The sequence below is a fragment of the Sphingomonas sp. LHG3443-2 genome, from assembly GCF_049896405.1.
Lineage (GTDB): Bacteria > Pseudomonadota > Alphaproteobacteria > Sphingomonadales > Sphingomonadaceae > Sphingomicrobium.
The window spans coordinates 1,155,234-1,267,514 of record NZ_JAFCUG010000001.1 but is presented as its reverse complement, the minus strand read 5'-3'; the positions used below and the strand labels follow the sequence as shown (position 1 = coordinate 1,267,514).

The window sequence follows — 112,281 nt, the reverse complement described above, 5'->3', positions numbered from 1 at the left end:
TCCCGGCCACGCCGATGCGGTGGAGGAAAGCGACGGCGGCCGCGCGATCACAGTCTGGTTGAAGAGCCCAAGCGTGCCGTTCAGCCCCAACTACCGCCTGCTGCTGCGCAATGGTGCGGTCCGCAAGGCGCTGGCCCGCTTCATGCCCGACGTGATCGAATGCCAGGACGCGTACAACCTGCCGTGGGCCGCCATCGCCCACCGCCGCGATCATCCCGGCACCGCGCTGGTCGCCGGCTACATGACCGATTTTCCGAACGTCTATGTCGAGCGCCCGCTGTCCAAGGCGCTGGGCAACGCCGTCGGTCGTGGCCTCGGCAAGTTCTGTTACAATTATTGCGGCAAGCTCTACCGCCAGTTCGATTGCGTCTACGCCTTGTCCGAAGCGGGCGGTGGCCGCCTGCTCCGCTCGCTCGGGGTCGAGGACGTTCAGATCCTGCCGCTGGGCGTCGACCTTGCCGACTTCGGCCCCAACCGCCGCGATCCCGAGCTTCGCCGCCAGCTCGGGCTCGAAGGCGACCAGCCGCTGCTGATCTACGTCGGCCGGATGGACATCGAGAAGCGCCCCGACATCATTGTCGAGGCCTTCCGCAAGCTGCCGGAAAGCCTTGGCGCCCGGATCGTCCTTCTCGGCCAGGGCCCGCAAAAGGAAGAATTCGAGGCGCTGCGCGATCCCCGCATCATCACGCCCGGCTTCGTCACCGACCGCGCCACCCTCGCCCGCTACCTCGCCAGCGCCGATCTCTACGTCTCGGCCATGCCCAACGAGACCTTTGGCGTATCGGTGATCGAGGCGCAGGCGTCGGGTCTGCCCGTGGTCGGCGTCGACGGCGGCGCGATGCCCGAACGCGTGCTGCCGGGCATGGGGCTGCTCGGCCCTGTCGCCGACGTGAACGCCATGGCTGCCAACATCCAGACCGTGCTTGCCGGCGATCACAAGGCGATGGGCGAACGAGGCCGCGCCTACGTCTCGGGCGAATATAGCTGGCCGCACAGCATGGAGATCCTGCTAGGAACCGTGATCCCGCATGCCCTTGCCCATGCTGCGTCGCGGCCAATGACCGCCGCCGCCGTGACAGGCTCGCTCGTCGGCGCCTGAGCATCCGTTCATCTTCCGTTTAACCGCGGCATGATGATCGTTGGGGCAACGCAACCACCACGGGGGACTCGCCCATGCTTACGCTTCTGATGCTCGCCGCCGCGCATTCCGCACCGCCCGCTCCGCCGGCTGCCAAATCCGGTGAGACGGTTATCCGCGAGATCGTCGTCCGCCAGTCAGGCGACGCGAAACCGGGTGACAAGGACAAGCAGGAGCGCCGCGAGATTATCGTCATCCGCGACGGCAAGGAAACCGCGGCCGCCGGCACGCCGGAGCGCCGGATCCGCATCGTCGACGTGGCGCCGGGCAAGGGCGAGGAACGCCGCGAGGTCCGCATCCTGCGCGAACCCGGCGCACCCGGCACCCGCATCGCCATGCTCTCCTGCGACGACGGGGCCAAGGTCGACAGCGAAGCCACCGACAAGGACGGCAAGAAAACCCGCGTGATGATCTGCACCAAGGGTGGCAGCAGCAACGTGTCGCGGGTCCAGCAATTGCGCGACGCGGCCAAGCGGATCGAGGGCGACACCAACCTCTCGCCCGAAGCGCGCACGCGCGTCGTCACCGCCATCAACGAGGCCATCTCCAAGCTCCCCGCGAACGAGTGAGTTGCCCGCAGGGCACGGCTCTGTCATCGCCGGGGGAGTGACCCACACCCCCGGCACCCTTGAGCCGCTCGGGCCCGGCCTTGCCCGCCTGCTCGCGCCCAACCCTTCGCCCTTCACCGGCGAAGGCACGTGGGTGCACCTGATCGGCACCGATCGCCTCGCCATCCTCGACCCTGGCCCGGTCGATGAACCGCATTTCGAAGCGCTAATCGAAGCGGTTGGCGGCCGGCCGGTCGACGCCATCCTCGTCACCCATACCCACCGCGACCACAGCCCCGCCGCCGCGCCCTTGGCTCAGCGCCTCGGCGCCCCCGTCTGGGGCTGCGCGCCGCTCGTGGTGCCGGGCGACCAGGAAGCGGGCTTCGACACCAGCTACGCCCCCGACCGCATCTTGTCTGATGGCGAAACGGTGGAAGCCGGCGGCGCCATCATCGAAGCGGTGCACACACCGGGCCACACCTCCAACCACCTCTGCTTCGCGGTGGGCCACCGCCTGTTCAGCGGCGATCATGTGATGGGCTGGTCGACCACCGTCGTCATTCCGCCCGATGGCCACATGGGCGACTATATGGCCAGCCTCCAGAAGCTTCAGGCGCGGTCCGAAACCCTGTTCCACCCCGCGCACGGCGAGCCGGTCGAAGACCCGAAGCGCCTGATGCGCGGCATCCTCGGCCACCGCCTCCAGCGCGAGCGCCAGCTTCTCCGCCTCGTGCAGGAGAGCCCCGCCGCACTCACCGACCTCACCCTGCGCGCCTATCCCGCGCTTGATCCGCGCCTGCGGCCAGCCGCCGAAGCCACCGCGCTTGCCCACCTCATCACGCTGGAGGAGCGCGGGGCAGTCCGCTGCGTTCAGGGTCTATGGAAGGTTTGAGACGATATTGGCCGCTGCTGCTGCTCGCCCTGGTGGCGATCGGCGGGGCGATCTGGTGGAGTGCCAAGCGCGCGGAGGAGCGCCGCGTCGAGGAAGAGCTGGCGCAGGCGCAGGGCATCGTCCGCGTCCTCTCCGCCACTTTCTCCAACAAGGCGGCGCTCAAGGTCGGTGAGGTTAAGGGCACTCTCGACGTCACCACCGTTGACCCAGGCGCCGTGCCCTTTCTCCGCTCGTCGCAGAAAGCCACTATCCCCTACAGCGTCGGCTACACGCTCGACCTGTCAGGCGTCGGTGCGGACGATTATCGCTGGGATCCGGCACGCCGCAGCCTGACCATTCGCGTGCCGACCGTCACGCCCGAACCGCCCAATGTCGACGAGGCCAACCGCTCGGTTGCCGGCACCAGCGGTCTGTTCGTCACTCGTGGCGCCTCGGCCAATCTTGCCCGCCGCGCGTCGCAGCTCGCTACCGCCAAGGCAGGCGAAGTCGCGGCCGAGCCCGCCAACCTCGCCGCCGCGCAGAAGAATGCCGAAAAGGTCGTCGCCGACCTCGCCCGCGCACCGCTCGACGCCGCCGGCCTTGGTCCGATCACCGTCCGCGTCGTCACTCCCGCCGCCGGGGTGCAGGACGGCGAACGCTGGGATGTCAGCCGTTCGATCGAGCAGGTGCTGGCGGATCGCCAACGCTGAGCCTATCTGAAGCCCATGACAGCACCGCTTCGTCCGCCGGTCGGCACCGACCTTCTCGCCGAGATCATGCGCCTCAAGGAAGAGCGCAACGCCGTCATCCTGGCGCATTATTATCAGCGTCCCGAATTGCAGGACCTTGCGGACTTCGTCGGTGACAGCCTCGACCTGTCGCGCAAGGCGGCGGCCACCGACGCCGACGTGATCGCTTTCTGCGGGGTTCGCTTCATGGCCGAAACCGCCAAGATCCTGTCGCCGCAAAAGACCGTGATCCTGCCCGACATGGACGCCGGTTGCAGCCTCGAGGACAGCTGCCCGCCCGATCAGTTCGCCGCCTTCCGCGCCGCCCACCCGGACCATATCGCGCTGACCTACATCAACTGCTCGGCAGCGGTGAAAGCGCAGAGCGACATCATCGTCACTTCGTCCAGCGCCGATGCCATCCTCGCTCAGATCCCCAGGGAGCAGAAGATCATCTTCGGCCCCGACCGCCATCTCGGCGGTTATCTCGCGCGCAAGACCGGGCGCGAGATGCTGCTGTGGCCGGGCATTTGCATCGTCCACCAGGCGTTTTCGGAGACCGAGCTCTTGAAGCTCAAGGCGCAATATCCGGGCGCCCCGGTCGCCGCGCATCCCGAATGCCCACCGCACATCATCGACCACAGCGACCATGTCGGCAGCACCCGCTCGATCCTCGACTTCGCCATCGCCTCGCCCGCCGAAGTGATCCTCGTCGCGACCGAGCCGCACATCATCCATCAGATGGAGAAGGCGGCGCCGGGAAAGACCTTCATCGGGGTCCCCGGCGGCGACGGCAACTGCAACTGCAACATGTGCCCGTACATGGCGCTCAATACGCTCGAGAAGCTCTACATTGCGCTGCGCGATCTCGAACCCCGGATCGAGCTCGAGCCCGAGCTGATGGATCGTGCGCGCGTGCCGCTCGAACGAATGCTGGAAATGGCCGGCCGCACCGTCGGCCAGGGCGATGTCGGCCGCCCGATCGTGCCCTTCCGGTCGGAGGGCGAGCAGGACTAGCGGCGGTAGACGCCGAGCCGGCCGACACCTTCGGTCGTCGTAACCCGCCTGGTCCGCCGGTCGTAGGCGCACAGCTTAACGTCGACGACGTTGCCGCGGTTATAGCCTTCGACGATCCGTAGCTCGACCGGCACCCGGTCGGGGAAGCTCGCCTTGTCGGGGATGATCTTGGCCTGCCGCAGCCCGGAGGCCGTCAGACATGCGCGATTGACCTGCCGGTCGAGCTGCGACCACGCAGCGGGGGTGGACGCGGTGGCGGCGCCAGCCGACAGGGCACGCAGCACGGCGGTCGGAAGGTGCAAACGCATCGGAAGTCTCCTCAAGTCAGAACCGGCCACAATCATTGGGCGCCTGAACTCCGGCAAAACGCTGGCCGATCCAAGCGATCGTGTCGGTCGCGCTCTGCTTGGCGGTGGTCGCGTGATCCTTGCCGGGCAGGTCGATCCACTTGACCCGCACCCGGTTGCTGCACATCCGCCGCGCGAACGCCCGTGTCACCGCCGGCGCGACCAGCGGATCGCCCTGCGTCTGCGCGAACAGTACCGGCACCCGGCTGACTGGGCTGGTGCTGTTGGCCGCCGCATAGGATGACCACGGCGGCGTCGATCCGAGATCGACCTTGGCCAGGTCCTGCCGCAGCGCCAGAATGCCAAGCATGGTGCCGAGCTTCGGCCCCTTGTCGACCGTGATGCAATTGCGCGCGATCCGCTGGATGATTCCCGGTGTCCGTGCCCGTCCGATCCGAAGCGGCACGCCATGATATTGGCTCCAGCTGTCCACCGTCATGGCGGTCAGGAAGGCGCGGTACGTGGCGTTGCTGGCCCCGCGCAGGTTGGCGGCAAGGTCGGTCGGCGGAGCGCCGGCGGCAACCCCGACCAGCCGCAGCCCGGCGCCATCGGCCGCCTGCATCTGCCCCGTCCACAGCGCGGCATGCCCGCCCTGGCTTTCACCCCACACCGCATAGTCGCCGCCGGCCGACGCGCCGGGGATCGCCCGCGCCGCCTTGACCGCATCGATCACCGAGCGCCCTGTCACCGGCCCGACCAGATACGGATGCGGCCCGGGCTCGCCGAGCCCCGGATAATCGGGCGCCACCACGACATAGCCCTGCCGCACCGCGTCCAACGCCGGGGTGGCCGCGAAAAAGCGCGGGCTTCGCGACGGCGTGCACTGGTCGGCCGTGCCCCACGTGCCGTGAGTCCAGGCAATGACCTTGCGCGCCGTCCGCGGCACCGCTTCGCGGGGCGCGATCACCATTCCGGTCAGCGTCTGCTGCACGCCGCGGTCGTCACGGCTCAGATAACGGATCTTCCAAGCCTGCATCCCCGCCAGCGTCTGAGCGACCGGCTCCGCGGACACCAGATTGCCTTGCTGCGCCGCGGCTGGCGCCGCCATCGCCAAAAGGGTAGCCAGTCCACTCAAGCGCATGGCCGACTCCTGATCCAGGTTAGGATCAGAGCAGGTTCTGTTCACGGCAAACGCAACCCCTCCCGTCAGCCGTAGGCCCGCACGAAAAAGACCAATGTCGTCGTGCCCGTCACCAGCAACGTCCACCACCGCACCGCGCGGGCCGACAGCCGCTTGCCGAGCACCGCGCCCAGCCACCCGCCGACCACCGCCCCGGCCAGCATCGGCAGGCACGCCCACCACCACACCATCGCAAAGCCGATGAACACGATCGCCGCCGCCAAGTTTGCGACAGCCAGCATCGTCGTTCGGATCGCGAACAGCTCGCGTGGCCGGATATTCGCAAGGAGCCCGTAAAGCGCAGTAGTGATCAGCCCCACCCCGCCGCCGAAATAGCCGCCATAAACGCCGAGCAGCGCCTGCGAAGCGAGCAGGGTCGGCCGACCGATCGTCACCCGCCGGTGCAGCCAGTCGGCGGCGCTCTTGCCCAGCGCCATCACCGCGAAGGCGAACAGCAGCAGCCACGGAATGATGACGTCGAAGGTCTCCGACGGCGTGACGACAAGCAGCACGCTCCCGACCAGCCCGAACGCAAAGGTCAGCCCCGCCAGCAGCAGCACCGAGATCCCCGCCACCGGCCCCAATTCCTTGCGAAACGCCCACGCACTGGTGGCCGCGCCCGGCAGCAGCGCCACGTTGCTGGTCGCATTGGCGATGTTCGCCGGCAGCCCCAGCGCGATCAGCGCCGGCAGCGTGGCAAAGGTGCCCCCACCCGCCAACGCATTCATGGCCCCGCCGACCAGGCCCGCGAAGGCGGCAAGAAAGAGAATGGAAATGTCGGTCACATGGTCGCCGATCTTGCCCTTGAACGGCCCGCCGTCAGCTTACTTGAACGGCGGCGGCAGATACTCGGCCGGCAAGTCGCGGCCCAGGCGGTGAAAGGCCGCCGCGATAGCCGGACGGCTTCTCAGCGCACTCCAGCCTCCCCAAACGGAAGCATCGCTTGCCGTCAGCGGTTCCTTTTGCAGATTGCGGACGAAGTCCGACTGAAACGATTCATCGTCGATCTGGGACAGCGCGATCTTCTCGGCCTCGTCAGTCTCACCGGCGCAGAGCAAGCCTTCGATCGTCGCGCCCGGTGCATCCTTGGTGTGCTCGAGCATGGCCGGCCGCAAGCGTGCCGCAGCCTCTGTCTGCCCGACCTTCATCGTCGCGCAATAGCGCAGCCGGCGAAGCAACTGGTCGGCAAAGGCATTTCTCGGCTCTTTCTCGGCCACTGCGATCAGAGGCAAGGCGGCTGCGAACTTGCCGTTCTGAACCAGCTTTTCGACCCGGTTGATGAACATGCTAACACGCCAGGAGTTGGCAGGAACCGCGGAATTGAGCGCATGGAAGAGAGCGTCTCCCTCGTCCCCGCGTCCCGCATCGTACAATGCAAGAGCAAGATCGTTGATTGCCCACCCGGTGTTCTCATCTACCTTTGTCATCGAGGCGGCATCGGCGGGCAGCACGCCTTTCAACACCAGTGCAGCATCGAGGCGCCTGGCATCCCGATAGGCTGATACAAGGTCGCTCAGGCGCTCCGAATTGTCGGGGTCTTCGGCCCTGGCCGCCTCTGCCGCTCGTACGGATGAGTCCCGGCTTTTGGAAAGCGCGGGTCCCGCCTGCGCTGCCAATGCGGGCCAAAGGCGCTCATAACGCCGTTGCACCAGCATGTCCTCGACCGTGGACGGATCGTCAATGTAGCGAAGCAGGCCCACCGCCCTGGCCTCGGCGCCCCGCGCAAGCAGAATTCCGACCGCCTCTTTCGCGAACCAGTCCCCCCTCTCACCAAGATAGCCGAGTTCACTCAGCGTGATGATCCGGTCCTCGCGCTCGCGCTGTGGTCCGTCGCGCCAGCGAATGATCGGCATCACCCATTCCGGCGGCAGTTCCCGGACCATGTCAGGGCTTCGTGAGGCAAGGCGGTCGAGCAGCCGCGCAGCCAGATCCTCTCGGCCGATGATAAGAAAGGCAGGAAGGGCGGGCTGCTGGAGTTCTGGTGGCGCGGGATCCGTGCCTGCCTGGGCGTTGAGCAGCGCTTCCGCAGCGGCGGTGCGGCCCTGACCTGCCTCCACGGCGGAGCGCAACCACTTGCCGAAGGAGCCGAGAACCGGATTGTCCCGACCGCCGGAGCTCAGCTGCGCGCTCAGCTTGTTCGCCTTCGCCCAATCCTTGTCCTCTAGCGCTTGGTAATAAGCCTCAAGCGTTTGCGAGAAATCGACCTCAGGCTGCGTGATCGCCGCTGCTTCGCTGTGGGCGGCAGCTGGCAAAGCAGGAACCATCACCAACGTTGCAAGCGGAAAGACAACCGATTTCAACCAAGTCACGCACCGTCTCCGGAAGAGCATGGGAAACTTTCCCGTGGGCAGCGCCCTTGTCAATGATGCGCGTCGGCCTGAAGGCGCCGGCTCAGTCGAGGCTCACCCGCCCCCGCATCGCCTTCACCGCGCCGCGGCCCTTCTTTGTCTCGACGCGCTTGGCCTTGGCCGAGCGGCTCGGCTTGGTCGGGCGCCTCGCCGCGTCGCGCTGATGCGCCTCGGCGATCAGTTCGCGCAGGCGGCGGCGGGCTTCCTCGCGGTTGGCTTCCTGGCTGCGGTGGGTTCGTGCGGTGATGATGAGCTCGCCGCTTTGGGTTAGCTTGGACCCCGCCAGGACCTTGAGCTTCTCATAGGCATGAAGCGGCAGGCCAAGCGCGAAGACGTTGCAGCGCAGCTGGCAGGCGGTCGCGACCTTGTTGACGTTCTGCCCGCCGGGGCCCGTGCTGGCGAGAAACGTCTCGCTCAGCGCATCGTCGGGCAGTCGGACATCGTCAGGCTTCATCGGTGCGCAATAGCACGGCGCCGCAGCGTGGTGCGGCAAAAGCGTGCAACGGCTGTTCGGCGGTGGCGAACAGGCTTGAGTGTCGAAACGTCAGTCGGGGAGCGGCCGCGCCTCATGGGCGAACCGCTCCCCGAACCAAGTGTTACGCTGCAGCGCGGGCCAGCTGAGGGCGCTGGCGCCGACGGCGTGCCGCAAACCCGATCGCGCCGAAGCCCAGCAGCATCATGGCCCAGGTCGACGGCTCGGGCACGGCGCTGCCGAAGCCGACGTTCAGGCGCAAGGTGGTCGACGGGCTGAACGACAGACCCTGCCAGTTGACCGCGATGGAGTTGGCATCGAACGTCAGGCGATTGGCACCGAAGCCGGCAAAGTTGCTCGACGGGTCGATGCTGACCGAGGTGATCGCCGCCAGGTTGTTGGACAGGTCGCGAATGATGAAGCCGTTGAAGGCGGTCGACGACCAGGTTCCCGTCGACAGGTACGAAACCAGGATCGAGTTCGCGGTGAAATCGATGTTGGTGCGCGGGTCGCCGTTCGGGAACGTCGTGAGTTCGACGCCCGGGTCGGTCACAACGAAGTTCTCGGAATCGCTGAAGGGGCTTCCCGTGTTCGGGAAATAGTACTGCGCGTTCAGGGTCGAACCCAGGAAGTTCTCGGCGGCGGCGGCCGGCGTTGCTGCGACCAGGGCTGCCCCCAAAAGTGCCAGTTGTACGCTCCGCATCGCTCTGCCCCCTGCTTGTAAAAAGTCGTCCGGCTTCTCGAACCCCGACATAGGACTGAACCGGCTGGAGCGTTAACTAGCTATTAAACAAATTCTCATCAAGCCGAGTTTCCCGCGGTTCCTGTGCCATTCCGGTACTCCTCGCCCCAATGGTCGGGAAGCGGTGCAGTGACGTCGATCGAAGGCTTGTTTCCGCGCGGCACCACCAGTCGCTGCGCGTGCAGCATCATCGATCCGCCGGGCACGCCATAGACCCGGTCACCGACGATTCCCGCGCCCAGCCCCTCACGAGCATGGACACGGATCTGGTGGGTGCGCCCGGTCAGCGGGCGAAACTCGACCAGGGTACGGCCGTCCTTCTCACCCATCTTGCGCCAGCGGGTCACCGCCCGCTGCCCGGCCCGATCGCCGACCATCCGCCACCCCGCCTCGGCTGAGCTCTTCTTGGCCAGCGGCAGGTCGATCTCGCCTTCGTCGCCTTCGACCGTGCCGGCAAGAAGGGCGAGATAGGTTTTCTCGACCTGCCCGCTTTCGAACGCCTGCTGGATCTTCGCCCGCGCAGCCGGATGGCGCGCGAACAGGAGGCAGCCCGACGTGTCCTGGTCGAGCCGGTGCATCGGGGTCGGCAGCCGCTTGAACCCGAACCGCAACTCGTCGAGCCGGCGCTCGATACTGTCGCCCCCGCGCTTGGGCGTATCGACCGGAAGGCCGGCGGGCTTGTCCATCACGAAGGCTTCGCCGTCGATGAACAGGATAAAGGAACTGAGCAGCATCGGCCTTCCCTAGTCCGGAAACGGTCCTGCCGCACCCCTCTTGCAAAGTAGGATCCGGTCGGCTCCGCTGCTCCGTCGCAGCGGTCCTGCACGGCCGCAAATGGAAGGGGTGAGAAGCACTGCAAACCTCGCGCCCTATGTGAACTTCGAGAACTTCGGACGTGATCCGGCTTGTGGATAACTGATGCAAGCGCGCAACGTCTCCGCTTGAATGAAGCCGTTTAGGTCATGTTAACCTTTTCAGGCGACACCCCGAATGGTTAACACACGCTTCAGGGCCGTTAAGCCGGCGTAACGCTTGGCTGGGCTCTCGAACGGGGGACAAGAGATTATGCGCGTTCTGCTGATCGAGGATGAGCCGACCACGGCCAAGTCCATTGAGCTGATGCTCGGGACCGAAGGGTTCAACGTCTACACCACCGATCTTGGCGAAGAAGGCCTCGATCTCGGCAAGCTGTATGATTACGACATCATCCTCCTGGACCTGAACCTTCCCGACATGCACGGCTATGACGTGCTGAAGAAGCTCCGCACCGCCAAGGTCGCGACCCCGGTCCTGATCCTGTCGGGCATCGGTGAGATGGACAGCAAGGTGCGGGCTTTGGGCTTCGGTGCCGACGATTACGTCACCAAGCCGTTCCACCGCGACGAGCTGGTGGCCCGCATCCACGCCATCGTCCGCCGTTCCAAGGGCCACAGCCAGAGCGTCATCCGCACCGGCAAGCTGGCCGTCAACCTCGACGCCAAGACGGTCGAGGTCGTCGGTGCCCGCGTGCACCTGACCGGCAAGGAATATGCGATGCTGGAGCTGCTTTCGCTCCGCAAGGGCACGACGCTGACCAAGGAGATGTTCCTCAACCATCTCTATGGCGGGATGGACGAGCCCGAACTCAAGATCATCGACGTCTTCATCTGCAAGCTGCGCAAGAAGCTCAGCCTGGCCTGCGGCGGCGACAATTACATCGAGACGGTGTGGGGCCGCGGCTACGTGCTGCGGGATTCGGCCGAGGCCGAGGTCGACGTGCCGGAAGCGGCGGTCGCCTGACGAACGTGGCTCAGGCGGGCTGCAACGTCCGCCTGGGTGCCCGGCGCAGCGCGGTCCCGACCGCGCCGAAGCCGATCAGCATCAGCGCCCACGTGCCGGGCTCGGGGATACCGCCCACCACGTTGAACTGGCTGGCCTGCGCCGAGATGTATGAACTGCCGATCACGTTGAAGCGAAGATTCGAATCCTCGTAGTAGAACGAAAGGTTCTTTCCGGTGAGGAATCCGCCTTGATTGATGATCGTCCCGGAAAAGTAGCCGATTGATCGCGGGTTACCGTACCCGAAGTTGTTCTCACCTTCCTGCAATTCCAGCGGGCCCAAGCTTCTCGTGAATTCCGCTGCGTAAGCCGATGTCGCAAATCCTGATGGGTAAGCCGTCAGGCAGCCAGGTGCACTGCCGCTGTTGCACATCAAAGTATTGCTCGACCCGGTAAGGAAGCCACTTATCGACAAGTTATAGTAAGTCGCCGCGCCCGCTGGACTCGCTAGCCCGAACAGGCAGGTCGCTGCCATGATCGCTACAAACTTACGCATTGTTATTCCCCCAGATTCCTAAAGCAGTTTGCGTGATTTGGGTGCATCTGACCAGTGGCGCCCGCGCCACACAGGCTCAGACCTTCCGCAAACCCGTTCCCTGCATGCCAGCCGCCGGGGCGCTTTCGCCCGGCTCGAATCGTTTCCAGCCATCGCGGCCAAGCCGTTCCATCGGGCGGAACTTGGCTTTGTAGGCCATCCGCTCCGACCCCTCGACCCAATAGCCGAGGTAGACGTAGGGCAGCCCGGCACGGGCAGCGCGCTGGATATGATCAAGGATGATAAAGGTGCCGAGACCCTTGCGATCGGCAAGGCTCGGATCGAAAAAGCTGTAGATCATGCTGAGCCCGTCGCTCTGCTGATCGCTGAGGCAGGCACCGACCAGCTTGCCCGGCCGACCATCGACGGATGGCTCACGATATTCGACGACATAGGTGCGGACCGGGGTCTGCTCGACCATGTCGGCAAAGTCGTTGTCGTCCATCTCGGCCATCCCGCCGCCGGGATGACGCACCGCCAGATAGCGGCGCAGGAGGTCGAACTGTTCCTCGGTGGTCCACGGCTTGCACGCCGTGACCTCGAGATCGGCGTGGCGCTTCATCAGCTTGCGCTGCGTCGCGGTCGGCGCGAACTCGCTTGCCGCGACGCGGACCGAGACGCAGGCCTGGCAGTCGATGCAGCTCGGCCGATAGGCGACCGACTGCGAGCGGCGGAAGCCGATACGGCCGAGCGCCTCGTTCAACTCACCGGCGTGGTGGCCCGACAATTCGGTGAACACCTTCCGTTCGATCTTGCCCGGGAGATACGGGCAAGGCGCCGGCGAGGTGACAAAGAATTTCGGAAAACGGAACGGAGCGCTCAAGCGGGGCCTGCAAGGGTCTGAATGGTTACAGAAGTGTTTATGCTCCCCACCAACGCCCCTGCAAAGTCCCTGCTCCTTGAGGAAGATGGTTAAGCCCAAAGGCTGTACCGCTTCGGGTCAGGTCTAGAGCTTCCCAGCCCTCATCGGCGCCATCACCGTTGCGGCAAAGCGATCCATTTCCTCAGCCTGCGGGCTCATCTGAAGCAGCAGCAAATCGAGCCCGATGGTCTCATAGGCGCGGATGCGATCGGCGATCTGCTCGGGCGTCCCGACGAGATTCGGACGCAGACCGCGGTTGGAAACGCTATATTCCTGCAGCTTTAGTGTCCGCTCAAGCTCGGTGCCCGACAGCCACTGGTCGAAATTGGCAAAGCCCGGCGGAGGCGTCGCCGGCATGGCGGTGATCCGCTCCAATTCGCGCTGAGCCTCCGCCTCGCTGTCGCGAACGATGACATAGGCGGCCATCCCGAACGGCATCGGCGGCCCGCCGGCTTCCTCTCGGCGCGCCTTCATGTCCGCGATCTTGGGCGCGATCGCGTCCAAGGGATCGCCGTGCATGACATAAGCATCGCATTGGCGGGCGATCAGCGTCTTGGCGGCATCACTCTCGCCGCCGGCATAGACGACCGGGCGGCGCACCGGCTTGGGCGATACAATGGCGTTCTTCAGCTGGTAGCGCTCGCCAGCATGGCTGAAGCGCTGCTCGCGCCACAGGCCGTCGACCACGGTCAGCCATTCGGCGGTGCGGGCGTAGCGGTCGTCATGCTGGTCAAAGGCAAGCCCATATTGCTCGGCCTCTTCCTTCCACCAACTCGACACGACGTTCAGCGCCAGCCGGCCATTGCTGATGCGGTCGATGTTGGCTGCCTGCTTGGCGAGCAGCGCCGGGTGATGGAAGTTGGGGCGCACCGCGACCATCAGCTCGATGCTGGAGGTCACCGCGGCCAAGGCGGCGGCTGTGCTCCAGGCGTCGAGTGCAGGCTGCTCCACGCCTTTGATGTCGTTGAGGAACAGCTCGGCGATGAGGGACAAGTCCCATCCCGCCTCCTCCGAGCGCAAGGTGAGATCCCGGACCGCTTCCCAGCTTGCGGACGGGCCCTCGTCCGGATCGTTGCGAAGCCAACCGCCGAACACCGGCATCCAGTAACCGAACCTCATACGCGTGCCTCCGCAATGCGCTGTCTCAGCCATTCCACCAGCCGATCATGCGGGTCGTAGCCCAGCACTTGCACCGGCCTGGCGACGAAGTTGGACAGCGCGTTGATGTCGTAGAATTTGGCCGTGGCGTCGCGGTCGTCGACCATCACCTCGACCCCGCCGACGTCCATGCCCATCGCCTGCGCCACACGCTCGGCGCCGGCGATGATCTCGGCGGGAGGATCGAAGGCGCGCATGGCGATCGGGGTGCCGCGATCGTCATCGCAGGCGTCCGCCGGACAGAGATCGAACTGCCCTGCCCCGTCGACCTCGATGGCGTAGAGGAACTTGCCGCCAAGCGTTTCCAGCCGCCAGATCACGCCGCCCCGGGCGGGCACGGCTTCCTGCACCAGCAGCACCTGATCGACCGAGTGCGGCTGGTCCCCGGCGGCTACCACGGCGGCGAGTTCGGCGGCGCTGTCGAAGCGCATGATCCCTGCGCCCGAGCCGCCGATATTGGCCTTGACCAGCAAGGGAAAGCCGATCCCCTCGGCCGCGGCGGCAAGGTCGGCCGCGCGGTGCACGACCCGCGTGCGCGGAGCCGCCAGGCCGAGGCGATGCAGCAGCGACAATTGCCGCGCCTTGCTGCTGTCGATCGCCATCACCTCGGGGCCGTTCAGCACCGTTGCTCCCTGCCCGCGCCAATGGTCGAGCAGCGCCATCGTGTAGAACAGCGGATGCTCCGGCTCGCGCAGGAAGCTCGACATGGCGACACGGTTGAAGATGACCGGTGCCGGCGGCTGCGAGCCAGTCGGATCAAAGCGATGATCGCTGACCGGAACGGCGACATAGTCGACGCCGCCCCGTTTCAACGCCGCAAACAGCGGCTCGAACCAGGCGGGATGTTCAAACAAAATGGCAAGCTCGGGCATTCGCTTCCTCTTGGGGAGTGCGTTCGCCCGAGCACGTGGGCGGGGGGCATGTGGCGCCGCCCACCCGCCGGGTCAAGCCTGGTGGATGGCCTTGGTCACCTGATAGCTCGCCAAGCCTTCCTCGCCGCCCTCGCTGCCGAAGCCGCTCTCCTTGATTCCACCGAAGGGTGCATCGGCGACCGACAGGGCGAAGTTGTTGATGCCCACCATTCCGCTCTCCAGCGCGTCGCCGACGCGGTTTGCGCGGCGGCCGTTTTCGGTGAACACGAACGAGGCGAGACCGTAAGGCAGGCGGTTGGCCTGATGCAGCGCTTCATCCTCGGTCGCGAAGCTGCGCATCAGCGCGACCGGGCCGAACGGTTCGACGTTCATGGCTTCGGCTTCGTCGGGAACGTCGGCAAGCACGGTAGGCTGGAAGAAGAAGCCACCCTCGCCCGGCTCCCCGCCGGCAAGCACCCTTGCGCCCTTGGCCTTGGCATCGTCGACCAGCCCAGCAATCGCGGGCAAGCGCCGCTGGTTGGCAAGCGGACCCATCTTCGTCTCCGCGTCGAGGCCGTTGCCGATCTTCACGCAGGCAGTGCGCTCGGCAAACCCCTTTGCAAAGGCGTCGTAGATGCCTTCCTGGACGAAGAAGCGGGTCGGCGAGACGCAGACTTGGCCCGCGTTTCTGAACTTCTGCGGGACCAGCATGTCGAGCGTCTTGTCGAGGTCGCAATCGTCGAACACCAGCACCGGCGCGTGGCCGCCAAGCTCCATGGTGATGCGCTTCATGCCGTCGGCGGCGAGCTTCATCAGATGCTTGCCGACCGCGGTCGAGCCGGTGAAGCTGATCTTGCGGATCACCGGGCTGCCGATCAGCTGGCGCGACACCGCATCGGGAACGCCGTGGACCAGCTGGAACACGCCTTTCGGAATGCCCGCGTCGTCGAGCGCCTTTGCCAAGGCGCCGGTGCAGCCCGGCGTTTCCTCGGGCGGTTTGGAGATGACCGTGCAGCCAGCCGCCAGCGCCGCCGCGACCTTCTTGGCGAGGAGGTAGATCGGGAAGTTCCACGGCGTGAAGGTGGCGGTCGGACCAACTGGCTGCGGAATGACGATCGAGCGTTGCCCGGTCGGGCGGACCAGCACCCGTCCTCCGGCGCGCTTGGCCTCTTCAGCGAAATAATCGAACATGCCGGCGGCGCCCATGACTTCGCCAATCGCTTCGGCCAGCGGCTTGCCTTGTTCCTGGGTCAGCAGGCGGCCGATCTGCTCGGCACGATCGCGCAGCAGGCTTGCAGCCTTGTGCAGGATCGCGCCGCGCTTCTCGACATCGGTGGCGCGCCATTCGGGCCACGCCCGCCCGGCCGCCGCAAGCGCCTCGTCAAGATTGGCAGTGCTGGCGAGACGCAATTCGGCGATGGTGTCGCCGCTCGCCGGATTGATCACGGGCGACAAATCGCCCTCGCCCTGGCGCCAGGCGCCGTCGATGAAGAGCTTCAGCTCGGTCTCATATCCCATGCGCCCGATCTAGGACCGGCGGCGCTTGATTGAAAGCGGCAGCAGGACGAGCGCCAGGAGAACGGTGAGCAGGGTGAAGGCAGCAAAGGCGATCAGCGTCGGATGGTGCGTGTCCTCGCGGCCGCTGAGATCCATGATGTGAAGGCCCCACATCCAGTCGTAGAAACGCCACCAGCGGGTGCGCGTGGCAACGATCGCGCCGCTGTCGGCGGCAACGAAGACATGGGTGCCATCCGCCAGATCGACCTGCCATGTGGCGATCGGACGGCGAAGCTCGATCGGCGGATTGGCCGCATCGGTCCGGCGGACCGCCTCGATCGGCGCAGCGCCGCGCCATCGCGCCCTTACCTCGCCTGCGGCGTCGGCGGCGCCTGGCGGCGGGAGCAACTGCCCGGTGGCCGGATCGGCGAGCCGGATCGGACCGTCCTTGACCTCGATCACCCACCGCGGCCCGGCGGCACGCTGCTCGAGGCTGACCTTGGCCAGCGGCAGACCGGCGACCACTGACGGCAGGATGGCGGGCGCGGTCAGCACGACCGGTGCGGGAGGATCGAGCAGGTCGCTCCCGCGCACTTCGTCGATCGGCTTCCACACCATGATGAGCCCCGACACGGCCCAGAACAGGATGGGCACACCGACAAGCCAGCCAAGCCAGACATGCCAACGGCGAAGAGTGGAGCGGACTTTCATGGGTGGGACTTAATCGGATTTGCGCGGCAAGCCAGCACCGAGTGTGGGAGTGCGAGAGGACGCGCGTGCGCATCGCTCCAACCTCACTCGCGCGCTTTTCCTCCCAGGGCACGCAGGAGCGTCATGATCGACCAATAAACAAGCGCCAACACCTGGCGAAGATTCCGGGAATGACGGTGAGAGGCAGGGCCATTAGAAGGACCCCGACCACAAACAGGCCGATGGCAAAGCCGTCCGGACGAAATCTCACGCTCACCCTGACAGAGGTAAGACAATCACCACGCGCCTTCCAGCGCTTGCCGATTGCAACTCTTCGCGCAACCATGCCGGTGTGAGCGAGACGACGACTCTTGCAGGCGGCGTGGTGCATGAGCTGCCCGACGACCTGGCTTGCGCGTTGCGAGCAGCACCGCTGGCACTAGCGGCGTGGCAGGATATTACGCCTCTCGCGCGCAACGAGTGGATCTGCTGGGTGACATCGCCAAAGCAGGACAAGACCCGGGACAAACGCATCGCATGGGGGATCGAGAGCTTGAACGAGGGCAAGCGTCGCCCCTGCTGTTGGCCCGGCTGCCCGCACCGGGTGAAGAACGGCCGCTAGTTCGCGGGCCCCATGCCCTTCAGCGGGATCCCCAGGGCGGAGCCGGAGGCGTGACCGGCCGGCCGAGATCGAAATCGACCCTGAAAAAGCGTGATGGTCGGCGAAGTTCGTAGGCAAAGAGAGTGGGCGTGACTTCCATCGCCCAGACATTGGTCGTCGACTGCGGAATGTTGCCGCGGATGAACAGCTCGCGCGAGTAGGCGTCGGCGGGGAATTCCTGCCGGGTGGTCGTTCCGGCGCTCACCGTATCGCCGCCATATTGCGTCTGCGCGTCCTCGCTTCCGTCCTCATGGCGATGATCGTGCTTCAGCCGCAGCCCGCTTGGCGTGCGGGTGATCACCCAGGTGCGGGAGCGGTCCTCGCCCACATGGAAAGGGATGCGAATGGTATCGGCGGTGCAGTCCCGCACATGCATCACGAGCCGCTTGCCCGCGAAGCTGGCGTCGGCGGGAACCGGCGGGCTGACGATGCGCCCTTCGAACGCCTTGCCGCACAGGCTGGCGATCTGCGCGAAGAAGGCGTCCTGCGGGGAAGTCGCGGCGGGCAAGTGAGCGCAGCCGGCAAGTGCCAGCGATGCGAGAAGGAAAAGCTGTTTCACGCCCACCAGCTTAGGCCGCCGCGGAAGAGGCGCAACCGTGGCGGTATAGCCGCCGGGCGGCCTTAGATGTGGATCGGCTTGCCCGTCACCGCCATCGCCGCTTCCTTGAAGGCTTCGGCGTGGGTCGGGTGGGCGTGGCAGGTGTAGGCGATGTCTTCGGACGTGGCGCCGAATTCCATCGCCTGCGCGGCCTGCGCGATCATGGTGCCGGCAAGATTGTTGATCATCCACACGCCCAGCACGCGGTCGGTCTTGGCGTCGGCGATCACCTTGACCAGCCCGTCGGGTTCGCCGTTGGTCTTGGCGCGGCTGTTGGCCATCATCGGGAACTTGCCGACCTTGACCTCGCCCCCCGCCTTGGCCTGCTCTTCGGTCAGGCCGACGCCGGCGATTTCGGGCGTGGTGTAGACCACGCTCGGGATGATGTTGTGGTTCACGATGCCGGTCAGGCCGGCGATGTTCTCGGCGACCGCAATGCCTTCGTCCTCGGCCTTGTGGGCGAGCATCGGGCCGGGGATCACGTCGCCGATCGCCCACACACCCGGGACCGAGGTGCGGAAGCTGTGATCGGTCTCGATCTGGCCCTTGGTGTTGAGCTGCAGTCCGGCGGCGTCGACGTTCAGGCCGTCGGTGTTGGGACGGCGGCCGATCGACACGAGCACATGGCTGGCTTCGATCGTCTCGGCCGCGCCGCCCTTGGCGGGCTCGACAGTGACGGTGACCGCGTCGCCGTTGCGCTGAACGCCGGTGACCTTGGTGCCGAGCTTGTAGGCGAAGCCCTGCTTCTTGAAGATCTTGTTCGATTCCTTGCGGATCTCCTCGTCCATGCCGGGCAGGATCTGGTCGAGATATTCGACCACAGTGACCTGCGCGCCGAGGCGGCGCCAGACGCTGCCAAGCTCGAGCCCGATCACGCCGCCACCGATCACGACGAGGTGACTCGGTACTTCCGCCAGCTCCAGCGCGCCGGTGCTGTCGACGATCCGCTCCTGGTCGACCGTCACGCCGGGCAGCGGGGTGACCGAGGAGCCTGTGGCGACCACGATGTTCTTTGCGCGCACGGTCTGACCGGCGACCTCGACGGTGTCGGCGCCGGTGAAGCTCGCGCGTCCCTTGAGCCAGGTGACCTTGTTCTTCTTGAACAGGAACTCGATGCCCTTGGTCAGCCCCTCGACCGCCTCGACCCGACCCTTCTGCATGGTCGGAATGTCGATGTTGAACTGGCCGGTGATGCCCCACTTGGCCATGTGGCCGTGGGCCGCTTCCTCGAACAGCTCGGACGCGTGGAGCAGCGCCTTGGACGGGATGCAGCCGACGTTGAGGCAGGTGCCACCCAGCGTTTCGCGGCTTTCAGCGCAAGCGGTCTTGAGCCCGAGCTGCGCAGCGCGGATCGCCGCGACATAGCCGCCGGGGCCGGCGCCAATCACCAGAACGTCGTAGTCGTAGTCAGCCATGGTCTTCCTTTGGTGCTCCCACTCGTCGGGGAGCGAATAACTTTACAGGTCGATGAGCAGGCGGGTCGGATCCTCGATCGCTTCCTTGACGCGGACGAGGAAGGTCACCGCTTCGCGCCCGTCGATCAGGCGGTGATCGTAGGACAGCGCCACATACATCATCGGGCGCGCGACGATTTGCCCGTCCTTGACCACCGGGCGTTCCTCGATCCGGTGAAGGCCGAGCACCGCCGACTGCGGCGGATTGATGATCGGGGTCGACAGCAGCGAGCCGAACACGCCGCCGTTCGAAATGGTGAAGGTGCCGCCTTTCATGTCGTCAGCGGTCAGCGTTCCGTCCTTGGCCTTTTTGCCGAAGCCCGCGATCGCCTGTTCGATTTCGGCAAAGCTCATCTGGTCGGCGGAACGGACCACCGGCACCACCAGGCCCTTGGGCGCCGACACCGCGACCGAGACGTCGAGGTAATTGTGATAGACGATCTCGTCGCCGTCGATCCGGGCGTTCACCGCCGGCACGTCACGCGCTGCGAGCGCCACGGCCTTGGTGAAGAAGCCCATGAAGCCGAGGCGGATGCCGTGCTTCTTCTCGAACAGATCCTTGTAGCGGGTCCGCGCGGCAATCACCTCCGTCATGTCGACGTCGTTGAACGTCGTCAGCAGCGCGGCGGTGTTCTGCGCGTCCTTGAGGCGGGTCGCGATGGTCTGGCGCAGGCGGGTCATCTTGACCCGTTCCTCGGCCCGCTCGCCCTTCGGCGCGGCCGGCGCCGAAGCCAGAGCGGCGGCAGCGGGAGCAGCAGCGCCCGGGGCCGGGCTGCTCTTCGCCTTGGCGACGTCTTCCTTGGTCAGGCGACCATCCTTGCCGGTGCCGGTGAGGGCGGCCGGATCGACACCGCTTTCCTGCACTGCGCGGCGGACCGAGGGCGACAGGCGCAGCGCCTGAGCCTGCTCGTCGCTGATGTCGCTTCCCTTGGCGGCTGGGGCGGCAGCAGGAGCAGCTTCGGGAGACTTCGCCGCCGGAGCAGCAGCAGCGCCGCTGCCCTCGCCGATGGTCGCGATCACCGCGCCGACGTTCACCGTGTCCCCTTCGCCGACCAGCGCTTCACCGAACACGCCCGCGACCGGCGAAGGAACATCCACCGACACCTTGTCGGTCTCGAGGCTCGCCACCGGCTCATCCACCGCAACCGCGTCACCCGGCTTCTTCAGCCACGCGCCAAGCGTCGCTTCGGTGATGCTTTCGCCCAGTGCCGGGACTTTGACTTCCGTGCCCATTCTTCCCCTCAAGCGTTCGCTTTGCCGGCTTGCCGGACGGTATCCTCAGCCGCGTTCGTCGCGGCCTTTGCAGCAGCCCCAGTGCCGAGCGCGGCGGCAATGAGGGCGGTTTGTTCAGCCAGGTGGCGCTTGGCAAGGCCGGTCGCCGGCGAGGCCGAAGCAGCGCGCCCGGCGTACACCGGACGGAAGCTCTTGCCCGCGGCCCGAAGCGCGTCCTCGATGAAGCTTTCGACGAAGAACCAGCTGCCGTTGTTACGCGGCTCTTCCTGGCACCAGACCACTTCCTGGAGGTTCGGCATCGCGGCCAGGCGTTTCACCAGCGGCTCCGATGGGAACGGGTACAACTGCTCGATGCGCAGAACCTCGACATCCTCGAGCCCGGCCTCGTCACGCGCTTCCATCAGTTCATAGGCAACCTTGCCCGAACAGAGAACGAGGCGGCGCGTGCGGCCCTCGGCCGGTGCCTTCAGGTCCGACAGGATGCGCTTGAAGTGGCTCTCACCCGAGAAATCGGCGATCTGCGACACCGCCTGTTTGTGCCGGAGCAGCGATTTCGGCGTCATGATCACCAACGGCTTGCGGAAGTCGCGGAGCAGCTGGCGGCGCAGCAGGTGGAAGTAATTCGCCGGCGTGGTGACGTTGGCGACCTGCATATTGTCTTCAGCGCAAAGCTGGAGATAGCGCTCGAGGCGTGCCGACGAATGCTCCGGCCCCTGCCCTTCGAACCCGTGCGGCAGCAGCAGGACGAGGCCGCTCGCGCGCAGCCACTTGGCTTCGCCGCTGGCGATGAACTGGTCCATGATGACCTGCGCGCCATTGGCGAAGTCGCCGAATTGCGCTTCCCACAGCACCAACGTGCGCGGGTCGGCGAGGCTGTAGCCATATTCGAAGCCGAGCACGCCGAATTCGCTCAAGGGGCTGTCGCGCACTTCGAAGCGGCCGCCTTCGATGGTGGTCAGCGGAACGAACTTGTGGCCGTCCTTCTGGTCGGTCCACACCGCGTGACGCTGGCTGAAGGTGCCGCGGCCGCTGTCCTGGCCAGACAGGCGGACATTGTGGCCCTCCGCAATCAAGGTGCCGAAAGCGAGTGCTTCGGCGGTGGCCCAGTCGAACCCGGCGCCGCTGGCGAACATCGCCTTCTTGGCGTCGATGATGCGGCCAAGCGTCTTGTGGATGGTAAGGTCGCCCGGAACACGGGTCAGCACCTCGCCGACGCGGCGCACCTCGTCCTCGGGAACCGCGGTGCCGGTGTTGCGGCGGCCTTCGACGCCTTCGGCCGGCCGCTTCAACCCTGCCCAGCGGCCCTCGAACCAGTCGGCCTTGTTGGGCAGGTAGCTGGCACCCGCTTCGAACTCGGCCTCGAGATGCGCGACGAAGGCGTTGGTCTTGCCGTCGATCCACGCCTGATCGACCACGCCCTCGGCGATCAGCCGCTCGCCATATTGCTTGCTGACCGGCGGATGCTTCCGGATCGCGTCATACATCAGCGGCTGGGTGAAGCTCGGCTCGTCGCCCTCGTTGTGACCGAAGCGGCGGTAGCACCACATGTCGATCACGATGTCGCGGTTGAACTCCTGCCGGAATTCGGTCGCGAGCTTGCAGGCGAAGGTCACGGCTTCGGGATCGTCGCCGTTGACGTGCAGGATCGGCGCCTGAATGCCCTTGGCGACGTCGCTCGGGTAGGGCGAGCTTCGCGCGAACTGCGGCGAAGTGGTGAACCCAACCTGGTTATTGATCACGAAATGAATGCAGCCGCCGATGCCGTAACCGGGCAGGCCAGAGAAGCTCAAGCACTCCCACACGATGCCTTGCCCCGCGAACGCCGCGTCGCCGTGAAGCAGGACGGGGAGCACCTTGTCGCCTTCGTCGTCGCCCTTGATTACCTGCACCGCGCGGGCCTTGCCCAGCACGACCGGGTTGACCGCCTCGAGGTGCGAGGGATTGGCCTGCAGCGAGAGGTGGACCTTGGTGCCGTCGAACTCGCGGTCCGACGAGGTGCCGAGGTGATATTTGACATCGCCCGACCCGCCGACGTCCTCGGGGTTGGCGCTGCCACCCGCGAACTCGCTGAAGATCGCGCGGTAGGGCTTACCCATGACGTTGACGAGGACATTGAGGCGACCGCGGTGGGCCATGCCGACGACGATCTCTTCGACGCCCGCCTGCCCGCCATATTTGATCACGGCTTCCAGCGCCGGGATCATGCTTTCGCCGCCGTCGAGGCCGAAGCGCTTGGTCCCGACATATTTGCGAGCGAGGAACTTCTCCCACTGCTCGCCGTGGATCACCTTTTCGAGGATCGCCTGCTTGCCCTCGGCGGTGAAGCTGGCGCCCTTGTCACGGCCTTCGATCCGATCCTGGAGGAAGCGGCGCTCCCCCAGATCGTTGATGTGCATATATTCGAGACCGACCTTGCCGCAGTAGTTGGCACGCAGGATCGCCACGATCTCGCGCACGGTTGCGGTCTCAAGTCCGAGATTGCCGCCGATGAAGATCGGGCGGTCGAGATCGGCGCCGGTAAAGCCGTGATATTCGGGCGTCAGGTCAGCGGGCAGGTCACGCTTGGCCAGGCCAAGCGGATCGAGGTCGGCGGCAAGGTGCCCGCGCACCCGGTAGGTGCGGATGAGCATCATCGCGCGGATAGAGTCCTCGGCGGCGCGGCGGACCTCTGCTTCCGAGGCGCCGGATGCAGCGGCCTTGTCCTTGGCCTTGGCCGCGACCTGCTCCAGCGTCGCCTCGGTCGGATCAAGACCGAGATTGACGGCGTCCAGCGCCGCCACCGGCCAATTCGGCCGCTGCCAGCTTGGTCCTTGCTCGGTCTCGTACAGGTCGGTCATTCCATCCTCGTTGCCCCGCTCAAACGGCGGGGCTTCAGGCCATCAGTGCCGCGCCCTTGCCGGGGCGGGTCAGCCGTTCAGCAATTCCTTGAGCGTGCGGCCGAGCTCAGATGGGCTCGGCGACACGCGGATTCCAGCGGCCTCCATCGCGGCGATCTTGGATTCCGCATCGCCCTTGCCGCCCGACACGATCGCGCCGGCATGGCCCATGCGGCGGCCCGGAGGGGCGGTACGGCCGGCGATGAAGCCAACAGTCGGCTTGCTGCGGCCGCGCTTGGCCTCGTCGGCGAGGAACTGCGCGGCCTCTTCTTCCGCGCTGCCGCCGATCTCGCCGATCATGATGATCGACTTGGTCTCGTCGTCCGCCAAGAACATCTCCAGCATGTCGATGAACTCGGTGCCCTTGACCGGATCGCCGCCGATGCCGACCGCGGTGGTCTGGCCGAGGCCCTCGTTCGAGGTCTGGAACACCGCTTCATAGGTCAGCGTGCCCGAGCGCGAGACCACGCCGACGCTGCCCTTCTTGAAGATGTTGCCCGGCATGATGCCGATCTTGCACTCTTCCGGGGTCAGGACGCCGGGGCAGTTCGGCCCGATCAGGCGCGAGGAGGAGCCGTCGAGCGCGCGCTTCACCTTGACCATGTCGAGCACCGGAATACCTTCGGTGATGCAGACGATCAGCGGGACCTTGGCGTCGATCGCCTCAAGGATCGAATCGGCCGCGAAGGGCGGCGGAACGTAGATCACGGAGGCGTCGGCGCCGGTCTTGGCGACGGCTTCCTCGACCGTGTCGAACACCGGCAGGCCGATGTGGGTGGAACCGCCCTTGCCCGGGGTCACGCCACCGACCATCTGCGTGCCGTAGGCCAGCGCTTGTTCGGTATGGAAGGTGCCGGTCTCCCCGGTCATGCCCTGCGTGATGACCTTGGTGTTCCGATTGACGAGAATGCTCATTTTTTCTCCGAAGCGGACATGCCGACGACGAACCGCGCCGCCGGTTCTGTTTCAGTACCTGTGGGTTCGATCAGGGCGATCTTGCCGCCGCCGACGAAGGCAGCGCCCTTGGTGCCCCCGCGGCCGGTCTTAAGGGCGGGCTCGAGCCCTTTGAGGCGGGTCTGAAGCCCATCCATCAGCGGCTTGTAATCGGCGACGCTGCCAACGCGGCTGGTCACGCTGCAGGCCGGCTTGTCGCCGCTCGGCAGCACCATCACCATGACGCTGCTATCGGCCTTGCCGAAGAAGCGGAGCGGGGTCGGAAGAGCCTTGCCGTCCTTGTCCTTGAACTCCGCCGGCTTCCACCCTTTGGCTGCCAGCTTCGCAAGGTCGACCGAGGTCGCGCCCGTCGCTTCCCAGCAGTCTGCCGCCGCCTCGACGATTGCTGCGGGCGGGTTGGGCGTCTGCGCGCCGGCCACCGCCGGCAAGCTCAGCAGCATGAGGGCAAGAAGGGCGCCTTTAACCAAGGCTGGGCTCGATCTGCTTGCAGGCTTCGAGCAGGCCCTTCACTTCGCCGACGCTGACCGCGAGGTTCTGCTTCTGCTCGTCGTCGAGTTCGATCTCGATCACTTCCTCGGCACCGCCGGCACCGATCACCACCGGAACGCCGACATACAGGCCGTCGAGGCCGTACTTGCCGTTCACTTCGACCGCGCACGGCAGGATCCGCTTCTGGTCGCCGAGATAAGCCTCGGCCATGGCGATCGCGCTGGTGGCGGGCGCGTAATAGGCCGAACCGGTCTTCAGCAGCGCGACGATCTCGCCGCCGCCGCCGCGGGTGCGCTTGACAATGGCGTCGATGGCTTCCTTGGACGAACGGCCCATCTTGACGAGGTCGTCGACCGGAATGCCGCTGACCGTGGTGTAGCTGGTCACCGGGACCATGGTGTCGCCGTGGCCGCCGAGCACGAAGGCGTTGACGTCACGCACGCTGACCTTGAACTCGTCGGCCAGGAAGGTGGCAAAGCGGGCCGAGTCCAGCACGCCGGCCATGCCGACGACCTTGTTCGCGGGCAGGCCCGAGAACTCGCGCAGCGCCCAGACCATCGCATCGAGCGGGTTGGTGATGCAGATGACGAACGCGTCGGGAGCATGGTTCTTGATGCCCTCGCCGACCGCCTTCATGACCTTGAGGTTGATGCCGAGCAGGTCGTCGCGGCTCATGCCGGGTTTGCGCGGCACGCCGGCGGTGACGATGATCACGTCGGCGCCAGCGATGTCTGCATAATCATTGGTGCCGGTGATCCGAGCGTCGAACCCCTCGACCGGTCCGCACTGGCTGATGTCCAGCGCCTTGCCCTGCGGCATGCCTTCCGCGATGTCGAACAGGACGATGTCGCCCAATTCCTTCTTGGCAGCGAGGTGGGCAAGGGTGCCGCCGATCATGCCGGCGCCGATAAGGGCAATCTTCTTGCGGGACGTCGTGGCAGACAAAGGGGGGTCTCCGTCGGGTAATTGGGCGATGAAAGGCCGCCGCCGGGACGGACAGCCGGAACGGTCTGGGCCTCTAGCCCCTGCGCCCCGCTGGGGCAACCGCGGGAGGCGCCATTGTTGTGGGCCGGGGCCTGAACGATACCGTCAGAGCCGGTTCATGGCCGCCCGGCTAGAGGCAGAGGCATGAAACAGGCACTCATTCTCACGGGCGCAGCGCTCGCCCTCGCCGCGGCCCCGGCGGCCGCCAAGCCCGGTCACGGTGGCGGGCACCACGGCAAGCACGGTGGCTATGCGCAAAGCTATGGCTGCCCTCCGGGGCTTGCCAAGAAGAACAACGGCTGCCTGCCGCCGGGCCAGGCGCGCAAGCTGGCGATCGGGCAGCGTTATGCGCAGAGCTACGGCTATGACCGCTATGGCTACAATCGCATTCCGTATGATGTGAGGCAGCAGTATGACCTCGATCCGTCCAACCGATATTATTATGATCAGGGCAATCTCTACGGGGTCGACCCGCAGAGCCAGATCATCGAGCAGATCATCGGCGCCATCCTGCGCTGATCGGCGCTGCAAGAGAAGAAGGGCCGTCCGGAGCGATCCGGGCGGCCCTTCTGCATGGGTCAGCTTCCGACGCGGCGCAGGAGGTCGGCGATAATCGGAACCTGGTCGTGGAAGCCTTCGACGACCACCCGCTCGTCCAAGCCGTGAGCGTTGCTGGGCTCGGTCAGATAGCCCCACAGCCCGCCCACGCCGTAGACGGGGATCCCGACCGACCGCAGATAGGCGCCATCGGTGGCGCCGGCGGATTGCACGGGAATGATGGTGGCAGCGGGAAAGCGGGTGCGGACCGCGTCGCGGTAAGCGGTGACGAGATCGTCGCGCAGCGGGCTGACATCCGTCGCCGGCGTGCTGCTTTCGGTGTCCAGCGTGACGGTGACGTCCTTGCCGGCGACCCGCTGCAGGTCTGCCTTGACCTGATCGAAGCTGACCCCGGGGAAGATCCGGCAGTTGACGTTGGCTTCGGCGCGCTGCGGCAGGGCGTTGGGCGCATGGCCGCCCGACAGCTGCGTCGCGACGCAACGCGTGCGGGTATAGCCCGGCTCGTTGGCCTCAAGGAGGTCAGCGGTCCGGCGGTCGGTCGGGTCGGCCAGCCACTTGGTGATCAGCTCGCCGAAGCCCCCTTTGTCCCCCGCCGCGATGCGCTCGAAAAAGGCGCGGGTCGCGGGATTGATCATCGGCTCGAAGCGATATTCCTCGAGGTTCTTGAGTGCGCCAGCCAGAGCGTAGATCGCATTGTCGGGTTGCGGCGCGCTGCTGTGGCCACCCTCATTCACCGCGGTCAGCTTGAAGTCCGCATAGGTCTTCTCGGCGACCTGCATGTAATAAGCGTCGATCCGGCCGTCACGGTAGAGCGCCCCGCCCCCGGCGTCGAAGTTGAGCGCATATTCGGCATCGATGAGATCGCGCCACTCGGTGGACGCGCGCTTGACGCTCTTCATGCCGGTTTCTTCGTCGCCGGTGAACAGGACGATAATGTCGCGGCCCGGTGTCCAGCCGCTGGCCTTGAGCTTCTGAAGGGCAAGCACGAGGCCGGTCAGCGCTGCCTTGTTGTCGCTCGATCCGCGCCCGAGATAGAAGCCGTCTTCCTCGCGGAACTGGAACGGCGGGTTCTTCCAGTCGGCCGCCTTGGCTTCGACTACATCCATATGGGCCATCAGCAGGATCGGCTTCTTGCCCGACGGCTTCGGAGCCTTCCACCGCGCGATCAGGGTCTGGGTATTGTCGTGATCCTTGATGATCGTCGTCAAGCCCGCCTTGCGGAATTCGGCGGTAAGAAGGGTCGTCAGCTTGCGGAACTCGGCAGGCTTGCCCGCGACCGTCTGTGCTTCGACGACCTGCTTGAACAAGGCGCGCTCAGCGGCGCGATTGGGAGAAGTCGCGGCGGCTGGCTGGGCGGCGGCAAGCAGTAGTGACGTGAGCAGCATGAGTGACCCTCCCCCGAATTGCGGAAGAGGCTAGGTCGCCGGGGGCCCGGCAGCAAGCGTCGGGAAAATCAGCCTTCGATCAGGCTTAGGATATTGCCCTCGGGATCCTTGAACCAGGCTGTCTTCATGCCCTCGGCGACTCAGATGTCGCCCTCCCGCTCGAGCCCGTCCAGATCGTAATGCTTGACGCGGACGCCCTGCCCTTGGGCTCGGGTCACGCAGCGCCGTGACCTTCGGCAAGGTAGTCGGCGCTGCGCATCTCTTCCAGGCGGCTGACCGTCCGCTGGAACTCGAACGCCCCAGTGCCTGCGGGATAAAGCCTGCCGGGCTCCGCATCGGCAGCGGCGAGAAGCTTCACCTTATGTTCGTAGAGCGCATCGATCAGCGTCACGAAGCGGGCAGCCTCGTTGCGCTTTTCAGGACCCATGACCGGGATGCCGACCAGGATCACGGTGTGGAAGCGCTGGGCGATGGCGAGATAGTCGGCGGCCCCGCGCGCTTCGCCGCACAAGCGCTTGAACGAGAAAACGGCGACGCCCTTGAGGCTCTTGGGCACATGCAAAGTGCGCCCACCGCCGACGTCCAGTTCTTCGCTGGGCACATTGGCACGATCTTCGACTGGATAGTCGGTCAGCTTGAAGAAGGCGGTCGAGAGTGCCTCGGTCGCAGCCGGCCCGTTGGGGACGTGCCAGGTCTCGACCCCGTGCAAGCGGTCGAGGCGGTAATCCGTCGGTCCGTCGAGCGGAATTACTTGCAGCCGCTTCTCGAGCAGATCGATGAAGGGCAGGAACAGCTCGCGATTGAGGCCGTCCTTATAAAGCTCGCTCGGCGCGCGGTTGGACGTCGTCACCACCGCCACGCCTTCTTCGAGCAGCGCGGTGAACAGGCGCGAGAGGATCATCGCGTCGGCGGGATTGTTCACCACCATCTCGTCGAAGCAGAGCAGCAGGCTCTCGCTTGCAATGATTTCGGCCAGCGCCGGGATCGGGTCGCCATGACCTTTGGCCCGCTCGGCACGCAGGCGTTCGTGCACTTCCAGCATGAAGGCGTGGAAGTGGACCCGGCGTTTAGGCGCCACCTCGATATGGTCGAACGCGAGGTCCATCAGCATCGACTTGCCGCGCCCTACCCCGCCCCACAGATAGATGCCGCAGATGTCGCGGCGACGGCCGAGCAAGCGCGCGAAGAAGCCGCGCCGCATCGACAGTTCTTCGCCCAACCGGTCGAGCGCGGCGGCTGCGCGCGCCTGGTCAGGATCAGCTTTCAGCTCACCTGCGGCAAGCAGGCGGTCGTAAGCGGCGGCGACGGCTCCGCTCACGTGACGTCGCGAAGCTTCTTCAGCGTGCCCGAGAAGCTGTAGCAGGCCTCGCCATCCTGCCGCACCACGCCCTGGAGGAAGGCGAGGCTGCGGGTCTGGCGGACGAGCTCGACATGGGCGTCGAGCGGCTTGCCCGCTTCTCCGCGGCCCATGAACTTGGTGGTGAGGTCGAGGGTGACGTAATGCGCGCGGCGCATCCCAGCGCAGCGGCCGCCGCCGAACAGCGCCATGTCGATAAAGCTCATCACCATGCCGCCGTGAAGCGAGCCGCCGAGGTTGAGATGGCGCTCTTCCGGGAACATCCGCACCACCGCGCGGCCGGGCCCATCGGGGCGGAAGATCATCTTGCCGGTCTGCGCGGCAAAGCTGTCGGCCGGAAGATCGATCCAGCTGTACCAGCCCGGATGATCGGGATCTTCGCGTGCGCCGGACGGGCGGTTCTTGATGTCTTCGGGTGCGTCCATGCGGCGGGGGTTAGTCAGCGATCCTGATGGGCGCAACAACCTGGCGTCGTCGCGGCGCAGGCCGGGACCTCAGCCAAGACAACGCTTCAGCCGACAAGCTCCCGGCCGTCGCCGGGACGACGAGCACTCTTACGCCGCGCGCTCGGCGATCAGCTTCTTGGTTTCGGCGATCGCCTTAGCCGGGTTCAGTCCCTTGGGGCAGACGTTGGCGCAGTTCATGATCGTGTGGCAGCGATACAGGCGGAACGGATCCTCGAGCTGATCCAGCCGCTCGCCCGTCATCTCGTCGCGGCTATCAGCCAGCCAGCGATAGGCCTGAAGCAGGATCGCCGGACCGAGGAAGCGGTCGCCGTTCCACCAATAGCTCGGGCACGAGGTCGAGCAGCAGAAGCACAGGATGCACTCGTAAAGGCCATTCAGATGCTCGCGGTCCTGCGGGCTCTGCAGCCGCTCCTTGCCGCTCGGCGCCGGGCTGGCGCTCTTCAGCCACGGCTCGATCGAGGCGTATTGGGCGTAGAGGTGCGAGAAGTCGGGAACGAGGTCCTTGATCACGTCGCAGTGCGGCAGCGGGGTGATGCGCAGATCACCCTTCACGTCCTCGATCGCGGTGGTGCAGGCCAACCCGTTGCGGCCGTCCATGTTCATCGAACAGGAGCCGCAAATGCCTTCGCGGCACGAACGACGGAAGGTCAGCGTGGGGTCGAGCTCGTTCTTGATCTTGATCAGCGCGTCGAGGACCATTGGCCCACATTCGTCGAGGTTGACCTCGTACGTGTCGTAACGCGGGTTCTCGCCCGTGTCGGGGTCGTAGCGGTAGATCTTGAAGGATTTGACCCGGTTGGCACCGGCTTCCGCCTTGTACTGGCGGCCCTTGCCCTTGATGACACTGTTGGCGGGAAGCGTGAACTCAGCCATTTCAATCCTCTAGCGTTGGGCGCGAGATAGAGACGACAGAGGGGAAAAGCCAGTCCTCCCGAAGGTCCGTATCACTTGTCGTCCCGAGGCGGTTCGGGCTCGCGGACGATGACGCTCTTCAGAGGTGAAAGTAGAGACAGCGTCACAAAGGCGAGCACGGTCAGCATCACTGCGACATCGATCGCGCCAAGACCCACCGACAAGCCGATCGCGCCAGTCACCCACAGGCTGGCGGCAGTGGCCGTGCCCTTGACGCTGTCCTTGACCTTGAGGATCGCGCCCCCGCCGATGAAGCCCATGCCGGTGATCAGCCCTTCGACCACCCGGGCCGTCGCTTCGGGGTTGTCACCGATGATCCCTTCGCTTGCCTGAAGAAAGCCGCAGGAGGCGACGGCGACCAGCGGGAAGGTGCGGATGCCGGCCGAGCGTTCTTCCTTTTCGCGGTTCCAGCCGATCGGCAGCGCCAGCACATAGGCCAGCAGCAGCGCGGCCACGTGCGGCAACAGATTGAAGTTATCGGTGCCGAACACTTCTGTCATGGAGCCGTAACAATCGGCCCTCCGCTTAGCTCCCCTGCGCGGCCTTCAGCACTTCGCCTGCGTGATTTGGCACCTTCACCTTGCGCCAAGCACGGAGAACCGTGCCATCGGCGCCGATCAGATAGGTAGCGCGCTCCATGCCCATATACTTGCGGCCGTACATGCTCTTCTCGACCCACGTTCCGAAGGCCTCGCTGAGCGAACCCTCATCGACGGCAAGCGGCACCTTGAGGTCGTATTTGGCGATGAACTTGTCGTGGCTCTTGGCACTGTCGCGCGAGACACCAACGACCCGCGCGCCGGCGGCGGCGAATTCATCGGCGAGCGCGGTAAAATCCTGCGCCTCGCGGGTGCAGCCCGACGTGTCGTCCTTGGGGTAGAAGTAAAGCACCAGCTTCCCGCCGGGACTGGCGAGGTCGATCGTCTGGCCGTCGGTCGTCGCAATCGTGAGTGAAGGTGCCTTGTCGCCCTGCTCGATCATGTCTTGCTTTCCTTTACCTGCTCCCAGCGCGCCCCGATCCGGGCGCGCGCTTCATCGAGCGCTGCCATCAGCGCATTCCAATCCGCCTGTCCACACAGGCTTGCGACGAGGCTGCGGCTGGCGTCCGGCACGTCGGCGGCCTTGCCGGGGACCACCAGGCGCAGGACCACGAGAAAGCGGCTGAGGAGGCGCAGGTCGGGGTCGGCCTTGGCATCCAGCAGTCCGGCGGCGGTGAGCTCGGCGATGGCCTGTTCGAGCCGCGGATCAAGCCCGACGCCGGTGGTCAGCTGAAGCACGTGCACGGTGAACTCGAGATCGACGAGGCCGCCCGGACCGAGCTTGACGTCGAACGGTCCCGAGGGCGGCTTGTGGCGCGCCATGTCGTCACGCATCGCGGCAGCATCCCGGCGGACCTTTTCGTGGTCCCGCGGCTCGGCAAGAATGGTTCGGATGAGGTCGGCGACCTTGTCCTGGAACACGGCGTCACCGGCGAGCGGCCGGGCCCGGCAGAGTGCGAGATGCTCCCACGTCCACGCTTCGGTCCGCTGATAGGCGGCGAAGGCCTCGAGGCTCACCGCCAGCATGCCTTGCTCCCCCTGCGGGCGGAGGCGAGTGTCGACATCGTACAGCGGGCCAGCTGAAGTCTGGACCGAGAGCCCGGCCACGATCCGGCTCGCCAGGCGGTTGTAGTAATCGGTGGCGCCAAGCGGGCGCGGGCCATCGGAGCGGGCACCCTCAGGCGCATCGAACAGGAAGATGAGGTCGAGGTCGCTGGCATGGGTCAGCGCCCTGCCCCCGAACCGCCCGAGCGCGACCACCGCAAGATGCCCACCCTCGATCCGCCCATGCGTTTCGGCGAAGCTTTCCTCGACCTTGGCGGCGATCACCCGAACCGTCGCCTCGGCAAGGGCGCTATAGCCCTCCGCGAGCGCGATCGGATCGCGGGTGGCGGTGATCAGCTGAACGCCGAGTGCGAAGCGCCGCTCGCCTACCAGGCGGCGGATGCGATCCAGCGCGGCGTCGAGTGGATCGTTGGCGACTGCTGCTGTGCCCCGCGCCGTAAGCGTCTCGACATCGGGAATCTCGACCAGGCTGCTTTCGTCGATGAGGCCATCCAGCAACGTAGGGCGCTGGGCCAGCTGGTCGGCGAGCGCCGGGGCCTGGGCGAGGATCAGCGCGAGCAGGTCGGCGAGCTGTGGCCGCGCTTCCAGCAGACGGAAAAAGTTGAGGCCGCTCGACAAGCGGTCGATGACATCGCTCAGCCGGTTCAGCGCACGCAGAGGGTCCGACGCGGCGGCAATGCGCGGCAACAGGGTCGGAAGCATCGCCTCGAAAGCGGTCCGGGCCGCAGGCGAGCGCAGCGACCGCGATTTGCCGGTTCGCCATTCGGCAATCCGCCGTGCCGCTTCGGCCGGCTCGGGCCAGCCCATTTCTGCAAGCTCGCTCCGAAGGAGATCGGGATCGTTCGACAGGCGTCGGTCACGGCTCGTCACCAGGCTGTCGAACGATCGGCCGACCGCCTCGACATGGGGGCAGAGCTCGGCCAGCAAGGCCGCGGCGTCTTCATGCGCGCCGAGCCTCGCCACCGCCTCCAGCGCCTCGCCCGAGGGAAGCCGGTGCTCCTGCCGGTCGTCGATCATCTGCACCCGGTGCTCGGCAGTACGCAGCGCGCGGTAGGCACCGGCGATGGCAGCGGCTTCGGCGGCATCGAGCCGGCCGGCGGCAGAGAGGACGGCAAGCGCATCGAGCGTAGCGGGAGCGCGCAGCACCGGCTCACGGCCACCGTGGACCAGCTGCTGGACCTGGGTGAAGAATTCCGCCTCACGAATCCCGCCGCGCCCACGTTTCAGGTCGTAGCCGGGACCGAATTGCTGCCCCTGCGCATAATGGTCGCGGATGCGGAGCGAGATGTCGCGAATGTCGTCGATGGCGCCGAAATCCAGCGCCCGGCGCCACACGAAAGGGCGGATCTCGTCGAGGAACCGCTCGCCAAGGGCACGATCTCCGGCAGCGGCGCGGGCACGGATGAATGCGGCGCGCTCCCACGGCAGGGCAGAGCTTTCGTAATAGGAGATGGCGGCACCCACCGGCAGCACGATTGGCGTGACTTCAGGCGAGGGGCGGAGGCGAAGGTCGACGCGGGCGACATAGCCGTCGGCGGTCCGCTCCTGCAGCAGCTCGACCAGCCGACGTCCGAGGCGCGTTGCAGCGGCGCCAGGCTCGTCACGCGCGCGGCGCGGCAGGGTCTCGGGATCGAACAACAGGATCAGGTCGACGTCCGAACTATAGTTGAGCTCGCGACTGCCGAGCTTGCCGAGTGCGAGCACGGTGAGGCCAACGACCGGCTCTTCGGGCGTGCGCTCGGAGATGGCTTGTGCGAGCGCTGCATGGATTGCGCCGTCCGCGAAGTTCGAAAGCGCGGCGGTGACAGCTTCAAGCGAGAGTTCGCCTGAAAGATCGCCTAGGGCTGTCGCTAGGGCCAGCCGCTGCCGAGCAAGCCGCAAACGGGACCCAACAATCAGGTCCGTGTCATCGCACAAAGCGGCAGATGCCAGGGCCGCTTCGCTGCCACGCACCTCGAATGTATCGGCCAGGCCGGCATGCCGCTCGATCAGCCCGCGCAAGAACGGCGACCACCGCTTTGCCCGCTCGATGGCGTCCCGCCGCCCCGATGCAGAAAGGTCACTTACCATTCGGACCGTTCTGCAGCCGACTTAGTGAGAAACGAAAGTGGCTTAGCTGCGTTGAACGACCAAATGAATTCCGCACCTAACTTGAAGGCGGCGGCGATAGAATCGAAGGCCCAGATGGATCGACGTGTCATTAGGGTCGAGCTACCGCCTGCTCATGCCGGTGTCACCGCTGCCCTGCGGCGTGCCTTTGCGGCCGTCCCCGCAGGTGGTGAAGACCGCCAGTTCGACGAACTGCTGGCGCGTCTCGGGTGATGCCCTGACCGGCGAAGGCCGGTGAGAGAAGATCAGTTTAAAAAAGAACGCCGCCCCAGTCTTTGCCGGGGCGGCGTTTCTTTGTTCAGCCGCGCGGACCGGCGAGTTCGTCGACTTCGCCCATGATCTGCGACAGGGCGCTGTGGTTGGGATCGGTCTTGTGCTGCCGCCGGCTGGGAAGCTTGCCGCCTGACAGCAGCTGCTCCAGCGCGACCCGGCCTCGCGCGACGCGGCTCTTGATGGTGCCGACGGCGCAGCCGCAGATTTCGGCCGCTTCTTCGTAAGCAAACCCACCTGCTCCAACCAGGATCAGCGCTTCACGCTGCGGCTGCGGCAAGTGCATCAAGGCACGCTGCATGTCACCAAGCTCGACATGGCGATCCTGGCTGGCCGGTGCGGCAAGGAGCTTGGAGGCGGTGATCTCGTCCCACTCGCCCTTGAAGCGCGCGCGGCGCATCTGGCTGAGGAACAGATTGCGCAGGATGATGAAGGTCCATGCGCGCATGTTGGTGCCGGCCTGGAAGCGCTTTCGCGCAGCCCACGCCTTGAGCAGCGTTTCCTGCACTAGGTCGTCGGCAAGATCGCGGCTGCCCGACAAGGAGCGGCCGAAGGCGCGAAGGTGCGGAATGACCTGCGCCAGCTGGGTCTTGAATTCCGGATCGGACAGCGGAACGGGCTCGGCCCGTGCCGCCTCGGCCGGTTGACTGTCCAGATCGTCGCTCACGTATCCCCGCCCATTGTCACTAGTGCTGCTTGCGCTGTCCGCGCTTGGAACCACGGCGCAGTCCACTCAGGCCGCAACGAAATAGATGATTGCGAATGCCAGAATGACAAGGGCAAGCCCGCCGAACAAGGCTACGCGTGCAACGCCCGGAGTCGTACCCGCGCGCGCTTCGGTTCCGGTCAGGTGTTCCGGGTGATTTTGATCCATGAGGTGTCGGCACTCCGAACAGATTTGAAGCGCCAACGCAACGATGGGAACCCGGGTTCCCTCGCTTGACGCCTCAGCCGGCCGGAACGGTCGCCGCGTCGAAGAACAGCGCCTGAGCGATCGCAGCCTTCACCGTCGCGCGCTGGAACGGCTTGGTGATGAGGAAGGTCGGCTCCGGCCGGGTGCCGGTCAGCAGACGCTCGGGGAAGGCGGTGATGAAGATCACCGGCACCGAGAATTCGGCCAGGATGTCGCGCACGGCATCGATCCCGCTCGAATCGTCGGCGAGCTGGATGTCGGCCAGCACCAGGCCCGGCGGATGGGCGCGGGCCTGCGCCACCGCTTCGTCGCGGGTCACGGCGACGCCGGTGACATTATGCCCAAGGTCACGAACGATGGTCTCGATGTCCATCGCGATGATCGGCTCGTCTTCGATGATGAGGACGTCGGCCAGAGTCTGGCGCTCGATCTCACCAAGGGCTTCCTGAACGAGATTGTCGATCTCGTTCGGCTCCGCGCCGATCAGATAGCCGGCGTCGGCCGCCGAGAAGCCTTCGAGTGCGGTCAGCAGCAGCGCCTGGCGGGACAGCGGCGTGATGCGGCTGAGGCGGGCCTGGGCGATCGCTTCGGGATTGCCGAGCCCGTTGTCGCCGCCGTGGCCTTCCTCGATGTTCGCGGTCGACCAGATGGCGTGAAAGGTCTTGTACAGGCCAAGCCGCGGCTCGACCTCACGCGGGAAGCTGTCGGGCGCCGCGACAATGGCTTCAAGAGTCGCCCGAACAAACGCATCGCCATGAGTCTGGCTGCCGGTGAGGGCCCGCGCATAGCGCCGCAGGAATGGCAGATGAGGCGCGAGTTCCTGGCCTAGCGACATGGGTATCTCGGTGCTCCTATAAATCTCTATCGAGGCCCCTATTGGAAGCCGCTAAGCGAAACTGCAAGCCTCGGGGCAGCGCGGTGCCGCTGCCGAAGGCCCTCAGCTTTTATCTGTTGAGCGGTCGGAACAAAGCAGCGGTCGTTTGGTTTCGTGTGCGGGCTGCCCCAACTGAAGTTGACGGGTTGGCGGCCCTGTTTCTAGGGGGCTAGTGTTTCGCCCGTTCACAAGGACAGGGATTTGCGAGAGGCTACGCTGCGCCGGGAGGGGACCGAAGGGTTGAGTGCGAACAACAACGATTCTCGTCCACGAGACGACAAGAGCAAGGGCGCAAAGGGTTCTACACGGCCTGGGCAAGCAGCTCAGGACGTCGGCAAGGCCCTGCGAAGCGCCTATGACGAAACCCTTCGTGAAGACGTTCCCGACGACTTTCTCGACCTTCTGGGAAAGTTGAGCTGAGCGAGGCTCAACTCGCCCCGTCCGCGTCCTGATGTCCTCCCTGCAAAATTGGTTTCGGCAGCTTCCCACCGCCGGAAAGCTGATGCTGTTGCTCAGCGCTGCGATCCTGCCGCTCGGGCTCGTCCTCGTCGCGGCGGCGAGCAACGGCATCGAGCAGGCCAACAGCGCCCTCTCCTCCCGTGCCAACGACCAGGGTCGGCTCGCAGTCCGTGCCATCGACAGCCTGATCGCGCGCAACGTCCTGGCCCTCAGGATCGCTGCGAACGGCGCGCTCGATGGAGGCGGTGATCCGTGCGAGCGGGTCAGCCGTGCGCTCAGCGCGGCGCCGGGCGTGCCGACCTCCTTCCTGCTGTCAGACCCGCTCGGCACGCAGCTCTGCACCCGGGGCGAGCCTGACGACGGCGGTCGCCCGACCCTGCTGGTCGCGCCCGGGCAGGTCCGGATGTGGCTGGTGCCTGAGCGTGGGCGATTGTTCTACAAGGTCGGGGTTTTCGGTGGATCCGCGACGGGGTCGCTCGACCGCGAGCAGTTCCGCGCGGCCTTAAGCGCCGCCCGCGCCGGGACTGCCGGGCTCGACCTCATGGCCGGCGGCGGCTCGCTGCAGGTCAGCGACGAGGGAGAGCGAAGCGGCGGGCCTATTGGCGACACCGTTGTGGAGCGGTTCGAGCAGGCGATTGCCGGCGGCCAGGTCCAGGTCGCAGTTGACGTACCAATTGATCACATCCCCTCCGCCGACCGCCTCCTCCTCCTCCTCCCGCTGCTGATGTGGATCGTTGCCGCGCTGCTGAGCTGGCTGGTGGTCCGCACCTTCCTGCTGACCCCATTGCGCCGCATTAGTCAGACCATTGCCGCTCACGAGCCGGGTCAAGGTCCGCTGCAACTGCCCAAACGCCTCGGCTCCTCGGTCGAGATCCTCGAGCTCGGTGCTTCGTTTACCCGCGCCGTGGAGCGGATCGAACAGAGCGAACGGGACATGGGTGAAGCGCTGGAAGGACAGCGCAAGCTGGTCCGGGAGGTACATCATCGGGTCAAGAACAACCTCCAGGTGGTCGCTTCCCTGCTCAACATCCACCGCCGAAGCGCCAAGTCGGAGGATGCGCAGAACGCTTATTCCGCGATCGGGCGGCGGGTCGATGCGTTGGCGGTGGTCCACCGCAACCATTTCGCCGAGCTGGAGGAGAACCGCGGCATCGCGCTTCGTCCGCTGATCAGCGAACTCGCCTCCAACCTCCGCGGCAGCGCGCCGGAAAGCGCCCGCCGTCTGGACATCAACCTTGATCTCGAAAGTCTCAACACCACGCAGGACGTGGCCGTGGCAACCGCGTTTCTGACCACCGAAATCGTCGAACACGCCATGCTGACCCGCCCCGACGCGGCCGTTACCTTGACGCTGCGCCGCTCGAGCGAGCTCACCGCCCGCTTCACCCTGGCAACCGGCGCCCTGTCGCCCGAAATCGCGAGCCAAGCCGAGCACCAGCAGTTTGAGCGGATCATCTCCGGTCTGGCCAAGCAGCTCCGTTCGGCGCTGGAGAAGACCGAAGGGCATTACAGCGTCGAACTGCCGGTCTTCCCCGCGCGCGAAAGCTACTAGGCAGACGACGTGGGGTTTGCCGGTTCCGATCGATCCGCACCGGCGAAAAAATTCTTCTCAGCTGTTGGAACCCCCAGCCTGCACCACCGTTTTATACTTCGGATAGTGACCTTTTGCCCCCCCGCTCTCGCTATCCGCTTACACGGGCCCGAAGTCGTCAACCCTCCCCCCCCCCGGTGACGATTTCGGGCCCGCCTTGCGTTTGGGGCCGATCGAACCTCGTTGAACGAATTGGTTTGCGACATCGCGCCCGCACGCGATGCTCTTTCGCTTGCTGTCGGACTGAACAGCTTACTCGCCGGTCGCGGGTGCCTGCTGACGCGCGGACCGCCAATGGGTCAGGCGAATGGCGATGATCGAACTTTCGTAAAGCATCCACAAAGGCACGGCGAGCATCAGCTGGCTGATCGCGTCGGGCGGCGTCAGTACCGCGGCAATCGCAAAGGCACCGACGATCGCATAGCGCCGCTTGGCCGCGAGCTGCGCTGCCGTGACCAGCCCCGCCCGCTCCAGCAGCATCAGCAGGATCGGCAGCAGGAACGCGACGCCGAAGCCGAACAGGAAGCGGGTTACGAACGACAGGTAGTTGCCAACGCCCGGCAGCGCTTCCTGGCTGACACCGCCGATGTCCCCTTCGAAGCCGAGGAGGAAGTGCAACGCCCATGGCATGGCGAGATAATAGGCAAAGGCCGCTCCGCCGCCGAAGAAGATCGGGGTCATGAGCAAGAAGGGCAGAACCGCCCGCTTCTCCCGGGCATAAAGGCCGGGGGCCACGAACCGCCACATCTGGGTAGCGATCACCGGGAAGCAGATCATCAGGGCCGCGAACAGCGCGACCTTCACCTGCACCCAGAAAGCTTCGAACACATCGGTATAGATGACCCGATCCTGCCCTGCATCCTTGAGCGGCTGGACGAGAAACGCGAAGATCGGCCTGGCAAAGTAGTAGCAGGCGAAGAACGCCACCACGATCACCGCGATGCAGATCAGCAGGCGCTTTCTCAGTTCGACCAGATGTTCGAACAACGGCGCCTTGGTGTCGTCGAGCTCCTTCACGGCAACTCGCGCTTGCTGTGCTCGGGATCGGGCAGCGGCAGGCCCGGCTCATCATCGAAAGAAGGTTCAGGCGGCTGGCGGCTCTCCTCCGGAGGCGGAGGCGGCGTCTCGCTCACCGGGGCGCCAAGCGTCTCGGACGCGCCGGCGTAGGGGACGGCGACCGGATGGTCGCGCATGATCCGCTCATTCTCTTCGCGCCAGCGCTTCTCCATTTCCTCGAGTTCCGCTTCGCGCATCATGTTCTCGATGCCGGAAGTGAAATGGCGCGCGTGGGCGCGGGCGCGGCCAACCCAGCGGCCAACCGTCCGCATCGCGGTCGGCAGTTCCTTTGGGCCGATGAAGATCAACGCCGCCAGGGCGACGATGATGAGCTCCGTCGAATCGACGCCGAACATGCGGCGACGAGATCAGCGCGGGCTGGTGTCGGAAGGCGGCGGCGGCGGCGCGACTGGATCGGCAGCTCGCGGGTGCGGCGTGACATCGATCGGACGGTCGACCGAGCCGAGCCGGCGCGCTTCTTCCGCCTTGCGGCGGCGCTCGTCTTCCTCGTCGTCGGCCATTCCGTGCTTGAAGCTCTTCAGGCCTTTGGCGACGTCGCCCATCATCGAGGAAAAGCGATTGCCACCGAACAGGAGCAGGATGACGACCCCGAGAATGAGCCAGTGAATGAGACTGAAACCACCCATGAGAACCGTTACTCCATTACCTTGCTGCTTTATCTAGTCGTCTTCACCGTCACTTACTAGCTGCAGGCCGGGCATGGGATCGAGCAGCCCCGCGGCACGCAGATCGTCGATCCCCGGCAAATCGCGGCGGCTGGCCAAGCCGAAATGGGTCAGGAAGTCGGCGGTTGTGGCGTACAGCAAGGGCCGCCCCGGCCCCTCACGGCGGCCGGCGGGGCGAACCCAGCCGGCTTCCATCAACACATCAAGCGTGCCCTTGGAGGTTTGCACCCCGCGGATGGCCTCGATCTCGGCGCGGCTCACAGGCTCGTGATAGGCGATGATGCTGAGCGTCTCGGTCGCAGCGCGGCCGAGCCGGCGCGGCTCCTCGCGGGTCCGGCGGAGGAGAGGGGCAAGGTCCGGCGCCGTTTCGAAATGCCAGCGCCCGCCGCGAGTAACCAGGTGGACGCCGCGCTCTGAATATTGCTCCTGCAAGGTGGCAAGCGCAGCGGCGAGATCGCCCTCCCCTGCATGAGCGATGATGTCGTGTTCGCGCAGCGGCTCTGCGGCAGCGAACAGAACGGCCTCAACTGCGCGTGTGTAGCCGCCGTCGCTCATCCTCGTGCCTGGCGAAGTTCGAGCGGGGCGAAAGGCTCCGCCTGCCGCAACTCCACCCTCCCCTGCCGCGCCAACTCAAGCGCGGCGACGAAGGATGAGGCGAGCGCGGAACGGGCGCGCTCGGGATCGTGGGTCGGCTCAAGGAACAGCTCGAGCTGGGTCCAGTCGATCGCGCTGCCGACCAGCGCCGAAACGCGCTCGATCGCTTCTTCCAGCGTCACCACTGCGCGGCGCGTGACGACGTGCATCACAGGTGCGGAGCGGGCGCGGACTTGGCCGTAAGCGGCAGCAAGTTCGAATAGCGAGACTTCCCAGCGCGACTTGCGGATCTGGCGCAGGCCCTCGGGCTCGCCGCGCGAAAAGACGTCACGGCCGAGCCGGTCGCGGCCCATCAGTCGGGCGCCCGCCTCGCGCATGGCGTCGAGCCGCTGGAGGCGGAGCTGGAGCAAGGCTGCCAGCTCCTCGGGGCTGGGATCCTGGGTTGGATCCTTGGGCAGCAGCAGACAGGATTTGAGATAGGCGAGCCATGCCGCCATCACGAGGTAATCGGCGGCGATCTCCAGCCGCAGGGCACGGGCATTCTCGAGGTAATCGAGATATTGCTCGACCAGGGTCAGGATCGAGATCTGGTGGAGATCGACCTTCTGCGTCCGGGCAAGGTTCAGCAGCAGATCGAGCGGCCCTTCGAACCCTTCGAGGGAGAGCTGGAGCACGTCCTCCTGATGGTCGGGGAGGAGCGACACGCGGGCCGTTGCGGTCAGGCGAGCGCCAGAAGCTCGTCGCGGACCGCCACTGCGCCCGCAAAGTCCGGCCCGTCGGATGCACCGAGCATCGCGCCGGCCATGGCCCGAGCAAGGCGCCCCTCGGCCTCGGTGGTCATCGCGCCGACATGCGCCGCGACGTCGAGCATCTCGTCGAACTTGCCGCTGCAATGAAGCGTCAGGTCGCAGCCAGCGGCGATAGCGGCGGCAGAACGCTCTCCCGCTGAACCCGCCAGCGCTTCCATGCCGATGTCGTCGGTCATCAGCAGGCCGGCAAAGCCGATCCGCTTGCGGATAATTTCGTCGATAATGAAGGGCGACTGGCTGGACGGACGATCGCGGTCCCACGCTTCGAACAGGATGTGCGCGACCATGCCCATCGGCGCTTCGCGCAGCGCTTCGAACGGCTCGAGATCGCTGTCCAGCTCCTCGGCAGAGGCGCTGACGCGGGGAAGCTCCTTGTGACTGTCGACCGTGGCGCGGCCGTGGCCCGGCATGTGCTTCACGACACCGACCACGCCGGCCGAGGACAGGCCGTCCAGCACCGCGCGGCCGATGGCGGCGACCTGCATCGGCTCGGTGCCATAGGCGCGGTCGCCGACCACCTGATCAGCATTCGGCTGGCGCACGTCGAGATTGGGCGCGCAATTGACGTTGATACCGTGAGCGGCGAGCAGCAGCCCGATCGCACGGGCGTTCATCCGCGCCGCTTCGATCGCCGAGGATGGCGCCGCCTGGTAGAGCTTTTCGAACGCACCGCCGGAGGGGAGCGGGGGCCAGACCGGCGGCTTCATCCGCATCACGCGCCCGCCTTCCTGGTCGATCAGGATCGGCAGATCCTCGCGTCCGTGAAGATCGCGGAGCGAGGCAGTGAGTGCTTTCAGCTGCTCGGGATCGCCGCAATTGCGGGCGAACAGGATGTAGCCCGCAGGATCGGTCTCGAGAAAGAACGCCCGCTCATCCGCGGTAAGGGTGAGGCCCGAAAGCCCATAGATCGCTGCCTGCATGGGCTCAGCGTACCACGAAGCAGGCATCGCCCGCAGCCTTGAGCAGCTGGCAGGCGGCGCGCGCCTCGGCCGGGCTGCCGAAACCGGCGCGGAGACGCTGGCCCGATTGGTAGGGGACCACGATCTTGCCCGCCCCGGCGATCACCGGAAAGCGGCCCGACAGCGTCTTCCACGCCGCTTCGGCTTCGCCGGCCGACCCGTAGAAACCGAGCTGGACCTGGTTGGCGGCGGCGGGCGCCGGCGGAGCGGCTGGCTTGGCCGCCGGCGTTTCCTCGGCTGCCGGTGCGGCCTCAGGCTTGGGCTGGGGACGGGCGATCGCCTCCTCCGGCACTGCGTTCAAGTCCAATTGGCCGTCGACGTCCTCGCCCGCGCCGGTGGCAAAAGCGGTTTCGCTATCGCCCGCGACGTCGATCCCGCCGGGGTTCTCCGGCTTGATCTTGACGGGGCCGGGCTCGGCCTTGATCAGCTCGGGCGCGCCGGTGCCTTCGGAGGCATTGCGGCTGCCAAGCCAGTAAAGCGTGCCCGCGACCAGCGCTGCGGCGAGCAGCACGACCAGGATCGCGGCGCCCATCTTGCGCGCGGACAGCGCTGGCGGCTCGTCTTCGTCCTCGACCGGCTCCAGCCACGGCAGCGGCTCGCCCGACATCCCACCCCTCGTCGCCATCAGTATACCACCACGCAAGAAAGACCGGCCCGTTCCAGCCGCTGGCATATGACAACTGACTGAGCTTGCGAAGAGGTGCCGAGCTGAAGTCGGTACATTCGCGTCGGCCGCCCGCCACCAAGGCCGCGGACGTCCACCGTATTCACCATCTTGGGCTTGGTAGTGAGATAGGGATAGCGCCGGGTGATCCGCTTCCACTCGTCCTCAGCCTGCTTGCGGGTCGGAAAGGCCCCGAGCTGGACGACGCGGCCCCCGTAAGGGCGCGGATTATAGGCGACGACGGGATTTGGGCCGGTGGGAGGCGGCGCCGGGGCTGCATCGTCAGCCGGAAAGATGGAGCGGGCCGTGGTGGCCTCTTCATCGACATAGTCGGCGGGAGCGGAGGCAGTGGAACTACGCTGAACGGTGTTCGGTCGCGGGCGTGCAGTCGTTGTGGGCGCAGGCTGGGTCGCCGTCGTGACGGGCGCCGTCTCATTGCCGAGCGGCTCCGGCGTCAGCGCCTGCTCGGCGGGTTGTGTCTCGGTAACGGGGATGGGCAGCGATTGTTCGGCTGGGAGCTGCGGCGGCGCGGCTTCCCTGCCGGTGCTGAGCCACCACGCACCGGCACCAACCGCCGCCACCAGCAGGAGCAGCAGAAGATACCACGGCCACATCGACCCGCCCTTACCCGGCTGCGCGACCGCATCCGCCTTGGCGGGCGGGTCGTCATGCAGCCAGGGAAGGCGCTCGGTCGGGGCCGCCATGGGTCAGCGCATCTCCTCGGCTGCCTCAACGCCCATCAAGGCCAGCCCGTTGCCGATCACCTGTGCCACGGCCGACGCCAGCGCCAGCCGAGCCGCGCTGAGCTGGGGCTCGCCCTCGATAAGGAAGCGGCGCGAGGGATCGTCGTTGCCGCGGTTCCACAGCGCGTGGAAAGCAGCGGCAAGGTCATAAAGATAGAAGGCGATGCGATGCGGCTCATGCGCCAGCGCCGCCGCCTCGACCACGCGTGGGTAGTGGCTGGCGTGGCGAACCATGGCGAGTTCTTCAGCGTCGAGCAGCGACAGGTCGGCGTGGCCAACGTCCAGCCCTGCTTCCGCCGCCTTGCGCTTGAGGCTCGAGACACGGGCGTGCGCATATTGGACGTAGAAGACCGGGTTATCCTTGGACGCCTCGACCACCTTGGCGAAGTCGAAGTCGAGCATCGTGTCCGGCCGCTTGGTCAGCATGATGAAGCGGACCACGTCCTTGCCGACTTCGCGCACCACATCGGCGAGGGTGACGAAATTGCCGGCCCGCTTGCTCATCTTCACCGGTTCGCCGGCGCGCAGCAGCTGCACCATCTGCACCAGCTTGACGTCGAGCACGTCACGCCCGGCTAGCGCGGCGACGGCGGCCTGGGTGCGCTTGACGGTGCCCGAATGGTCGGCGCCCCAGATGTTGATGAGCTCGTCCGAGCGCTCGAGCTTCTGGAGGTGGTAAGCGGTATCGACGCCGAAATAGGTCCAGCTGCCGTCCGACTTCTTCATCGGCCGGTCCTGGTCGTCGCCGAACCTGGTCGAGCGGAACAGGGTGAGCTCAACCGGCTCCCAATCCTCGGGCGCCTTGCCCTTGGGGGCTTCCAGCACGCCTTCGTAGACGAGGTCCTTGGCGCGAAGCGAGTCCATCGCGCGGTCGGCGGCGCCCGACGCCACCACCTCGGCCTCCGAGGAGAAGAGATCGTGGCGGACGCCCAGCAGCGACAGGTCGTGGCGGATGAGATCGAGCATGGCCGCCACCGTTTTCTCACGGAAGGCAGGCAGCCATTCGGTTTCAGGCGCCGCCACCATCCGGTCGCCATATTCCGCGGCGAGCAAGGTCCCGACCGGCTTCAGATATTCGCCGGGGTAAAGGCCCTCGGGAATGTCGCCGATCTCTTCGCCCAGCGCCTCGCGATAGCGGAGGTGGGCAGAGCGGGCGAGCGTGTCGACCTGGCGGCCGGCGTCGTTGACGTAATATTCCTTGGTCACCGCAAAGCCGGCGGCGGCGAGCAGGCGCGACAGGGCGTCGCCCACCACGGCGCCGCGGCAATGGCCCATGTGCATCGGCCCGGTCGGGTTGGCCGAGACATATTCGACATTGACCCGGCGGCCCCTGCCGATGTCGCTCAGGCCATAGTTCGCGCCGTCCGCAGCGATGCGGCGAAGCTCCTCGCGCCAGACATCGTCCGACAGCTTGAGATTGATGAAGCCAGGGCCCGCGATCTGCACCTCGGCAACGCCTGGAACCGCTTGCAACGCCGGCACCAGCAGCCCGGCAAGTGCGCGCGGGTTGGTCGCCGCGGGCTTTGCCAGCACCATCGCCGCATTGGTCGACAGGTCGCCATGAGAGGCGTCTCGCGGTGGCTCCACCGTGATGTTTCCGCGCGGCAGGTCGGCCGGGATCGAGCCGGCAGCGGCCAGTTCGTCGAGGATGCGGTTCAGGTGATCGGTGAAGGTGGCAAACAGGCTCAAGGCTTTGGCAATCGCTCGAAGTTTGTGTCAGGAAGGGACATGCCTTTACGCCAGTCTGCGGGCAACAGTCACCCCCCGTTCAGCCGCCGTGCCGGAGTGGACCAACCCATGCGACGCGTGAACCCGCTCGGCCCCCGGCTGATGCTTTTCCTCGCCCTTGGGCTGGCGGCGGTCCAGCCCGCAGCGGCTCAATCCATCCTTCGCGATAGCGAAACCGAGAAGCTCTTCGCGGACATGTCCAAGCCGCTGATCGAAGCGGCGAAGCTTGATCCCAAAAACGTCAAGATCGTGCTGATCAACGATCCCGAGATCAACGCCTTCGTCGCCGGCGGACAGGTGGTCTACATCCACACCGGCCTCCTCACCCAGGCCGACAATGCCAATCAGGTACAGGGCGTGATCGCCCACGAGCTTGGCCACGTCGTCGGCGGGCACGTGATCCGCTCGGGCGAAGGGGCCAAGCAGGCAACCGGGATCAGCATCCTCAGCCTGGTGCTCGGCGGCCTGGCCATGGCGGCGGGCGCCGGCGAAGCGGGCATGGGCGCGATGGCGCTTGGCCAGCAAGTGGCGATGGGTCAGTTCCTCGCCTTTACCCGCGCGCAGGAAACCAGCGCCGATCTTGCCGGCGTCTCCTATCTCAGCAAGGCGGGCGTGTCGGGCCAAGGCTCGATCCAGTTCTTCAAAAAATTGCAGAACCAGGAATATCGCCTCGCCGTCTATGCGACCGACAGCTACAACCGCACCCACCCGCTGAGCAGCGAACGCGTCGCGACGCTGACCGACCTCTACAAGAAAGACCCAGCCTGGAGCCGGCAGACCGATGCCGCCCTGGAAGCGCGTTTCCAGCGGGTCCGGGCCAAGCTGATCGGCTACATCAGCGACAAGGAAGGGGTGCTTCGCACCTATCCCAAGAGCGACCAAAGCGTTCCGGCGCATTATGCCCGCGCCTATGCCTATCACCGGATGGGCGACCGCGATGCCGCGCTCAAGGAAGCCGACGCGCTACTGGCCACCGCGCCGCAGGACCCCTTCTATCTTGAGCTCAAGGGCCAGATCCTGCTCGAAAGCGGCAAGCCGACCGAGGCGCTCGAACCGCTTCGCCTGTCGGTCGCGAAGGCGCCCGACCAGCCGATGATCCAGGCGATGCTCGGCCACGCCCTGCTGGCGACCGAGAAGAACGACAATCTGCCCGAGGCCGAGAAGGTGCTGCGCGCGTCGATCGGCCGCGACAACGAGCAGCCGTTCGCCTGGTATCAGCTCGGCGTCATCTACGACCGCAAGGGCGACATGCCCCGCGCTGCATTGGCGACCGCCGAGCGCTATAGCCTGGAAGGCGAGCCCAAGCTCGCACTTGCCAGCGCCGAGCGGGCGCTGAAGGGCATCCCGCAGGGCACTCCCGATTTCCTTCGTGCCCAGGACATCGCCATGGTAAGCCGCACCGAGGTCGAAAAGGACCGCAAGGGTCGGGGACGTTCATCCAAGTGAGTGAAGCAAAGGGCAGAAGCGGGCTCGTCACCTTGTTGGCGGGTGCGGCCGGGGGTGCCATCGCTACCGTCGCGCTGGCGGTTGCGGCGGTGCAGGGTGGCTGGGCCGGGCAGATCGTGCGCAAGGCAATGCTGGAGAACCCGACCATCCTGGTCGAAACCGCCGATGCCTTGCGCGAGAACCAGTTTGCGCCGGTGCTGGCGGCCAATCGCGCCGCGCTCGAGACTCCGTTCGGTTCATCCTGGCAGGGCGCCAAGGATAGCGACGTGACCTTGGTCGAATTCTACGATTACGCCTGCGGCTACTGCAAGGCGTCGCTGCCGGTCATCGCCCGGCTGGTGAAGGAAGATCCCAAGCTCAAGGTGGTCTATCGCGAATTCCCGATTCTCGGACCCGAGAGCGAAGTTGCGGCGCGCATGGCACTGGGCGCGAGCCAGTCGGGCCGCTTCATGGCGTTCCACGATGCGCTGTACGCGGCCGGTCGGCCGAGCCAGCCGACGCTTGCCAAGGCAGCGGCCGCAGCGGGCGTCCCGGCGGCAGTCCCATCCTCGCCCGAGATCGACGGCGAGTTGCGCAAGAACTTCCAACTCGCCCAGCAGCTCGGCGCCACGGGAACGCCGCTGTTCATCGTCGGCGACAAGGTGCTGAACGGCGCCGTCGGCTATGATGCGCTGAAGAAAGCGATCGCCGACGCGCGGGCCGCAAAAGACTAGTGACGATCGACGACATCCTGCACCGGGCGTTCGGAACCACCGACCTCGCCGCGGTGACGCCGTCCGGGCTCGAGGCCGGGATCGAGCGGCTGACCGTGGACCTCGGGCTCGCCACCGATCGCGAACAGCGCTTCGCCCTCTGGTCGCTGCTCTACACGCTGGGCAGCGCACCGGATCTCGACGTCGCCTTCCCCGACCCCGCCGACCGTGACGCGGCGCGCAATCTCATGGACCTGATGGCGGCCGCTGGCGGCGATTGAGCGCGCTGATTTACGATCAAGGCGCAGTACCGAGGGTCACAAGGGCTTGCGAATGACCCCGAGCTTCATCTCGACGACTTCCTCCGGCAGACCGTGCGCCTTCACGAATTCGCGGTAAGCGGCAAGTGCGCCGTCATAGGCTTCGGCGATCTTCTCGAGTTGCGGTCGGTCGTAGGACACCCAGCAATCATCGACGACGATGATTCCACCCGGCGACAGGCGCTCCCAGACCTTCTGCAGGCCTGACTGGACTGGCTTGTAGAGATCAACATCGAGCAGGCAGAAGGCGATCTTCTCGGGCAGGGCATCGGTCGGCAGCGCCGAGATGTCGCCCTTGATGATCCTGACATCGTTGATCGAGCGCTTGGCCAAGGATTCCTTGAACCACTGCGCGTCATTGTCCTTGAAGAGGCCAGAGATCCATTTGTTGCTGTTGCCGCGCTCATCGAACTCGTGGCTAAGGTCGCCCTCGGTAAAGCCATCGAACATATCGATGCAAAGATAGTCCTTCTTGAACCCCGACTGCGTCATATATTCATAGAGAAAGGTCGTGGTCAGCCCATGCGCGCAGCCGATTTCGACGATGCCGCCCGGAACGTCCCTGACGCCGTCCAGAGCATTGGCGAGGAAGCACAATTGGCGCGGGAACATCTGGAAATTGTAGCGAGATACCAGATTTCCCGGAAGTAACCCCTCGTCTTGATCTGGCGATCCAGAACGTAACGCAGGCGGTTAACCAGTGAAGCTTGGGCCATGGGCTCCTCCCTCATGAAGTCATAAGCGGCCAGTCTCACCCCTGTATACATGCTTCCTCGCCAAGATGGGTGAGAGCGGAGTGAAGCGGTCCCGTTTCGGGGCAGGGCTCCTAGGGTGCAGCTGGCCGCGGAATGCGCTTGCCCTTGCGGCGGCTGGTGAGGTGGTGGGCTCCGCAGCGGTCACAGCGGTAGGGGCGCAGGTCGAGGCCGGTGTCAGCGGCAGCGGCGCGGGCTTCGGCTTCGCCGGGATAGGCGCGCTTGGCCTTGCAGATGCGAAGGCGGGTGCGCTTCACCGGCTGCCGGCGGCGCGCCTCGCCAGCCACTGCTCGCGCGGCTGGCCCCAGGCGTGGACGTTATACTTGTCGAGCGGCGCCGGCAGCACGCGTGGGCCAAGGTCGGTGGAACCGAGCCGCTCGGCCAACGCGATCGAGCGCACATTCTCGACGTGGATGACGTGGATGACTTCATGCCAGCCAAGATTGGCAAACGCCCAGTCGATCGCCGCCGTGGCGCCCTCCGCGGCATAGCCCTGCCCCCAGGCGGACTTGAGGATGCTCCAGCCAACTTCGGTTCCGGGCCAGCCTTCCGGCTGCCACGGCCCGAGCCGGCCGATCCAGCGCCCGCTTGCCTTCTCGACCACCGAAAACATGCCGAAGCCCTTGAGTGACCAGCAGCCCGCGAAGCTCGCCATCGCCCGCCACGACTGGGCCCGATTGAGCGTGCCGCCGATATAGCGGGCGCTGTCGGGATCGCCCATCAGTTCGGCCCATCCATCGAGATCCTCCTCGCGGATCTCGCCGAGGATGAGGCGTTCGGTTTCTAGCGTCGGCGGGGTCATGCTCCGTGATGAGCGCGGAGCATGACGCCGGTCAACCTGTCAGTCTCGAGCCTCAGCGCGCCCTGCGAGTGTCGTCCGCAGCCGTGCGGAGCGGCCGATTGGCTTTCGCATCCGCAAGGCGCTCCGCTTCGAAGCGCGCTCGCACGTCGGCGCGGCAAGCCTTGGCGAGGCGCTGTCCCTCGAGATCGGTGCTCGACACGCTGCACAGGTCAGCGATGCGGTCCTGCACGGGAACGGGTGCGGCAATGGAGGGAGCGGCGACCAACGCCGCGCTCAGGAAGGTCACAATCATCTTCATGTCATCCACCTGTCTGTCTGACGGGTTGCAAGGATGACGCCGGCGTCTGAGCTTTCATGTAGGCGCCTGGCCGCGGCAGCGTGAGCATTGTTGTCGCCGACCGGTTCGTCATTCTTGCATAACGGCAGCCGGGTCAAATGCGATAAAAGCAGCAGCATGATGCTCGAACCCGAATGGAGCGATTGGCGGGTGTTTCTGGCCGTGGCCCGGCAGGGCAGCACGCTTGCCGCCGGCAAGTCACTGCGGATCAGCCAATCCACTGCGGCGCGGCGGGTGTCTGCGCTGGAGGAAGCGCTTGGCGTCAAATTGTTCGAGCGCCGGGCGCATGGCTACCGCCTGACGCAGGCTGGCGAAGCAGTGTTGCCGCTTGCCGAGACGCTGGAACGCTCGGCGCTGGCGATCGAGGCGCAGGCACGGGCGCAATCGCGGGCCCAGGGCGGGACGGTGCGGATCACCACCGAGGAGGTGTTTGCGGTCACCCTGCTGACGCCCTGGCTGCGCGAATTCCACACCCTTCATTCAGACATACGGATCGAGCTCGACTGTACCCGCGAGCTACGCGACCTTGGCGCCGGCGAAGCCGATATCGCGCTCCGCTCAACCGCTTCGCACCAGGCGGAAGGGCTGGTGGGCCGGGTCATCCAGAACGACGATTGGGCGCTCTACTGCAGCCGCGACTATGCGGCGCGCAAAGGGCTGCCGAAGAACCGCCGCGACCTCCTAGAGCATGACATCATCGGCGGCGGCGGCGGCGGGCTGTGGCGGGTCTACTCCGGCTGGCTGGAAGAGATGGGTCTCTTGAGCCGCGTGACGATGCATTACGACGGAAGCAACGGCTTGCTGTCGGGGATCAAGTCCGGGCTCGGCGTCGGCGTGCTGCCGGTCATCGTCGCGCGGGCCGACCCTGACCTGCTGCAATGCCTGCGGCCGACGCGCCATCATGAACGCAAGCTGTGGCTCCTGACGCACGAGCGGGTGCGGCATGTGCCGAGCGTGCGATTGGTGACCGACTTTCTCTACGAGCGGCTCATGCGCCACATCCGCGATACCGAGCCGGCCGAGCCTAGTCTTTCGCCGGTGCCTCTTCCCGTCGGCCCTTGAAGCCCTGCGCCACCACATACCATTCGCTGGAATCCTTGCGGCTGGCAGGCGGCTTGGCATGCTTCACGGTCGTGAAATGCTTCTTCAGTTCGGCGAGCAGCTGGTGGTCGGTCCCGCCGGCCAGCACCTTGGCAACATACGCACCGCCAGGCTTCAGCACGTCCTTGGCGAACTCAAGGCCAAGCTCGACCAGCCCCATGGTGCGCAGGTGATCGGTCTGCGGGTGGCCGACGGTGTTGGCGGCCATATCCGACAGCACGAGATCCGCCTCGCCGCCCAGCGCTTCCTTCAGCCGCGCGTCGGCACCTTGGTCGGTGAAGTCCATGTGGAGGATGGTAACCCCGTCGAGCGGCGTGACTTCGAGGAAGTCGATGCCCACCACCGCGGCCTGCGGGCACTTCTTGCGCACCACCTGGCTCCATCCACCAGGCGCAATGCCAAGGTCGACCACCGACTTCGAGCCACGCAGGAAACGGAACTTCTCGTCCAGCTCGAGGAGCTTGTAGGCCGCCCGGCTGCGATAGCCTTCGGCCTTGGCTTTCTTGACGTACGGATCGTTGAGCTGCCGCTGCAGCCACTTGGTGGAGCCGACCTTGCGCCCCTTGGCGGTCTTGACGCGGGTTGTCATGGGGCGGCGCTTACAGGACGTGCCCGTCGCGGGCCATGAGGCTGCGCAGGATACCTTCTCGGATGCCGCGGTCGGCGATGCCGAGGTGGGCGGCCGGCCAGATGTCGAGGATCGCTTCAAGGATGGCGCAGCCGGCGACCACCAGGTCGGCCCGCTCCGAGCCGATGCAAGGCAGCGCCGAGCGGCCGTCGAAGTCCATCTCCGCGATCCGGGTCGAGATATCACGCATGGCCTCGATCGGCACGTGCAAGCCATCCACCGCGCGGCGATCATAGCTTGGAAGGGCAAGGTGGACGCTCGCCAAGGTGGTCACCGTCCCGCTGGTGCCGAGCAGACGGATGTTGGGCGTGCGATCGGGCAGAAGCTGCGCGAAATTGTCGAAGGCGCGGGCCGCCCGCGCCTTCATTCGGGCGTAGGCGACCACACGGTCTGGCCCTTCGATCGCCACCCTTCCCTCGCTTTCCGTGAGCGATACGACGCCCCACGGCGCACTCCACCACGCCTTGATCCGGGGATTGGCATCAGCTCCGCCCGGCTCCACCAGCACCAGTTCGGTCGATCCTCCGCCAATGTCGAAGATGATCGCGGGGCCGTCGCCCGGCTCCAGCAACTTGTGACAGCCGAGGACCGCCAGCCGGGCTTCTTCCTGTGGCGGGATGATCTCTAGCGCGATACCGGTTTCTTCTCGCACCCGCTCGATGAAGTCACGGCCGTTGGCGGCGCGGCGGCAGGCTTCGGTCGCGACCGAGCGAGCAAGGCCAACGCGGCGGCGGCGCAGCTTGTCGGCGCAAACGCTCAGCGCCTCGACTGCGCGGTCCATCGCCTCCTGAGTCAAGCGGCCGCTGGTGGCGAGGCCTTCGCCCAGCCGGACGATGCGCGAAAAGGCGTCCACCACGGTAAAGCCGCCGCTGGTCGGGCGCGCAATCAGCAAGCGGCAGTTGTTGGTGCCAAGGTCGATCGCCGCATAAGGCTGCTGTGGCGGAGGGTTCGCTGCGGGGGAGCGACTATTCGTCCGGTGCCCGGCCGGACGACCCGGCATCGGCGCGCTGGCAGACACGGATGCCATCGCTTCAATTCCACTAACCTGCACCCGCCCGGGATATCGGACCGGCTGACTTGAGAGCAGGCTTAAGCCAGATTGAAGCCCTAGCGCAAGTTGCCGCAAAGGCGTTGACAGCGTGGGACGGGCACCTTAGCTGCCCCCTGTCGTCGCGCCGAGGCGCGCCTGATGCCCGATCGTCTAATGGTAAGACTACGGACTCTGACTCCGTCAATCGTGGTTCGAATCCACGTCGGGCATCCACTTCTTTCCGCCAGGAAGTAGGCCAGAGAAGCGGCCCCTCGTTCACCTGCCGAGCCCGTGTGCGCCTTGGACGTGCTTCCTGGTGAGCTCGAATTGTCGGACACAGCTGCAGCCATGCAATCCCTAACTGGGCTGGCTCACCCTCTGAGAACCACATACAACGAACCGCCAGCAGGTGGCGATGGAGACCTCATGAGCAAGAAGAAATATGTCGAGACTGAAACTGCGCGGGAAAAGCGGCTGGCGGAAAATACCGAAGAGAAGATAGCAGCACGCCAGAATGAGTCCGACGCCCTGGACGAACGCGTTCGAGAGAACATCAGGCAGCATGGGGCATGAGGTTCTGACCCGGGTCGTTCCCATTGTAGTCTCAGCAGCATGACCGATGAACGTTTGCTAGTGTCAGTTCGCCCTGACTACGCGTCCGCCATAGGCCTGGCTGTCTACTGCTTCGCACGGCTGGAGTGGCATGCGATCTGGTGCTGTGAACGAATTGAGCCAGGGAGCATGATTGAACTCGAAGACCGTACAGCTGGCCAGGTAGCCGATACCTTGCTGCATCTTGTGAAGGGTCTTGGAAGCTCGGATGAGGAGCAGGACCTGAGGGCTGCAGCCGCCGACTTCCACGCGCTCGTCGGCACCAGAAACAACCTTGTCCACGCCAAGCCCGGCATCAGCATAGGCGGGGAACAAGCTCTTTATCGACATGGCGATCAATGGCTCCTCAGCGAGCTTGAGAGCGTCGCCGATGCTTTCGCCTGCTGCAGCACCCGCCTCGACAAGGCCTTGCAAGGCTTGCTCGACCACGGTGAGAAGCCATTGTGAGCGGATCGAAACGGGTCGGCTGATCCTCTCGAGTAATTCGCTGTGGATGAGCAGCCGACATCTTGAGCAGCACTCTTCTCAGGAAAGCGGCTTGTCACCCGCATGATCTCTGCCGTGTAATTTACGGCGCTCATTGAGCCGGTCAAACTCACATGCGAGCTTAAGCAGGACCGGCACCTCCGGCCTTCCTTGCAATTCTTTCGCCACAAGTCGGCAGTGAGCGGCTTCCTTGGCGACATCATGAAAAGGCATTGAGGGCTCCACCCATGCTGCTGAGGAGCCTTGATTCACTCGACGCCTTTGAACGCCGAGTTGTCTGACATGCTTTACGACAGGCTAGGACTTGGCTGTTCCAAAGGGCAGGCCGCCGCTGAGCGGCACTACTCTCAGCGATTGTGGGAGCGGACTGGCACGAACAGCACCGCTAGCATGCTCATGTGGTGACCTGCCGCCGACGCAGCGTTATGACCGCGTCGATGCCCTCCCTGCGTTCTGAATCACCCACGCCCACCGTCGTAGCGGCCTTGTACAGGTTCACGCGTTTCGCCGATTGCGAGAGCTTGAAGCAGCCTTTGGACGAGCTGTGCCAGCAGACGGGCGTTCACGGCACTCTGCTACTTGCACCCGAGGGCATCAACGGCACCATTGCCGGATCAAAGGAGGCGATCTGCGCAGTGCTCGAGCACATCCGGGCCTTGCCTGGCTGCCTCGACCTTGACGTGAAGCTGTCCACTTCAGCCGCCATGCCGTTTCACCGAATGAAAGTGCGCGTGAAGCGCGAGATCGTGACAATGGGTCAGGAAGCGGTCGATCCTTCGACCGGTGCCGGGACCTATGTCGAGCCAGCGGACTGGAATGCGCTGATCTCCGACCCCGATACGATCGTGATCGACACGCGGAACGACTACGAGGTGTCGGTCGGGACCTTTGCCGGTGCGATCGATCCCCGGACTGCCAGCTTTCGCGACTTCCCGGCCTGGTTTCGAGCCTCGCGTGACGAACTGCTCGGACGAGGGAAACAGCCCAAGGTCGCCATGTTCTGCACCGGTGGCATTCGCTGCGAGAAATCGACCGCTTTCCTGAAAAGCGAAGGCGTCGAGGAGGTGCATCACCTAAAGGGCGGCATTCTCAAATATCTCGAAACCGTGCCGGAGGCCGAAAGCCTTTGGCGCGGAGAGTGCTTCGTATTCGACGAGCGGGTCGCGGTCGGCCACGGCCTTGCGCCAGGCAGTCATGAACTGTGCCGTGCCTGCCGCCGCCCGGTCAGTCCGGAAGGCCGAACCTCGCCACTGTTCGAGGCCGGTGCGAGCTGCGCTGCCTGCCATGCCGAACGCACGGAGGAAGACCGGGCGTCCTACCGTGAACGCCATCGGCAGGAGACGCTCGCCGCCGCGCGGGGACAGCCGCACGTCGGCGCAGCGCAGCCGAAGCGGCCGAAGAACTGCCCTGCCTGATCCTATCCTCTACACCTTCCGCCGCTGCCCGTACGCGATCCGGGCACGAATGGCGCTGGCCATCAGCGGCACATGGTACGACGCGCGCGAAGTGGCGCTTCGCGCAAAACCCGCCGCACTGTTGGCAGCCTCGCCGAAAGGCACCGTGCCCGTCATGGTTCTGTCCGATGGCCGCGTGCTCGACGAGAGCCTCGACATCATGCGCTGGGCACTTGCGCGCAGCGATCCGGAAGGATGGCTGGAGCGTGATGATCCGGAGTTGATTGCGGCGAACGACGGACCCTTCAAGCACGATCTCGACCGTTACAAATATCCGGCGAAGCACGGCGCCGACCCGGTCGTTCATCGTGAGCGGGCATTGGCATTCCTGAGGACGCTGGAAGCCAGGCTCTCCCGCTCCGCTCAGCTTGCCGGCTCGCACCGCGGCCTCGCAGATGCGGCGATCATGCCTTTTGTTCGGCAATTTGCTGCTGTGGACCCGTTGTGGTTCGGCCGCGAGCAGCTGCCACGACTGCAGGCTTGGCTGGATGCTCACCTGCGATCCGATTTGTTTGCCGCAATCATGGCGAAGGCAACTCAGCGGCTGCCGGTAGACCCTTCCTTCCGCTAGCAATCGCTAGGTTTGACTCACCGGCCGCGGCTCATTTCTTTCTATCGGGTCTTCCCTGAACGGGCGCGCCTTCGCGCTGCAATCCCGCTGTTCGCGGCATCCTCGTCGGTCAACTTGCGCCACCTCGCAAGGCGCGCCGGGTCGAGCGCCTCTGCGACAGTAGCGATACGGATCGCGCATTGTGGCTCATCGGTGTGCGTGCAGTTGGTGAAGCGGCATTGCAGCGTGATCGCGACGATGTCGTCGAACACTTCTGCAACTCCGGCGCTCACCTCGGACATCTGCAGCTCGCGCATACCAGGCGTATCTATCAGCCAGCCGCCCCCGGTCGGGCCATACCCCAAGCGATGCATCTGCCTGACAATAGTCGTGTGCAGACCTTTACCGTCCTCTTCGCGAACCGGCTGCGTCGCTGCAGCGTTCGAGGCCGTAAGCGTGTTGACGAGAGTCGATTTCCCCGACGCCGGAAGATCCCACCAACGCAACTGTTTCTCCGATCCCGCAGTGCTCAGCGAGGCTGGCAACACTGCTTCGTGAGCGCGCATCAACCAAGCGCACCTCAACCCCGGCCTGCAGCGAGCGCGGCGTCAACGAATTGGGCCTGCTCAGGGGACAGATCTGCCTTGGTCAGCACAATAACGGGCCGAACGCCGGTCTCGCCGGCGAGGACCAGATAGCGCTCGATCCGCGCGACGTTGAAGTCCTGGTTGCAGGAAGTGACTACGAACAGCGTGTCGACGTTGGCTGCGATCGGCTGGACCCGGCGATCGTCTCCCGGAGCCGTGCGTTTGAACAGGCTTGCTCGGTCGAGAATGCGAATTATGCTATGATCATTAGCGTCGACCAGTAGCCAGTCGCCGACCGTGGGCCTGTCCTCGGGACCACTCGGGTTCGGCACGCTGGAAGAGATCGAATCCTGAAGACCGTCGCCTGCTACGGTCACCATTCCGCGATGCACGGACATCACTCGGACTGGCTGGGCCCCCCGCTGCTCCTCTGCCGGTAATTGGTCGCTGAAGAACGGCTTCAACCCGAGCTCCAAAAGGGTCGGAGCGTCTATCTGACTGGGTGATTCCCCCGCCATCCCGCTAAGCGTCACCGGTTTCAGGCATGTCGGGATTCGCGTGGTCGGAAGCTTTCTTGTCAGCCTTGGCTTTCGCCTTCCTGGCCGTCTCTGCTTCCTTGTTTCGTTCGCGCTCGCGACGCTCGAAGTCGTAGTTCGTCTTACGTGGCAAGGCTGATGGCTCCAAGTGGTCTGCACGTACAACACCGGAATCGGTCTAAGGGGTACACTTGCACCCGGATCGCTCTCATCCAGGCGAGCGGCAAGGTGAGTTTCGATCCTGGTTCAGGTCGGGCCCGTCTGGTTTCACGACCTACTGGATCGTAACAAGTCCCGGTTCCTTGTGGACGCAAGCTTACCGGAACGTACGATCGGGTCCGTGCGCTTCGTGACGAGCTCCTTGGCTTCAATCTGTGTGGAAGAATATCGTTGTCCGACCGCCTGAAGATCCTGCTTCAACATCTGCTGCCCAAGCAGGGCCTTACCTCCTTCGCAGGGCTTGTGGCGGGCACCAATGGCGGCGCGGCCACTACGCGGCTGATCCGCTGGTTCGTGCGGAAATACGACGTTGATATGAGCGAGGCTGAACATGAGGACCTCGGCCACTACCGAAGCTTCAACGACTTCTTCACGCGACCGCTCAAGGCTGGCGCGCGCCCTATCGCGACAGCTGATTTCATCTGCCCCGTGGACGGTGCCATCAGCCAGTTCGGCGCCATCGACGACCACCACATCATGCAGGCCAAGGGCCACCGCTTCACGACGACCGACTTAGTTGGCGGCGACGCGGCCCTCGCTGCCAACTTCCGCCACGGCAGCTTCGCGAACCTCTATTTGGCGCCGAAGGATTACCACCGCTTGCACATGCCTTGCGAGGGGCGCCTCACCAGGATGATCTATGTGCCGGGAACGCTCTTCTCCGTGAATCCCGTGACGGCGCGGGGCCTGCCGAACTTGTTCGCTCGCAATGAGCGCGTCGTCTGCGTCTTTGACTCGACGGAGCACGGTCCTTTTGTGATGGTCTTGGTCGGCGCCACCATTGTCGGCAGCATCGCAACGGTGTGGCAAGGCGTCGTCAATCCTAAGCGCACCGGGAAGGTGTCTGAGTGGAACTATGCCGATCAGAATATAGTGCTGAAGCAAGGCGAGGAGATGGGCCGCTTCCTCCTCGGATCGACGGTCGTCATGCTGTTCAGGCATAACGCAATCACATTCAACTCTGATTGGACACCGGAACGCCCTGTCCGCCTTGGCGAGGTGATGGGCAACCGTCCGAGCTGAAGACAATGGAAGCCTGCGAAACCGGCATCGCAGAGCAAGTTTGATGCCCGCAATGTCCGGAAGGCGGACATCTGCTCCGTCGGCCAGTGAAAGATGTTGGCAGACCTCTTTGGCGGTCATTTGCAGCTGACTCAATCCTCATGCAGAACACGATCAGTGAAGATTTTGCGGATCATACTGCTGGCGGTCGGTGCAGGACTGACGGCAGTCGGCTGGGCCTATTGGACGGCGATCTCCGACCCCGTTGTACGCGAGGTGGAACTCCCACTGCTTCCGGTGGATGCCATCCCTACCAAGCTCCGCGTTCTGTTGATGACCGACATCCATGTCGCAGCCCCGGACATGCCGCCATCACGGCTGCGTCGGATCGTCGCTCAAGCTAATGCTCTCAAGCCTGACGTCATCTTCATCACCGGCGACTTGGTGAGCGACAAGCTGCCGGCAACGCGCATCTATTCGCTCAACGAGGCTATTGCGCCGCTCGCTGGTCTTGAAGCCAGGCTCGGCCTTTCGCCGTTCTCGGCAACCACGATCATTGGCGCAACGCCGCTGCCGCTCGTCGCGCGCTCAAGGATGCAGGCGTTCATATCCTCGATAACAGCGCTGTGTCTGCGGGGCCCCTGTCCATAGGCGGTGTTGATGACAGCCTCACCGGCCACGAGGACCTCGGAAAAACCTTAGACGCGATGGGCAAGCTACGCGGTGTGCCTATCCTCATGTCACACAGCCCGGATCCGTTTCCGAATCTCCCGTCACGCGTCCCATTGATGGTTGCCGGTCATACTCATTGTGGCCAGATCAGACTGCCTCTGGTCGGCGCGAAATCATACGCATCGCAATATGGCGCACGCTATGGGTGCGGTGTCGTAAAGGAAAATGGGAAGGCGCTCGTGGTCAGCGCGGGGCTTGGGACCAGCATCCTGCCCCTGCGAATAGGAGCTGTCCCAGACATGTGGCTGATCACGCTTCGAAAGCCTGCCCGTCGAGGGGTCAACGAGTAGACTCCCCCCGTTTGGGTTTTGGCTAACCACCAGAATCAGAATGGTGGTGTTAGAACTGGCGAGAGATGTCGCGGTCACGACGCCGAGTCTCAAACCAACTGGGCTCCACGGTAGAAACTTGCCTGAAGTGGAAGGTCGCAACCTCACATCAGCCCTCTACGAAACTAAGGCGGAACGTCGCGCCGCGCTTGGTCGGGATGAGGCGGACATCACCCTGGTGAGCGCGCATGATCTCGCGCGTCAGGTGGAGCCCCAGACCGCATCCTTCCACGCTGGGATTACCGCGCGAGAAAGGCTCGAAGAGCCGGGGCTGCACCTCGGCGAGCACTCCTGGCCCCTCGTCAGTCACGTCGATGCTTCCGTTCCCGCGGACCGTGATCGTAATCTCTCCGGCACCGCCTGCATGGAGGATAGAATTGGAGATGAGATTGGTCAGTGCGCGAGAAATGGCGTGTGCATCGCCGGTCACGAACACGGGTTTCTCGGGCGCGGCAAGGGACAGGTCATAGCCTGCCAGGATTGCAGATGGGGCGAGATCGGCGACAAGGTCACGGCTGATGGTGACAAGATCGACGCGTGATCGTGTCTCGCTGGTGAGGGTGAGCCGCTCCAGGTCGAGCATTTGCGAGACGATGTGGGTCAGCCGCGACATCCCGCGTCGTAAATCCTCTTTGCCGCGCTCGTCGTCGAGCGTTTCGACCCGCAGCGAAACAACAGCTAGAGGCGTTCTCAGCTCATGCGCGGCATCCGCGATGAAGCGCTTTCGGCGGCCGAGTTCCAACTCAAGCCGGGCGAGCGCGGAGTTGAAACTACGCACCAGCGGTAGCAATTCCTTCGGTGACTTGCCTTCGTCGAGACGCCCGCCCGGATCGTCAGGCCCGATGAAGGTAGCTTCACGAGTAATTGGCTGCACAGCGCGGGCAAGAAAGGGCGCGGCGACGAGCATCGCCACCAGGCTGATCACAGCGATCACCAGCAGCACCAGAAGAACGCTCGGGTCCAACAGGATGTGCATGGATTCCACCCGGGACAGGGTGGCAGGATCGATCCCCCCTGCCGCGACAAGCACCATGTCCCGGCCGAACTCCTTCTGCGCCGAAGCGCCGACCCCGATCCGGGGATCATCGCCCGGAAGCCTGAAGAGGACTCGATCTATCGAGCCTTGGTAACGCTTCGCCGCCTGCAGCACATCCGAGTCGACCGCACCCGTGGTGAAGACACGATTGCCGTCGATTACGACCAGCCATGACCTGGGGTTGCGGGAGGCAAGGTCGCGGTAATTGCCGCTGCTGGCGAGGCGCCACCCGGTATCCGTCCTGCGCAAATCGGCCGTTGCATAGTCGAGTGCCAGCACAGCGCCCCGGTGATTGCCGCCGCCGCGATCCAGATGACTCGTGATGGCACTGATCGTGATGACCGCGAGGAAGATGGCGCCATAAACCGCCATGAAGACGACACTGGCGCGGAACGCCAACGATGGCGTGCGCTTCAGCATGCCCGGAGCATGTAGCCAACGCCGCGGATTGTTCGAAGCTCGAGGCCTGAGTCCGCTTCGTCGAGAGCTCGGCGGAGACGCGACACCTGCGTTTCGAGCGCATTGCCAGAAACCTCCGCGCCAATCCCGTAGAGCTCCGTATCGAGGTGCGTTTTTTGGACCACTCGTCCGACCCGACTGATCAGCAATTCAAGCAGCGCCAACTCGCGCCGGCGAAGGCTCAGCGACCGGCCGCTTACCTGCGCTTCACGGCTGACGGGATCGAAGGACAGACGACCTGCAACGATCGGCTCTGGCTTCCTGCCCGCCGGTAGGCGGCGACAGGCTGCGCGAAGTCTTGCGAGCAGTTCCTGAAGTGCAAAAGGTTTGACGAGGTAATCGTCGGCACCAGCGTCCAGCCCTTCGATGCGGTCGGCAATCTCGTCTCGCGCGGTAAGAAAGATGATGGAGGGCGCCGACGGGCGAGCGCGAGCGGCGGGCACAAGAGCGATACCGTCACCGTCCGGGAGCCGGCGGTCGAGCAGGATGGCGCGGTAAGGATACTGGATCACGGCCTCGAACGCTTCGGCCAGGCAAGAAACATGGTCGAGGCACCAGCCGTCCCGCTCAAGCACGCGAACGATCTCCCGCGCCAGCGCAGGGTCGTCTTCCACCAGCAGAACACGGGTGCCTTCCATTCAAGGTCATTCCTAGACCGCCAAGCTTGCGCGAAGCTGGCAGAGAAAAGCGGTTCGCGACAGCTGCTGGACAGGAAAGCCACTTACTCCGGAAGCGGTCGGATGTGACAGCAGGGTCTACGAAGATGCTCGAACTAGTTGGCGTGAGCCATGTCTATGCCAATGGCACCCGCGCGCTGGACGAGGTGTCGCTAAGCATTCCACGCGGCATGTATGGTCTGCTCGGCCCCAATGGCGCCGGCAAGTCGACGCTGATGCGGACAATCGCGACGCTGCAAACGCCAACGGCCGGAAGCATCCGCTTCGGCGACATCGATGTGATCGCGCAGCCAGACAGGCTGCGGCAAACGCTTGGCTATTTGCCGCAGGATTTCGGCGTCTACCCCCGCATTTCGGCCGAGGCGATGCTCGACCATATGGCTGCCTTGAAGGGCATCGTATCGGCGTCCGATCGCAGGGACACGGTCGAAAGCCTGCTAAACCAAGTCAACCTTTGGAGCGTCCGCAAGAAAGCATTGGCCGGCTTTTCCGGCGGCATGCGGCAGCGCTTTGGGATCGCCCAAGCGCTGATCGGCAATCCCAAATTGATCATCGTCGACGAACCGACCGCCGGTCTCGACCCGGAGGAGCGCAATCGTTTCCTCAACCTGCTTGCCGAAATCGGTGAAACGGTGGTGGTGATCCTGTCGACCCATATCGTCGAGGATGTTGCAGACCTTTGTCCGCGCATGGCCGTGCTGGCCGGCGGCCGGGTCCAACTGGAAGGGGCGCCGCATGAGCTGATCAAGTCGACCCGCAGCCGCGTGTGGACCAGGCCGATCGATCGGGCCGAGTTGGCTGACTTCAGGGCCAGTTTCGACGTCATCTCGACCCGGCTCATGGGTGGGCAAACGGTGGTGCACGTCCTGTCCGACTGCGACCCGGGTAAGGGCTTCAAAGCGGCCGAGGGCGACCTCGAGGATGTATATTTTGCCACCCTCGCCTCAGCGCGCCGCGCAGCCTGAGGAGCCAAGCCCATGTTCCGCGGGATCGCCGCCTTTGAGTTCCGCTATCAGGTGACGAGCCCATTGTTCGTCGTGACGGCGTTGCTGTTCCTTGTGTTCGCCTTTTCAGACACGTCGGTCGCCAAGCTGGTGAGCACCGAGGGTGGCAATGTCCTCTACAACAGCCCGCATTATCTGATCCTGTCGCACCTGCTTGTCTCGTTATTGTTCCTGTTCATCGGCGCGGCATTCGTTTCCAACGTGATCGTGCGCGACGATCTGACCGGCTTCGGGCCGCTGATCCGGTCCACGCGAATAACGAAATTCGATTATCTGATCGGCCGCTTTGCGGGCGCGTTTGCCGTTGGTGCGCTGGTCATGGCAGCGGTGCCGCTCGGCGCTTGGCTTGGGACCGTTTTCCCGATCAGCACGCATGAGATGCTCGGGCCCAACCGGCTGTCGGGCTATCTTTATGGCTTTGCGCTGTTCGGAGTTACCAATGCGCTGATCATCTCGGCCATCCTGTTCGCGCTGGCCACGGCGACACGGTCCACAGCCGAGACCTTCGTTGGGGTGATCGCCTTGTTCATCCTTTACCTGGTCGCCCAGCGGCTGATGGAAGGGGAAACGGACCTCCAGAACTTCCAAGTGCTGCTCGATCCGTTTGGAATGGCCTCCTACATGGCAAGCTCGCGCTATTACACTGCGGCCGAGCTCAACGGCGGCGCGGTCCCCGTATCCTCCCTCATGGTATTCGGGCGGCTGCTGTGGGTCGGATTATCGCTCGCCCTCCTGGCGCTGACCTATCGCATGTTCAGCTTCGCGGACCGGGGCATGTCGCGTCGGCAGAAGCTTCGGCGCACGCGGGAGGGCTCTGAGCAGGCCGAGACCGCGACCTATTCACCTGCCTTGCCATTCAAGCCACTTGCGGCCCCTCGGTCCGGACCGGAAGCCGCCGTGCGCCAGTTCCTTGCCCGGATGGGTATGGAGGCGCGCTTCGTGCTAGGTAGCCCTGCCTTCCTTATCCTGCTTCTGTTCGCCTTCGGCTTGACCCTGACCGCCTTGTCGACTGCGACCGGCTTCCTCGACGTGCCGCTTTACCCGGTCACGCAAGTCGCCGTGCCGACCATTGAAGCTTTCTTCGATACGATCCTGCTGATCATGTCGGCCTATTTCGGCGGCGAGCTGGTGTGGCGCGAACGTGAGCGGCGGGTGCACGAGATCATCGATGCGGCACCGATTGCAGCCTGGGCGCTGATGCCACCCAAGGTGCTCGGCCTTGCGCTGGTGCTGTTGCTTACCCTGCTGGTCGGCGTGGCGGCCGGGATGCTGGTTCAACTGATGAGTGGCGCCGTCGCGATCGAGCCGCTTGCCTATCTCGACTGGCTCCTCTTGCCGAGTTTGGCGGACGCCATGCTGGTCGCGGTTCTGGCCGTGTTCGTTCAGGCGCTGAGCCCCACCAAATATGCCGGTTGGGGAGTGATGCTCCTCTACATCCTGCTGCTGACCTTCGGACCTGCAGCCGGGCTTGAATACCCGCTCGCCATCTACGGCAACCTCCCGCAGGTGACCATCTCGGCCATGGCGGGCACGGGCTATGCGGGTGAGGCAGCTTGGTGGTTCCGGCTGTTCTGGGCGTCCGTTGCCGTGCTGCTGTTGTTGGCCGTGCAATTGCTCTGGCCGCGCGGTGCCGAGCAGCAGGTCCGCAACCGGCTACGCCGACTGCCACAACGGCTGACCCTGGGCACAGGGCTGTCGGGACTGGCGGCCCTTGCATTGATCGCCGGTACGGGAACGTGGATTGCGTACAACACGCTGATACTGAACCAGTTCAGGACCGGCGCCGAGATGGAGCGCCACTTCGTCGAGCTGGAAAAGCGCTACTTTCGTTTTGCCACCCTGCCCCAGCCGGTGGTCCGACACGTGCAACTCGACGTCGCTTTGTTCCCGGATGGAGCGCATGCGGAGGTGCGTGGGCGCTACCGCCTGGTCAACGAGACAAACGCGCCGATCGACCAGCTGCACCTGAGGCTGCTGGACCTCGATCTGGAATTGCTGTCGGTCGACCTGCCAGGGGCGCGGCTGGAGCGGAACGACGAACGGTTCGATTACCGCATTTATCGGCTGGCGGTGCCTATGAAGCCGGGCGAGACCCGTTGGCTCGGCTTCGAGACACGTCGAGCGCAGGTCGGTTTTCGCGCTTCGAACATCGAAGACAAGCTGGCGCCGAACGGGAGCGACCTCAATAGTCTCCAGCTGACACCGCGGATCGGGATGACGGACCACGGATTGATCGAGGATCCCGCCACCCGCCGGCAATATGGGCTACCCGAGCGCGCGCCCTTGCCGCGGCTCGACGATCCTGCGGCCGCCGGGGCGCAGCCGAATGGAGATGTCAGCTGGACGACGGCCGACATACGAGTGTCGACCAGCCCGGATCAGACTCCGATCGCGCCGGGCCGGCGTGTGGCCGACCAGGTGCAGAACGGCCGAAGGGTGGCTCGCTTCCTGTCCGATGTGCCGATCCGCAATTTCTTCCTGGTCAAGTCGGGTCGCTACGCCCTCAGGACCGAAACAAGCGCGGGCATCAAACACGCCATCTACTATCACCCTGCGCATGGCTGGAACGTCAGGCGCATGATGAAGGCCATGCAAGCCTCCATGGCCTACTATCGCGAGGCCTTCGGACCTTATCAGTTCGATCAGGCGCAGGTCGTGGAACGGGCACTGGGCGGGGGCGGACAGTCCTTTCCCAACATGGTCGCCGTGTCCGAAGGCATATTCGGCCTCGATCTTCGCGCTCCCGCGCAACTCGACATGGTAAGCATGCTCGTTGCCCACGAAATGGCTCACCAATGGTGGGGCCACCAGGTCACTGCAGCAAGGATGCAAGGTGCCGGCCTTATCGGTGAGGCCATCACCCAATATTCGGCGCTGATGGTGCTGAAGCGCCTGCATGGGGAAGATCAGCTTCGGCTTTTCTTCAAGCTGCAGCGGGATCGTTATCTCAGCGGTCGCAGAACCCAATTGTTAGACGAGCAGCCGCTGGTCAGCGCCAGCCTGGACCAGGACTATGTGAACTACGGCAAGGGGGCCCTTGCCTTCTACCTGCTGTCGGAACGGATGGGTGAAGAGGCGGTCAATCGGGCGCTGCGGCGGTTCATTGCGCGCTATCGCTTCACCGATGGGCCCAATCCGCGCTCGGTCGATCTGATCCGCATGCTCCGTGAAGAGGCTGCTACGGCCGATGAACGATCGCTCATCACTGACCTGTTCGAGCGCATCACCCTTTTCGATCTTAGGGTGGAGAAGCCGATCGTGGCGAAGCGGCCCGACGGCAAGTGGGACGTTGTCGTGCCCGTGGCTGCTAGAAAGCTTCATGCCGACGGTAAAGGCAAAGAGAGTGAAGCACCACTTCACGCTCGTATCTCGGTCGGGCTCTTCACGGCAGACCCAAGCGGACCTTTGATCGGCAAGAAGAATGTGCTGCGCATGGATTCGCAGGCAGTCCGCAGCGGAAGGCAGATCTTCCGTTTCGTGACGGATCGTAAGCCTACCCACGCCGGCATTGATCCCCTTGGCCTCTACATAGACCGAGATAGCAACGACAACATCGCACCGGTCGAGGACCGTCCCGGCTAGGCGCTTAGAATTCAGAGAACTCGAGGGCTGGTCATCACGGCGACCGGTCTGCTGCTTTGATCAGTTTGGTGACCGCTCGCGCCGAGCGCCCTCACCCTCCCTGAGACAATCTGTCGACGTCCGCTGCTCTTGCGTCCGCTAAGGGCAAGCCCTCTGGATCAGCCGTCCTTACCAGAACCTACCAACCCGACCTGATGGTATTCTGGGTACTTAACAGCTGACGCCCGAAAGATGTAGCGGATTGCCTGGCAATCCCTTTGTTTAAGAAGGCGCGCTCATGGCGTTATACCATTGTGACACATCTGCGACACTTAGACGCGTTTAGTATTGCCCATACTAAAGTTTTCACGCTATGTGCCTTTCGTGGCACGCTGTTTTTGCTGCGCCGGGGTTACATCCCTGCCCCGCGATCATCTCGCGATTCGATATGAGAGGTTCTGAATGGGTAAGTTTCATTATCTCGGCACGACGGCCCTGCGCGGGCTTTCGGCCGCGACCATCCTGATCGGCTGCGCTTCGGCCGCCCAGGCGCAACAGACGGCGCAAGAGCAGCAGCAGCAAGATGTGCAGGAAACGGCGCCTCCCGCCACCAGCGCAAACCCGAGCGGCGACGCAGAGGTCCTGCCGACCGAAGAAGTCGTTGTTACCGGATCGCGTATCCGTACTCCGAACCTTGAATCGGCAGTTCCCGTCACGACCGTGCGTGGTGAAGAAGTCTTCCAAACTGGCGGTGTCCAGGTCGGCGACGTTCTGAACGATCTTCCGCAGCTGCGGAGCACCTACTCCACTCAGAACTCCACGCGCTTTCTTGGTACTCGCGGCCTGAACCTGCTCGACCTTCGCGGGCTCGGCAGCTCACGCACGTTGGTGCTGGTGAACGGCCGCCGGCACGTTGCCGCGGACGTGCTGGGTGATGGCACCGCCGTCGATATCAACACCATCCCGGCCGACCTCATCGAGCGCATCGACGTGGTGACCGGTGGCGCGTCGGCGGTCTATGGCTCGGACGCTGTTGCCGGCGTCGTCAACTTCATCCTCCGCCGGGACTTCGACGGCCTGCAGCTTCGCGCTCAGTCCGGCATCTCCAAATATGGTGATGCTGCCAACCAGTTTGTCGCGGTGACCGGTGGCAAGAATTTCGCAGGTGGTCGCGGCAACATCGCGGCAACTGCCGAGTTCTCCCACACCTCGGACTTCTACGCGAGCGGTCGTCCCTTCCGGCAAGCGGACAACTTCGTCATCGTCGACACGGACCCGGCTGGTTCGGTGAATGGCTCCGATGGCATTCCCGACCGCATCTTCCTCCGGAACGTGCGTCGTCCGGACGCGTCACTGGGTGGCGGTATCCTGTTCCGCAACGGTGCGAGCGCGCCGTGCGGACGCGACACCACGGGCGCAGCTTTCTCCTGTTCTCTCGCTTTCCAGCCGGATGGCAGCTTGACCCCCATCCAGGGCGTCCGGGTTGGGCTTGCACCTACCGGCAGCTTCATCGGCGGTGCTGGATACAATAACCGTGAGGGACAGCTGCTCGCCCTGTCACCGGACGTGAAGCGCTACTCCTTCAACGTGCTTGGCCATTTTGAAGTCGCTGATGCGCTCGTGCCGTTCGTCGAAGCCAAGTATGTTCGCGTCGACGCGATCGGATCGCAGAGTGGTCCGTTCTTCACTCGTGGTCAGACTCTTCTCGACTCCACGTTGGTGAGCGGCTTCGAAGATCGATCGTTCGCAGCGCCCACGGGCGCGTTGAGCGCGACGAACCTTACCGCGTTCAACGTCAATCGCGAAGGCATCCGCCTCGACAATCCGTTCCTCACGAGCCAGGCGCGGAATGCGATCCGCGACGCTGCCCTTGCGTCGCTCGCAGCCAACATCAACCCCAACACCGGTGCGACGTTCGCCACTACTGGATCGACGGCCGCCCTCGCGCAGGCGAACCGGGCAGCGCTCATCGCACAGGTCAACGATGGGTCGTTCCGCTTCGGCAATCGCCGCGACTACCTTGAGCTCGGTATTCGTGACGAGGACTTCAGGCGTGAAACCTACCGCATCGTGGGCGGTCTTCGCGGCGACTTCAACACCGACTGGAGCTACGAGCTGTCGCTGAACTACGGGCAGCACAAGGAGCGGAACCTCATCACGGGCAACGTGAACACGCAGCGGTTCCTTCTTGCCAGCGATTCAGCGATCAATCCTGCTACCGGACAGATCGTCTGCCGCTCGCAACTCGACCCTCGCTACGCTGGCGAGGATGTTGGCGGAAACCCGGCCATCCTCGCCGCTGATGTCGCCGCCTGCGTTCCGATCAATCCCTTTGGTGTCGGCAACGTCAGCCAGGCCGCCAAGGACTATTTAACCATCGACACGCTGGCGACCGGCAAAATCACTCAGCTGGCGGCCCTCGGCTATGTCGCGGGCGATCTCAGCCAATTGTTCGAGCTTCCAGGTGGCCCGATCGGCTTCTCGGTGGGCGCCGAATATCGTCGTCAGACCCTCGAATATGATCTGGATGACCTGACCCAGGCTGGATACGCCTTCTACAACGCCATCCCGGCAGCAGAGTCGCCCGCTTTCTCGGTCAAGGAAGCCTTTGCCGAGGTCAACATTCCGATCCTGAAGGACATGCCCTTCTTCCATGCGCTGACGGTGAAGGGCGCCGGCCGCCTGTCGAAGTACAAAGGCATCGACAAGACCATCAAGACCTATGGTGTCGAAGGCATCTACAGTCCGGTTCGCGACATCACGTTCCGCGGTGCGTACAACCGCTCGGTTCGCGCGCCGAACCTGGCGGAGCGCTTCGGTGCGGCAAGTCAGAACTTTGCGCCGGGATTCAGCGATCCTTGCGCGGAGAAGCAGATCGGCGCGGGTAGCGTGAACCGTGAAGCCAACTGCGCGGCTGCAGGACGGCCGGCGGGCTACGATTACGTTTATGCCGGTTCGCTCGAGTACAGGAGCGGCGGCAATCCTGACCTTGAGGTCGAGACTTCGGATTCCTTGACGCTCGGCGGATACATCCAGCCGCGCTTTATTCCGGGCCTGTCGATCTCGGCCGACTATTACGACATCAAGGTCAAGAACGTCATCACGAGCATCGGCACTGCGCAGGATATCGCCAACCTCTGCTACGACTCCCCGACGCTGGACAATCCGTTCTGCGCTCTGTTCCAGCGCGCTGGGGCAAGCGGTGGACCGAACGGTGAAGAGGCCTTCCGGATTATCGAAGGGTCGCTTCTCAACTCGCAGGCAAACTTCGCGAAGCTACGCGTCCGGGGCATCGATACCCAGCTGAACTACGTGCGTAACACCGGCATCGGCCGGGTAAACGCGAGTGTTCTCTGGACCCATCAGCTCAGGAACGAAAGCTTCACCGATCCTTCGAATCCATCGTTCAAGGATGTATTCCTGAATGAACTCGGGGATCCGCAGGATCAGGTGAACCTCAACTTGAACGTGAAGCGCAACAGGCTGACTGTCGGTTACCAGGGGCGCTGGATCGGGAAGATGTACCTCAATACCTATGAGGACTACAATTCGGTCAACGGTGATCCACCGCAGAACACGGATTATGCCGAGATCGAGAAGTATCCGGCGGTCATGTACCATGACCTTCGTGCAGCTCTCGACGTCACGGACAAGGTGAACTTCTACCTTGGCGTCGACAACGTCCTGAACAAGCTACCACCCTATGGCTCAACTGGCGTCGGTGGCGGTTCGGGGATCTGGGACAATCGCGGCCGATACTTCTACACGGGCTTCGTCGCGAAGTTCTGATCAACACTCGAAGAACTGAAGCCGGGGAGAAATCCCCGGCTCTTTTTCGGTGATCGTGCTGATTTCGTGTTGCACAGGGTAGACAATGACCGACGTTATGGAACGAGCGGCGGATCTCGCCAGTCGAGGCCAGGGACCCGCTGCTGTGGCTTTGCTCCGGCAATTGGAGAGCGCCGGAAACCCTGAGGCGGCGCGCCAGCTTGCAGTCTGGTATCTGTCCGGTCGCGTCATCCCTCGAGACCTTACGGCGTCACGAAATTACTTCATGCGCGCTGCAGAGCTTGGCGATCGCGTTGCGGCTGGTGTGAGCCGCGCATTTATAGCGAATGGCACCGGCGGCCCCGCTGACTGGCCCCTTGCAATGACGATGCTCCGCTCGGCGGCAGATGCCGATCAAGATGCGGCAACTCAGCTTCGCATCATCGACGCCATGTCACTTGATGCTGCCGGCCAGCCTACTCAGGCTTTTGAGAGCCAAGTCTTACACGCCAGTCCAAACGTCTGGCATTTCCCTGGGCTCTTCACCAAGCAGGAATGCAGCTATTGCAAGGAGGTGGCTGGGCCCTTGCTGGAGCAGAGCCTCGTCGTCGATCCAGCGACCGGACGGCAAGTCGCCAACCCCATCAGAACCTCACAGGCGGCGGCTTTCCCCTTCGTCGTTGAGAACCCGGCAATTCACGCTCTCAATCGGCGGCTTGCTGCCGCGAGCGACACTTATGTCCGCGCTGGCGAACCATTGCAGATTTTGCGCTATTCACCGGGAGAGGAGTATCGACTTCACAGTGATGCGCTACCGGGTGTTCCGCTCAGCCAACAACGTGTGCTCACCTTCCTTGTCTATCTGAACGACGATTATGAGGGTGGCGAGACCGCCTTTCCGAACCTCGGATTGACGTTCAAGGGCGCGACGGGAGACGGCCTCCTGTTCACGAACACGACCGCTGCTGGCGAACTCGACACCAGATCCTTGCACGAGGGGCGGCCTGTGCTGAGCGGGACCAAGTACCTCGCGTCGCGGTGGATCAGGTCTGAGGCATTACAAATCGCCTGAATAGCTCAGATCTGGCTGTCACCCTCGGCGTCTAGCGACCGCCGGATAAGAGGTCGGAGCAGAGCCGATGCTGTGCACTCCCGATCAAAGTGGCAGACACATCGCATCGCCTCCCCTCAACCGCGCTGCGCCGCGTGGGGGTTCAGGAGCATGAGTGCGATGCCCTGCCGAGTAAGCTTATTGGCGGATTGCGGATCGAGACTGCGATACCATTGCGCGATTTGCCGACTCAACGGGCCGAATGAACGCATGACCAATGCAGCCGCTGGCTGCGGCGAGGCGAGCTCGGCCCCAAGCCTTTCAAGTCTCTGCAGGATAGCCGCCTCATCCAAGCCGGCCTTAGCCAAAGCCGCAATGTCATCAGCGCCCTTGGCAATAAGGTCACGTGCCGTTGAGGAGCTTCGCAACGGCTGAGCGAATGTCATGTAACTATCCCGCTTGAAGCGTAGATCACCGGTCCCTTCCTCATCCATCATCCCGAACTGGCGTCCCCTCGGCGAAGAGGCTGGAAGACGATTTTGAGCGCTGAACAGTCATCCCTGATCCAAGGTCTGAATGCTTCGGCTCAAGCCGCTTGAACGCTGCCAGACCATTCGAGGAGGTAGGGTTTGCGATCGGGAGGGCGAGGGCAATTCTTGCTATTTTCTCGCGAGATACGTGGCCAACGATCCCCCCGGCTCGCACGCGAGATGATTTGACGATGTGATCTCTCGTGAGCGGCCACCGCCATTCCACAGTTCGTCGTCTGGCGAGAGTTCTTGGACGAATATGCGCGCTGAGCCGCTGGCCTGAGCCCGAAATCGCAGCATGATTACCTTCGGCGTAGGTGACGAACCATCATGATCCCATTTAGCTTGGTTCAACAGCATGCAGAACAGGTCCGTCAGGGTGATCCGGGCGGGCGGCTTGTCCTGTCCAAGATGCACCGTGGTGAAAGCCGGGTGTTTTGCGCCACTCCCTCGCTGAAATATGTTCTCGAAGGCGAAGAGCGATATCTCGTTGACGGTGTCGAGCACGTCGTCTTGCCAGGACAATTTCTACTCGTCGAAGCCGGAGTGATCTTGTCGGCTGTAATTCGTCCCACGTCTGTGACGACCGGGATGTGCCTCTACCTTAAACAAGACCCGGTTCTGCCCTTCGTCGATCTAAGAACGGCGGAGGAGGAGTGTGAGCGAGCGGAGCCACCCGCCGGGCGAGCGGGAGTGCTTAGCGCGTCGGGTACTGCCCTTGCGGAGCATCTAAAGTCTGGCGCTCTCGCATTGGCACGCGATCCGGATCGCGGTGAGGGCGCAGCTGCTCGCATCGTCTGTAATGCCGCTGCTCATCTCCACGATGTGCTGAGCGATGTCCGGCTGCAGCTGAGTAATCTCGACGCGATCAAGGGAAGTACTTCCCGCGACCTGTTGAGGCGCTTGGATATCGCGCGCGCTTGGCTGTGGGACAATGACGACCGCATTGTTCCGCTCGACGAATTGAGCCGAAAGGCAGGAATCTCGCAGTTCCATTTGCACCGATGCTTCAAGGCTGCGTTTGGGGCTGCACCAGCAAGCTACCATCGTCAGCAGCGACTACAAAAGGCAGCGGCCTCATTGCGGCGCGGCGAACTGAACGCTGCCGGGGCCGCGGCACGCTTCGGTTTCTGTGACGAGAGTAGCCTCCGGCGAGCGCTCAAACGGTCGCCGGATCTGCATGGGGACGTGCATCGTGTATTGCACGCGGAAACGAGCCGCTGATTGCCCAGGCGCGGCCTTCCTGAAGGCTCCTACGAGCTATTCCGGAAGCGCTGAAGCACTTCGGCATGCAGCATGCAGATCGGCAGAGAAGTGTCTGGCGTATTAAATCGTTACAAAGTGGTATACGTGTCACAGTGGCGGCTTTTTCAGGGAGCTGCTCTGGCGACCCCTCCTCTACTCAGGATCTCGGCCATCTCGTCGAACTAGCGAGCTATACGATCGAGTTCGCTAAGCACCGTTCGATCCAGACCATTCGCGCCTCCGTGACGAGGCGTGCATTCTCCAGTGCGGCTGCATAGTTTTTGTCTTCGATCAGGGCGGCTTGATCGTCGAACTCGCGAAGCTGAGCTGCGACCCGTTGCCGCAAAGCCGCAAGCCAGCCTTGTTGTTGAGCGGGTGTGAGCAGGTCGGCAAAGATCATGCGTGTGCGCCAAGGGTCTTCGGGCAGTAAGTCCTGGCTTCGCTCATCGAGAAGCCAGGCCTTGATGGCCTCTTCACCCGCCTCTGTGCATGAAATATAGTCAGTCTTCCGGCCGTCATTCTCAGACGCCTCCGCGCTGACGAGACCGGCCCGTTTGAGCCGCTCTACGACCGGGTAGACGCTACCGGGGCTGTCGGACAGCGAGCTCGCCAAGCTTCGCTGCAGAGCCTTCCGCACGAAGTAAGCAGTCGTTGGCTGCCACTTTCGAATGAGCGCCAAGACGTGGCTCTCGTGATGACTCAACACTGCGTGATCCCGGAAATGACCTGCACACTCCGATTGCAAGCTCCTGCACTAGGAGCGACGCGACGATCAACTTAGCCGATCCGCGGACTCGATCAATTCGGTGCCGGAGGAGAAATGACCACTGCACTTGCAACTTGAAAGACATCGGAAGCACGTTTAGTACGCTGCGTATTAAATGAGGCTTCCAGTGAGACTGATGGACCGCATCGCAGAGGTTCGCTCCGCCACCACGCAGCCGGACGCCGGCATATCGCATCACGACTCGCTGGCGCTCGCCGGCTGTGCGCTGAGATATGTGATGACCAAGGAAGCGTCGGCTCAATGTGGCGACCTGATCCGCTCCTCTCCCGAATTGCTCACCGCAAAGGACGATTTTCTTCGGCTTCCCGCCGAGCAGTTCTGGGTCGAGTGGTTTGCCGAAATGGGAGACGATGGTGATTTCGGCGGCGATTGGGCACAGAAGATCGGCTGCCTCGTGCAGACCAATGAGGGCGGACGATCAGGTCACATCATTCTGTATGGGACTACCTTCAACGGCGGCGTTGATCGGTTACCGGGCAAGATCGTGTTCGACCTCGATCATCGTTATGTAAGCCCCTATCCATCGGGCAGCTACCGGATGAGCCACGGTGATCTGGGCTTCCTCAACAACATCCTGTCACACGCGCTGATGCAGCTTGAAGAACGCTGGCGAGGAAGAGCCAAGCTGGACAAGCGATACGCCTACCAAGATCTTGTTCGGCACCAGGCGGAACAAAGCTGGTATGCACTACCCTTCATCCTGGCCTTCGCTGCACTTCTGAACAGCGATGACGTCGTCGATCAGACGCCCTCTCAGTTGGCGCAGCTAAATGCTTCACGGGCGAGGCGTCGCCGCCGCCCCCTCCTCGAACACGTGGAAGTCAGCATGCGCCTGGGCGAGCGGCGCCAGTCTGATGGAGCAACGCAAGACAATCATCATGGGGCAAGAGCGACCGCCCGCCTGCACTTCGTTCGAGGACATACCGTCTCGCGCGGCGGCAAGACCTTTTGGCGAACGTCGCACCTTCGCGGTGACGCAGATGCGCCGATCATCTCCAAAACCGTGTCGGTCCGCGGAGGATCGGAGTTTACGAAGAGGTTCGCGTCGCGACGCTGAGAGAGCCGGGTGCTAGTCCGGCGCATATGAGATGAATGGGCGGGGCCTTTGTCAGCAGGGGCCGTCTCAGAACAGCGTGGAGCCCCTTTGGAGGAACAGGATCAGCCCCGCCGCACTGCCGATCCCGATCGGGATGATGCAGCATATCTGACCTACGACTACCTGAAGCACCTCACTTCACTGTCGATCCTGGTGCTTGGTGGCGTGCTCATTGTTGCAAAGGATCTCGATCCCAGCGACGTGAAGCCCACTTCGATCCTTGTTGCTCTGGCGCTCATTGGTGGCGGTGGGGTCTGCTCGTTCAGCGGCTCTAGCGAGATCGTGCGCGCTAAAAGCAGCCGCACTGAGCCAGGAAAATTCCTGAGCTTCTGGGTCAAAGCTGCGCCCGTGCTGCTTGCCGTTGGAACGGGCTATTTTCTGGCCATCTTTGCCGACAGCTTGACCTGAGACGGGCTAGTATAGCCATCACCGACTGAACCCAGGACGGTAAGGCCACTGTCAGCTTAGCGAGGGTCGTTAGGCAAGGGCGGCGGAGGTACGACGCCCTTCCAACCGATAAGCGTGAGTGACAGCGAACGGCGCTATCGACGCCGCTCGCTGTCACGGGGTCCGCTGTTAGAAGCGGAAGTTCACACCAGCTCGGAAGGTCCGGCCGATCAGGCCCGGAATATGCCACGAGGCAAGGTAGTTCGGCTGCGTGGTGTAGAGGACGTTCGCATAGAGCGGCGCCCTGGCGTTGGTCACGTTCCCGATGATGCCGTAGAACTCGAAGCGGTCGTTCACTTCCAGCGTCGCGTTGAGGTCTGCGTAGATGAAACGCCTGATCTTGCAGAAGCTGTTTCCGCCGGCAGCGTCCTTGTAGAGGGTCGCGGCGCATGACGTGTCCAGATTGCCTTGGTCCGTCGCGACCCCCTTCATCTTGCCGACGAAGTAGGTCGTTGCAGTCAGTGACAAGCGACCGAATTCAAGGGTGTTCTGCCAGTTGCCGCGCCACTTGGGCGTTCCGCCACCCGACGACAGGTCGGCCGGGCCGACCGTGCCGGTGAAGCGCTGCACGCTGCCGTCGCTGAGATAACGGTTGTACTTCAGCGTTTCCTGGACATCCAGGCGGCTCCGCCAACGCAGGTCATTGGTGACCGGTACGTTGGCCGACGCAGTGAACTGCAGACCTTCGACGACGTCATAGTTGGCGTTCACGTAGGGCGCGTTCAGCACTAGGAGGCGCGGAAGAGCGTTCAGCGCGAACGGATCGGCACCGTCGATAACGTTGCACGAGTAACCCGGCGCAACAGCCGCAAGCGCCGCGCAGCCCGCTGCAGAGGCCGCCGCCGCCGAGGCGAAGGTCTGACCTGCCACCGAATAATAGGCGTTGATCGCCGCGCCCGAAAGCGGACCGGTGACGATCAGGTTCGACTTCTTGACGTGGAACCAGTCGGCGGTGAGCTGGAACCAGCGGGAAGGCTCGAACACCGCGCCAAGCGTGTAGCTCTTGGAGGTCTCGGGTTCGATGTCAGGGTTGCCGACGTAACCACGACCGATCGAGTAGTTGGCGAAGTAAGACGGATTGGCGGCGTGCGCGGCGGCGAATGCTGCCGGCAGAGTGAAGCCGACGAAGCCCGAGAAGGAGCTCAGCGGATTTGCTTCGGCGAAGGTGGGAGCCCGGAAGCCTTCCGAATAGGAGCCGCGCAGTGCGACCTGCCTGATCGGCTGGAACTTGAAGCTGGCCTTCGGTGAGAACTTGCTGAAACCTTCCGAGTAATCGTCGTAGCGGCCCGAAGCGGTCAGCTCGAGCGAGTCGAGAACTGGCGCGTTGACTTCGAAGAAGCCGGCCCAGACGTCGCGATTACCATAAGCCTGCGCCGTCGACAGACCCGGTACGTCGAGGTTCGGATTGGCACTACGGTTGGTCAGCTTTTCCTTGCGGTACTGGCCGCCAACGGCGAGCTGCAGCGGGCCGCCCGGCAGTTCAAACAGCGCGTGCGACACCGAGCCATCCACCGTGAACTCGCTCGAATTCGAGAGCGAGGTGATCGGCGGGAGCCGAGGCGCCGTCCTTCAGGACTTCGATCCGCTCGACGTTGACCTGCGGAATGCTGGTGAGGTCGGCGTAGCTGTTGTGGCCGTCGTCGCTGACGGGATAGTTGGCCGAGCGCCATGCCATTCACCAACAGAAGGGTCGATGAGACGCCAAGGTTACGCAGCGACACGGCCGAGCCGCCGGCCGAGAAGCCGCTGGTGAAGCCCACACCGATCGACCCCGCGCCGTCGGCAGCAGCTTGGCGAACAGCGTCAGCCGTGTTGGTGATGCCGGCTCGCTCCAAGGAGTCACTGGTGATCACGGTCACCGGCAGGGCGGTCTGGGCGTTCTCCCGGCGCAGCAGCGAACCGGTGATGACGATTTCCGACGCCTCAGCGGGATTGGCAGGGTCCGCTTCGTCCACAGCTGGCCCGCTGGGCTGCTGGCTGTCCTGCGCGGCTGGCGCGGCCTGAGCCGAAGCAGCCGTACCGATTGCGGAAAGTGCAAGGGCAGCGGCGCTGGTCAGAAGGTGCGTTTTGATAAAGCGTGGCGTCACGGTTGCAGTACCTCCAACAATAGGGGGTGCAGCAAAAATCTTCTTCGTGTTGCCCCCGCACGTCACTCGTCTGCGCCTGCTCAAAGCTTCCGTAAAGGTGAGCTCCCGTATTACGCTGCGTAATATTTCAGCGTGTTGCAGTGCTACCACAGCGCTTAATTGGTTCGCCACTGCGCAGGGCAGCCGAAACCCCTGATTACCGCCCTATCATCAGAGACTTATCTGTTTCAATTGAAGCGCTCGCACGACTGAATGAGCGCTGTTCTGAGTGCGAAGTTTCGAACGGACGTTCTTCAGATGTTGAGCAACGGTGTGTTCGCTTATCGACAGGATGGTCCCAATTTCAGAGGCGGTCTTTCCAACCGCGGTCCAGCAAAGAACATCTTTCTCCCGCTCGCTGAGTGATGCAGCCCGCTCTGAGGTCAGGCCACTTTCAAGCGATTGCCACACTCGGAACGTGAGCAAGGATGTTATTGCTTTCAGGCCAGGTTCCACCCCAACCTTGTCACCGGCAATGGACAATCCTCCGGAGCCAAGGGCAGTATGTATCGGTACGCACAGACCATGGAGAAGTCCGAACTCGGATGCTTCACCCACCATGGTGACCGCACCCGCTTCTTTCTTCCGTATCTCGGCGATTTCGGTCCAGTAGAGCGACGTCTCTGAGCGCAAGCAATGGTTCGCGACCGGGTCGATCTTGAAATGCTCGGCTTCATGGTAGCGCGCCATCCAGCCGTCAGGCCAACCGTTCAGAAGTATTTCGGGCTGCCGATTGCCGCCAACTTTCGGCAGCCGCGACAAAACAAAGGCGGAATAGCCGTAGGCCGACAGGATGTTCGAGGTGGCCGCCAGAAGGTCGGTGGGCTCATCAACCCCTTCAAGCGCTTCAATCACCAGGATCGCCCGTTCAAGTGCGGGACTGATCATCCGATCTCCGGGCCAATCACACCGATGCCCCCGCCCCTATCCAGGCAGTGATAGCAGGAGCGACAAGGCATGCCGGGTGAGGCTGTTGGCGGTAAGGCGATCGCGTACACGATACCATTGGTCGATCTGCTCGCATAGCAGCCGCACGTGCGGTTTAAGTCGCCTGGCGCCTTCCTTGGTCGGGCCGATCTGGCTGGCGAGACGCTCAAGCCTCATCCTGATGTACTGCCGACCATTCTCCGCCAAGGCCGCTTCGTCGATGTCGCCCGCCGCCGCATCAAGCGTGGCTTTGGTGAGCGGCACCGGCATGGTCGGTCGCCCCGTGGCGACCACATCATAGTGGTACCCGCCTCGGAATGCCTTGTTGCAGCTCCCGCTCGCGAGACCCAGTCCCGGGTTCCACTCAGCCAATGACATAGCCTGAACACCCATAGTATTCACCACCACGAGTAAGCGGTTGCTGGAAAGCGCTGCGCGGGGCGAGACTGGCCGCCCCTTGCCTGGCTTGTGCCTACGCCCACTCCTGCAGGGATTTCGATACTCAAATCTGGGGATGCCGAAGGTCGACAGGTGCGAACTCCTGCTGGCACCGCCGCCGTCCCTACGCGACGCAGCGACAAGCTGCGGCCGGTGACGCCCATGATCTCGCAGAAAGGATTTCCGGTGAGGCGGGCGATCAATTGTGATGTCGCTGAAGCCACCGGCGCACCTCCGAGCTACTTGGCCGTTGCGAGCGCAACTGTGGCGAGATCGAGCTTGTCGGCCGCGACCACCTGCACGTTGGGGCGCAAGGCCCTCAGCTTGTCGATGAACTTCGCCGAGTCTCCGACGATGATCAGGCTCACCCGGCTGGGCTGCAATAGCCGTCCGATGGCCGACGTGGCCGCGGTTCCGCTGACTGAACGCACCCGATCCGCATAGGCGAGCTGTTCTGTCGGTGAGACTCCTCGCAAGGCCGCTCCGGCGAGCGTTGCATTGAAGCCGACACTGCTCTGGAGCGAGCGCTGGAAGCTTCCGACCATGAAGGTCTTCCGGTTTTCGACGTCCGTGGCGCCAAGTGGCTCGGTCCCGATCCGGGCGAATTCATTGAGGAACACCTGCGCCACGTCCGCGGCACTCTCGTTCTTGGTCGAGGCGCTGGCCGACAACGTGCCGCCGCCAAGGCCTGCGGCGAGTGCGCTGTTGGCGCCGTAGCTCAGCGCACGCTTGACGCGGATTTCCTGGAACAGCCGCCCGGTCGACGAGCCGCCCAGAATGCTGTTGGCGAGCAGCGCGTCATAATAAGCCGCATCGCCGCGCGAGATGCCGCGAACGGCGGCGATCACCGTCGCCTGCCCTGCCCCCGGCAGATCGATGACCAGGGTGCGGGCTGCCTGCTCGCTTCCGGCGACATCGGTCGGCAGCGCCGGAGCCGCGCCCGTCGCGCGCCAGCCGCCCAATGCTCGTTCGGTCAACTGCCGAGCCTGCACCGGGTCGATCCCGCCCGACACAAAGGCAGTGGCGAGGTCGGGGCGCCACCAGGTCTGGCGGAACGAAGCCAGGTCCTCGCGGCGGAGCGCGGCCAAGCTTGCCGGCGTGCCGCCCGGAACGATCCCGTAAGGCGCGTTGCCGAACACCACCGGCGGCAGAACGCGTCCGCCCAGCTGATTGGGATCCTTCAGCGCGACCTGCAGGCCATCGAGAGCCCGCTTCCGTTCCCGGGCGAAATCCTCTTCGGGGAAAGTTGCGTTGGCGAGGATGTCGCCAAGGATCTCCGCCGCCTGCGGCAGGGTCGCCACGGGCGCAGTCACCGAGAGGACGGTCCCGTCGAGCGACGCTGACGAGGACAGTTCGGCCCCGAGGCTCTCGAGCCCGGCCGCGATCTGGTCGGCGGAACGGGTGGTCGTGCCCTTGCTGGCGATGTCGGCGACCATTGCCGCCAGGCCCGCCTTGTCGCGTGCTTCAACTGCGGAGCCGGCGCGAATGGCGACGGTCAGGGTGGCAAGCGGCACCGTTCCGGTTCGGGCAGTCACCAGCTTCATGCCATTGGCGAGCGTTGCCTCGGTCAGCGCGGGCATCGCGTAGGTCGCGGGCGTGCCCGGGGCCGGCGGCGCCTGGCGCTGCCCTTCGGGCAGGAGTGCGAGCGGTGCCTGCGCGGCCGGCGGTGGGCTGGAGAAGCGCGGCAGCGGCGTCGGATTGGCCCAGCCCTTGGCGTCGCCGTCACCCTTGGCATAGCGAAGCTCGACCCGCTTGGCCGGGTTGAGGATGGTCCGGGCGACGCGCTGGACGTCGGACGCGGTGACCCGGGTAATGGCCGCCAGGCGCTTGTCGGCAGCTCGCGGATCGCCGGTGCGGACGAGGCCTTCGCCAAGCGTGAACGCGCGGCTGCTGGCGACCTCGCGCTCCTGGAGACCGGCCGAGAGCAGCTCGTTCTTGGCTTCGGTCAGTTCCGCCGCCGTGGGTCCCGTCGCTCGAAGCGCATCCAGCGCGCGGTCAAGTTCGGTCGCGACCACCTCTGGCTCGCGTCCGCTCGCGACAATGGCCATCAGCGCATAATAGCCCTGCTCTTCCGTGTCGTTGAGTTGGCTGATCGGTTGGGTCGACAGGCCCGGCTTCACCAGCGCGGTCTGGAGGCGGTTGCTGTCGCCCCGGGTCAGGATGCCGTCGAGCACTTCCAAGGCCGCCATGTCGGCACTGGCGGCGCCGGGCGTCTGCCACGCCGACCCGACCACCGGCAACGGCACGTTGGGACCGGTTGCATTGACCCGCCGCCCTGTCAGCGGCTGGTCCTTGCCCTTGATCGCAAGGCTGGCCGGACGCGCGCGCTTGGGAACCGCAGCGAAATACTTGTTCACGAGCGCATCGAGCTGCGCCGGTTGGAAGTTGCCCGACACGATCAGGGTCGCGGTGTCAGGTCCGTAGAATGCCTCGTGAAAAGCGCGCGCATCCTCCAGCGTGGCGCTGTCGAGGTCGGAGATGCTGCCGATAGTCGGCCGCCGGTGCGGCAGAAGGTTGTAGACGTTCTCGCCAAGCGCAAAGGAATAAAGCCGGCCGTACGGCGGCGCGAGCACGCGCTGGCGGAGCTCCTCCTTGACCACGTTGCGCTCGGTTTCGAACACTTCCTTGTCGATGACCGGCCGGGCCATGCGCTCGGCATGGGTCCACAGCATCCGCTCGAGATACTGGGCAGGTACCGTCTCGTAATAATTGGTTCGGTCGTACCACGTGCTGGCATTCCGCGTGCCGCCGATGTCATCCACCATCTTGTTGATGGTGTTGTACGGCATGTTCACCGTCTTGCGGCTGAGGATGTGCTCGAACAGGTGCGCAAAGCCGGAACGACCCTCGGGATCGTGCTTCGAGCCCACTTCATACCACATCGACACGGTAACATCGGGCGTGCTGGTGTCGCGAATGGCAATCACGCGCAGCCCGTTCGCGAGCTTGCGCTCGGTGAAGGGGATCGTCGGCGTGGCCATCTTCGCCGACTGAGCGGTGGCAGCCGGAGCGACGATCGCCGTGGAGAAGAGGAAAGCGCCCAGCAGGCGGCTCGCGAAAGCGTTCAAGGCGGTTTTCCCTATGATGACGATGACGACACCGTTCAGTCTCCTCGCAAACGCCGCAACAATCCTTCGACGAACGGGTACGTGGGGGTCACGGCAGCGAGGATTGCCCCGGCTCCTGACGCTGAGCCTGTAACGCGGGTGCCAGAGGCTTACCGGATTCCTTTGCCAGTAGCGGACGGGCGGAATTTACCGATGTCGATACCGAGCCTGCTAGCCTTGTCGTAAAACGTCTTCCTGGGAAGACCCAAGCGCTTGATCGCGTCGCCCACTCTTCCGTCGCATTGGCGCAGCGCGTCCTCGATTAGAGCGACCTCATATTCAGCCAGGCGAGATCTGAAATCACTTGCAGGCTCATGGCCCTCGCCGACCTTCTGCCCATTCTCCAGGACGAGAGCGAATGCGCGATTACGCAGTTCGCGGATATTGCCTGGCCAATCGTCCACCTGCAGCCGGGCGACCTGCTCCGCGGGGGCCACGAAGTTCGGCACACCGAACTGCTCTTTGGCTTCCTCGACAAAGACGTCGAAGAGCAAGCGAACGTCATCGCCGCGCTCCCTCAATGCGGGAACGCGGAGGCGAGTGGTGGCCAGGCGGTGAAACAGATCCAAGCGGAACGTGCCCTCCTGCGCCGCCCGCTCCAGATCGATCTTGCTTGTCGCGATCACGCGGAGATTGACTGCCTCGGGCCGCTCGGCACCGAGCGGCTGCACTTCGCGTTCCTCGATCACCCGAAGCAGCCGTGCCTGCATCGGCAATGGCAGACTGTCGATCTCGTCGAGCAGCAGCGTCCCGCCGCTCGACGCGGCGATCATCCCGCGCCGGGCCGCGCGGTGGTGGGCGACTGCCTCGCTGGCATGGCCGAACAATTCGACCTCAAAGCTGCTGTCGAGCCAGGCGGCGCAATTGACCGCAACGAAAGGCCGTCCGGCGCGCCTGCTGAAACGGTGGATCTGGGCCGCGACGACCTCCTTGCCGACACCTGTTTCGCCTTCGATCAGCACGTCGACATCGGCCGCTGCCAACTGCCTGATCGACGCACGGAGCCGTGCCATCGCTATGCTGGTCCCGATCAGGGGATCGGTGGCATCGTGGAGATCCGCTGCGGCACGCAGCCGGCGGTTCTCGATCTGCAGGGTGCGATGCTCCAGCGCCCGCGCCACCGACGCGGTCAGGTGATCGATCGCGAACGGCTTGCTGAGGAAATCGAATGCGCCATCCTTTAACGCTTTCACCGCCAACGGCACGTCGCCATGCCCGGTGACCAGAAGCAGCGGAATGTCGCGGTCGATGCTTTTGACGGCAGCGAGCAACTCCAACCCGTCCATGCCCGGCATCCTGATGTCCGACACGATCACCCCGTCGAACGCCCCAGTAATGCTGGCGAGAAGCGCGTCAGCCCGCTCGAAGGCCCGGACCGTGAAGCCGGCAAGCTCGAGCGCTTGGGTGGTGGCAAGCCGGAGCGCGTGGTCGTCTTCGGCGAACAACACGGTTGCGGAAGCGATCATCGGGCAATCCTCAAGGACACGATGAAAGCCGCTCCCGGCCCCTCCATCGGATCGAGCCACAGGTCACCGTCGAACTCCCTTGCGATATCCCGCGCGATGGCAAGGCCGAGGCCGAGGCCCCCGCTCTTTGCCGTCTCGAACGGGGTGAACAGCCGCTCGCGAATGGCGGGGTCGATGCCGGGACCGCGGTCCACGATGCGAATGGTCATGCGGTCGCCTTGCGCGCTCGCCGTGAGCTGGATGGCGCCCGGCCGCTTGCCGACGGCGTCAAGCGCGTTGCGGAGAAGGTTGATGAGCACTTGCTCGAGCCGCACCCGGTCACCGACCAGAACATGCTCGCGATCAGCCCTGGAGACGGCAATCTCGATCTGCGACGACGCCTTGGCGCCCAGCAGCAGCAGCGCGCCATCGACGATCGACCCCAGCGTGGCCTGCACCGGCACCGGCGTCTTGCGCCGGGTGAAGCTGCGAAGCTCGGAGGTGATGGACGCGATGCGCTCGGTCAGCGCGATGATCCGCCCGAGATTGAGCTGTGCATCCTCCGGCCGGCTGCGCGTGATCAGCTTGGTGGAGTTTTCGGCAAACGTCCTGATCGCCGCGACGGGCTGGTTGATCTCGTGCGCCACGCCGGCGGTGATCTGGCCAAGGGTCCCGAGGCGATTGGCGCGGGCGAGATCCTCGCGGGCCGCGACATATTTGTTGGTGGCTTCTTCCCGCTCCTGCGATTCAACCAGCAGCCGGGCATTGGTATCGCGCAATTCGGCGGTCTGGCGCTCGACCTCGAGCGACAGCGCGGCGCGGGACTGGAGCAGCATGCGCTGGCGATCCCACTGCCGCAGCAGGACAGCGACGATTGCCCCCGCCACCAGCAGGATTGCCAGTCCCCACAACAATGCCACGCGGCGCGCGTCCTCGAGGAACGGCTGAAGCGGTACCAGGGCAGTCAGTCGCCCGTCATCGATCGGCGCCGGAAGCGTTCCCGCGACATAGGGCTCCTGCCGGCGGCCGGCACCGACGCTGGCTTCGGAGCCCGACAGGCTGAGCGGAGCCCGCGCAGGCGGCGAGGGTCCGAACTGCAAGGTACGAACGGCATCCTCCAGCGCGCGCCGGGAGAGAGGCTCGGTGGTCTTGAAGCGCCAGGCTGGTCGGCTTGTGACGAGGACCACGCCATGCGGATCGGTCACCAGCCCGATCCCGCCATCGACGCCCCATGCCTTCTCCAGCCGGTCGAACTCAACCTTGACCACGATGGTGCCGAGCGCGCGGCCATTCTGGTCGATCCGCCGCGCCAGATAGAGGCCTGGGCGGCCGCTGACCGTGCCGAGCGCGAACAGCTCGGATGCTCCGTCCCGCATCGCTCCGCGGAAATAGGGGCGAAATCCGTAATTCTGGCCGACAAAGCTGGTCCGAAGCCGCCAGTTGCTCGCGGCCCGCGTCACCCCGTCGCGGCCGATCAGATAGATCACCGCCGCGTCGGTTCTTCCGGCTAGCAGCTCGAGCTGCGCGTTGAGGTGCGCGGTCGCCTCCGGATTGGCATCAGCCAGAACCTCCGCGACATCAGGAAATTCGGCCAGCACCAGCGGAAGCAAGCGAAATTTCTGAAGCTCGCTGACGAGCAGACCCTGGTTCGCGCGGGCCACGCTTTGCGCGGCGAGTTCAGCGTTGTCGCGGGCCGTGATCCGGCTCCAGCGGTCCGCCGCCACGAACGCCAGCGCAAGCACCAGCGCGAGCGCTGCAAGGAAGAACGCCACGAATCGCCGCGAGCGTTTCACCATTTTGTGTGGTTTTCTGCACATCGACCGCCGGGCATGCGCGGTTTCCTGCACACATTCGGGGCGTCTGCTACAAGGGAGGAAGCGAAGAAGCGAACAATCCCAGACATTTAGCCTACTTTTCTCGCTCGGATGGTGCCGCTCTTCACGCTGGCTAGGATGCACGGGCGGCGGTCGCTGGCAAGTATTCAGCGCTCGCCCCGAGGAGGCACATCATCGTCACAATCGCGGAGCCGTCGCCGGCTGTGCCGGAGCACCGGCCATTCTACCGGCATCTCTACGTCCAGGTGATCGCGGCGATCGCGTTGGGCGTGGTCGTCGGCCACTTCTGGCCGGGCACCGGTGAAGCGATGAAGCCGCTCGGCGACGGGTTCATCAAGCTGGTGAAGATGATCATCGCGCCGGTCATCTTCCTCACTCTTGTCACCGGTATCGCCGGCATGAAGGAGATGGCGGCGGTCGGGCGGGTTGCGGGCAAGGCGTTCGCCTATTTCCTGTTCTTTTCGACCCTGGCGCTCATCATCGGCCTGATCGTCGCCAATGTCGTCCAGCCGGGCGCGGGCATGAACATCGATCCGGCCAGCCTCGATCAGGGCGCCGTCGCCACCTACACCGAAAAGGCTCAGGAAAGCAGCATCACCGCCTTCCTGCTCGGGATCATCCCGACGACGATGGTCTCGGCGCTGACCGAAGGGTCGATCCTGCAGACACTGTTGGTCGCCATCCTGTTCGGCATTGCGCTGGCCCTGGTGGGTGAGCCCGCGCGCCCGGTCCACGACATGCTCGAGCGCCTCAGCCTCGTCGTCTTCCGCCTCGTCGGCATCTTGATGCGAGCGGCGCCCATCGGGGCGTTCGGGGCGATCGCCTTCACCATCGGCGCCTACGGGATCGGCACGCTGGCCAATCTCGGGCTGCTTCTGGCGACCTTTTATCTGACGTCGTTTCTGTTCGTGGCAGTCGTCCTGGGCCTGGTGGCGCGCTTCACCGGCTTCTCGCTGTTTGCGCTGCTGCGCTATCTGAAAGCCGAACTTCTGCTCGTGCTGGGGACGAGCTCGTCGGAAGCCGCGCTGCCCACGCTGATCGACAAGATGGAGCGCGCCGGCTGCTCACGCAGCGTGGTCGGGCTGGTCGTGCCGACGGGCTATTCGTTCAATCTCGACGGCACCAACATTTACATGACGCTGGCAGCGCTGTTCATCGCGCAGGCCTGCAACGTCGACCTGTCACTTGGTGACCAAATTGCGCTGCTGCTGGTCGCGATGATCAGCTCCAAGGGCGCGGCAGGTGTCACCGGCGCGGGCTTCATCACCCTTGCTGCGACCCTGTCGATCGTTCCTTCGGTGCCGGTTGCCGGCATGGCGCTGATCCTCGGCATCGATCGCTTCATGAGCGAGTGCCGGAGCCTCACCAACTTCATCGGCAATGCAGTGGCAACGATCGTCGTTGCCCGCTGGGACAACGCGCTCGACCGCGACCAGCTCGCCGCGGCGCTGAGCGGCGCGCCCGGTCGCCCGCTACCCGGCACATCGGACGCCAAGCAAGACATCGAAGGCGAGCTGCAGGCCCTTGGCGCTGCGCCGCAAGATTAAACGGGGAGGAGAACCCATGTCATACAAGACCCTGCTGCTGGCCACCGTGTTCGGCGCCGCCACCAGCCCGCTCACGGCGCAAACGGCAGCACCTGCGCCGTCTTCTCAGTCTGCGCCAAGCGCTGGCCCAGACGAGCCGTCGGTGGTCGGACCGACAGGCCAGGTGGATGAAGCATCGCCGCCCGCGCAAGGCGAGGCCCCGGCGCAGGATATCGTGGTCGTCGGCAGCCGCATCGTAGGTGCTCGTGTCACCGATGCCTTGCCCGTGGTGGTCGTCAACGAAGACAAGCTCGACGCCATCGGCGCGGTCAGCGGCGACGAATTGATCCGTGCCATCCCCCAAATGGGCGACGTCACGTTCAACCCCGGCAACAATGCCCAGACCAGCAATGCCGCGCGCGGCGACGTCGGTTCGGTCAATTTGCGCTCGCTGGGTGTCGGCAACACCTTGGTTCTGCTGAACGGCCGCCGGGTTGTTACTCACCCGGCAAGCCAGGGGCTGTCCGATACCGGCACCGTTCCCGTGTTGAGCTTCAACAGCAACGCCATTCCAACCCTCGGGCTGAGCCGCCTCGAAGTGCTGCTCGAAGGTGCGGCCGCGCTTTATGGGTCCGATGCGGTGGCGGGCGTCGTGAATACGGTGCTCAAGACCAATTACGACGGCCTCCGTCTTGAAGCCCAATATGGCGGCGCCGAAGGCACGCACCTGCGCGAGCTCCAGGTGGGCGGCGTGTTCGGCCGAAATTTCGCGCGCGGCAACATCACCGCCTCGGTTGAATATACCGAACGCGAAGCGCTGCGTGCGTCCGACCAGGAGTTCACGGCGTCGGCTGATCTGCGACCGTTGTTTGCCGACGATCCCGATTTCGGCGGGCTGACCGGACCCGACACCAGGGCGACTCGCGGTGTCTTTCCGGCGCTTCAGGTGCCGGTGACGCAAGGCCGCCCGCGCCGCGGGACCACCAACCTGACGTCGGCCGCCGGGTCGTTCACCGTCCGCCCGGTCCAGTTCGGTGGCTGCACCTATGCGCTCACCCCCGAGCTTTGCCTGGTCAATACGGCGCTTGCGACCGGCGGATCCTTCCGCGACGTGCGCTACGACACGGCGGTGGGAACAACCGTCTATCCTGCGGTGAAACGCATCAACGCCTTCGCCGCCGGCCATTATGACCTCACCGACGGGCTCACCCTTTTCACCGAGCTTGGCTATTACCATTCAGACACGACCCGCATTCAGCCGCCGGTGATCAACCTCAACAGCATCACCATTCCGGCGAGCAACTATTACAATCCGTTCGGGCCGACCCTGATTAACGGGCAGCCAAACCCCAATCGCATCCCTGGCCTCACCGGCGTTCCGGCCGAGGGGCTCCCGGTCACGCTCACCAACTATCGCTTCGTCGACACCGGCCCCCAGCGCGTCGACGTCACCGGCGAACAGCGCCGCGCGTTGATCGGGATCAAGGGCGAAACATTCGGCTTCCGCTGGGACAGCGCCTTCACCTATTCCGATGCCAAGGCCGAGGACAGCTCCTTCGCGGTACGCAGTTCGGCCCTCCAGCGTAGCCTCGCGCTCAGCACGCCTGACGCCTACAATCCCTTCAACGGCGGCTGCACCGCGACCCCCAGTTTCGGTGACTGCACGCCGAGCAGCCAGGCCGCGATCGATGCCATCGGCTTTCAACTGAAGCGGCGGTCCCGGACCACCCTCACGATGGCCGACTTGCGAGCGTCGCGCTCGCGCCTGTTTGCCCTGCCAGGCGGCGACGTCGGACTTGCCCTCGGCGTCGAAGTGCGCCGCGAGACTCAGCGCGACGACCGCGACGCGGCGGTCGATGGCTCGTCACCGTTCGTGGATCTCGTCACCGGCCAGATTACCATCAGCGACGCCGCGGCGGTCAGCGACAATCCCGACACCTATGGCAAGCGCACCGTGTCGGCGGGCTATGCCGAACTTGCGGTTCCGGTCGTCTCCGAGGAAATGGGTATTCCGCTGGTCCGACGCCTTGATCTCCAGCTGGCTGGGCGGTTCGAACATTACAGCGACTTCGGCAGCGTCGCACGGCCCAAGGTTGCGGCAGCGTGGGATGTGATCGACGGCATCCGCCTGCGCGGATCCTATTCCAAGGGTTTCCGGGCGCCCAACCTCGAGCAGGTGAACGCCGTCGAATATGCCCGCCTGTCGACCACCCAGGACTTCATCCGTTGCGAAGCCGACCTGCGCGCCGGTCGCATCACGTCCTTTGGCGGATGCGGCAACAACGTTGGCTATTCGCGGCGGGTGTCGGGCAACCCCGATCTTCAGCCTGAGAAGAGCACCAACTACAATCTCGGCACGGTGCTGGAAGCCAAGTTCCTGCCCCGCGACATCGGCAAGGTCACCCTGACCGCCGATTACTGGTCGATCCGGCAGAAGGGTATCGTCGGCATCCTCGGCAACGACACCGCGATCGCCCTCGACTATCTGCTGCGGCTGCAGGGATCATCCAATCCCAACGTGGTTCGCGCCGCCCCCAATGCCGACGACATCGCCGCCTTCGCCGGCACCGGGCTCACCCCGGTCGGCCAGATCACCGCCGTGCGCGATCAGTTCATCAATCTTCTTCCGCAAACCGTTCGCGGGGTTGATCTCGGCGTTTACTGGACCACGCCACGGACCCGCGCCGGGCGCTTCGACCTGTCGTTCAACGCAACGCGCCTGATTGAATTCTCGCGTCCGCCGGGCGACGCGGTCGACGCCCTTGTGGCCGCGCGGGCCCAAGGTCAGATCAATGCTGCGACCCCGCTTCCCGAGACGCAGGACCTGATCGAAGCGAATGGACGATCGAAGTGGCGCGCCACCGGCTCACTGACCTGGTCGATGGGCCGCTTCCGGATCGGCAGTTTCGTTCGCTACACCGGCGCGGTCGACGAAACCGGCTTTGTCGACGCGAACGGTACCCCTTACCGCGTGAAATCACAGCTCACTGCGAACCTCTATGTCGAGACCAAGCTGCTGCTCCCCGAGGAAGGTGCCGACGTGCGCTGGCGGATCGGCGCACGCAACATCACCGACGAAAAGCCGCCGCTTACTTCCGAGGGATATCTGGGGGCGCTCTACAACCCGTACGGCCGCTACCTCTACACCTCGTTGACGACGGAGTTCTGAAGATGAAGTTCGCGGCTGCCCTGCTGGTGACATCGCTGCTCGGGTCGCCCGCCGCCGCCCAGGCACCGAAGCCGGAAGCGGCACCGCGAACGATCCTGTTCATCGGCAACAGCTTTACCCAGGGCGCCCATTCGGCGGTGCGCAACTGGCGCGCCTCGTCCGTGAGCGATCTCAACCGCGCGGGCTACGGCGGTGTGCCAGCGCTGTTCAAGGCATTCACCGAGCAGGCCGGCCTGAATTACGCCGTCAGCCTCGAGACGCAGGGCGGCAAATCGCTCGGCTTCCATTACGATGAGCGCCGCAGCTTGTTCGACAAGCCGTGGGATGTGGTCGTGCTGCAGGAATTCAGCACCCTCAATCGGGAACGGCCCGGCGATCCTACGGCCACCGCGCGAGACACCGCCCGCCTCGCCGAGCTCCTGCAGCGCCGCAACCCGAAAGTGCAGATCAACCTGATGGCGACCTGGAGCCGGGCCGATCTTACCTACAAGCCTGGCTCGCGCTGGTCGGGAGCGAACATCGCGGTCATGGCGGGCGATCTGCAATCAGCCAGCGAAGCCGTTTGCAAGCAAGTCACCGCCGTCCAGCAGGTGCTGCCGGTTGGTACTGCCTGGAACCGGGCGTTCGAAACCGGCGTCGCCGATCCCAACCCTTATGACGGGATCGAATTCGGAAAGCTCGGTTTGTGGGCTTACGACCATTACCATGGCAGCGTCCCCGGCTATTATCTGGAAGCACTGGTGGTCTTCGGCGCGGTCACCGGCATTGATCCGACGACCCTGGGCAAGGACGAGCGGGCTGCCGATGAGCTCGGCCTCAGCGACGAGCAGGCGGCCGCTCTCCAGAAGGTAGCCAGCGACGAAATCGCTAGCCGACGAGGCGGAAGGTGCCAAGTTAGCCGACGTTAGGTGGCGTTGCGGATGACTCAATTGCGAGCGCGCCCGCCTTCAGACGCTCGTTCATGCCCACCGGGGTGATGGCATGGCGCCCTTCCCGGCCGCTCGGCTCTTCGATCGCCGAATCCTGAAAGCATTCGCACCGTCGGGCGGGCAGCGCGGGTTGCTGTTCGACTCGCGACGCTGTTGCCGGTGGGACAAACGCCGATGATCGCACCCTACTGAGCGGCGGCGAGTTGGCTCTCGGGAGCCGCGTCGAGGCCGTAGACGTCGGGCGCGTAGGCCAGCGTTCCGTCGTTGCCGGGCCGTACCGTCAAATAGGTCAGGAACACGGGTACCGGCGTCGGCAGTGCGACGTTGAGCTCGGGCTGGCTGCTCTCCGCCACCGGCTCGCGGCCAAGGAGCCAGCGTCCGAGACGTGACGCATCCTCCAGCCGGACGCAGCCGGAGCTGAAGGTCCGCTCGGCTTCGGCGAACAGCTGGCGGTCGGGCGTGTCGTGGAGATAGATGCCGCGATCGTTGGGAAACTCGAACTTCATCGCCCCCATCGAATTGCCGCGACCCGGGCGCTGGCGCACGCGCGCCTCGATCCGGCCATCGGCGACCGCCTGCCAATCGATGCTCGCGGGGTCGACCACCGTGGCATCGGCGGTCCAGCCGGTCAGCACCTCATAGTCGCGGGCCTTGAACCAGCCGAGACCATTCTTGAGCACGTTCTGCGCGATGTTACTGGCGGCAAGGTCCACAGGCACGTTCCAGTACGGATTAAAGGTCGCCTGGCGCAGCGTGCCGGCAAGGAGCGGCGTCTTCATGCCCGGCTTTCCGACCACCACCTTCATCTGATCTACGACGCGGCCGTCCTCGATCATCATCAACTGCTGGCTGGCGATGTCGACCAGGACGAAGCGGCCGTCCGACGGCAGCAGGCGCGAGCGCTCGAGGCTCGCTTTCAACGCACGTGGCGGGGTGCCGAGCAGGCGCATGTCGCGGATCGCCGCGTCGCGCAGGGCGGCGTGGATTGGGTTCACGTCCACGGTTCGGCGGACGTAATCGGCGAGATCGGGCGCGGCGGCAGCGCGCTCCAGCACCTCGGCCGGGCTCGGCACACGCGGGGCGAGCGACGGGTCGGCATAGATCATGGAGTTGCTGCCCGGCCATTTGAGCGCTTGCGCATGCAGCACGAAGGCATTGCTCATCAGCCGCTCGGCCTCACGCGCGGCGCCCGGCATGCCGACGTCCGCTTCGCCCAGCACGCGCTCGATCCGGCTGGCAAGCTCCGGCCCTTGCCCAAACCCATCGACGTCGGCCGTTCGCAGCGCCTCGAGCAGCGTCCGCACAGCGTCGGGCGATTGCAGCCACAGGGGCTGCTGGCGAGCTTCGTAGAAACGCGCTACGGCACTTGCCGCCGGCATCCGGTCGCTAGTAGTGGCGGCGGTCGCGGCGGGTGCCGGCACGGCTCCGCCCAGCGCCACCGCCCAAAGGGCAGCGCCGAGGAACAGTCGATGGGGCACAGCGAAATACTCGTCTAATCAGTTGCTTGCCCGTTTAACGAACGGTTGACTGACAAGTTCAATGCGGACTTCCGCCGATCCATCGTTCGAGTCTCGCCTTGAAACCCTGGCGGGGCGGAAGCGGAGCGGGCGGACCTTCATCGGCAGGCTCTTCTTCGGGATCGAACAGCTGGAGGTTACGTGGCAAGCGCGGGCGAAGCGTCTCGCGGCCTCGCATCACGTCTTCGGCAAGTGCCAAGGCGCGATGCACGTCATTGCCGGTGAACGGCTTGAGCAACAGGCCAAGCGCAAGGTCGGGCATGGCAAAGCCCGGTGGCCTTCCTGTCACGAACAGGCAGGGTACGCCGGCATCATTGAGGCGCACCGCGACCGAGAAGCCGGTTGAGCCGTGGGCAAGGTGGAGATCAACCAGCGCGAGGTCGGGCTGGCCATGTTCCAGCAGTTCCAATGCCGAGGGCAGGTCGGAGGCGATCCCCACCACCCGATAACGAGGATTGTCCTCGACCAGGTATCGGAGGGTTTCGGCCAGCGGCCGTTCGTCCTCGACTATCAATATCTTCAACACCTTGCACGCCCTCCCGGGCGGCAAGGCCGCCCAGCCACGAGGGTTGCAGGGCGAGTCGGCAATGCGAATCCCGGGTTGAGCGGGTTATCGGTGAACCGAGTAGTTACGGAGCCGAGACGTCATGACGTCACACTTGACCGCACGAATTGTGCAGTAACCGCCTGCTTAGCTGGCGCGGTAGAAGATGTGGGCGCCGATCTTTTCCACCTTGGCGAGCCGGCGGCCCCAGCTCGGCGCGACATAATCGGCATGGTACCAGAGGACATCGCCGGGCAGCGCATCGGCGAAGTTGCCGACCGCAATACGGGTGATCGCCTGCGCATAGGCCCAGCTGGCGCTCTCACGGTTCACCGCCGGCACGTGGCCGGTGCGCGGATTGACGAAGCTGAACTGCCATGGCTGCTTGACCACGTCGCACCAGCTGCCGGGATAGCGGCCCGAAGCAGCGCGGTTCATGATCACCTCGGCAACCGCAAGCTGCCCATCGAGCGGCTCGCCGCGGGCTTCGTGATAGACCGCAATGGCGATGCACTCTTCCTGTTCGGTCAGGGCAGGCGCTGCGGTCTGCGTCTTGGCCCATACCATCGGCCACAAGCCGGCGTGGGTAACTGCGGGGCGGACACCGGTGGTGCCCGTCGGCGGCGTCACGCCGGTTACCGGACGTGGCGCGGTGGAAAGAATAGCTGCGCGGCCCGGACCAACCGGCTGAAGAACAGTGGCGGCGGGGGTCGGCGTGACCTGAAGGATCGGGGTCGGCGCGCTGGAAGGCGAAGTGTTGGCAGGAAGCGCAGTCACGGCGGCGACCGGCGTGGAAGCGGTGGCGGTGGTTGGTGCAACCGGAGTTGCTGCGAGTGTGCTGACCTGAGCTGCGGCAGGAGCCGCAAGGCCGGATGCGGCCAACAGGAAGACAATCGCGGGCACGCGGCCCAACGCCAAACGCTTGATCAAATCATTCTCACTATTCTGCGGTCGAGGGTCCGGCCACGCTACACATCCGCACCCCTCGGGTGCAGCGGCTTCGCCCTCGTCCGACTTGCCCTGGTGCTCCCCGAAACGTGGGTGGCACCGTCGCTCTCGTCTTGTTGACGGTGAGATATGAAGAAAATGATGCGCGCACAGCCGTTAATGGCTGAAGCGAGCAGGCGGCGGGACGAGTTGCGGGAACGGTTCCCGATCCGGGACAATCGATCGGACGAGCGGACAGATCGCAGCGGTGAGTTGAAAAACGGCCATTCAGCCTACTTGCCGACTCAGTGACAGAAAAAGGGCCCCGACTTGCTGTCGGAGCCCTCCTGAATGTCTTAGGCGGCTTCGGCCTTGCGGCTCTGGCGCTTGCGCTCGTGCGGATCGAGATGCCGCTTGCGCAGGCGGATGACCTTGGGGGTCACCTCCACCAATTCGTCGTCCTGGATGTAGGCGATTGCCTGTTCCAGCGTCATCCGGCGCGGCGGGGTAAGGCGAATGCCTTCGTCCTTGCCGCTGGCGCGGAAGTTCGTGAGCTGCTTGGCCTTCAGCGGATTGACCTCGAGATCCTGCGGCTTGGCGTTCTCGCCGATGATCATGCCTTCGTAGAGGTCATCGCCGGGCGAGATGAACAGGACCCCGCGCTCTTCGAGCATGTTGAGGGCGTAGGCCTGTGCCTTGCCCTTCTCCATCGAGATTAGCACGCCGTTCTGGCGGCCGGTGATCTGGCCCTTGTGCGGCCCGTATTTCTCGAACAGCCGGTTCATGATGCCGGTGCCGCGGGTGTCCGACAGGAATTCGCCGTGATAGCCGATCAGGCCGCGCGACGGGGCGCTGAAGGTCAGGCGGGTCTTGCCGGCACCGGACGGACGCATGTCGGTCATCTCGGCCTTGCGCTGGCTCATCTTCTCGACGACCGTGCCGCTATATTCATCGTCGACGTCGATGACGACGGTCTCGTACGGCTCTTCGCGGCCGTTCGGGCCGTCCTGGAACAGCACGCGCGGGCGGCTGATCGACAGTTCGAAGCCTTCGCGGCGGAGGGTTTCGATCACCACGCCGAGCTGGAGTTCGCCGCGCCCGGCGACTTCGTAGCTGTCGTTGTCGTGGGCGACCGTGACGCGGATCGCCACGTTGGTCTCCGCCTCGCGCTCCAGCCGCTCGCGGATGACACGGCTCTGCACCTTGTCGCCGTCGCGGCCGGCGTACGGGCTGTCGTTCACCGCGAAGCTCATGGCGAGCGTCGGCGGGTCGATCGGACGAGCCTTGATCGGGGTGGTGACCGACGGCGTCGCGATGGTGTTCGACACGGTCGCGTTCATCAGGCCGGCGATGGCGATGATGTCGCCCGCCTGCGCCTGTTCGACCGGCACGCGCTCGAGGCCGTGGAACGCGAAGATCTTGGTCGCGCGGCCTTCTTCGACCTTGGCGCCGTGGACGTCCAAGGCGCGGATCGGCTGGTTGATGTGCAGCGTGCCCGATTCGACGCGGCCGGTCAGGATGCGGCCGAGAAACGGATCGCGGTCGAGCAGCGTCGCGAGCATCTTGAACTCGCCGTGGATCGGCAGGCCCGGCTCGGGAATGTGGGAGACGATGGTCTCGAACAACGGGGTGAGATCACCGTCACGAACGGTATCCTCGCGCCCGGCATAGCCGTTGCGGCCCGAGGCGTAGAGCACCGGGAAATCGAGCTGCTCGTCATTGGCATCGAGGCTGAGGAACAGCTCAAAGCATTCGTCCAGCACTTCGGCGGCGCGGGCGTCGGGGCGGTCGATCTTGTTGACGACGACGATCGGCTTGAGGCCAAGGCCAAGCGCCTTGCCGGTGACGAACTTGGTCTGCGGCATCGGACCTTCGGCGGCGTCGACCAGCAGGATCACGCCGTCGACCATCGACAGGATGCGCTCCACCTCGGCGCCGAAGTCGGCGTGGCCGGGGGTGTCGACGATGTTGATGCGCGTCTGGTTACCCTCTTTGTCGGCCCATTCGACCGATGTGCACTTCGCAAGAATCGTGATCCCGCGCTCTTTTTCGAGGTCGTTCGAATCCATCGCCCGTTCTTCGACGCGCTGATTGTCGCGGAAGGTGCCGGACTGGCGGAAGAGCTGGTCGACGAGGGTCGTCTTGCCGTGATCGACGTGGGCGATGATCGCCACGTTGCGGAGGTTCATTGCGATGTCCTTGGAAAAGTAGCGGCGCCCTTAGCCGATTAGGTGCGTTGCAGCAATGGCAGCAGGAGGAAGATGATGCCGCAAGGAGACAAGGGCGCTTACACCGACAAGCAGCGCCGCAAGGCCGAGCATATCGAGGAAGGCTATGAGAAGCGCGGCATGAGCGCGAAGGAGGCCGAGCGCCGGGCCTGGGCAACTGTTAACAAACAGGACGGCGGCGGCAAAGAGAGTGGTTCCGGCCGCTCCCGCAGCCGCAGCGAGGCCGCGAAGAAGGGCTGGGAAACACGCCGAAAGCGCGCCGCTAAGTCCTAACGGTGAGCACCGTCCGAAGAACGCGCCGCCGCCTCCCGCGTTCGCTCTGGGTACTCGGCTTCGTCAGCCTGTTTATGAACCTATCGAGCGAGATCATCCACCGCTGCTGCCGCTGTTCGTGACAGTGACGCTGGGCGCGAGCGTGGCGGTGCTTGGCGCAATCGACGGGGTGGCGGAAGCGACCGCGAGCTTTGCCAAGCTCCTTAGCGGGCGGCTAAGCGACAAGCAGCAGAAGCGTAAGCCGTGGATCCTCACCGGTTATGGCCTGGCGGCGTTGACCAAGCCGCTGATGGCGCTCGCCGGCAGCCCGCTGGCGGTGCTCGGCGCACGCCTGGTGGACCGCACCGCCAAGGGCCTGCGCGGCGCACCGCGCGATGCACTGATCGCCGACGAGACCCCGCCTGAGCAGCGCGGTGCCGCTTATGGCCTACGCCAAAGCTCCACACCGTCGGCGCCCTGCTGGCGCCGCTAGCGGCCGCCGGACTGATGATCTGGCTGGCGGGTGACATTCGCAGCATCTTCTGGATCGCCGTCATCCCGGCCTTGGTCTCGGTCGCGATCATTCTCCTTTTCCTGCGCGAGCCCGAGCGGCACGCCGGTACGGCCAAGCCGCCGCCGCTGCTGCAAAGCTTTCGCGAGGTCGACAGCGGCTGCCGGCGAGTGATCCTGGTCGCGTTCCTTTTCACGCTGGCGCGTTTTTCCGAGAGCTTCCTGGTGCTGAAAGGCGCGACGCCGGCCTTAGCCTCGCCACCGCGCCGCTGGTGCTGGTGGTCTTCAACCTCTTCTACGTGCTGCTTTCGTATCCGGCCGGAGCGCTCGGCGACCGGCGCGATCCAAGGCTGATCCTGACCGCCGGAATCGCGCTGCTGGTAATCGGCAATGCGGTACTGGCGACGGCGAGCGGCCTGGCCGGCGTGATCGTCGGCGTCGCCTTGGGGGTGCGCATATGGCGCTGACCCAAGGCCTGTTCGCCAAGCTCCTTGCCGACGTCGCCCCGCCGCACCTTCGCGCCACTGCCTTTGGCCTGTTCAATGTCGCGACGGGCATCGGCCTCCTGCTCGCCAGCCTTGGCGCCGGGCTGCTGTGGGACGCCGAAGGATCGCCGGCCACCTTCCTTGCCAGCGCAGCGGTGGCGGTGGTCGCGGGGGCGATGCTGTGGCTGCTTCCCGCGCGCTAAACGGTCGGCTGAGCGCCGTTTGTTCACACCGCCGTCGGGCTGAGTTATGGTGACGACGTTTTTCACAGGGAAGTGTGAAGCATGACGGACATTACGCTCGGCGCAACGCGCACAGCATCTCGCGGCTACTGGATCGGAGCGGTTCTTTCGACGCTGTGGATGGCGATCGGCTGCTTCATGTATCTCTATGAAGTGACGCTCGATCCGGCGACGCTGGAGCCTGATCTCCGGGCCATGACCGAAGCCATTCCCGACTGGATGTGGGCAGCCTTTGCGCTGTCGGTCTGGGTCGGTCTTGCCGGAACCATCATGCTGCTGCTGCGCCGCCGCCTCGCCGTCCCGCTCATCGGCTTCTCAATTCTGGCCGAGCTGGTGCAGAATTCCGCCTACTTCATCGACCCCGAACTGAAGGGCGCGACGCCGGCCGGAAGCTTGTGGCTGCCCGCGATCATCACCGCCATCACCTTCTGCGTTTTCCTGTTCGCGTTGAACGCGAGCAAGCGAGGGATTCTTCGTTGAGCACCTTTACCCTCGACACGGCAACCAGCCGGGCAACGCCCTCGCCCGTTCCCGGCAAGCGGATGACCGTGCCCGGCCTCAAGGGGCGAAAGGTGGACGGGACGACCGAGCAGCCGATCGTGATGCTGACCGCGTACACCATGCGGACGGCGCAACTGCTCGATCCGCATTGCGACCTGCTGCTGGTCGGGGACAGCCTGGGGCAGGTGATTTACGGCCTGCCCTCGACCGTGCCCGTGACGCTGGAGATGATGTGCGCCCACGGCGCCGCGGTGGTGCGCGGGAGCTGGCACGCGCTTGTCGCGGTCGACATGCCGTTTGGGAGCTATGAGGCGAGCCCGGAACAGGCCTTCGCCAGCGCCGCGCGGGTGATGAAGGAAACCGGCTGCGCGGCGGTGAAGCTCGAGGGCGGGGAGGCGATGGCGCCGACCATCCGCTTCCTTGCCGAGCGCGGCATTCCGGTGATCGCCCACGTTGGCCTCACCCCGCAGGCGGTGAATGCGCTCGGCGGCTATGGCGCCCGCGGGCGGAGCGAAGCGGAAGCCGCCAAGATCCTGCGCGATGCACAGGCTGTGGCCGAGGCCGGCGCCTTTGCCGTGGTGCTCGAAGGCGTCATGGAAGATCTCGCCACCGACATCACCCGCAAGGTCGCGATCCCGACCATCGGTATCGGTGCGTCGGCCCAATGCGATGGGCAGGTGCTGGTGACCGAGGACATGCTCGGCCTGTTCGAGCGCACGCCGCGGTTCGTGAAGCGCTACGACGATCTGGCGACCCGGATCGGAGAGGCCGTCGCCACCTATGCCGGGGAGGTGCGCGATCGAAGCTTCCCCACCGCCGACCAGACCTATCGGCCCAAGAGCTAGAAGCGCAGCGCAAAACTGGCTAGGAGCGCTTCGCTTCTAAGCTTCCGTTCATCCGGCCCGGCCGATGAGCGGATCACTGCACGAGATACGAGGACCGACTTGGCACTTGCGCCCGGAGAAACCAGCGAAACCTTTATCCGCGAGGTCGACGAGAACCTTCGTCGAGATCAGGCGGAGGCGGTGTTCAAGCGCTACGGCAAGTGGTTCATTGCCGCCGCCGTGCTGCTCCTCGTCGCGGTTGCCGTGTGGCTGTTCTGGAAGAACCAGCAGGCCGAGCAGGCCGCTGCCAACAGCGAGCAGTTCTCGGCCATCCTGACCGACGTCGGCCAGGGCAGGACCGGCAACGACATCGCGCAGCGGCTCGATACGCTGGCAGCCGAGGGCAATGGCAGCATGACCGGCGCCGCCCGGCTGACCCGCGCCGCGCTTGCTTTGCAAAAGAGCGACCGCGCGACCGCGACGGCTCAGTATCGCCAGATCATCGAGGACAAGAGCGTGCCGCAGACGGTGCGCGACACCGCGACCATCCGCCTCACCCAGCTTGAGTTCGACACGCTGCAACCGCAGCAGGTGATCGAGCGGTTGGCTCCGCTCGCTACGAAGGAGAGCGCCTGGTACGGTTCGGCGGGTGAACTCACGGCCTTGGCGATGATCAAGGCCAACCGCACGCGCGAGGCCGCCTCTCTCCTGAACGGGGTCGCCGCCGACACCCAGGTTCCCGCTTCCATCCGTGCCCGTGCCGAGCAGCTCGCCTCGGGCCTTGCCATCCCGGCCGCTCCTGCGGCCCGTTGAGGACAGACAAAGCCGTATGATCCGCAAAGTCGTTTCCGTGGCTCTTGCCGCCAGCCTGCTCGCCGGCTGCGGCATTGTCGGCAAATCGCGTCCCAAGACGCCGGTCGTGGGCAATCGCGTGTCGGTGCTGTCGACCGATCCCGACGTGCAGGTCGACCCCGCCACTGCGGCCCTGCCCTTCTCCATCCCCGCCCCGGCCGTGAACAGCAGCTGGAACCAGGCGGGGGGCACCCCGTCCAAGTCGGCCGGCCATCCGGCGCTCGGCACCACGCTCACCGAAGCATGGAACGTGTCCATCGGCCAGGGCAGCACGCTTGCCGAACGCCTTGCGGCACCGCCGGTGGTCGCCAACGGCACCGTCTACACCATCGACACCACCGCCACCGTGCGCGCGTTCGACGCCTCCACCGGAGGGCAGCGCTGGTCGGCGCAGTTCGGAACCGAGCGCGGCAACAATGCCTCGCTGTTCGGCGGTGGCGTCGCCGTTGAAGGCGACCGGGTATTCGCGACCAATGGCCTTGGTTTCGTCGCGGCGCTGAATGCCGCTACCGGTTCGCCGGTCTGGCAAGTGCGCCCGGGCGGGCCTTTGCGCGGTGCACCGACGGTTGCTGGCGACACGCTCTACGTGATGAGCCAGGACAACCAGATCTACAGCCTCAAGACGGCGGATGGCGCGACCAACTGGTCGGCGACGGCCGCGGTCGAGATCGCCGGCGTGTTCGGCACTGCAGCCCCCGCGTTCGAGCGCGGCACGGTGGTTGCCGGCTTCTCGAGCGGTGAGCTCAACGCCTATCGCTTCGAGAACGGCCGCCTGGTCTGGCAGGACGCGTTGTCGCGCACCTCCATCTCGACCAGCGTCGCGACCTTGAGCGATATCGACGCGTCGCCGGTGATCGATAATGGCCAGGTGTTCGCGCTCGGCCAGGGGGGCCGGATGGTCGCGCTCGATCTCATCAGCGGGCAGCGTATCTGGGAGCTCAATCTCGCCGGAATCAGCACGCCATGGATCGCGGGCGACTGGCTGTTCGCTGTGACTGACGATGCCAAGGTGATGGCAATCGCCCGCAACACCGGGAAGATCCGCTGGATCAATCAGCTGCCGGCGTTCGAGAACATGAAGGCCAAGCGCGGCCCGATCAGCTATGTCGGCCCGGTGCTGGCGGGCGGACGCCTGATCATCGCGGGCAAGAATGGCGTGCTGATCAACATCGATCCCGCAACCGGCGCCTTCCAGAGCCAGACCGGAGTTGGTGCTTCGGTCAGCCAGGAACCGGTAGTGGCGAACAACACGCTGTATATCCTTGACGATCGGGGCCGGCTCCACGCCTATCGCTAGGCTCGCCATTTTGCGGGTCTTGGGCTAGGCGCACGCCATGCCCCAACCCATCGTTGCCATCGTCGGACGTCCCAACGTCGGCAAATCGACCCTGTTCAATCGCCTCGTCGGCAAGCGCATCGCGCTGGTCGACGACCGCCCGGGCGTGACCCGCGATCGGCGCGTCGGCGACGGCCAGCTGCTTGGCCTCGAGTTCCAGGTGATGGATACGGCGGGCTTCGAGGATGAAGATCCCGCCAGCCTTCCCGGCCGCATGCGCCGGCAGACCGAAGCCGCGGTGCGCGAGGCCGATGCCGCGCTGTTCTTGATCGACGCGCGCGAAGGCGTGACCCCTCTTGACGAGGAAATCGCCCGCTGGCTCCGCCAGGAAGACACGCCGGTGATCGTCGCGGCCAACAAGGCCGAGGGCCGGCAGGGCGAAAACGGCCAATTGGAAGCCTTCTCGCTCGGCTTCGGCGAACCCATCGCGCTCTCCGCCGAGCATGGCGAGGGGCTCGTCGACCTGTTCGAATCGCTTCGCCCCCACGTCGAGCGCGAGGTCGAGGAAGAGCCCGAATTCGATCACGAAGACCCGATGCGGCCGCTGCACCTGGCGATCGTCGGGCGCCCGAATGCGGGCAAGTCGACCTTGGTCAACAAGATGCTGGGCGAGGACCGGATGATCACCGGCCCGGAAGCCGGAATTACGCGCGACAGCATCAGCACCGACTGGGAATGGACCGCTCCCACCGGCGAGACCCGCAAGGTCAAACTGGTCGACACCGCGGGCCTGCGCAAACGGGCCAAGGTCGATGACAAGCTGGAGTGGCTGTCAGCCCAAGACACCCGCCGCGCAATCGACATGGCCGAGGTCGTTGTGCTGCTGCTCGACGCCACCCGCGGGCTGGAGGTGCAGGACCTCAAGATCGCCAGCGCGGTGATCGAGGAAGGCCGCGCGCTGGTTGTGGCTGTCAACAAGTGGGACGTGGCGGAACACGCTTCCTCGCTGTTCAACGGGATCAAAGCCGCGCTTGAAGAGGGCCTGAGCCAGCTCAAGAACGTGCCGGTGCTGACCGTCTCGGCGGTGACGGGCAAGGGCATCGACCAGCTGATCGGCGCCGCCTTTGTGCTGCGCGAAGGCTGGAACCGCCGTGTTTCGACCGGCGAGCTCAACCGCTGGTTCGAAGCCGCGGTCGAACAGAACCCGCCGCCCGCGCCCGGCGGCAAGCGGATCAAGCTGCGCTACATCACCCAGATCAAGACTCGTCCGCCGACCTTCGTGGTGTTCGGGACCAGGGTTGATCAGCTACCCGAAAGCTATCGCCGCTACCTGCTCAATTCGATGCGCAAGGCCTTCGATCTGGGTGCCATTCCGCTGCGCATGACGCTGCGCGCACCGAAGAACCCGTTCGACCAAAAATAACCTCGCCTTTACCCTCTCGCCCTAGGATCGCTCCCTATGCAGAACGAGGGAAACAGGGTGCCCGAAGGCGCCGACGTGGTCGACTGGGCGCACTTCGAGAAATCGCGCAGCGAGCTCGGGCCGGGGTTCATCCGCATCCTTTCCTATTTTCGTGAGGACGGGGTGAAGTCGGTTGCCGCGATCGAGCAGGCGATGCGCGAGGAGAATACGGTCGCGCTGGTGATGCCGGCGCACACCATCAAGGGCGAAGCGCGGCAATTCGGCGCCGAGCCGCTGGCCAAGGTTGCCGAACTGATCGAATCAACCGCGCGCCTGTGCATCGAGACGCGCCGCTTCCCCGACGAGCTGGTCGCCGACGTGGTGAAGCTGCGCCGCTTGTTCGACCAGACGATCGAGCTGTTCGACCAGGCCACCAATCCGCGCATCAGCCGCGGCGGCACTGGCGGCGGGTTCGGGCGCAAGGCCGCGAACCAGGGGTTTGGCCGGATCTAACGGCTGAGGGGCTGGAGCCGCCAGTTGGTGAGGCTCCGCCACGCCCATTCAAGCGGCCCGTAACGGAAGCGCTCCAGCCATGGCTTGCTCCACAGCAGCATCAGCGCCCAGGCGGCGATCACGATCAGCACCAGCTCTGCCCGGCCAAGCGTGGCGAATTGGCTTAGCCCCCAGCCGTAGAACAGGCCGGTCATCACGATCGACGTGCCGAGATAGTTGCTGAACGCCGCTTTCCCCGCGGCGGCAATGCGATCTACCAGCGCGCCGCCGCGCCGGGTCGCGAGAATGATCAGGCAGGCGTAGCCCGTCACCAGGATCGGGCGCACAATGGCGGGCACGGCGAATGCCCACAGGAACACCGCTGGCCCTGCCCATTCAGACCGGAACAGGAAGCGCAGCGCGACGAGATAACTGGGCAATGAAATCGCAAGACAGACCAGCGCCCACCGGCGGTAGCGCCGGTTGTTCCACGCCCCCGTCAGAAGACCGGTCTTCAGCGCGGCCATGCCGAGCAGCATGTAGCCGAGCGTTTCCCACCCCATGGCGAACACCCCGGCAAGCGGGAAGAACGGCTTCTCGGTAAGCTGGTGATGGACCAGCGCGGGCCACGAGCCTTGATAAAGCGCAATGGCGTCGCCGCGATACGCGGTGGATGGCATGATGGTGTCGCGGGTCAGTTGGTCCCAGGACGTGAGCTGATCGGGCGTCGCGGTTCCGGCGAGTACGGGCTCCTGCAGGCTCAGCGCGTAACTGACCATGCCCGCGTAGAGCGCGACCTGGATCGCGATAAGGACCACCGCCGCGATGACTAGTGCGCGGGGAGACGCGTTGCGAAAGGCCAGGGCCACGAACCCGACGAGGGCGTAGCCGATCAGGATGTCGCCCCACCAGATCAGGAAGAAATGCACCCCGCCGAAGATCAGCAGCCAGAACAAGCGGCGGCGGACGAGAGCAAGCGGCATCTTCTCTGCCAGCAGCAACAACGAGGCGCCGAACAGAATGGAGAACAGCCCGCGCATCTTGCCGTCGAACAGGAGGAAGTTGACGGCATAGGTAAGGAGGTCGGCGGTGCTGACACGTACCGTTTGCGCCAGGGGATTGAAGTAAGCGGCAGGCACGTCGGCAAACGCGACGATGTTCATCGCCAGGATGCCCATCACCGCCACACCGCGCACGATGTCGAGAGTGGCGATACGCTCGCCAGTGCCGCTCGTCATGTCAGTCCCCCTGCCCTTGCGGCCAGAAGGACGGAAGGCGGGCTCCGGGTCAAGCCCGGGGCGGCCCGATCAATGCGCCTCGGCGGCCTTGCTGTGGAGCTGGATGTAGTTCTGCAGACCCATCCGAGCGATCATCTCGAACTGGGTTTCGAGGAAGTCGATATGGCCTTCCTCGTCGCGCAGCACCTCGACGAACAAGTCGCGGCTGACATAGTCGCGGATGCTGTCGCAATAATCGGCGGCGTCGCGATACATCTTGGCGGCTTCGTACTCGGCTTCGAGATCGGCCTTGAGGATTTCCTCCACCGTCTCGCCGATCCGCAAGCGGCCGAGCATCTGGAAGTTGGGCAGCCCTTCGAGGAACAGGATGCGTTCCGCGAAGCGGTCGGCATGCTTCATCTCGTCGATGCTCTCATGCTTCTCGTAATCGGCGAGCTTATGCACCCCCCAATTGTCGAGCATGCGATAATGCAGCCAATATTGGTTGATGGCGGTGAGTTCCGCCTTGAGCGCTTCGTTGAGCAGCTCGATGACCTTGGGATCGCCCTTCATGGCGCGGCCTTTATCAAACAGCGGTGACGGGACGAAGCGCTAACGACTCGCACGAGTCGTTCGCAACTTCAGGCGGCGACCTTGGGCGGATGAGCGGAAATCGCCGCGACTTCTTCGGCGATGATCGCGCGGGCGAACGGCAGGCAGCTGCCGCACTTCACCTTGCAGCCCTTGCGGGCATAGGCCTGCCCGACGCTGCACGCGCCGGTGCGGGCGGCTTCCCGCACCTCGGTTTCGCGAATCGCGTTGCAGCAACAGACGATCATGCGCATCTTGCTAATGGTAATGCGAAGCGTTCGCAAGTCATTCCGTGTGGGCGATCAACTCCGGCTCATCACCTGCACCATCCGGGCGTGATAATTGGCATCCCCGAATAGGGCGTCGAGCACCTTTTCGCGCTTCATGTAGAGGCCGATGTCATGCTCGTCAGTCATGCCGATGCCGCCATGCATTTGCACCGCTTCCTGCACCGCTAGAGCCGACACGCGCCCGGCCTTGGCCTTGGCGACATGGGTCATGATCCCGCTGCTCTCGTCACCGCGGTCGAGCAATTCGGCCGCCTTGAGCGTGGCAGCGCGGGCAATCTCGATCTCGCCATAAAGATGGGCGGCGCGGTGCTGGAGGACCTGAAATTCGCCGATCAGCTTGCCGAACTGCTTGCGCTGCTTGAGGTAATCAACCGTCATGTCGGAAGCGCCGCTGGCGAGCCCCACCATCTCGGCCGCGGCGCCCGTGCGGCCGGCGCGCATGGCGCGGCGCAGCGGCTCCCAGCCGCCGTCGACCTCGCCGATCACCGCGTCGGCATCGACCGCCACATTGTCGAAGCGGATGCGCGCCGCCTTGCTGGCGTCGGTCAGCGCGACGTTTTCGATCTCCATGCCGGCGGCGTCGCGCTCCACTGCGAACAGGGTCAGCCCCTCGCTTTCGCCGGCCGAACCGCCGGTACGAGCGGCAACGATCAGCAGGTCGGCGGAACCGCCGTGGACAACGAACTGCTTCGATCCCGAGAGGGTAAAGCCATTGCCCGAGCGCTTGGCTTCCAACGCAATCTGGCGCGGACGGTGGTGCGGGCCTTCGTCGACGGCGAAGGCGGCGACCGTGTCACCCGAGAGGATACCCGGAAACCAGCGCTTGCCCTGCTCGCTGCCTTTCAGCGCTTCGACCGCGACGATTCCCGTCGTCAGGAACGGCGAGGGCGTCAGGTTGCGCCCCACTTCCTCCATCACCAGCGCCGCTTCGGTCGCGCCAAGGCCGAGGCCGCCCTCTTCTTCCGGAATGGCGAGGCCCGTCAGGCCAAGCTCGGCCATCTGCTTCCACAGGCCGTGCCCGAACCCGTCCCTGCAGCCGGTGTCGCGCCAGTGGCGGAGCTGCTTCTTGATCGTGCCTTCCTCACCCATGAAGGTGCGGGTCATGTCGGCGAGCTGGCGCTGGTCGTCGGTGAGAATCATGTCGGTAGACTTTCGTTCTGTTCGCGGGCGACGCTCAGGCGCCGGGCAGGCGGAGGATGTGCTTGGCGACAATGCCGAGCTGCACTTCGCTGGTGCCGCCTTCGATCGAATTGGCCTTGGTCCGAAGCCACTCGCGCGCCGCCTTGCCGCCGCGGCTGCGCTCGCTGTCCCATTCGAGCGCGTCCGACCCGCCCGCGGCCATGATCAGCTCGTGCCGCTTCTTGTTCAGCTCGGTCCCGGCATATTTCATCATGCTAGGCATGGCGGGATGCGCTTCGCCGGCTTTCAGCTGGTCGATGAAATGCTCGCTCATCGCGGCAAAGGCGATGGCGTCGACGTCGAACAGCGCGACGTCCGCCGCCAGCACTGGATCATCGATCTCACCGAGGCTCTGTGCCAGCGTCCGGCTCGACCCCGAACCCAGCCCCATACCGCTGATCATTTCGCGCTCATGGCCGAGGAGATATTTGGCGACGTCCCAGCCGCGGTTCACTTCACCGACGATCTGGTTCTTGGGCACCTTCACATTGTCGAAGAAGGTCTCGCAGAAGGGCGAATAGCCGCTGATCAGCAGGATCGGCTTGGTCGAGACGCCTTCGCTCTCCATGTCGAAAAGCAGGAAGCTGATCCCACCGTGCTTGCTCTCGGTCGAGGTGCGGACGAGGCAGAAGATCCAGTCGGCCTTGTCTGCGTAGCTGGTCCACACCTTCTGGCCGTTGACCAACCAATGATCGCCCATGTCCTCGCACTTGGTCTGCAGGCCCGCGAGGTCCGATCCCGCACCCGGCTCCGAATAGCCTTGGCACCAGCGGATTTCGCCGCGCGCGATCTCGGGCAGGAAGCGCTTCTTCTGCTCCTCGGTGCCGTACTTCAGCAACGCCGGCCCGAGCATGGATATGCCGAAGCTCGACAGCGGATTGCGCGCGCCGATCGCCGCCATCTCTTCCTTGAGAATCTTGGTCTCGGCCGGCGACAGCCCGCCACCACCATAAGCTGCGGGCCAGTCGGGCACGGTCCAGCCCTTCTCACCCATGATCCGCATCCAGCGCTCCTGCGCCTCGCTCTGGAACTGGAAGTTGCGCCCGCCCCAGCAGGCGTCGTCCTCGCTGCGCATCGGCGTCCGCATCTCGGCCGGGCAATTCGCCTCCAGCCAGGCGCGGGTCCCGGCCCGGAAGCTTTCGAGATCAGTCATCGCGGCTTGTCTCCTCTTGTGTCCCGTCCTAGCGCATTGCGACTTGAAGAAAATAGAGGAGCGTGTCCGTGGACTTCGACCTGACCGAAAGACAGGCTCACTTCCGGGATCGCGTTCGCGCCTTCATCGAACAGCATGTCCGGCCCGCCGTGCCGGGTCTTGCTGCCGAGCTCGCCAAGGGCGACCGCTGGCACCATCTCGAAGGGCTCGAACCGCTGAAGGCCCGCGCCAAGGCGGACGGCTTGTGGAACCTGTTCATGCCGCCGGGCGGCGCCTTGAAGCATGTGGACGAAAGCTTCCCGTTCGAGGGCGAGCAGCTCACCAACCTCGAATATGCGCTGTGCGCGGAGGAGATGGGCCGCGTCGGCTTCGCGAGCGAGGTGTTCAACTGCTCGGCGCCCGACACCGGCAACATGGAAGTGCTGCATCGCTACGGCACCCGGGCGCAGAAGGACCAGTGGCTTGCCCCCCTGATGCGCGGCGAAATCCGTTCGGCCTTTCTGATGACCGAGCCGGCGGTGGCGAGCTCGGACGCGACCAACATCCAGTGCGAGATCCGCCGCGAAGGTGACGAATACGTCATCAACGGCCGTAAATGGTGGTCCAGCGGCGCCGGCGATCCCCGCTGCAAGGTCGCGATCCTGATGGGCAAGACCGACCCCGAAGCCCGCCGCCACGCCCAGCAGTCGATGATTCTGGTGCCGATGGACGCCCCCGGGATCACGGTCGAGCGGGCGCTTACCGTCTACGGCTACGACGATGCGCCGCACGGGCACATGGAGATCGAGCTCAAAGACGTGCGCGTGCCGGCCGAGAACCTGCTGCTCGGCGAAGGCCGCGGGTTCGAGATCGCGCAAGGGCGCCTCGGGCCGGGCCGGATCCACCATTGCATGCGCACCATCGGCGCGGCCGAAGAAGCGCTCGAACTGATGGTCACCCGCATCCAGTCGCGCACCGCGTTCGGCAAGCGGATCAGCGAGCATAGCGTGTGGGAGCAGCGTGTCGCCGAAGCCCGGATCGAGATCGACTGCACCCGCCTCCTCTGTCTCAAGGCCGCCGACCTCATGGACAAGGCGGGCAACAAGGCCGCCAAGGCCGAGATCGCGATGATCAAGGTCAAGGCGCCGCGCATGGCGCTGAAGGTCATCGACGACGCCATTCAGGCGTTCGGCGGTGCCGGGGTCAGCCAGGACACCAGCCTTGCGCACAGCTGGGCCGGCATCCGCACACTGCGCCTCGCCGACGGCCCTGACGAGGTCCACAACCGCGCCATCGCGCTGATCGAATATGGCAAGCACCCGCCGATCGACCCGCAAGTCCCGTAAGTTCACGACGGAGCGTTCATGACCAGTTTGTTTGATCTGTCCGGCAAGACCGCGATCGTCACCGGCAGCTCGCGCGGCATCGGCCGTGCCATCGCCGAGGAAATGGCGGCGCACGGGGCCGGTGTCGTCATCTCGAGCCGCAAGCAGGATGCCTGCGAGGAGGTCGCAAACGCGATCAACGCGCGGGGTCAAGGCCGAGCGATTGCGATCGCGGCCTCTATCTCCGACAAGGAGGCCTTGCGCGAGCTCGTGCAGCGGACCGAGGCCGAGTTCGGGCAGGTCGACGTGCTGGTCTGCAATGCGGCGTCCAACCCGTATTTCGGGCCGATGGCTGGGATCACCGACGAGCAGTTCCGCAAGATCATGGACAACAATGTGCTGTCCAATCACTGGCTGACGAGCTTCGTTGCGCCCGGCATGGTGGAACGCAAGTCGGGCGCGATCATCATCGTGTCGAGCGTCGGCGGGATCACCAGTTCGACGGTGATCGGGCCTTACAACATCTCCAAGGCCGCCGACCTCCAGCTGGTCCGCAACCTCGCGGCCGAGTTCGGGCCGTCGAACGTCCGGGTCAACGCCATCGCCCCGGGCCTTGTCCGCACCGACTTCGCCAAGGCGCTGTGGGAGAATCCCGAGATCCTCAAGACAGTGACCAAGGTGTCGGCGATGCGCCGCATCGGCGAACCGCGCGAGATTGCCGGGGCCGCGCTGTTCCTGGCGAGCGAAGCAGGCAGCTTCGTCACCGGGCAGACCCTGGTGGTCGACGGCGGAAGCACCATTGGCGCAGGCTTCTGAGATGAGCGTCGAGGACGAACACCGCCACCATCCGCGCCTCGAAGGCAAGGTCATCATCGTCACGGGCGCGGGCTCCGGCATCGGCAAGGCCAGCGCCGACCTCTTCGTGACGCATGGGGCAACGGTGATCGCTGCCGATCTTCGCGGTGCCCAGCATGTCGCCGACGCCGGACGCGAAGAAGACGTCGCGCAGCTGGTCGACATGGCCAAGGAGCAGCATGGCGCCCTTCACGGCTTCTTCGCCAACGCCGGCATCTCGGGCGGGCTCGCTTCCATCTTCGAGCAGTCGATCGCCGACTGGGATCAGGTCCTGCGGGTCAATCTGATCGGCCCGTTCCTCGCGATCAAGCATGCCGCGCCGGTCATCAAGGAACAGGGCGGCGGGTCGATCATCTGCACCGCGAGTGTCGCGGGCTTGCGCTCGGGCGCGGGTGGACCGGCTTATAGCGCCAGCAAGGCCGGCGTGATCAGCCTGGTCCGGACCGCGGCGCAGCAGCTTGCGGGCTCAAACGTGCGCGTGAACGCCATCTGCCCGGGGCTGATCGAAACCGGCATGACCGAATTCGTCTACGAACGCGCCCGGGCCAAAGGACAGGCCGACAAGCTCGGCCACCTCAATCCGCTGCGCCGCGGCGGCCAGCCCGATGAGATCGCGAAGGCGGCGCTGTTCCTCGCCTCGGACGAGAGCAGCTACGTCAACGGCCATGCACTGGTCGTCGACGGCGGCCTGTCGAGCTCCCACCCGTTCAATCGCCAGGATTACGGACGCACAGCGATCTAGGCCCCTTTTCTTTCCCGGTCCCACGACTAGGGATTGCACTTACATTCTTGTCAGCGAAGGACCCTCCATGACCTCGCCCATCAGCACCCAGAAGCACGGCCACGTTCTCGTCATCTCGTCGGCCAACCCTCCGGTCAACGCGCTCGGCCATGCCGTCCGCGAGGGCCTGGTCAAAGGGATCGAGGAGGCCGATGCCTCGGACGAGATCAAGGCGGTGGTGATCATCGGCGAAGGCGCGACCTTCTTCGCGGGCGCCGACATCAGCGAGTTCGGCACGCCCAAGGCGTTTGCCCAGCCGATGCTGCCGCAGGTGGTCGACATCATCGAGAATTGCTCCAAGCCGGTGGTCGCTGCGATCCACGGCACCGCGCTCGGCGGCGGCCTCGAAGTGGCGCTCGCCTGCCATTACCGCGCTGCGGTCGCCTCGGCGAAACTCGGCGTGCCCGAAGTGAAGCTCGGCCTGCTACCAGGCGCGGGCGGCACCCAGCGTCTTCCGCGTGTCGCGGGCGTCGAAAAGGCGCTGCAGATGACCACAAGTGGCAATCCGATCGGCGCTCAGGAAGCGTTCGAGATCGGGCTGGTCGACCGCATGATCGAAGGCGACCTCCTCCAGCACGCCGTCGCCTACGCGACCGAGGTTGCGGAGGTGCGGCCCTTCCCCAAGTCGTCCGAACGCCAGAACAAGATCGAAGAAGCCTCGCCGTCGGTGTTCGATGATTTCATCGCCGCCAATCCGCGGGTGTTCAAGGGCTTCGACGCGCCGCGCAAGAACCTTGAGGCGGTGCGCGCCGCGACCCAGCATCCCTATGCCGAAGGCGTCGCCGTCGAACGCCAGCTCTTCATGGAGCTGATGAGCGGCGGCCAAGCCAAGGCGCAGCAATATTTCTTCTTCGCCGAGCGCAAGGCGGCCAAGATCGAGGGCGTCGATGAGAACGTCCAGCCACGCCCGATCAGGAAGGTCGGCGTGATCGGCGCCGGCACCATGGGCGGCGGCATCTCGATGAACTTCCTGTCGGCCGGCATTCCCGTGACGATCGTCGAGACCAACCAGGAAGCGCTCGACCGCGGCACCGGCGTCATGCTCCGCAACTATGAAGCGAGCGCCAAGAAGGGCCGCTTCACTGCCGAACAGGTCGGGCAGATGATGGGGCTCCTGAACCCCACGCTCGACTTCGACGCGCTGGCCGACTGCGACCTCATTATCGAGGCAGTGTTCGAGCAGATGGAGATCAAGAAGGACATCTTCGGCCGCTTGGACAAGATCGCCAAGCCAGGCGCGATCCTTGCTTCGAACACCAGCTACCTCAACGTCGACGAGATTGCCGCCGCAACCAGCCGCCCGCAGGACGTGGTCGGCCTTCACTTCTTCTCACCCGCCAACGTCATGAAGCTGCTCGAAGTCGTCCGCGGCGCCAAGACCGCCGACGACGTGCTGGTTACCGCCATGGCGCTCGCCAAGAAGATCAAGAAGGTCGCGGTGGTCGCGGGCGTTTGCTACGGCTTCATCGGCAACCGCATGCTGATCCCGCGCCAGACGGAAGCGACCAAGTTGCTGCTCGAAGGCGCGACCCCGGCGCAGATCGACAAGGTCCATGTCGACTTCGGGATGCCGATGGGGCCGTTCCAGATGGCCGACCTCGCCGGTGTCGACATCGGCTGGCACCGCGACGTCACCCGGATCGAGAACATCCGCGATGCGCTCTGCTCCGCCGACCGCTGGGGCCAGAAAAAGGGCGCCGGCTTCTACGACTATGACGAGAAGCGCCGCCCCTCGCCCAGCCCCAAGGTGCAGGAGATCATCGAGGAGTTCCGCGCCAAGGCGGGCGTCACCCCGCGCGAGATCAGCGACGAAGAGATTGTCCAGCGCACGCTCTACACCATGGTCAACGAGGGTGCGAAGATCCTCGAGGAAGGCATGGCCCAGCGCGCGTCCGATATCGATGTGGTGTGGGTCTATGGCTATGGCTGGCCGGTCTATCGCGGCGGGCCGATGCACTGGGCCGACAGTGAGGGGCTGCAGAAGATCGTCGATGGCCTGAAGGCCGCCGCCCCGCACATGGGCGAGGACTTCTCCTTCTCGCAGTTGCTGCTCGATAAGGCCGACAAGGGCGAAAAGTTCACCGGCCGCTGAGGTCCGTCTCGTGCAGCCGCCGCTGGTGATGGCGTTCTCAGCGGCGGCCACTGGACAAAGCCGTGAAAACGGCAGAAATCTCCCTTGCCGACTCTAGTTTGGCAAGGGAAACCGACATGTTCGTGGATCGGGCAGTGCGTAGAGCGGAAGTGGCATTTCTCAATGCCCCCTTCGCCGAGGCCGGCTGGAACGATGCCATTCGGCTGCTCGCCGAAGCGACCGGGAGCGCCTTGGGGCAGCTGTGTGGCGGCGGGATGGGC

Annotated in this window: 114 protein-coding genes, 1 tRNA gene and 1 pseudogene (2 of these 116 running past the window's edge); 48 read left to right on the top strand and 68 right to left on the bottom strand. The window is 64.8% G+C overall.

Annotation, left to right across the window (positions count from 1 at the left end):
• The 5 genes from ACP69Z_RS06305 to nadA form a co-directional block, all read left to right on the top strand.
• Positions 1-1,099 carry the 3' portion of a glycosyltransferase gene (locus tag ACP69Z_RS06305; protein WP_426266673.1) on the top strand. It extends 158 nt beyond the left edge of the window, so the window shows 1,099 of its 1,257 coding nt (coding positions 159-1,257); its start codon lies beyond the left edge, outside the window; it ends in the stop codon at positions 1,097-1,099.
• 74 nt (positions 1,100-1,173) lie between these two features.
• Positions 1,174-1,707, top strand: coding sequence for a hypothetical protein (locus ACP69Z_RS06300; RefSeq protein WP_426266672.1), 534 nt, complete (start codon positions 1,174-1,176; stop codon positions 1,705-1,707).
• A gap of 37 nt (positions 1,708-1,744) precedes the next feature.
• Positions 1,745-2,578: an MBL fold metallo-hydrolase gene (locus ACP69Z_RS06295; RefSeq protein WP_426266671.1), complete on the top strand. Its 834-nt coding sequence runs from the start codon at positions 1,745-1,747 to the stop codon at positions 2,576-2,578.
• On the top strand, positions 2,566-3,267 hold the full coding sequence (locus ACP69Z_RS06290; protein WP_426266670.1) for a DUF4230 domain-containing protein: 702 nt from the start codon (positions 2,566-2,568) through the stop codon (positions 3,265-3,267). Before ACP69Z_RS06295 ends, ACP69Z_RS06290 begins: the two co-directional genes overlap by 13 nt.
• Before the next feature lie 15 nt (positions 3,268-3,282).
• Positions 3,283-4,302: a quinolinate synthase NadA gene (gene nadA, locus ACP69Z_RS06285; RefSeq protein ID WP_426266669.1), complete on the top strand. Its 1,020-nt coding sequence runs from the start codon at positions 3,283-3,285 to the stop codon at positions 4,300-4,302.
• Here nadA and ACP69Z_RS06280 read toward each other — a convergent pair.
• The 7 genes from ACP69Z_RS06280 to ACP69Z_RS06250 all read right to left on the bottom strand — a co-directional run bounded on the left by ACP69Z_RS06280 (position 4,299) and on the right by ACP69Z_RS06250 (position 10,065).
• Positions 4,299-4,610 (bottom strand): hypothetical protein, encoded by a 312-nt coding sequence (locus ACP69Z_RS06280; RefSeq protein WP_426266668.1) that lies wholly within the window; start codon positions 4,608-4,610, stop codon positions 4,299-4,301. The genes nadA and ACP69Z_RS06280 overlap by 4 nt on opposite strands.
• Before the next feature lie 16 nt (positions 4,611-4,626).
• Positions 4,627-5,730, bottom strand: a complete 1,104-nt coding sequence (locus tag ACP69Z_RS06275) for an alpha/beta fold hydrolase (protein WP_426266667.1) — start codon at positions 5,728-5,730, stop codon at positions 4,627-4,629.
• Between the two features lie 65 nt (positions 5,731-5,795).
• A complete protein-coding gene (locus ACP69Z_RS06270; protein WP_426266666.1) occupies positions 5,796-6,554 on the bottom strand; it encodes a sulfite exporter TauE/SafE family protein in 759 nt (252 codons plus the stop codon).
• A 39-nt stretch (positions 6,555-6,593) separates the two neighbouring features.
• Positions 6,594-8,132, bottom strand: coding sequence for a hypothetical protein (locus ACP69Z_RS06265; protein WP_426266665.1), 1,539 nt, complete (start codon positions 8,130-8,132; stop codon positions 6,594-6,596).
• A gap of 28 nt (positions 8,133-8,160) precedes the next feature.
• Positions 8,161-8,571, bottom strand: coding sequence for an alternative ribosome rescue aminoacyl-tRNA hydrolase ArfB (gene arfB / locus ACP69Z_RS06260; RefSeq protein ID WP_426266664.1), 411 nt, complete (start codon positions 8,569-8,571; stop codon positions 8,161-8,163).
• 142 nt (positions 8,572-8,713) lie between these two features.
• A complete protein-coding gene (locus ACP69Z_RS06255) occupies positions 8,714-9,343 on the bottom strand; it encodes a PEPxxWA-CTERM sorting domain-containing protein (protein ID WP_426266663.1) in 630 nt (209 codons plus the stop codon).
• A gap of 47 nt (positions 9,344-9,390) precedes the next feature.
• A complete protein-coding gene (locus ACP69Z_RS06250) occupies positions 9,391-10,065 on the bottom strand; it encodes an RluA family pseudouridine synthase (protein WP_426266662.1) in 675 nt (224 codons plus the stop codon).
• A 331-nt stretch (positions 10,066-10,396) separates the two neighbouring features.
• On the opposite strand from ACP69Z_RS06250, the gene ctrA reads away from it, so the two are divergent.
• On the top strand, positions 10,397-11,110 hold the full coding sequence (ctrA, locus tag ACP69Z_RS06245) for a response regulator transcription factor CtrA (protein ID WP_426266661.1): 714 nt from the start codon (positions 10,397-10,399) through the stop codon (positions 11,108-11,110).
• 10 nt (positions 11,111-11,120) lie between these two features.
• Here ctrA and ACP69Z_RS06240 read toward each other — a convergent pair whose 3' ends face one another.
• From ACP69Z_RS06240 to ACP69Z_RS06215, 6 genes are all read right to left on the bottom strand, one after another.
• Positions 11,121-11,645: a PEPxxWA-CTERM sorting domain-containing protein gene (locus ACP69Z_RS06240; protein WP_426266660.1), complete on the bottom strand. Its 525-nt coding sequence runs from the start codon at positions 11,643-11,645 to the stop codon at positions 11,121-11,123.
• A gap of 76 nt (positions 11,646-11,721) precedes the next feature.
• On the bottom strand, positions 11,722-12,507 hold the full coding sequence (locus ACP69Z_RS06235) for an arginyltransferase (protein ID WP_426266659.1): 786 nt from the start codon (positions 12,505-12,507) through the stop codon (positions 11,722-11,724).
• A gap of 123 nt (positions 12,508-12,630) precedes the next feature.
• Positions 12,631-13,665 (bottom strand): LLM class flavin-dependent oxidoreductase, encoded by a 1,035-nt coding sequence (locus ACP69Z_RS06230; RefSeq protein ID WP_426266658.1) that lies wholly within the window; start codon positions 13,663-13,665, stop codon positions 12,631-12,633.
• Positions 13,662-14,576, bottom strand: coding sequence for an ATP-grasp domain-containing protein (locus ACP69Z_RS06225; RefSeq protein WP_426266657.1), 915 nt, complete (start codon positions 14,574-14,576; stop codon positions 13,662-13,664). The genes ACP69Z_RS06230 and ACP69Z_RS06225 overlap by 4 nt, the downstream gene beginning before the upstream one ends.
• Positions 14,577-14,648: 72 nt before the next feature.
• A complete protein-coding gene (locus ACP69Z_RS06220) occupies positions 14,649-16,073 on the bottom strand; it encodes an NAD-dependent succinate-semialdehyde dehydrogenase (protein WP_426266656.1) in 1,425 nt (474 codons plus the stop codon).
• Between the two features lie 9 nt (positions 16,074-16,082).
• Positions 16,083-16,763 (bottom strand): PepSY domain-containing protein, encoded by a 681-nt coding sequence (locus ACP69Z_RS06215; protein WP_426266655.1) that lies wholly within the window; start codon positions 16,761-16,763, stop codon positions 16,083-16,085.
• 331 nt (positions 16,764-17,094) lie between these two features.
• Here ACP69Z_RS06215 and ACP69Z_RS06210 point away from each other — a divergent pair, with 331 nt between their 5' ends.
• On the top strand, positions 17,095-17,364 hold the full coding sequence (locus ACP69Z_RS06210; protein ID WP_426266654.1) for a YdeI/OmpD-associated family protein: 270 nt from the start codon (positions 17,095-17,097) through the stop codon (positions 17,362-17,364).
• A 19-nt stretch (positions 17,365-17,383) separates the two neighbouring features.
• On the opposite strand, the gene ACP69Z_RS06205 is transcribed toward ACP69Z_RS06210, so the two are convergent.
• From ACP69Z_RS06205 to mdh, 7 genes are all read right to left on the bottom strand, one after another.
• The gene (locus ACP69Z_RS06205) at positions 17,384-17,962 is read right to left on the bottom strand and encodes a hypothetical protein (protein WP_426266653.1); all 579 of its coding nucleotides are present in this window, start codon (positions 17,960-17,962) and stop codon (positions 17,384-17,386) included.
• A 62-nt stretch (positions 17,963-18,024) separates the two neighbouring features.
• Complete coding sequence (gene lpdA / locus ACP69Z_RS06200; RefSeq protein ID WP_426266652.1) at positions 18,025-19,416, bottom strand: dihydrolipoyl dehydrogenase; 1,392 nt, start codon at positions 19,414-19,416, stop codon at positions 18,025-18,027.
• Between the two features lie 42 nt (positions 19,417-19,458).
• Positions 19,459-20,688, bottom strand: a complete 1,230-nt coding sequence (gene odhB / locus ACP69Z_RS06195) for a 2-oxoglutarate dehydrogenase complex dihydrolipoyllysine-residue succinyltransferase (protein WP_426266651.1) — start codon at positions 20,686-20,688, stop codon at positions 19,459-19,461.
• A gap of 8 nt (positions 20,689-20,696) precedes the next feature.
• Positions 20,697-23,525 (bottom strand): 2-oxoglutarate dehydrogenase E1 component, encoded by a 2,829-nt coding sequence (locus ACP69Z_RS06190; RefSeq protein ID WP_426266650.1) that lies wholly within the window; start codon positions 23,523-23,525, stop codon positions 20,697-20,699.
• 69 nt (positions 23,526-23,594) lie between these two features.
• Entirely contained in the window at positions 23,595-24,479 is an 885-nt protein-coding gene (gene sucD / locus ACP69Z_RS06185; RefSeq protein ID WP_426266649.1) for a succinate--CoA ligase subunit alpha, read from the bottom strand.
• Entirely contained in the window at positions 24,476-24,958 is a 483-nt protein-coding gene (locus ACP69Z_RS06180) for a hypothetical protein (RefSeq protein WP_426266648.1), read from the bottom strand. The genes sucD and ACP69Z_RS06180 overlap by 4 nt, the downstream gene beginning before the upstream one ends.
• Before the next feature lie 19 nt (positions 24,959-24,977).
• Entirely contained in the window at positions 24,978-25,952 is a 975-nt protein-coding gene (mdh, locus tag ACP69Z_RS06175) for a malate dehydrogenase (protein ID WP_426266647.1), read from the bottom strand.
• 183 nt (positions 25,953-26,135) lie between these two features.
• On the opposite strand from mdh, the gene ACP69Z_RS06170 reads away from it, so the two are divergent.
• Positions 26,136-26,510, top strand: coding sequence for a hypothetical protein (locus ACP69Z_RS06170; RefSeq protein ID WP_426266646.1), 375 nt, complete (start codon positions 26,136-26,138; stop codon positions 26,508-26,510).
• A 59-nt stretch (positions 26,511-26,569) separates the two neighbouring features.
• Here ACP69Z_RS06170 and ACP69Z_RS06165 read toward each other — a convergent pair whose 3' ends face one another.
• The 7 genes from ACP69Z_RS06165 to ACP69Z_RS06135 all read right to left on the bottom strand — a co-directional run bounded on the left by ACP69Z_RS06165 (position 26,570) and on the right by ACP69Z_RS06135 (position 34,344).
• Positions 26,570-27,934, bottom strand: coding sequence for a M20/M25/M40 family metallo-hydrolase (locus ACP69Z_RS06165; protein ID WP_426266645.1), 1,365 nt, complete (start codon positions 27,932-27,934; stop codon positions 26,570-26,572).
• Positions 27,935-28,148: 214 nt separating this feature from the next.
• A complete protein-coding gene (gene zapE, locus ACP69Z_RS06160) occupies positions 28,149-29,252 on the bottom strand; it encodes a cell division protein ZapE (protein ID WP_426266644.1) in 1,104 nt (367 codons plus the stop codon).
• Positions 29,249-29,716 (bottom strand): PaaI family thioesterase, encoded by a 468-nt coding sequence (locus ACP69Z_RS06155; protein WP_426266643.1) that lies wholly within the window; start codon positions 29,714-29,716, stop codon positions 29,249-29,251. Before ACP69Z_RS06155 ends, zapE begins: the two co-directional genes overlap by 4 nt.
• 129 nt (positions 29,717-29,845) lie before the next feature.
• Positions 29,846-30,631: a succinate dehydrogenase iron-sulfur subunit gene (locus tag ACP69Z_RS06150; RefSeq protein WP_426266642.1), complete on the bottom strand. Its 786-nt coding sequence runs from the start codon at positions 30,629-30,631 to the stop codon at positions 29,846-29,848.
• Positions 30,632-30,702: 71 nt separating this feature from the next.
• Positions 30,703-31,170, bottom strand: coding sequence for an MgtC/SapB family protein (locus ACP69Z_RS06145; RefSeq protein WP_426266641.1), 468 nt, complete (start codon positions 31,168-31,170; stop codon positions 30,703-30,705).
• A 25-nt stretch (positions 31,171-31,195) separates the two neighbouring features.
• Complete coding sequence (locus ACP69Z_RS06140) at positions 31,196-31,651, bottom strand: peroxiredoxin (RefSeq protein ID WP_426266640.1); 456 nt, start codon at positions 31,649-31,651, stop codon at positions 31,196-31,198.
• Entirely contained in the window at positions 31,648-34,344 is a 2,697-nt protein-coding gene (locus ACP69Z_RS06135; protein ID WP_426266639.1) for a bifunctional [glutamine synthetase] adenylyltransferase/[glutamine synthetase]-adenylyl-L-tyrosine phosphorylase, read from the bottom strand. The genes ACP69Z_RS06140 and ACP69Z_RS06135 overlap by 4 nt, the downstream gene beginning before the upstream one ends.
• Before the next feature lie 114 nt (positions 34,345-34,458).
• Here ACP69Z_RS06135 and ACP69Z_RS06130 point away from each other — a divergent pair, with 114 nt between their 5' ends.
• On the top strand, positions 34,459-34,596 hold the full coding sequence (locus ACP69Z_RS06130) for a hypothetical protein (protein ID WP_426266638.1): 138 nt from the start codon (positions 34,459-34,461) through the stop codon (positions 34,594-34,596).
• 85 nt (positions 34,597-34,681) lie between these two features.
• Here the strand turns inward: ACP69Z_RS06130 and ACP69Z_RS06125 are convergent, their stop codons facing one another.
• From ACP69Z_RS06125 to ACP69Z_RS06115, 3 genes are all read right to left on the bottom strand, one after another.
• Positions 34,682-35,320, bottom strand: a complete 639-nt coding sequence (locus tag ACP69Z_RS06125) for a sigma-70 family RNA polymerase sigma factor (RefSeq protein WP_426266637.1) — start codon at positions 35,318-35,320, stop codon at positions 34,682-34,684.
• Positions 35,321-35,386: 66 nt separating this feature from the next.
• The gene (locus tag ACP69Z_RS06120; protein ID WP_426266636.1) at positions 35,387-35,527 is read right to left on the bottom strand and encodes a hypothetical protein; all 141 of its coding nucleotides are present in this window, start codon (positions 35,525-35,527) and stop codon (positions 35,387-35,389) included.
• A gap of 73 nt (positions 35,528-35,600) precedes the next feature.
• The gene (locus ACP69Z_RS06115; RefSeq protein WP_426266635.1) at positions 35,601-36,401 is read right to left on the bottom strand and encodes a response regulator; all 801 of its coding nucleotides are present in this window, start codon (positions 36,399-36,401) and stop codon (positions 35,601-35,603) included.
• Positions 36,402-36,641: 240 nt separating this feature from the next.
• On the opposite strand from ACP69Z_RS06115, the gene ACP69Z_RS06110 reads away from it, so the two are divergent.
• Both ACP69Z_RS06110 and ACP69Z_RS06105 read left to right on the top strand, forming a co-directional pair.
• A complete protein-coding gene (locus tag ACP69Z_RS06110; RefSeq protein ID WP_426266634.1) occupies positions 36,642-36,860 on the top strand; it encodes a NepR family anti-sigma factor in 219 nt (72 codons plus the stop codon).
• 82 nt (positions 36,861-36,942) lie between these two features.
• Positions 36,943-38,451 carry a sensor histidine kinase gene (locus ACP69Z_RS06105; RefSeq protein WP_426266633.1) on the top strand — a complete coding sequence of 503 codons (1,509 nt, stop codon included), beginning with the start codon at positions 36,943-36,945 and terminating at the stop codon, positions 38,449-38,451.
• A gap of 291 nt (positions 38,452-38,742) precedes the next feature.
• Here ACP69Z_RS06105 and tatC read toward each other — a convergent pair whose 3' ends face one another.
• From tatC to argS, 9 genes are read right to left on the bottom strand one after another with little or no spacing between them, the layout of a single operon-like run.
• Entirely contained in the window at positions 38,743-39,507 is a 765-nt protein-coding gene (gene tatC, locus ACP69Z_RS06100; protein WP_426266632.1) for a twin-arginine translocase subunit TatC, read from the bottom strand.
• The gene (locus ACP69Z_RS06095) at positions 39,504-39,902 is read right to left on the bottom strand and encodes a Sec-independent protein translocase subunit TatA/TatB (protein WP_426266631.1); all 399 of its coding nucleotides are present in this window, start codon (positions 39,900-39,902) and stop codon (positions 39,504-39,506) included. The genes tatC and ACP69Z_RS06095 overlap by 4 nt, the downstream gene beginning before the upstream one ends.
• Before the next feature lie 12 nt (positions 39,903-39,914).
• Positions 39,915-40,193, bottom strand: a complete 279-nt coding sequence (locus tag ACP69Z_RS06090; protein WP_426266630.1) for a twin-arginine translocase TatA/TatE family subunit — start codon at positions 40,191-40,193, stop codon at positions 39,915-39,917.
• Between the two features lie 33 nt (positions 40,194-40,226).
• Complete coding sequence (gene scpB / locus ACP69Z_RS06085) at positions 40,227-40,787, bottom strand: SMC-Scp complex subunit ScpB (protein ID WP_426266629.1); 561 nt, start codon at positions 40,785-40,787, stop codon at positions 40,227-40,229.
• The gene (locus ACP69Z_RS06080) at positions 40,784-41,530 is read right to left on the bottom strand and encodes a segregation and condensation protein A (protein WP_426266628.1); all 747 of its coding nucleotides are present in this window, start codon (positions 41,528-41,530) and stop codon (positions 40,784-40,786) included. Before ACP69Z_RS06080 ends, scpB begins: the two co-directional genes overlap by 4 nt.
• A 14-nt stretch (positions 41,531-41,544) precedes the next feature.
• The gene (gene nagZ / locus ACP69Z_RS06075) at positions 41,545-42,555 is read right to left on the bottom strand and encodes a beta-N-acetylhexosaminidase (protein WP_426266627.1); all 1,011 of its coding nucleotides are present in this window, start codon (positions 42,553-42,555) and stop codon (positions 41,545-41,547) included.
• Between the two features lie 4 nt (positions 42,556-42,559).
• Positions 42,560-43,219, bottom strand: coding sequence for an SPOR domain-containing protein (locus ACP69Z_RS06070; protein WP_426266626.1), 660 nt, complete (start codon positions 43,217-43,219; stop codon positions 42,560-42,562).
• Entirely contained in the window at positions 43,219-43,962 is a 744-nt protein-coding gene (locus tag ACP69Z_RS06065) for an SPOR domain-containing protein (protein WP_426266625.1), read from the bottom strand. The genes ACP69Z_RS06070 and ACP69Z_RS06065 overlap by 1 nt, the downstream gene beginning before the upstream one ends.
• A gap of 3 nt (positions 43,963-43,965) precedes the next feature.
• Positions 43,966-45,690: an arginine--tRNA ligase gene (gene argS / locus ACP69Z_RS06060; RefSeq protein WP_426266624.1), complete on the bottom strand. Its 1,725-nt coding sequence runs from the start codon at positions 45,688-45,690 to the stop codon at positions 43,966-43,968.
• 108 nt (positions 45,691-45,798) lie between these two features.
• On the opposite strand from argS, the gene ACP69Z_RS06055 reads away from it, so the two are divergent.
• The 3 genes from ACP69Z_RS06055 to ACP69Z_RS06045 are packed head-to-tail and all read left to right on the top strand — an operon-like array spanning position 45,799 to position 48,148.
• Complete coding sequence (locus tag ACP69Z_RS06055; RefSeq protein ID WP_426266623.1) at positions 45,799-47,175, top strand: M48 family metalloprotease; 1,377 nt, start codon at positions 45,799-45,801, stop codon at positions 47,173-47,175.
• Positions 47,172-47,888, top strand: coding sequence for a DsbA family protein (locus ACP69Z_RS06050; RefSeq protein WP_426266622.1), 717 nt, complete (start codon positions 47,172-47,174; stop codon positions 47,886-47,888). The genes ACP69Z_RS06055 and ACP69Z_RS06050 overlap by 4 nt, the downstream gene beginning before the upstream one ends.
• Complete coding sequence (locus ACP69Z_RS06045; protein WP_426266621.1) at positions 47,888-48,148, top strand: hypothetical protein; 261 nt, start codon at positions 47,888-47,890, stop codon at positions 48,146-48,148. The genes ACP69Z_RS06050 and ACP69Z_RS06045 overlap by 1 nt, the downstream gene beginning before the upstream one ends.
• Positions 48,149-48,184: 36 nt before the next feature.
• Here the strand turns inward: ACP69Z_RS06045 and ACP69Z_RS06040 are convergent, their stop codons facing one another.
• The 4 genes from ACP69Z_RS06040 to ACP69Z_RS06025 form a co-directional block, all read right to left on the bottom strand.
• Entirely contained in the window at positions 48,185-48,799 is a 615-nt protein-coding gene (locus ACP69Z_RS06040; protein WP_426266620.1) for a TylF/MycF/NovP-related O-methyltransferase, read from the bottom strand.
• A gap of 214 nt (positions 48,800-49,013) precedes the next feature.
• Entirely contained in the window at positions 49,014-49,196 is a 183-nt protein-coding gene (locus ACP69Z_RS06035) for a hypothetical protein (protein WP_426266619.1), read from the bottom strand.
• Positions 49,193-49,741 (bottom strand): GNAT family N-acetyltransferase, encoded by a 549-nt coding sequence (locus ACP69Z_RS06030; protein WP_426266618.1) that lies wholly within the window; start codon positions 49,739-49,741, stop codon positions 49,193-49,195. Before ACP69Z_RS06030 ends, ACP69Z_RS06035 begins: the two co-directional genes overlap by 4 nt.
• 52 nt (positions 49,742-49,793) lie before the next feature.
• Positions 49,794-50,039 carry a hypothetical protein gene (locus tag ACP69Z_RS06025; RefSeq protein ID WP_426266617.1) on the bottom strand — a complete coding sequence of 82 codons (246 nt, stop codon included), beginning with the start codon at positions 50,037-50,039 and terminating at the stop codon, positions 49,794-49,796.
• Between the two features lie 156 nt (positions 50,040-50,195).
• On the opposite strand from ACP69Z_RS06025, the gene ACP69Z_RS06020 reads away from it, so the two are divergent.
• Complete coding sequence (locus ACP69Z_RS06020; protein WP_426266616.1) at positions 50,196-51,140, top strand: LysR family transcriptional regulator; 945 nt, start codon at positions 50,196-50,198, stop codon at positions 51,138-51,140.
• Here ACP69Z_RS06020 and ACP69Z_RS06015 read toward each other — a convergent pair.
• A complete protein-coding gene (locus tag ACP69Z_RS06015; protein ID WP_426266615.1) occupies positions 51,103-51,768 on the bottom strand; it encodes an RlmE family RNA methyltransferase in 666 nt (221 codons plus the stop codon). The genes ACP69Z_RS06020 and ACP69Z_RS06015 overlap by 38 nt on opposite strands.
• A 10-nt stretch (positions 51,769-51,778) precedes the next feature.
• Complete coding sequence (locus ACP69Z_RS06010; protein WP_426266614.1) at positions 51,779-52,834, bottom strand: Ppx/GppA phosphatase family protein; 1,056 nt, start codon at positions 52,832-52,834, stop codon at positions 51,779-51,781.
• Between the two features lie 163 nt (positions 52,835-52,997).
• Between ACP69Z_RS06010 and ACP69Z_RS06005 the strand changes: the two genes are divergently transcribed.
• The 5 genes from ACP69Z_RS06005 to ACP69Z_RS05985 all read left to right on the top strand — a co-directional run bounded on the left by ACP69Z_RS06005 (position 52,998) and on the right by ACP69Z_RS05985 (position 55,960).
• Positions 52,998-53,071, top strand: a tRNA-Gln gene (locus tag ACP69Z_RS06005).
• A gap of 192 nt (positions 53,072-53,263) precedes the next feature.
• Positions 53,264-53,410, top strand: a complete 147-nt coding sequence (locus ACP69Z_RS06000) for a hypothetical protein (protein WP_426266613.1) — start codon at positions 53,264-53,266, stop codon at positions 53,408-53,410.
• 168 nt (positions 53,411-53,578) lie between these two features.
• The gene (locus ACP69Z_RS05995) at positions 53,579-53,896 is read left to right on the top strand and encodes a hypothetical protein (RefSeq protein WP_426266612.1); all 318 of its coding nucleotides are present in this window, start codon (positions 53,579-53,581) and stop codon (positions 53,894-53,896) included.
• Between the two features lie 464 nt (positions 53,897-54,360).
• Positions 54,361-55,350, top strand: coding sequence for a rhodanese-related sulfurtransferase (locus ACP69Z_RS05990; protein ID WP_426266611.1), 990 nt, complete (start codon positions 54,361-54,363; stop codon positions 55,348-55,350).
• The gene (locus ACP69Z_RS05985) at positions 55,343-55,960 is read left to right on the top strand and encodes a glutathione S-transferase (RefSeq protein WP_426268057.1); all 618 of its coding nucleotides are present in this window, start codon (positions 55,343-55,345) and stop codon (positions 55,958-55,960) included. Before ACP69Z_RS05990 ends, ACP69Z_RS05985 begins: the two co-directional genes overlap by 8 nt.
• A 41-nt stretch (positions 55,961-56,001) precedes the next feature.
• Here ACP69Z_RS05985 and rsgA (ACP69Z_RS05980) read toward each other — a convergent pair whose 3' ends face one another.
• Both rsgA (ACP69Z_RS05980) and rsgA (ACP69Z_RS05975) read right to left on the bottom strand, forming a co-directional pair.
• The gene (gene rsgA / locus ACP69Z_RS05980; protein ID WP_426266610.1) at positions 56,002-56,505 is read right to left on the bottom strand and encodes a GTPase RsgA; all 504 of its coding nucleotides are present in this window, start codon (positions 56,503-56,505) and stop codon (positions 56,002-56,004) included.
• A gap of 14 nt (positions 56,506-56,519) precedes the next feature.
• A complete protein-coding gene (rsgA, locus tag ACP69Z_RS05975; protein ID WP_426266609.1) occupies positions 56,520-56,906 on the bottom strand; it encodes a GTPase RsgA in 387 nt (128 codons plus the stop codon).
• Between the two features lie 546 nt (positions 56,907-57,452).
• Between rsgA (ACP69Z_RS05975) and asd the strand changes: the two genes are divergently transcribed.
• Positions 57,453-58,304, top strand: coding sequence for an archaetidylserine decarboxylase (asd, locus tag ACP69Z_RS05970; protein WP_426266608.1), 852 nt, complete (start codon positions 57,453-57,455; stop codon positions 58,302-58,304).
• A 156-nt stretch (positions 58,305-58,460) separates the two neighbouring features.
• Positions 58,461-58,934, top strand: coding sequence for a metallophosphoesterase (locus tag ACP69Z_RS05965; RefSeq protein WP_426266607.1), 474 nt, complete (start codon positions 58,461-58,463; stop codon positions 58,932-58,934).
• A gap of 519 nt (positions 58,935-59,453) precedes the next feature.
• Here the strand turns inward: ACP69Z_RS05965 and ACP69Z_RS05960 are convergent.
• Together ACP69Z_RS05960 and ACP69Z_RS05955 are read right to left on the bottom strand one after the other, a co-directional pair.
• Positions 59,454-60,800, bottom strand: coding sequence for a sensor histidine kinase (locus ACP69Z_RS05960; RefSeq protein WP_426266606.1), 1,347 nt, complete (start codon positions 60,798-60,800; stop codon positions 59,454-59,456).
• A complete protein-coding gene (locus ACP69Z_RS05955) occupies positions 60,794-61,477 on the bottom strand; it encodes a response regulator transcription factor (RefSeq protein WP_426266605.1) in 684 nt (227 codons plus the stop codon). Before ACP69Z_RS05955 ends, ACP69Z_RS05960 begins: the two co-directional genes overlap by 7 nt.
• Before the next feature lie 125 nt (positions 61,478-61,602).
• On the opposite strand from ACP69Z_RS05955, the gene ACP69Z_RS05950 reads away from it, so the two are divergent.
• The 4 genes from ACP69Z_RS05950 to ACP69Z_RS05935 all read left to right on the top strand — a co-directional run bounded on the left by ACP69Z_RS05950 (position 61,603) and on the right by ACP69Z_RS05935 (position 70,921).
• On the top strand, positions 61,603-62,481 hold the full coding sequence (locus ACP69Z_RS05950; RefSeq protein WP_426266604.1) for an ABC transporter ATP-binding protein: 879 nt from the start codon (positions 61,603-61,605) through the stop codon (positions 62,479-62,481).
• Positions 62,482-62,493: 12 nt separating this feature from the next.
• Entirely contained in the window at positions 62,494-66,102 is a 3,609-nt protein-coding gene (locus ACP69Z_RS05945; RefSeq protein ID WP_426266603.1) for a M1 family aminopeptidase, read from the top strand.
• 441 nt (positions 66,103-66,543) lie between these two features.
• Positions 66,544-69,870 carry a TonB-dependent receptor domain-containing protein gene (locus ACP69Z_RS05940; RefSeq protein ID WP_426266602.1) on the top strand — a complete coding sequence of 1,109 codons (3,327 nt, stop codon included), beginning with the start codon at positions 66,544-66,546 and terminating at the stop codon, positions 69,868-69,870.
• Positions 69,871-69,955: 85 nt separating this feature from the next.
• Positions 69,956-70,921, top strand: a complete 966-nt coding sequence (locus tag ACP69Z_RS05935) for a 2OG-Fe(II) oxygenase (RefSeq protein ID WP_426266601.1) — start codon at positions 69,956-69,958, stop codon at positions 70,919-70,921.
• 116 nt (positions 70,922-71,037) lie between these two features.
• Here the strand turns inward: ACP69Z_RS05935 and ACP69Z_RS05930 are convergent, their stop codons facing one another.
• Entirely contained in the window at positions 71,038-71,397 is a 360-nt protein-coding gene (locus tag ACP69Z_RS05930; protein ID WP_426266600.1) for a hypothetical protein, read from the bottom strand.
• A 363-nt stretch (positions 71,398-71,760) separates the two neighbouring features.
• Here ACP69Z_RS05930 and ACP69Z_RS05925 point away from each other — a divergent pair, with 363 nt between their 5' ends.
• On the top strand, positions 71,761-72,654 hold the full coding sequence (locus ACP69Z_RS05925) for a helix-turn-helix domain-containing protein (RefSeq protein WP_426266599.1): 894 nt from the start codon (positions 71,761-71,763) through the stop codon (positions 72,652-72,654).
• 211 nt (positions 72,655-72,865) lie between these two features.
• Here ACP69Z_RS05925 and ACP69Z_RS05920 read toward each other — a convergent pair whose 3' ends face one another.
• Complete coding sequence (locus ACP69Z_RS05920) at positions 72,866-73,381, bottom strand: PadR family transcriptional regulator (protein WP_426266598.1); 516 nt, start codon at positions 73,379-73,381, stop codon at positions 72,866-72,868.
• A 196-nt stretch (positions 73,382-73,577) separates the two neighbouring features.
• Between ACP69Z_RS05920 and ACP69Z_RS05915 the strand changes: the two genes are divergently transcribed.
• Together ACP69Z_RS05915 and ACP69Z_RS05910 are read left to right on the top strand one after the other, a co-directional pair.
• On the top strand, positions 73,578-74,519 hold the full coding sequence (locus ACP69Z_RS05915; RefSeq protein WP_426266597.1) for a hypothetical protein: 942 nt from the start codon (positions 73,578-73,580) through the stop codon (positions 74,517-74,519).
• An 87-nt stretch (positions 74,520-74,606) separates the two neighbouring features.
• Entirely contained in the window at positions 74,607-74,966 is a 360-nt protein-coding gene (locus tag ACP69Z_RS05910; RefSeq protein WP_426266596.1) for a hypothetical protein, read from the top strand.
• Between the two features lie 168 nt (positions 74,967-75,134).
• Here the strand turns inward: ACP69Z_RS05910 and ACP69Z_RS05905 are convergent, their stop codons facing one another.
• From ACP69Z_RS05905 to ACP69Z_RS05870, 8 genes and pseudogenes are all read right to left on the bottom strand, one after another.
• A complete protein-coding gene (locus ACP69Z_RS05905; RefSeq protein ID WP_426266595.1) occupies positions 75,135-76,505 on the bottom strand; it encodes a TonB-dependent receptor domain-containing protein in 1,371 nt (456 codons plus the stop codon).
• Positions 76,486-76,680: a hypothetical protein gene (locus ACP69Z_RS05900; protein WP_426268116.1), complete on the bottom strand. Its 195-nt coding sequence runs from the start codon at positions 76,678-76,680 to the stop codon at positions 76,486-76,488. Before ACP69Z_RS05900 ends, ACP69Z_RS05905 begins: the two co-directional genes overlap by 20 nt.
• 34 nt (positions 76,681-76,714) lie before the next feature.
• A pseudogene (locus tag ACP69Z_RS05895) lies at positions 76,715-76,858 on the bottom strand (hypothetical protein); the annotation flags it as partial.
• A gap of 444 nt (positions 76,859-77,302) precedes the next feature.
• The gene (locus ACP69Z_RS05890; protein ID WP_426266594.1) at positions 77,303-78,019 is read right to left on the bottom strand and encodes a LuxR family transcriptional regulator; all 717 of its coding nucleotides are present in this window, start codon (positions 78,017-78,019) and stop codon (positions 77,303-77,305) included.
• A 36-nt stretch (positions 78,020-78,055) separates the two neighbouring features.
• A complete protein-coding gene (locus ACP69Z_RS05885; RefSeq protein WP_426266593.1) occupies positions 78,056-78,322 on the bottom strand; it encodes a hypothetical protein in 267 nt (88 codons plus the stop codon).
• 413 nt (positions 78,323-78,735) lie between these two features.
• Positions 78,736-81,564: a M16 family metallopeptidase gene (locus ACP69Z_RS05880; protein ID WP_426266592.1), complete on the bottom strand. Its 2,829-nt coding sequence runs from the start codon at positions 81,562-81,564 to the stop codon at positions 78,736-78,738.
• A gap of 149 nt (positions 81,565-81,713) precedes the next feature.
• A complete protein-coding gene (locus ACP69Z_RS05875) occupies positions 81,714-83,069 on the bottom strand; it encodes a sigma-54-dependent transcriptional regulator (protein WP_426266591.1) in 1,356 nt (451 codons plus the stop codon).
• Complete coding sequence (locus tag ACP69Z_RS05870) at positions 83,066-84,844, bottom strand: sensor histidine kinase (protein WP_426266590.1); 1,779 nt, start codon at positions 84,842-84,844, stop codon at positions 83,066-83,068. Before ACP69Z_RS05870 ends, ACP69Z_RS05875 begins: the two co-directional genes overlap by 4 nt.
• Positions 84,845-85,086: 242 nt before the next feature.
• Here ACP69Z_RS05870 and ACP69Z_RS05865 point away from each other — a divergent pair, with 242 nt between their 5' ends.
• The 3 genes from ACP69Z_RS05865 to ACP69Z_RS05855 are packed head-to-tail and all read left to right on the top strand — an operon-like array spanning position 85,087 to position 90,486.
• Positions 85,087-86,430 (top strand): dicarboxylate/amino acid:cation symporter, encoded by a 1,344-nt coding sequence (locus ACP69Z_RS05865; RefSeq protein ID WP_426266589.1) that lies wholly within the window; start codon positions 85,087-85,089, stop codon positions 86,428-86,430.
• 16 nt (positions 86,431-86,446) lie between these two features.
• Positions 86,447-89,578 (top strand): TonB-dependent receptor domain-containing protein, encoded by a 3,132-nt coding sequence (locus ACP69Z_RS05860; protein WP_426266588.1) that lies wholly within the window; start codon positions 86,447-86,449, stop codon positions 89,576-89,578.
• 2 nt (positions 89,579-89,580) lie between these two features.
• On the top strand, positions 89,581-90,486 hold the full coding sequence (locus tag ACP69Z_RS05855) for a DUF4886 domain-containing protein (protein ID WP_426266587.1): 906 nt from the start codon (positions 89,581-89,583) through the stop codon (positions 90,484-90,486).
• Positions 90,487-90,692: 206 nt separating this feature from the next.
• Here ACP69Z_RS05855 and ACP69Z_RS05850 read toward each other — a convergent pair whose 3' ends face one another.
• From ACP69Z_RS05850 to typA, 4 genes are all read right to left on the bottom strand, one after another.
• Positions 90,693-91,985, bottom strand: a complete 1,293-nt coding sequence (locus ACP69Z_RS05850; RefSeq protein ID WP_426266586.1) for a L,D-transpeptidase family protein — start codon at positions 91,983-91,985, stop codon at positions 90,693-90,695.
• A gap of 58 nt (positions 91,986-92,043) precedes the next feature.
• On the bottom strand, positions 92,044-92,538 hold the full coding sequence (locus ACP69Z_RS05845; RefSeq protein WP_426266585.1) for a response regulator: 495 nt from the start codon (positions 92,536-92,538) through the stop codon (positions 92,044-92,046).
• A 177-nt stretch (positions 92,539-92,715) separates the two neighbouring features.
• The gene (locus ACP69Z_RS05840; protein WP_426266584.1) at positions 92,716-93,471 is read right to left on the bottom strand and encodes a cell wall hydrolase; all 756 of its coding nucleotides are present in this window, start codon (positions 93,469-93,471) and stop codon (positions 92,716-92,718) included.
• A gap of 380 nt (positions 93,472-93,851) precedes the next feature.
• The gene (gene typA / locus ACP69Z_RS05835) at positions 93,852-95,684 is read right to left on the bottom strand and encodes a translational GTPase TypA (protein WP_426266583.1); all 1,833 of its coding nucleotides are present in this window, start codon (positions 95,682-95,684) and stop codon (positions 93,852-93,854) included.
• 75 nt (positions 95,685-95,759) lie between these two features.
• Between typA and ACP69Z_RS05830 the strand changes: the two genes are divergently transcribed.
• The 11 genes from ACP69Z_RS05830 to ACP69Z_RS05780 all read left to right on the top strand — a co-directional run bounded on the left by ACP69Z_RS05830 (position 95,760) and on the right by ACP69Z_RS05780 (position 102,580).
• On the top strand, positions 95,760-95,996 hold the full coding sequence (locus tag ACP69Z_RS05830; protein ID WP_426266582.1) for a plasmid stabilization protein: 237 nt from the start codon (positions 95,760-95,762) through the stop codon (positions 95,994-95,996).
• Positions 95,914-96,468, top strand: a complete 555-nt coding sequence (locus tag ACP69Z_RS05825; protein ID WP_426266581.1) for an MFS transporter — start codon at positions 95,914-95,916, stop codon at positions 96,466-96,468. Before ACP69Z_RS05830 ends, ACP69Z_RS05825 begins: the two co-directional genes overlap by 83 nt.
• A 14-nt stretch (positions 96,469-96,482) precedes the next feature.
• Positions 96,483-96,839, top strand: coding sequence for a hypothetical protein (locus ACP69Z_RS05820; RefSeq protein ID WP_426266580.1), 357 nt, complete (start codon positions 96,483-96,485; stop codon positions 96,837-96,839).
• The gene (locus ACP69Z_RS05815) at positions 96,758-96,952 is read left to right on the top strand and encodes a hypothetical protein (RefSeq protein ID WP_426266579.1); all 195 of its coding nucleotides are present in this window, start codon (positions 96,758-96,760) and stop codon (positions 96,950-96,952) included. The genes ACP69Z_RS05820 and ACP69Z_RS05815 overlap by 82 nt, the downstream gene beginning before the upstream one ends.
• Complete coding sequence (locus ACP69Z_RS05810; RefSeq protein ID WP_426266578.1) at positions 96,943-97,173, top strand: hypothetical protein; 231 nt, start codon at positions 96,943-96,945, stop codon at positions 97,171-97,173. The genes ACP69Z_RS05815 and ACP69Z_RS05810 overlap by 10 nt, the downstream gene beginning before the upstream one ends.
• Positions 97,174-97,254: 81 nt before the next feature.
• A complete protein-coding gene (locus ACP69Z_RS05805; protein WP_426266577.1) occupies positions 97,255-97,692 on the top strand; it encodes a hypothetical protein in 438 nt (145 codons plus the stop codon).
• Complete coding sequence (gene panB, locus ACP69Z_RS05800) at positions 97,689-98,558, top strand: 3-methyl-2-oxobutanoate hydroxymethyltransferase (RefSeq protein ID WP_426266576.1); 870 nt, start codon at positions 97,689-97,691, stop codon at positions 98,556-98,558. The genes ACP69Z_RS05805 and panB overlap by 4 nt, the downstream gene beginning before the upstream one ends.
• 99 nt (positions 98,559-98,657) lie before the next feature.
• Complete coding sequence (locus ACP69Z_RS05795) at positions 98,658-99,350, top strand: tetratricopeptide repeat protein (protein ID WP_426266575.1); 693 nt, start codon at positions 98,658-98,660, stop codon at positions 99,348-99,350.
• Between the two features lie 16 nt (positions 99,351-99,366).
• A complete protein-coding gene (locus ACP69Z_RS05790; protein WP_426266574.1) occupies positions 99,367-100,686 on the top strand; it encodes a PQQ-binding-like beta-propeller repeat protein in 1,320 nt (439 codons plus the stop codon).
• Between the two features lie 37 nt (positions 100,687-100,723).
• Positions 100,724-102,088, top strand: a complete 1,365-nt coding sequence (der, locus tag ACP69Z_RS05785) for a ribosome biogenesis GTPase Der (protein ID WP_426266573.1) — start codon at positions 100,724-100,726, stop codon at positions 102,086-102,088.
• Positions 102,089-102,124: 36 nt separating this feature from the next.
• On the top strand, positions 102,125-102,580 hold the full coding sequence (locus ACP69Z_RS05780) for an Hpt domain-containing protein (protein ID WP_426266572.1): 456 nt from the start codon (positions 102,125-102,127) through the stop codon (positions 102,578-102,580).
• Here the strand turns inward: ACP69Z_RS05780 and ACP69Z_RS05775 are convergent.
• The 5 genes from ACP69Z_RS05775 to ACP69Z_RS05755 all read right to left on the bottom strand — a co-directional run bounded on the left by ACP69Z_RS05775 (position 102,577) and on the right by ACP69Z_RS05755 (position 106,989).
• A complete protein-coding gene (locus tag ACP69Z_RS05775) occupies positions 102,577-103,797 on the bottom strand; it encodes a DUF418 domain-containing protein (protein WP_426266571.1) in 1,221 nt (406 codons plus the stop codon). The genes ACP69Z_RS05780 and ACP69Z_RS05775 overlap by 4 nt on opposite strands.
• A 69-nt stretch (positions 103,798-103,866) precedes the next feature.
• Positions 103,867-104,349 carry a bacterioferritin gene (bfr, locus tag ACP69Z_RS05770; protein ID WP_426266570.1) on the bottom strand — a complete coding sequence of 161 codons (483 nt, stop codon included), beginning with the start codon at positions 104,347-104,349 and terminating at the stop codon, positions 103,867-103,869.
• A 68-nt stretch (positions 104,350-104,417) separates the two neighbouring features.
• The gene (locus tag ACP69Z_RS05765) at positions 104,418-104,615 is read right to left on the bottom strand and encodes a (2Fe-2S)-binding protein (RefSeq protein WP_426268056.1); all 198 of its coding nucleotides are present in this window, start codon (positions 104,613-104,615) and stop codon (positions 104,418-104,420) included.
• A 54-nt stretch (positions 104,616-104,669) separates the two neighbouring features.
• A complete protein-coding gene (locus tag ACP69Z_RS05760; RefSeq protein ID WP_426266569.1) occupies positions 104,670-105,797 on the bottom strand; it encodes an acyl-CoA dehydrogenase family protein in 1,128 nt (375 codons plus the stop codon).
• 34 nt (positions 105,798-105,831) lie between these two features.
• Complete coding sequence (locus ACP69Z_RS05755; RefSeq protein ID WP_426266568.1) at positions 105,832-106,989, bottom strand: acyl-CoA dehydrogenase family protein; 1,158 nt, start codon at positions 106,987-106,989, stop codon at positions 105,832-105,834.
• 68 nt (positions 106,990-107,057) lie between these two features.
• Between ACP69Z_RS05755 and ACP69Z_RS05750 the strand changes: the two genes are divergently transcribed.
• From ACP69Z_RS05750 to ACP69Z_RS05730, 5 genes are all read left to right on the top strand, one after another.
• Positions 107,058-108,314 (top strand): acyl-CoA dehydrogenase family protein, encoded by a 1,257-nt coding sequence (locus ACP69Z_RS05750; protein ID WP_426266567.1) that lies wholly within the window; start codon positions 107,058-107,060, stop codon positions 108,312-108,314.
• Positions 108,315-108,332: 18 nt separating this feature from the next.
• Positions 108,333-109,109 (top strand): SDR family oxidoreductase, encoded by a 777-nt coding sequence (locus ACP69Z_RS05745; RefSeq protein WP_426266566.1) that lies wholly within the window; start codon positions 108,333-108,335, stop codon positions 109,107-109,109.
• 1 nt (position 109,110) lies between these two features.
• Positions 109,111-109,890, top strand: coding sequence for an SDR family NAD(P)-dependent oxidoreductase (locus ACP69Z_RS05740; protein WP_426266565.1), 780 nt, complete (start codon positions 109,111-109,113; stop codon positions 109,888-109,890).
• Between the two features lie 67 nt (positions 109,891-109,957).
• Positions 109,958-112,021, top strand: a complete 2,064-nt coding sequence (locus tag ACP69Z_RS05735) for a 3-hydroxyacyl-CoA dehydrogenase NAD-binding domain-containing protein (protein ID WP_426266564.1) — start codon at positions 109,958-109,960, stop codon at positions 112,019-112,021.
• Positions 112,022-112,137: 116 nt separating this feature from the next.
• Positions 112,138-112,281, top strand: partial view of a hypothetical protein gene (locus ACP69Z_RS05730; RefSeq protein ID WP_426266563.1) — the start only. Its footprint extends 753 nt past the window's final position; 144 of the gene's 897 nt are visible here — the first part of the coding sequence; its start codon is at positions 112,138-112,140; its stop codon lies beyond the right edge, outside the window.

Coding starts and splice junctions, on each gene's coding strand:
- ACP69Z_RS05780 (WP_426266572.1), top strand. CDS start 102,125: ATGCAGAACGAGGGAAACAGGGTGCCCGAAGGCGCCGACGTGGTCGAC.
- ACP69Z_RS06020 (WP_426266616.1), top strand. CDS start 50,196: ATGATGCTCGAACCCGAATGGAGCGATTGGCGGGTGTTTCTGGCCGTG.
- ACP69Z_RS06010 (WP_426266614.1), bottom strand. CDS start 52,834: ATGGCATCCGTGTCTGCCAGCGCGCCGATGCCGGGTCGTCCGGCCGGG.
- ACP69Z_RS06165 (WP_426266645.1), bottom strand. CDS start 27,934: ATGCTGCTCACGTCACTACTGCTTGCCGCCGCCCAGCCAGCCGCCGCG.
- ACP69Z_RS06040 (WP_426266620.1), bottom strand. CDS start 48,799: ATGTTCCCGCGCCAATTGTGCTTCCTCGCCAATGCTCTGGACGGCGTC.
- odhB (WP_426266651.1), bottom strand. CDS start 20,688: ATGGGCACGGAAGTCAAAGTCCCGGCACTGGGCGAAAGCATCACCGAA.
- ACP69Z_RS06170 (WP_426266646.1), top strand. CDS start 26,136: ATGAAACAGGCACTCATTCTCACGGGCGCAGCGCTCGCCCTCGCCGCG.
- ACP69Z_RS06190 (WP_426266650.1), bottom strand. CDS start 23,525: ATGACCGACCTGTACGAGACCGAGCAAGGACCAAGCTGGCAGCGGCCG.
- ACP69Z_RS06155 (WP_426266643.1), bottom strand. CDS start 29,716: ATGGACGCACCCGAAGACATCAAGAACCGCCCGTCCGGCGCACGCGAA.
- ACP69Z_RS06135 (WP_426266639.1), bottom strand. CDS start 34,344: ATGGTAAGTGACCTTTCTGCATCGGGGCGGCGGGACGCCATCGAGCGG.
- ACP69Z_RS06090 (WP_426266630.1), bottom strand. CDS start 40,193: ATGGGTGGTTTCAGTCTCATTCACTGGCTCATTCTCGGGGTCGTCATC.
- ACP69Z_RS05855 (WP_426266587.1), top strand. CDS start 89,581: ATGAAGTTCGCGGCTGCCCTGCTGGTGACATCGCTGCTCGGGTCGCCC.
- arfB (WP_426266664.1), bottom strand. CDS start 8,571: ATGAAGCCTGACGATGTCCGACTGCCCGACGATGCGCTGAGCGAGACG.
- ACP69Z_RS05990 (WP_426266611.1), top strand. CDS start 54,361: ATGACCGCGTCGATGCCCTCCCTGCGTTCTGAATCACCCACGCCCACC.
- ACP69Z_RS06230 (WP_426266658.1), bottom strand. CDS start 13,665: ATGAGGTTCGGTTACTGGATGCCGGTGTTCGGCGGTTGGCTTCGCAAC.
- ACP69Z_RS06225 (WP_426266657.1), bottom strand. CDS start 14,576: ATGCCCGAGCTTGCCATTTTGTTTGAACATCCCGCCTGGTTCGAGCCG.
- rsgA (WP_426266609.1), bottom strand. CDS start 56,906: ATGGTGACCGTAGCAGGCGACGGTCTTCAGGATTCGATCTCTTCCAGC.
- ACP69Z_RS05830 (WP_426266582.1), top strand. CDS start 95,760: ATGCCGCAAGGAGACAAGGGCGCTTACACCGACAAGCAGCGCCGCAAG.
- ACP69Z_RS05950 (WP_426266604.1), top strand. CDS start 61,603: ATGCTCGAACTAGTTGGCGTGAGCCATGTCTATGCCAATGGCACCCGC.
- ACP69Z_RS05940 (WP_426266602.1), top strand. CDS start 66,544: ATGGGTAAGTTTCATTATCTCGGCACGACGGCCCTGCGCGGGCTTTCG.
- ACP69Z_RS05760 (WP_426266569.1), bottom strand. CDS start 105,797: ATGATTCTCACCGACGACCAGCGCCAGCTCGCCGACATGACCCGCACC.
- ACP69Z_RS05875 (WP_426266591.1), bottom strand. CDS start 83,069: ATGATCGCTTCCGCAACCGTGTTGTTCGCCGAAGACGACCACGCGCTC.
- ACP69Z_RS05960 (WP_426266606.1), bottom strand. CDS start 60,800: ATGCTGAAGCGCACGCCATCGTTGGCGTTCCGCGCCAGTGTCGTCTTC.
- nadA (WP_426266669.1), top strand. CDS start 3,283: ATGACAGCACCGCTTCGTCCGCCGGTCGGCACCGACCTTCTCGCCGAG.
- ACP69Z_RS06145 (WP_426266641.1), bottom strand. CDS start 31,170: ATGACAGAAGTGTTCGGCACCGATAACTTCAATCTGTTGCCGCACGTG.
- ACP69Z_RS05755 (WP_426266568.1), bottom strand. CDS start 106,989: ATGACTGATCTCGAAAGCTTCCGGGCCGGGACCCGCGCCTGGCTGGAG.
- ACP69Z_RS05765 (WP_426268056.1), bottom strand. CDS start 104,615: ATGATCGTCTGTTGCTGCAACGCGATTCGCGAAACCGAGGTGCGGGAA.
- ACP69Z_RS05820 (WP_426266580.1), top strand. CDS start 96,483: ATGATCTGGCTGGCGGGTGACATTCGCAGCATCTTCTGGATCGCCGTC.
- ACP69Z_RS06015 (WP_426266615.1), bottom strand. CDS start 51,768: ATGACAACCCGCGTCAAGACCGCCAAGGGGCGCAAGGTCGGCTCCACC.
- ACP69Z_RS05790 (WP_426266574.1), top strand. CDS start 99,367: ATGATCCGCAAAGTCGTTTCCGTGGCTCTTGCCGCCAGCCTGCTCGCC.
- ACP69Z_RS05945 (WP_426266603.1), top strand. CDS start 62,494: ATGTTCCGCGGGATCGCCGCCTTTGAGTTCCGCTATCAGGTGACGAGC.
- ACP69Z_RS06240 (WP_426266660.1), bottom strand. CDS start 11,645: ATGCGTAAGTTTGTAGCGATCATGGCAGCGACCTGCCTGTTCGGGCTA.
- ACP69Z_RS06095 (WP_426266631.1), bottom strand. CDS start 39,902: ATGTTCGGCGTCGATTCGACGGAGCTCATCATCGTCGCCCTGGCGGCG.
- ACP69Z_RS05735 (WP_426266564.1), top strand. CDS start 109,958: ATGACCTCGCCCATCAGCACCCAGAAGCACGGCCACGTTCTCGTCATC.
- ACP69Z_RS06250 (WP_426266662.1), bottom strand. CDS start 10,065: ATGCTGCTCAGTTCCTTTATCCTGTTCATCGACGGCGAAGCCTTCGTG.
- ACP69Z_RS05745 (WP_426266566.1), top strand. CDS start 108,333: ATGACCAGTTTGTTTGATCTGTCCGGCAAGACCGCGATCGTCACCGGC.
- ACP69Z_RS05890 (WP_426266594.1), bottom strand. CDS start 78,019: ATGATCAGTCCCGCACTTGAACGGGCGATCCTGGTGATTGAAGCGCTT.
- ACP69Z_RS06280 (WP_426266668.1), bottom strand. CDS start 4,610: ATGCGTTTGCACCTTCCGACCGCCGTGCTGCGTGCCCTGTCGGCTGGC.
- typA (WP_426266583.1), bottom strand. CDS start 95,684: ATGAACCTCCGCAACGTGGCGATCATCGCCCACGTCGATCACGGCAAG.
- sucD (WP_426266649.1), bottom strand. CDS start 24,479: ATGAGCATTCTCGTCAATCGGAACACCAAGGTCATCACGCAGGGCATG.
- ACP69Z_RS06140 (WP_426266640.1), bottom strand. CDS start 31,651: ATGATCGAGCAGGGCGACAAGGCACCTTCACTCACGATTGCGACGACC.
- ACP69Z_RS06150 (WP_426266642.1), bottom strand. CDS start 30,631: ATGGCTGAGTTCACGCTTCCCGCCAACAGTGTCATCAAGGGCAAGGGC.
- ACP69Z_RS05775 (WP_426266571.1), bottom strand. CDS start 103,797: ATGACGAGCGGCACTGGCGAGCGTATCGCCACTCTCGACATCGTGCGC.
- ctrA (WP_426266661.1), top strand. CDS start 10,397: ATGCGCGTTCTGCTGATCGAGGATGAGCCGACCACGGCCAAGTCCATT.
- ACP69Z_RS05930 (WP_426266600.1), bottom strand. CDS start 71,397: ATGATGGATGAGGAAGGGACCGGTGATCTACGCTTCAAGCGGGATAGT.
- ACP69Z_RS05925 (WP_426266599.1), top strand. CDS start 71,761: ATGATCCCATTTAGCTTGGTTCAACAGCATGCAGAACAGGTCCGTCAG.
- ACP69Z_RS06180 (WP_426266648.1), bottom strand. CDS start 24,958: ATGCTGCTGAGCTTGCCGGCGGTGGCCGGCGCGCAGACGCCCAACCCG.
- ACP69Z_RS06290 (WP_426266670.1), top strand. CDS start 2,566: ATGGAAGGTTTGAGACGATATTGGCCGCTGCTGCTGCTCGCCCTGGTG.
- ACP69Z_RS05740 (WP_426266565.1), top strand. CDS start 109,111: ATGAGCGTCGAGGACGAACACCGCCACCATCCGCGCCTCGAAGGCAAG.
- lpdA (WP_426266652.1), bottom strand. CDS start 19,416: ATGGCTGACTACGACTACGACGTTCTGGTGATTGGCGCCGGCCCCGGC.
- ACP69Z_RS06220 (WP_426266656.1), bottom strand. CDS start 16,073: ATGGGATATGAGACCGAGCTGAAGCTCTTCATCGACGGCGCCTGGCGC.
- rsgA (WP_426266610.1), bottom strand. CDS start 56,505: ATGCGCGCTCACGAAGCAGTGTTGCCAGCCTCGCTGAGCACTGCGGGA.
- ACP69Z_RS05870 (WP_426266590.1), bottom strand. CDS start 84,844: ATGGTGAAACGCTCGCGGCGATTCGTGGCGTTCTTCCTTGCAGCGCTC.
- ACP69Z_RS05955 (WP_426266605.1), bottom strand. CDS start 61,477: ATGGAAGGCACCCGTGTTCTGCTGGTGGAAGACGACCCTGCGCTGGCG.
- bfr (WP_426266570.1), bottom strand. CDS start 104,349: ATGAAGGGCGATCCCAAGGTCATCGAGCTGCTCAACGAAGCGCTCAAG.
- nagZ (WP_426266627.1), bottom strand. CDS start 42,555: ATGCAGGCAGCGATCTATGGGCTTTCGGGCCTCACCCTTACCGCGGAT.
- ACP69Z_RS05995 (WP_426266612.1), top strand. CDS start 53,579: ATGATTGAACTCGAAGACCGTACAGCTGGCCAGGTAGCCGATACCTTG.
- ACP69Z_RS06025 (WP_426266617.1), bottom strand. CDS start 50,039: ATGAAGATGATTGTGACCTTCCTGAGCGCGGCGTTGGTCGCCGCTCCC.
- ACP69Z_RS06105 (WP_426266633.1), top strand. CDS start 36,943: ATGCTGTTGCTCAGCGCTGCGATCCTGCCGCTCGGGCTCGTCCTCGTC.
- ACP69Z_RS06055 (WP_426266623.1), top strand. CDS start 45,799: ATGCGACGCGTGAACCCGCTCGGCCCCCGGCTGATGCTTTTCCTCGCC.
- ACP69Z_RS06120 (WP_426266636.1), bottom strand. CDS start 35,527: ATGGATCAAAATCACCCGGAACACCTGACCGGAACCGAAGCGCGCGCG.
- ACP69Z_RS06030 (WP_426266618.1), bottom strand. CDS start 49,741: ATGACCCCGCCGACGCTAGAAACCGAACGCCTCATCCTCGGCGAGATC.
- ACP69Z_RS06065 (WP_426266625.1), bottom strand. CDS start 43,962: ATGGCGGCCCCGACCGAGCGCCTTCCCTGGCTGCATGACGACCCGCCC.
- ACP69Z_RS06070 (WP_426266626.1), bottom strand. CDS start 43,219: ATGGCGACGAGGGGTGGGATGTCGGGCGAGCCGCTGCCGTGGCTGGAG.
- der (WP_426266573.1), top strand. CDS start 100,724: ATGCCCCAACCCATCGTTGCCATCGTCGGACGTCCCAACGTCGGCAAA.
- ACP69Z_RS05900 (WP_426268116.1), bottom strand. CDS start 76,680: ATGGCATGGCGCTCGGCCAACTATCCCGTCAGCGACGACGGCCACAAC.
- ACP69Z_RS06275 (WP_426266667.1), bottom strand. CDS start 5,730: ATGCGCTTGAGTGGACTGGCTACCCTTTTGGCGATGGCGGCGCCAGCC.
- ACP69Z_RS05860 (WP_426266588.1), top strand. CDS start 86,447: ATGTCATACAAGACCCTGCTGCTGGCCACCGTGTTCGGCGCCGCCACC.
- ACP69Z_RS05810 (WP_426266578.1), top strand. CDS start 96,943: ATGGCGCTGACCCAAGGCCTGTTCGCCAAGCTCCTTGCCGACGTCGCC.
- scpB (WP_426266629.1), bottom strand. CDS start 40,787: ATGAGCGACGGCGGCTACACACGCGCAGTTGAGGCCGTTCTGTTCGCT.
- ACP69Z_RS05935 (WP_426266601.1), top strand. CDS start 69,956: ATGACCGACGTTATGGAACGAGCGGCGGATCTCGCCAGTCGAGGCCAG.
- ACP69Z_RS05805 (WP_426266577.1), top strand. CDS start 97,255: ATGACGGACATTACGCTCGGCGCAACGCGCACAGCATCTCGCGGCTAC.
- ACP69Z_RS06215 (WP_426266655.1), bottom strand. CDS start 16,763: ATGAAAGTCCGCTCCACTCTTCGCCGTTGGCATGTCTGGCTTGGCTGG.
- ACP69Z_RS06115 (WP_426266635.1), bottom strand. CDS start 36,401: ATGTCGCTAGGCCAGGAACTCGCGCCTCATCTGCCATTCCTGCGGCGC.
- ACP69Z_RS06130 (WP_426266638.1), top strand. CDS start 34,459: ATGGATCGACGTGTCATTAGGGTCGAGCTACCGCCTGCTCATGCCGGT.
- ACP69Z_RS06000 (WP_426266613.1), top strand. CDS start 53,264: ATGAGCAAGAAGAAATATGTCGAGACTGAAACTGCGCGGGAAAAGCGG.
- ACP69Z_RS06300 (WP_426266672.1), top strand. CDS start 1,174: ATGCTTACGCTTCTGATGCTCGCCGCCGCGCATTCCGCACCGCCCGCT.
- ACP69Z_RS06255 (WP_426266663.1), bottom strand. CDS start 9,343: ATGTCGGGGTTCGAGAAGCCGGACGACTTTTTACAAGCAGGGGGCAGA.
- ACP69Z_RS05915 (WP_426266597.1), top strand. CDS start 73,578: ATGGACCGCATCGCAGAGGTTCGCTCCGCCACCACGCAGCCGGACGCC.